Genomic DNA, 115,343 nt, shown 5'->3' on the forward strand with positions numbered 1-115,343 from the left:
GAAAGCACCGGTCTTGAAAACCGGCATACGTTAATAGCGTATCTAGGGTTCAAATCCCTATCTCTCCGCCACTTTTAAAAAAAACCGCTGTTCTTACAGCGGTTTTTTTGTATCTGCTGTTTTTTAACCGCTGTTATCGAAACTTCTAATTGATTTTTCTCTAGCTCTTTCTCCAAGTTTTTGCGTACCTACTTTGGGTTTAGTTTACGCAGTAATACCTTCAATCGAAGACATTTCCATACGTCTCATTTGGGCTTCAAATAGAGCTTTCTTAAGTCTCAACGTGGGATGCTTAAACGCATTTTGATAGAGTTCCAGTCTAAATACTGCGGATGCACTTGGAGAAAAAATGAAGCTACTTTACTGGTTAGATGAATGGCAAGCTCTTACTCAACAAGAACAAGAGATGGCTTTACCTATCTCTGGCTACGATTTACTTGATGATGTGTTTGTGAAGTATGAACTCGTCGATCTTAACAAGCCATTGTTGTTTACATTTTCTCCTTCCGGTACTGATGTGCAGGTACAAGATTTAACTCCGGATTTTTCTCCTTGGGGCTACGAGCTCGGAATACAACAACAAGTAAACATTATTGCCTTTCAACATTTAGGACAAAGTAATTGGTTCCGTAGTCGGAATTTGATTTTCTTTCTGGAGCAGCTATCTGAGTTGCTTCATCCCTTCAAATGTCGTTTGGGTTATGGGCAAAGTCGAGGTGGCTTTGCAATTGGCGCGTTCGCTAACTTGCTGAAACTAGAACATCTTTTGTTGTTTTATCCTGTTAGCACTAAAAATAAAGCGTTAGTGCCTTGGGATGATCGGCCGAGTACTGAGCTTGCTCAGCAGTTTGCTTGGGAAAGCGGCTACCATGATCGAGATTTGGGCAATGCCAAAGGTTATATTATTTATGACCCATCCAATCGCATTGATCGTCTTCATGCTGAACGTTATCCAGAGCTTACCCATTTAAAAGTCGTCGGTATGGGACACGGCACTCAATCCACACAATTAGATAAATTAGAATTTTTTAATCTGGTGGCGCAGGAGTTTGTTCGCCATCAAACCTTAGATATTGACCAATTTAATAAGCAAATTCACGCTTTGTTTTAAAAGAGGACTGATATCAGAGTCCCCTGTAACCAGGGGGAGATGATCACACACTAAAAACTAGATTTTTAACACAATTGCTAGGCGCAATTTAGATGGAGGATTAATGAAGTTACTGTACTGGTTGGATGAATGGCTGGCTCTTTCTCGTGAAGAACAGCAAACCAGGCTACCGATGTCCGGGGAGGACTTACTTGATGATGTATTTGTTAAGTATGAGTTTGTCGACCGCAATAAACCGTTGTTGTTCACCTTTTCCCCTGCTGGTACGAATCTACAAGTACAGGACTTACACTCAGACTTTGCGCCTTGGGGTTACCGCTTAGCCCAGAAACAAAAAGTAAATATTATTTCATTTCAGCATCTTGGGAAAAGTAACTGGTTTCGCAGCCGTAATTTGATTTTCTTTCTAGAGCAACTGTCGACTTTACTTGAGCCCTTTGAATGTCGTTTAGGCTATGGACTTAGCCGCGGTGGTTTTGCTATTGGTGCCTTTTCTAATCTATTAAAGTTGGATCAAGTATTGATGTTTCACCCGGTCAGCACAAAAAACAAAGTTTTGGTGCCATGGGATGATAGGCCAAGTACTGAACTTGCCCAACAATTTGATTGGGAAGGAAAGTATCACGACCTCGACCTTGGCGATGCAAAAGGCTATATCATTTATGATCCAACTAATGAAATCGACCGCCTTCACGCCAAACGCTACCCAGAGCTCACTCACTTAAGAGTCTTCGGGATGGGACATGGTACCCACGCGACGTATTTGAATAAATTCGGTTTTTATAAGCAAGTGGCCGTAGACTTTATACGTTATCAGAAGATAGATATAGCGCAGTTTCGTCATCAGACCAAAACGCTGCGCTTAAAAGAAGATTACTATCAGTGCCTTAACAAGGCGAATGCGAGCTCACAGCATCGTTTAAACTTACTGAGCACTGCTCATAATGTACTAATTGAAGAAAAGAAAGAACATGTGAAGGAGCATCAAGCGCAAATCGATATTCAGCCACTTGTTGATATTGCACTTAAGCATGAGTATGACAACCCGCAAGATGCGGTACAGCTTTTGGAAGTCGCTCAGCAGTTGGTTCCGAATGATCCCGTTGTGGAGCACAAGTTGCAGCAACTGTCGTAACGTTGAGATGTAATGCGGACGATATTGGTCGAAATAGGTCAGTGGCTTTTGTCGCTGACCTTTTTAATAGCTTATGGATTGATATTTCGATGAAATCTAATGAAGCAGTACAAAATAAAAAGCCCAAGCAAATGCTTGGGCTCCATAAATGTTAATGCGAGTTTTAAAACTCTTTTGGCGCAAAGCCTGTCATCACATCAAGGCGAAGTTCTTTACCAACTTTTGTTAATGGGTGAACGATTACTAAGCCGCGTACGCGTTTTTTCAGTTTGCCGATGTCCGCTTGTTCTGCTTTGGTGATTTCACGAGAGAAAGGCATATCAAGTAAGCTTTTACGTTCTTTGTTCAGCTCATAGTTTTGCTTGTGCTTTAACTGGTTAAGCTTTTTGGTAAGCTGTTCTACTTCATCCGTGAACTTTGTAATCATTTCGTGATCACCACGAGAACGTGCCGCATCAAGTTTACGTTGGCATGTATCTAAACGGTTGTGCAGCTTTTGAATATCAGTTTTTATGCTCATGGTAATTTGGCTCAAATTTTAAATAGTCGAGAAGTATAGCATAGCTGAGATCACACGCTCTACTATACTTCTCGATTGTCTGGCTTTAGTTAATCAGTTCATTGCCCGATACGTTACCAGAGAAAAAGGCTTCGACGTTATCAAGCGTCACAGAGGCAATATTATTAAGTGCTTCGTGAGTCAAGAATGCTTGGTGGCCAGTAAACAGCACGTTATGACAAGCCGATAAACGGCGGAAAACATCATCGACAATGACATCGTTAGATTTATCTTGGAAGAATAAGTCTTTTTCATTGTCATACACGTCTAGGCCAAGCGCACCAATCTTACCTTGTTTCAACGCTTCTATCGCCGCTAGTGAATCTAGCAACTCGCCTCGACTGGTGTTAATGATCATTACACCATCTTTCATTTGCGCGAAGGCTTTTTCGTTCAATAAGTGATAGTTTTCTTCACTCATTGGGCAATGGAGAGAGATAACATCCGCATTAGCGTAGATTTCTTCAAGCGAACAGTAACGGGCTCCCATTTCTAGCGCTAATGGGTTTTCGTAGGGGTCGTAGCAAAGCAGCTCCATGCCAAGCCCTTTGAAGATACGCATCGTCGCGATACCAATCTTACCCGTACCAATAACACCAACGGTTTTTCCGAAAAAGTTAAAGCCAACAAGACCTTCTAGCGAGAAGTTGGCGTCACGTGTCCGTTGGTAGGCCTTGTGAAGACGGCGGTTTAGGCACATCATTAAACCAACCGTGTGCTCTGCCACTGCCTCTGGTGAGTAAGCAGGAACTCGAACCACTTGTAAACCTAGTTCTTTGGCTGCTTGTTGATCAACTTTATCAAATCCCGCGCAGCGCATAGCAATAAGCTTGGTCCCGCCCAGAGAAAGCTGTTTAAGGACAGGAGCTGAAAGATCATCATTAACAAACGCACATACGACATCACTGCCGTGCGCCATCTTGGCTGTTTTTTCGGTTAGTCGGAAGTCGTGATAGTGAAATTCAAAATCGCGGTTATTTTTAATTTTATTAAAAGAGGCTTCGTCGTAGGATTTTGCACTAAAAAAAGCAATGTTAATCATGGTTCCCTCTCAAAAAGTACGGACTTTATAAATAAATATGCTTATAAAGTAATGCAACTTAGCCGCAATGAATAGAGAAATCTTCTTTTTGACTTTGTTGTATCAAATAACGATAAGAAGAACGCCTTTCAGCGAGTGCTATCTTACGGTTCCGCATTAGATACTGTTTGCTTTACGAGCATTAACTGACTAGCATTATCGCTCTTTTCTTGTTCACTTTATTAGCTTAGGCGTTACGACAATGTCAGTAAAATGGTTCTCTATGTTCTTGTGTTGTGTGTTTGCTTCGGGCACTCACGCAGCTGTTGACCTTGTTAAAGTCGACAAGTCTAAGCGTCGAATGTATTTGATGGAACAAGGAGCAGTGCTAAAAGAATACCGAATTGCTTTAGGAGCGAACCCGCAAGGACATAAACAAGAAGAGGGAGACAATCGCACGCCAGAGGGCGAATACACTCTAGATTATGTTATAGAGGACTCTGCTTTTTATCGTTCTGTGCATATCAGTTACCCTGATGCGATTGATACGTTGGAAGCGAAGCGCCGAGGTGTGTCCCCTGGAGGGAACATCAAAATTCATGGCTTAAAAAACGGTGAGAGTCAGTTGCCGATTTACATCCAAAGTTTTGATTGGACTAATGGGTGTATTGCGATTACCAACGAGGAGATGGACGAATTTATCCAGCTTGTCGAGATGGGGACACCAATTCAGATTGAGTGGTAATAAAAGGTCCCCTTTAATGTTCTGGCTCTTATAGGCTATGGCATAAAGCGCTGTGGATGATCACTAAAAATACCGTCTAACTGAGGCAGGTATTTCAGTTTATTTGGATTGTTCACCGTATAGCACATCACTTTGTAACCGGCTTGTTGGAGTTTGTTTATCTGGCGAGTGCGAACCCAGTTAATGTTTAGGTTGCAGCTATAGGCACTAACTTCTTCCAAAAGGCGTTTATCTTTTCTCGTAAAGAATTCACTTAACACACCCAATCGGTAGCCACTGCAGTATTTGTGCATCGCTCTAATGACGTCATGACTAAAGCTGGATAGGAGTACATTCTCTTGCGGCATTGGACTTTTTGCTAACGCATTGGCTAGAGTCTGCGCCACTTCTTCCGCTGGATGGTTGTCTACTTTAACTTCAATATTCAAGTTAAGCTTATTCTCAGTAGCTAAAGTGAGCAGTTCATCTAGTGTCAAGATCTTCTCGCCTGAAAAGTCTGTGCTAAACCAACTACCGAAATCTAATGCTTTTAACTCTTCCAGGGTGAGCTCATCAACACGCCCTTGTCCATTGCTGCATCGATTGACGGTATGATCATGGCAAACCACTAAAACATTATCTTTGGTAGGTTGTATATCCACTTCCACCCACTTCAACCCCAGGTCAATGGCTGCCTGAATGCTTATTTTTGTATTCTCAGGGTATGAACCTGCCACGCCACGGTGACCAATTAATAACGTTTCCATTCGCTTTATCTTTTGCTTTGCGGTTGCCAGATTGTACTCGTTTTTTCTATGAAGATATATCTAGGTGCATATTGTTAGGAACCTTTAGTAAAAGTGAACATTAAACTCTAATGGTACGTTGCTGCTTCTTGGACTGAGTCCTGTGGACTTAAAGCCTTAGAGTGTGTAGTTGTTTAATTGGTAAATGAGTAATAAAATGCGAACCATTTTTATTTGAATGGTGAGTGGTAATGTCACGAGTTTTGATAGTCGATGATGACGTTCCTTTGTGTGAGCTGTTAGAAGCGGTTTTGCAAGAGGAGGGCTACATCGTATCTTCTGTGCATTGCGGTGAAAGTGCGCTGCAATATATGGAAAAAACGCCTGTAGATCTTGTATTGCTTGATGTCATGTTACCAAACCTTAACGGCATGCAAGTTGCTCGTAGGATCTGTCAGCGCTTCGCGACACCTATTCTAATGCTTACCGCTCTCAACGATGAAAACTCGATGCTTGATGGTTACCAAGCGGGGGCCGATCAGTATATCGGAAAGCCTTTTAATGTCGCTGAGCTTCTAATGCGCATCAAAGCGATTCTTCGTCGTGTTGGCTTGGAACGTCAACGTCAGACGATGTGTAGTACCGTTCAAACGATCAGTGACCAGCTTAATAGCTTACCCCTCACAAGTACGGAAGCTGAACTATTGAGCTACTTGGTAAAAAACCAAGGAGTCGTGATTTCAAAAGCAGAGCTTCAAACTGAAGTGTTAAAGAAAGAGCTGAGTCCTTTTGATCGCAACCTTGATATGCACATCAGTAACATACGTCGCAAGTTAGTTGAGGCGGGGCTTTCCAAGCAACATATCAAAACCTTCCGTGGCAAAGGTTACAGTTATTTAGAGGCTGTAAACCGTTAATGAAGCTCCGGTGTCCACCTTTTATTGCAAAACGTAAAGACAGCTTAGCGTTCAAGTTATTTAGTTGCATGACCGCAATTGTCATTAGCATTTTGGTCGTGCAATCCTTAGCGGAACAAGCTTTGGTGAAAGCCATGTTGAAAGTGCCCGATAGTGTGCGAGAAGAAATGCTAGACCTTGCACATCAAGCTAACGTATTGATTGAGCACGGAGACATGGACGAACTTGCTGACTGGGCAAATGCGCAAAACTTTTATTTATTTGTGTTGAATGAACATCAGCAACCAGTTACGCACCGTCTGATGCATCCGCACTTCGAGTTCAAACTTCAATTTAAGAGAAGCATTGATGATCAACTTGAGGGGAAAGTGAATCGCCCCATCATCAATATTCCTTTAGTTCATGGCAATACTTTAGTGATTCAATTGCCACATCGACTGCACCCTGCAAATGACTTCATTCTGTATTTCTCTATTCTCAAAGTCGTGATTGCAGTGGTTATTTTGGCGCTCTTTTCGCTGCTAATGGCACGTAACTTACAGCAACCATTGGATCGATTGAGAGAAGCAAGCAAAAAGCTATCTAATGGCGATTTTAATGTCAGTGTCGTGAAAGAGCTGAAGTCGAGCACGCGTGAGTTTAACGAGTTAGCGCAAGACTTCGATCACATGACGCAACAGATTCATTCTCTCGCTGAAAAGCAGCGACTGCTTATAAGAGATGTCTCTCACGAATTGAGAACGCCGTTAGCGAGGCAGAACTTGGTTCTGCATCTTTTGCGAAAGCGTGTTGGAGAAAGTGAGCAAAGCCTAGTGACAAGGCTAGAAGATGAAGCAAAAGAGCTAAACCATTTGATCAGCGATATATTGGAGTTCAGTCGCTTGGAAAATGCGCGCTTCGACAAAGCCACGAAACGCTGTGATTTAGAAGTTTTGCTCTCCCCGCAAGTAGAACGTTGCAAAATAGATTTGAAGTCAGAACAGACGTTGTCTTTCCGCTCAGAAGCTGTATGTGCTAAAGCCATTTGTGAAGAAACGCTGGTCATTCGTTGTTTGAACAATCTTATTGGTAATGCCATTAAATATTCAGGACCAGCATCTCAGATAGAAGTTTCTCTGGAAAATTATGTCAAAGAAGGGCAGCAGTTCACCATCATGTCAGTATCTGATGATGGGCCTGGTATTCCAGATAACAAGCTGGTCGATATTTTTGATCCGTTTACACGCTTAGATGCTTCTAGAGATAAAAAGCTTGGTGGCTACGGTTTAGGTCTTGCGATTGTCAAAGAATCCATGCGTATTATGGGTGGAGCAGTTACGGCGAAAAACCGTGAGCAAGGTGGTCTGAGGGTTACTTTAGTGTTCAAGCAATAAGTATGATTAAGTCGTAATTTTTGTGATTAACATCACATTATCATGGCGCATCATCAGAGAGTACTTTACAAAAGTTTGCAAATGCAAAGAATGTAAATTTAATGCAAATGGTAATACTTATCACTTATATTCACCCGCGAAATAATTAAGAGGGAATCGCATTCAACAAGTATGTGACCCGAAAAATAATAATCGGAGTGAAAGGATATGTTTACTAAGAGCCATTTGGCGTTAGTGATCGGTGCAGTGTTAGCAACACCTGCAGTGGCGGAAGTTCAAACAGACGAACATGTAATTGTAGAAGGTCGAGAGTTCGGCTACAAGGCGGATACAAACAGTACAGCAATGCGCATGGAAATGACGCAGCTGGAAACGCCGGGACAAGTAGCGGTTATCGATGAAACGGTAATTGATGAGCAGCGTGCAAGTACACTTGGTGAAGTGCTACGTAACGATGCAAGTGTTAGCGCGGGTGGTACAAGCCGTAACCGCGAACGTTTCTCTCTACGTGGTTTTGAACTTAGCAGTTCAGACGGTTTTCTTCGTGATGGCCGTCAACACTGGTCACACTACCGTCAGCCAATTGAGCTTTTAGAGCGTGTTGAAGTGCTTAAAGGTCCATCAGGTCTGCTATACGGTAAATCTGAGCCGGGTGGCTTGGTAAACATGGTTTCGAAAAAACCAACAACTCAAACACAAGCAAGTTTGAGCCAAGATCTAGGTTCGAATGATCACTCACGCACTGTGCTTGATGTGAGCGGCGCGCTAAATGATGCAGAGACACTGCGAGCGCGCGCAATTTTTGCCAAAGAAAGCTACGGCTCTTGGCGCAGGTACGGTGATGGCACTGAGCCTAAAACAGATCGTACGGTAGCTGGCCTAGTGGTTGAGTACGATATCACAGACAACTTTATGGTATCGGCTCATTACGATCGCACGAAAGACGATGGTAGCGTGGACTCTGGCGCATACATTGTTGATGGCAAAGCGGTTCGCGGTGATAAGTACATTTGGGATGCGCAGTGGTCTGAAATTGATAACGAAGTAGAAAACTACGGTGTCGATATTAATGCGCAAGTCACGGATAACGTGAACGTAAAAGCAGGTTACAACCGCCAAGACTTTAAGCGTTTTGATGTAGAGTCTTACCCTAAGTTTGATCAGTATGAAGAGTTAAATACGATTAAGCATCGAGGCAACGATCGCTCCGATAATTGGGTATTTGATACTGCATATATAGATGTGACGACGGACTTTACTTTGTTCGGTACGGAAAACACGTTGTTAGTGGGCGCTAACTACTTAGATTACAGTTATGATCGCTTTATGGCATTTCATAATGAGGCGAGTATTGCGCCAGGAGAAACGGTGCCTAAGCCTAGCTATCGTAGTTCGAAGAAATCACCAACTGCTGAGTACGATACTTGGGGTATCTACGCGCAAAATATGATGACGATTAATGATTACTGGCAAGTGCTTGCAGGTGTTCGTTATGACGAAAAGCGTGATGATGAACTGACCGAAAACCAGGTTTCTCCAAAATTTGGTGTCATTTTCCACCCATCGACGAATGGCTCGGTTTACGTTCAGTATTCTGAAAGCTTCATGCCTCAAGGTGAAGTCAGCAACGGTAGTCGTACCTACATCAATGAAGGTGAGAAACTCGACGCTGAGCGTGGTATCTCTTATGAAATCGGTACGAAGTGGGAACTGTTTGATCAGCGTTTATTTGTATCTGGTGCTGTGTTTGATATCACGTTAGAGAACATCTCGCTGGATGTTGAAAGCGGCAAAGACGCGGGCGGCAATCTCCTACACAAGAAAACGCAAGGTGGTGAGCAAGTTCACAAAGGCGCTGAGTTAATGGCTCAAGGTTTTGTGACCCCAGAGTTGTCGCTAACCGCTTCTGCAATGTATTTGGATGCAGAGCTTAAGAAGGCAGAAAGATATGAAGGTAACCGCCCTGTAGACGTGCCAGAGTTCTCGGCAAGTCTATGGTCTAGCTACAAGGTTCAAGACAACACTAACTTAAACCTTGGTTTGATTTATGAAGGTGATCGCTACGGTGATGCACAGAACACCTTCAAGAAAGATGGCTACGCTCGCGTTGATATGGGCGTGTCATACAAACATAAGTACGATGAAAACTTGGATATTATTGCTCGATTCAATGTCGAGAATTTATTCGATACCGACTACTTCGCAGGTGGTGGTAGCACGAATGGCGAGCAAAAAGGTGCGAGTGGGGTTGTGGTTGGAGAAAGCCGCAACTACATGGCAACAATCCAGTTCAAGTACTGATAACAATTTGATTATTAAAGGGGAAGGGTAGTCTTCCCCTTTGGTCGTTTTTGGAACACAGAAATATAACTCGTATGAATCTAATGAAATCAAGTATCGCTCTGTTGATATCATCGGTTTTGATTCCCGCTCACGCGGCGAACTTAAACGATGCACAAGCTGTGCAGAGTAAAACAAACCAGTCGTCGGCGGTAAGCCAAAAACGTATTGATGCAAGCGCAGAAAAATCACTTACTCTAGAAGCTGAAATTGAGCAGCTGCAAGAGGAAGTCGGTAACTTGAAGATTTATCGCGATCATCTTGCAAGCCTTGTTGAAAGTCAAAATCAAGAAGTTGATAGCTTGAACGAGCAAATTGAGCAGATTGCTCAAACTCGTCAAGGTGTCGTGCCTTTGATGTATCACATGCTTGAGGGCTTAAAAGTGCTCGTCGCTAACGACAAGCCTATACGCAAAGCGCAACGTGAGGAGCGAATTGCAAAGCTGGATTCCATGATGACGCGTGCAGACGTTGCGGATGCAGAGAAGTTTCGTCGTATTTTAGAAGCGTACCAAATTGAAATGGATTACGGCACCAAGCTTGGCGTTTACCAAGGCAAGATTAACCTAGGTGACAATGAAGCTGTGGAGGCGGACATTCTCTATTTAGGGCGTTTGTCTTTGGTAGCGCGTAGCTTATCTGGTGACACATTTTGGAGCTGGTCACAGCAACAACAAGCATGGCAACAAGTGGGTTCTGAGCAAAAATCAGAGCTAGATAAAGCGTTCGCTATGGCGAATAAACAGATCGCGCCGAGTATGTTAACTCTGCCAGTGTCGTTAACCGCTGCGGAGGGCAAATAAATGATGAAAAAATGGTTATCGGTTGCACTAATCTCGACAGCCGCATTAATGCCTCATACAACTGTTGCTAGTGATGCGTTGTTACAAAAGGCGCAGCAAGAAAATCGTCAACAGCAATCGCACAATGTCACGCGTGAATCAGGTTTTAAGCAAACAGAGCAAGAGCTACAGGCTATAAAGAATAAATTGGCCGCAGAGCGAGCTGCTCTTCAAGCAGAAGCGGATTCATTAAGTGTTACTTTCGGTGAAAACGAAGCGGAACTGGCGCAGCTAGAAGAAAAGCTACGTCTAGAAACCGGGAGCTTAGGTGAGCTATTTGGCGTCGTTCGCCAGAACGCAAAAGAGCTAGAGTCAGAGCTCAAGAGCTCAGTAACGGGTGTAGATGCAAACTCATATCAGAAAGATATCGATGCTATTGTTGCGGCTAAATCACTGCCAACGTTGACCCAACTTCAGGCGATGTGGCGCAGCATGGAAGAACAAATCAAAGCAAGCGGTGAAATGGCAAACGTCTCTTTCACACTGCTAAATGGCGAAGGTCGTGAACAAACGGTTAATGGTGTTCGTCTTGGTTCTATGGCGCTGCTGGATGAGACTGGCTACGTTAAGTGGAATGGTCAACGCGGAGACGCGGTAAACTATCTTCGTCAGCCTGAGAACGGTCCAACAGCGAATACTATTTCCTCTGGTGACATTGATGCACTTGTCATTGATCCATCACGTGGCATTCTTCTTGAACAGCTTGCAAACTCACCGACTTTGGCTGATCGCCTAAATGCGGGTGGCGTTGTCGGTAAAATAATCCTTGGTTTATTGGCTATCGGCCTATTGATTGCGCTCGTACGTGGTGCATCACTGATGATTTCGCGCCAGAAAATCATGAAGCAACTGAAAACCCCAGCGCAGCCAGGAAACAACCCTTTGGGTCGCGTGCTTGCGGTATACCAGAAAGACAAGCATCGCAGCGTAGAAGCGTTAGAACTACGTCTTTTGGAAGCTGTTGTTGATGAGCAAACCCACCTAGAAAAAGGGTTGTCGATGCTTAAGCTTCTTGCTGCTCTAGCTCCTATGCTTGGCCTACTAGGCACGGTAACGGGTATGATCGAAACCTTCCAAGTCATCACTCAATTTGGTAATGGTGATCCGAAAGTAATGGCGGGTGGTATTTCAATGGCACTTGTGACTACCGTACTTGGCCTTGTTTCAGCCATGCCTTTGCTATTAGCGCACAACGTATTGAGCTCTCAAGCAGAAAATATTCGCAGTATCTTAGAAAAACAAGGCATCGGTTTAGTTGCAGAACAAGCTGAGCGTGATATGCCGAGTAACAAAAGTCACTCTAACACCTTAGCGGAGAACGCAGCGTAATGGAGCAGATCCTACTCAGCACATTGGGTTTGATCAGTGAGGATTGGGCCACAACATTGATGAGCTTTATGCAGCAAGGTGGTCAAATCCTATGGTGGCTGGCCGCCGTCGTGGCGGTGTGCTGGCTGTTGGTTATGGAGCGAGTTATTTATCTCACAACGGTTTTCCCTGGGGTAAAAAAACAGCTTTGTGAGCAGTGGCAAGCAAGATCAGAGCACCACTCTTGGTACGCGCATCAAATCCGTGAAGGATGGATTGCAAAAGCGCAAATCGAACTGCGCCAAAACCTATCGACTATTAAGCTACTTGTGGCGGTTTGCCCAATGCTAGGGTTGTTAGGGACGGTGACAGGCATGATTACGGTGTTTGACGTAATGGCATCGCAAGGCAGCAGCAATCCGAAATTGATGGCTTCTGGTATCTCACTTGCTACGCTGCCAACCATGGCAGGTATGGTAGCAGCGCTTGCGGGCATGTTTATTCATGCTCGCCTTAGCAAAGTGTGTGAACGAAAAGCTATCCAGTTAGAACAATCTTTAAGGAGTCAAAAGTGAGACTCGGACGCAGACCTAACCAACAAGATGAAGCTCAAGTCGATTTAACCTCGATGCTTGATATCGTCTTCATCATGTTGATCTTCTTCATTGTGACCAGTTCGTTTGTACGTGAATCCGGTGTAGAAGTGAATCGCCCTCAGGCTTCTAATGTAGTAAGTCAAAAAGACGCGGGCATTTTTATCGCAGTAACGGCAGCGAATGATGTGTACATCGACAAACGAGTGGTTGATATTGAGCGTGTTGAGGCCTCTATTGAGCATCTGTTACTTGATCAGCCTGATGCCTCGTTAGTTATCCAAGCTGACGAGCATGCTCACAATGGCACTGTCGTGAAAGTGATGGACGCTGCAAAGGCAGCAGGTGTGAAAAACATTGCTTTGGCGGCGGAGAAACCTTAATGGGCAGGCTGTTACTTGCACTACCAGCATCACTGTTAATTTCTGTGAGCTTGTTTAGCTTTATGGCGTGGATGGTTGATAAAGGCAACCAGCGTGCACCAGAAGCTTCAGAAGCCGTTCGTTTTGATATGGTGATGGTAGAGAATGAAGCAGACGTGCAGCGTCGTCAACGTTCAGTGCCGGAGCAACCAGAACCACCTCAAGCGCCGGAGCCAATGGATCTGTCTCAAGCTGACACTCAAATGGAACCAATGAGTCAGATGACGCCAGTCAGTGCTTTAGGTTTAAACACAGCCCTTGAAGGCATCGCGATTAGCGCCCCAAACTTGAAGGGAACAATGGGCAACCAGCAAGCACTGCCGTTGTATCGTGTTGATCCTCGCTATCCAAGTAAGGCGCTGAAACGTAGAGTGGAAGGTTATGTCATTATGCGTTTCACGATCGATGCAACTGGACGACCAAAAGATATTGAAGTGATCGAGGCTGAGCCCGAGCGCATGTTTGAAAGGGAAGCAATCCGTGCGCTTAAAAAATGGAAGTATCAGCCAAAAGTTGAGGATGGTGTGTCAATTGAGCAGTTCGGACAAACCGCTAAAGTGGAGTTCAAGTTAGCCAAATGATGAAAAAATTCTTAATCGGTACGGTATTAAGCCTGAGTGCACTCTCAACCATTGCCAGTGAGTTAAGCCAATACACCGCAGCGAGAGTTCAACGAGCACACAACTTGGCTCAGGAGGAGAAACTAAAAGAAGCGATTTCATCTCTTGAAGCTATGGAGCTTTCTCGTGGATATGACCAAGCTTATGTCGCTCGAATGTTGGGTATTTTTTACTGGCAGAACGAGCAAACTCAAGCGGCGATTAAGCAACTTGAGTTGGCAGTCAATAGTGGTTTGCTACAAGATGAGCAAGCATGGCAAACCCGAAAAATGTTGGCTGATATACTGCTGAACGAGCAACGTTTTTCTAAGGCTTTACCTCATTACTATGCCTTGAGCAAAAACATTCCTAAAGGTCAAAAAGCGCATGAACTATGGCTGCGTATTTCCCAATCTCATTATCAACTGAGTCAGTGGCAAAAAGTGCTTTCAGCAATGGCTCGTTATGAGAAGTTTGGTCAGCCAGACAAGCTTGGCGCGTTGTCGATAAAGCTTTCTGCTGAGCTAGAACTGAAAAAGTGGAAGCCGGCAATCTCGACCATCAAACGCTTAATCGTGATTGAACCTGAACGAATTGAATGGTGGCGTCAGCTTGTTGCTCTATACCTACGGGTTGATGACAACAAACGTGCCCTAGACTCTTTGGCGTTGGCAAAACTGAAAGGGTTACAACTTAGCCAAGATGACTTAAAGCTGCTGGCACAATTGTACGCGAAACGAGGTATTCCTGAGAGAGCTGCGTTGGTGATGAACGAGCTAGAGGATGTAAACTCGAATAGTAAGCTAAAAGCCCAGCAAGCAACGTATTGGCAAATGGCAAAAGAGTGGGAAGAGTCTATTGATAGCTGGCGTATTGCAGCTCAGCTAGATAGGCAGTATTACTGGAACTATTCTCAACTGTTGGTGCAAGAAGGCCATTATAAAGATGCCATTGCCGCGCTCGATAAGGTCAGAGGTCGTAAAGCGGATGTTGCACTTATCAAAACTCGCGCTTACTACAAACTTAAGCGGTTTGACGATGCGCTCGCTAATGCCAAAAGAGCGAATGAGATTAAGCCATCGAATCAGGCAAAAAGTTGGGTTAAGTATCTATCTCAGCTACGCAAAGTAGAATCGACGCAGGACTCATAGCGAACATTTTTATTAAATACCCGAGCTCAGTCTCGGGTATTTTTTTTGTCTAAAGTCATAAAGGCTATTTACTGCATGAGTTTTTCATAAAAGGCTAACGCATCAAATGGTCGGGAGAAAAAGGGGCTTTTCTCTATATATTCTTGATGTACTTTGCTCAGTGTTTCAAACTTTTCTATAGATGTAGGTTCGATATGAAAAGTAAGGCTTTCAGTCGATTCTACAAGCTTTAATGTTGAGGTTCTTGAAGCGTTATTTTTTGCTATTAATAAGTAATATGCTAGTTCTTGTTTCTCTTTTAAGACACAAGCTTCAAAAGCTTTTTCGCTTAAAAACGGCAGAACAGGAGTTAATGCTTCTATATGGTTCTTTGAATACTCTAGGGTTTTTTTGTCAGGCGTATTCTGTTTTGCCATAGACTCACACTGCTTTATCTTAGCACCATAATTATCAATAGATTGGCTTACATTTTTAAATAAACTGTCTTCAAATTTTGCATTTGCTAAAGCGACACTTGAGAAAAATGATAAGAGTATTATTACAGCGTTCTTGTTCATATTTTACATCCATCTGAGATCGCTTTCCAAAATCTATATTGCTTGCTATCGTGTACATGATCAAGTGCTTGGAAAGTGGCGATTTTTTCGATTTCTCTCAGCTTGATCTGATCTAAGGCACTATATGATTTGAAGTAATACTCCCAATTAGCTTGTGATATACTCCAAGCAGTTTGGCTTGCATCAGAAGAAATTCCTCTTCCTAATCCAATGCTAACATTTTTAGCGGTTTCCCATCCTGGTTTGGCGGGAATAGCAGTAATTGCTTTAGATAGGCCACTACTCGCTGTCCCCTTCAGGGAGTTTCCTCCAAAAATACTCCAAAGGTTACCCAAGCTAATAAATACTTTGGCCGATCTCTCTAATTCATGTAATTCATTTATTCTATCGATAGCTTTCAAACTCTTTTCATCAAATACAATACCGATGATCGCAGGACATTTATTCATGTTTTACACCGAAAGTAATTAGGTTAAAAAGAACATAGTAACCTACGTTTATATGAGATCTATGTCATTTTTGCGAATTGAGGAAGTGGTTTAACTTTTAGTTATTTTAATTGAGATGATTATTATCTAAAAGGTAGGCAACCTGTAACTCGCATTGGCCCAAATAGCTAAAACATGCGCAAGCCAAGCTGAATTGAAAAAGTAAACAATGTAAATTAAATGCCAATACGAATGATTATCACCTAAATTATGCCCCACATTTATTGGTGATGATTGTTTCTATGTTGCTTAAAAGCAAAGGTGTTCAAACTTGGGCTCGCCGCCTACATATCTATATTTCGATGGCTCTTCTCTTAGTTACGCTGTTTTTTGCAGTAACTGGTATTACCCTCAATCGCCCCGAATTGTTTGAACGCAGCGAACCTATCATTCAACAACATACTCTGACGGTTCCGCACTCAGTTTTATTCTCACATTCAGATACCTTTCAACCTAATCGTGAAGGGCTGGTGGCTTTCTTGACTAAAGAAACCGAGCTTCGCGGCACTCCCTCCGCACTAGATGTGTATACCGAAGTTGAGCAAGGTGAGTTGTTACTCGGAGAGCTTTCTATGGATTTTAAAGGCCCGGGTTATAACGCTACGGTCTTTATTGATATGACTACTGGTGCAGCAGACGTCGAAACGACGCACTACGGTATTGTTGCGCTGCTGAACGATCTACATAAAGGACGCAACAGTGGTGGGATTTGGAAGTGGTTTATCGACGTCACTGCGCTTTTGATGGTGTTTTTTGTTCTTACAGGCGTGTGCTTGTTACTGCCTAAGAAGAAGACGCTCAGAACGTCAATGCAATGGATGAGCTTTGGTACGTTACTGTCGCTCGTAATTTATTTTGTTGCTGTTCCATAACAGCTTTTTTAGAGAACACTTATGTTGAACACAGGAAGATTTTTCCGCCGTAATCACTTTTGTAAAGCCGCTTTGATCGCGGCTTTTACTCCTTTCTCTCTTTCCGCGGCGCCTCTACCAGATAACGCGAAGGTCGACTTCGAACTCGAACTTCCAAAGATAGATACCTCAATGTATGCACGCCCTTATGTGGCGGTTTGGGTTGAAAACGATCAGCGTAAACCGGTTAAAACCATCCAGTTATGGGTAGGGAAAGACGAATGGTTAAAAGATCTACGCAGCTGGTGGAGAAAAGCGGGTCGTTATGATCGTGAACTTGTTGATGCGGTGACTTCTGCAACACGTCCTGCTGGTCAATACCGCTTTGTCTGGGATGGAACCAATGACGCAGGGGAGCGTTTGGAACAAGGAAATTACACGTTGTACGTCGAGGTCGTTCGTGAACACGGTGGGCGAAACTACTTACGTCAAAAAATAACGCTAGCGGACAGTGACGTGCGCTATGAGCTTAAACCAACACAAGAGACGGGTGTCATCACCGTCAATTATCAAGTTAAGTGATTAAAGGACACAACAATGAAAACCAAAATGAAAGCAGTGGCATTGGCGAGTGTAATGGCAATGGGATTGGCTGTAACCACCACCGCACAAGCACATCCACGTTGGGTTCTGCCCTCTCACTTTACGGTTTCTAAAGAAGGCGGTGACTGGCTGACATTTGATGTTACTGCCTCTCACGGAACGTTTGTTTTTGATAAGCCTGCGGGTAGTGATCAGGCATTTGTGGTGATGCCGGATGGTCGCTCTGAGCGTCCTAACTTTGTTGTTCGTGGCAAGCGTCGCTCTATGTTTGATTTCTTTTTTACAGAAGAAGGCACGCACAAAGTCGCGATTAATAATCAGCCGAGCTACTACACACAATACAAAGCGGGCCGTCGTGATACGGTGAAATGGGCGCGAGCAAACAAAGCTGAGCGTGGTGACGTGCTTCCTGAGCAAGCGCGTGATGTGGTTACTCAACTAAGTTACACCCGAGCAGAAAGCTACATTACGGTTGGTATGCCAACGGACAAAGCGTTGGAGATTGAAGGCAAAATGCTGGAGATGAAACCGATCACGCATCCATCGGACATCATTGAAGGTGAGCCTGTGACTTTCCAGTTTTTCTTTAACGGAGAGCCACAAGAGGGCGTTACTGCTGAGATTACACGTGAAGGTACCATGTACCGAAACCATCAAGAACAAATCGATGTGGTGAGCGATAAAGATGGCAAAGTGATCTTCACGCCAGAAGTCGCCGGGCGCTACTTAATGAAAGCGAACTACAAAGGTGAATTAAAAGATAATCCATTGGCGGATAAAGCGAGTGCCAATGTTCACCTTACGTTTGAAACTCAACTTAACTAATCGAATTAGGCTCAGCAATTGCTGGGCCATTTTGGAATTATCATGAATAACACTTCTCTTCTAAAAGCGGTTTTGCTTTTTTCTGGATTTGCGTCCTTTCACGCTGCTGCACATTTTCCTCTGATGAGCTGTCACTTGGCGCAAGATAAAGTGATTTGTGAAGCGGGCTACTCGGATGGATCGACAGCGGTCGACTACGATGTCGAAATGTACGATTACGACGACAATCTGATCGCCAAAGAAAAAACAGATAAGCGTTCCATCGCAGAATTTACTCACCCTGAAACAGATTTCTATTTGGTATTTGATGCCGGACATGAAAGCCCGGTGGAAGTGGATATCGTTGAGCTGAAAGAGAAATGAGTGTACAGAAAGTTCGCCCTGATGATGGTAACCGAGAAGGAAAGTGGGTCGCACTGACAATCGCAGCAATTCTCAGTTCAGCAGCCATACTTATGCCCTACCATCAGGTCGCGACTGAAAAGCCAGACATGCAGTCTCATCAAGTGTTAATCACGGATTTACATCAAAATGAGTTGGGGTTGATCGCTGAGCTTAAGCTCGCTCATGAAGAGATTCGTGATTTGCAGTTAGATACCGGAACTTGGCCTGAGATCTCTGATATGGAGGTGCTTTGGATTGCTCCGTTCGTGAAAGACCAAAACTGGAAGCGTAAAGGTTCTCATCAGTGGCAACGAATTGATGACGGTGTCTACATTGGCGTGAAGACCAGTGCCCAAGGCTCTGCTTCCATGCTGTTGGATAGCCGCAGTTCTCAAGCTGATATTTGGTTTAATGATTCTAGCCGTTCGTTAAATGTGGAGGGACTAAGCGATCTAGCTAAACGCCACGATTTCGGGTGGAAACAAATCGTTCTGTCAGACTCTTCCTCTCATTCTCACGCCCATTAAGACAACATAATTGATAAGTACTATGATCAAACGCTCTCTTTTACGTCGTATTCTTACAGCCACCGCGTTATTGACGGTGTCTTCTACTGGCTTTGCTGCCGATAAACTCAGTATTGGTATTACGCTTCAACCTTATTACAGCTATGTTAAAGCCGTTGTTGGTGAGAAGGCGGACATCGTTCCTTTGGTTGATGCTGGTTTTAATCCTCACAACTATTTGCCACAACCTAATGATCTTAAGCGCTTAAATGAAATGGACGTAATAGTGATCAATGGTATTGGTCATGACGATTTTGCACTGAAAGTGATCAAGGCTTCTCAGCGTGATGATCTCGTGGTTATAGAAGCGAACAAAGAAGTGCCTTTATTGCCCGCTATGGGGCAGTCTGTTGGTCAAGGAGCAGTGAACCCTCACACCTTTGTCGGTCTATCAACAACCATTCAAAAGGTTTACACCATCGCGAGTGAGCTAAGCCAATTGGACCCAGACAATGCTACGTTCTATCGCCAAAATGCTCGTAAATACGCGAAAACATTTCGCCTGATGAAGCGTGATGCAATGTTGTCTCTTGGTGAGTTGGACACGGCTGGTATGAAGGTGGCGACAACCCACAATGCTTACGGATATATCCTTCAGGAGTTTGGTGTTGACGTTGCCGCTGTCATTGAGCCTGCTCATGGTGTAGAACCAAGTGCAAGTCAGCTACAGGAAACGATAGAGAAAATTCGTGAATCGGGCATTGATGTTCTGTTTTATGAGCTCAATATGCCGAATCGCTTTGTTGATACCATCGAAGAGGCGACCGGGGTGCAGCTTTATCGCTTTTCTCACATGACTCACGGTGAGTATGAGGCTGATAAAGTCGAGGTTGAGATGCGAGATAATGTGGAAACACTAATCGAAGCCATGAAATTTGTGGCGAGTAAGCGAGCAGGGGAAAAGGCGTGATGACTGGACCTTCCGTTTCCTTAAGTAACGTGGGCCTAAAATACGCCGACAATATCATTTTGCAGAACATCAGCGCCGAATTCGAGAACGCGAAATGTCACGTGATTATGGGACCGAACGGCGGTGGTAAAACCTCTTTGCTTCGTTCGGTACTTGGACTCACGCCATTTTCGGGAAACATAGCGCTCAATTGGCCAGAACCATCAGCTGCATCGGGGAAGATAGGGTATGTGCCACAAAAAGCGATGTTTGAAGCAAGCCTCCCGTTAACCGTGATGGATTTTGTACTGCTTAACCAAACTCGTATCCCTCTATTTTGGCGACGTAAAACGAAACAAACTCAACATGCCCTGGCCCAGCTGGATCGCGTGGGTATGGCAACGCGTAGCGACCGTCGTATGGGGCAACTCTCTGGCGGTGAGCAACAGCGTGTTTTGTTTGCGCAAGCTTTACTGGATGAGCCCAATTTATTGGTTTTAGACGAACCTACAACTGGCATGGATGAGCAAGGTGTTCGATATCTTGAAGGTTTGATTCATGAAGTTGTTGGAGAAGGCAAAACGGTGGTGGCAGTACATCATGACGTGACCGCCGTGCGCCGTTTAGATGCGCAGGTCCATGTCGTAAATCGTCAAATTGTGGCGTCAGGTCACCATTCAGATGTGCTAAGCCCTGATCGTATAGAAACATTATTCAAGCACTACACAGCAAAAGTGGAGGCTGCATAATGGATTGGTTGCGAGAGTTAGCGGTTAGCGGCGTTGAAGCTGGATGGTTAAGCGATAGCTTTTCTTATGCCTTCATGGTAAACGCAATTGTGGCAGCGCTGATATTAGGACCATTACTTGGTGGTCTTGGTACATTAGTCATCGCCAAGCGACTGGCTTTTTTCTCTGAAGCGGTTGGGCATGCTGCGCTTACCGGAATCGCGATTGGTGTGTTGCTCGGTGAGCCGCCAGAGAATCCGATCATCGGATTGTTTAGCTTTTGTATGATTTTTGCGCTGTTGCTTCACTTTGTTCGTAATCGTACGAATGTACCTTACGACACACTGGTTGGGGTTTTTCTTGCATTAGCGTTAGCGGTTGGTGCTGCGCTGTTAATGTACGTTGCTCGTAAGATCAACATTCACATGTTGGAGAACGTGTTGTTTGGCTCGATCTTGACTGTGACGGACAACGATATCCTTATTTTAGCGATCAGTTGTTTGATCATATTACTGCTTCTTATTCCAACGTTTAACCGCATTTTGCTAACTTGTATCAGCCCGGATATTGCACGTGTACGCGGCTTTAATACCAGCTTTTATGATTACTTATTTGTCATGATGATCACCTTGGTCACCATCGCCGCGGTAAAGATTATTGGCGCGGTATTGGTTGGTGCATTGCTACTGATTCCTGGTGCAACGGCTAGGTTATTGACTAAACGCATGGGCAGTTTTGTTCTCCTTTCTTCTTTATTGGCAACCATTGCGTGTTTAATAGGAACCATACTGCCGATGGAGCTTGAGCTACCAGTGCCATCAGGCGCATCCATCATCATTGTTTCTGCGGCATTTTTCCTAACAGCAACGGTTTACCGAATTATCCAAAAAGCGTAACCCTTTTTATAAAGTAATGAACATGAAGATAAAAAAATTAGCGATAACTTTTGGTTTGGTTATAGCGACAACACTTCCATCGTTGGCAAGCGCCAAAGACATTTTAACCAGCACTCCCGTCACGTACATGTTGTCTGAGCAACTCATGAAAGGTACAGGGATAGAGACTCAGTATCTGCCTCCAAAGCGTTACGGCGTTGAGCGTCTTGAGAACTGGTTCGCAAATAAAGGTACAGAGCAAGTTAAGCAAGCGGGTCAAGCCGCGACGGTTGCTGTTACTCTTGGTGCGATTTGGAAACAAGACCCGACTTATGTTTACGCTCGACAGGGCAACATTCACTTGATTGAAATCGATGCATCGCAGGCCATTTCTCCTAGAGCTCAAGGAGTTGCAGTACTGACATTGGAAAACGGGTCAACATCGAAGTACGCATGGCTGAACCCTACAAACTTAATCCGAATGGCGGGCATTGTTGGAGAGGATCTACAACGTGTATATCCTGAACACCAAAAGGCTATTCAAACGAATCAACAGGCTCTTATGCTCAATGTGCGTGAACTGATCAACCAACAACAGGCAGAGATCTTCGATAAAGGCATCGATTCAGTGGTACTGATGAGTGAGTCATTAGAGGACTTTGCCTCTGGCAACCAATTGTTTGTGGTTGGGCGCGAATTTAAGCCGGAACTCGAGTGGACAGAAGAAGACAAATTATCTTTAAAAGCTCAGTTTGAACAAGATAAAACGCTATGGTTAGTGACGGATAAACGACCGTCGAAAACCTTGACATCGCTTATTAAACCGAGCCGCATACTGCAAATTGATGTTATTGACCGCTGGGGCAGTAAGGGTATCAAAACTGAGAAGCCACTCGCACGTTGGGAGATGTGACACGTAAAAAGCCACAGATTTTATGATGGGGAATGAAAAGTTCCCTATTTTTTTGTGACTCAGTTCAAAATGTGAGCATTAATACCACTGGTTGCATAAGAAAGTGTTTGTTTCATTTCTATTTCATTACTACTTTGTTATGTGTTCGTTGCGATTGATTCGGATTTAATCTGTTTCTAAGCGAACCGGTACAAACAACTATACGGATGTTAACAATGAAAATGAAAACTCTAGCCGTTGCAGTGGCGGCACTAGCATGTGGTTCACAGGCCTTCGCAGCAGAAGTTTACAACAGCGATGGTACATCTTTATCGATCGGCGGTCACGTTTCAGTTGGCGTGGGTGAGTATTTCGAAGAAGATGTAAAAGTTCACCAAGTGTCTCCACGTATTAACGTTGCGGGTAAGAAAGACATTGGCAACGGTATTACTATCGACGCTAAAGGTGAATGGGCGCTTAACTACCTAAACGGTGGCGAGCAATCGTTCAAAACTCGTCTAGGTTACATCGGTGCTACTCATGAGCAGTTTGGCCGTTTAGTAGCAGGTACTCAATGGTCACCTTACTACGATGTCGCTGGCGTTGCGGATCTACCAATCGCGTTTGCGAACGACTTTTTGTACGACAACCACGGCAACCTAGGCTCAGCTCGTGCTGATAAAATGCTTAGCTACCGTAAAGGTTTTGAATTTGGTGAAGGTTTTGCTTTCAACCTAGGTCTAGGTTGGCAAGGTGAGCAAACTTCAGATGCAACAACATACGAGCAACGTGGTCAAGTTGCATTGAGCGGTTCTGTAGCTGGCTTTGGTCTAGGCTACGTATACAGCGGTGGTGATGTTAAAAACGCGACTCTAGGTACTAAGAACGCTGAATCACACCTATTCTCTGTAAACTACGGTCAGTACGGTTCAGGTCTATACGCAGCAGTAGTATACGGTATGAACGAGTACTTCTACCAAATGCGTAAAGACACTTCTCAACTTGAAGCTCTTTTGGCATACGGCGTAAACGATTGGACATTCAGCGTTAACTACGAAGGCGTAGAAGACGAAGAAGACAATAAGACAGTTTCAAGCGAAACTGCGCTACAAGCAGAGTACGCTGTAACTCCTGCTTTCGTAACGTTTGCAGCTTACCAGTTTGATCTAGGTAACGACTACAACAATGAAGAGAACGACTACTGGACTCTAGGTGCTCGTTACTACTTCTAATAAATAGGCCAGTTTCTACTGCCTAAACACATTTATTGTGTTAACGCCTACTCGTTGTGAGTAGGCGTTTTTCTTTCTGCTATCCTTTGGCTATAAGAGACGCTAGTCATTCTGTGCTTAGGTAACCCCACTCTTTGTTTAGAGAGTGCGTCTATAAAAAATGCCCGCAACTTGCGGGCATTTTTGTTGTTAGAAGAGATGCAGTTCTATTAATACGCTTATTTTTTATCGAGTAAATCGAGGAAGAAGGCATACTCTAGCGCATCTTCTTTTAAGCGTTTAAATCGACCAGATGCGCCGCCGTGTCCGGCTTCCATATCGGTTTTGAACAACAAGACGTTATCGTCTGTCTTCATTTCACGAAGTTTGGCGACCCACTTCATTGGTTCAAAGTACTGTACTTGAGAGTCGTGCAAGCCAGTCGTTACCAACATGTTCGGGTAGTTTTGCGCCTTGATGTTGTCGTAAGGCGAGTAACTCAACATATAGTCATAGTATGTTTTGTTATTTGGGTTACCCCATTCATCATACTCATTGGTGGTCAATGGAATCGATTCATCGAGCATGGTGGTTACCACGTCCACAAACGGAACATGTGCACCGATACCGCGGTACAGTTCTGGTGCTTGGTTGATGATAGCCCCTATTAAGAGACCTCCTGCAGAGCCACCAACAGCGAAGACTTTATCTTTCGCGCCGTAGCCTTGTTCAACCAAACCTTTAGTCACATCAATAAAGTCGTTGAATGTGTTTTGCTTGGTTAGTTTTTTACCGTCTTCATACCAAGGGCGGCCAAGCATTTCAGATCCACGAATATGAGCAATGGCGTAAACAAAGCCGCGATCCAATAGACTCAAACGTGTCGAGCGGAAAGTTGGCTCAATGGTTGCGCCATAAGATCCATAACCATATTGGTAGAGTGGATTCGTACCATCTTTCTTAAATAAGTCTTTACGATACACCAAAGAAACGGGTACTTCTTTACCGTCACGGGCTGTGACCATGATGCGTTCTGATTGGTAATTGTCAGGATTAAAATCACCAAGTACAGGTGTTTGCTTCATGATTTCTGACCCGCCCGTTTTTAGATCGAAATCGTAGTAGGTTCCTGGAGTGGTTAAACTGCTGTAATAAATACGAACTTTCTCGTTATCCAGCTCTAGGTTACCTGTCAAATAGGCAGCAAACGCATCGTCATTAAATGTGAGGGGGAGTTCTTTTCCTGTTGAAAGCTGACGTACAGTGACGCTTGCTAGGCCGTTAGAGCGCTGCTCATAGACGATGTGATCATCGAATAACTCGAAGTCGACAAGTTGAGTGTTGTCGTCTGCGGCAATCACATCTTGCCATTTAGAGCGGTCATGCATGTCATTTTGATGAACTTTCATCAAACGGAAGTTGACGGCTTGATAGTTAGTATAAATGTAGTACCAATCGCCTAGCTTAGAAATACTGTATTCAATGCCATCTTCACGAGGATAGAACGGTTTCGCCTTTGCTTTAGGGTTGTTCGCATCAATAATAGAGACCCCACTGGTTTCTGTACTCGAATGCCAGATATAAATATCTTCGCCATCTTTGCTTTTGCTTAGTGAGGTGTAATAGGCGCTGTCGGTTTCCTCAAAAATCAGCTCATCGCTGCTTTGTGGTGTGCCCAATACATGACGATAAACTTGGTAGCCCAATAAGGTCTGTGGATCTTTTTTGATGTAGTAAAAGGCGTTGTTATCGTTCTGCCATGCGACAGCGCTTGAGGCCCCTTCGATTTCATCTTGTAGGTAATTGCCTGTTGTCAGGTCTTTGATCTTAAGGGTGTACACGCGGCGGCTTAATGTGTCTTCGCCATACGCCAATAAGTTTTCATTCGGACTAACGTATAGGCCGCCGATACTGAAAAATTCATGTTCTTTTGCTAGTTCATTGACATCTAAAATGATTTGTTTGTCTTTGCCTGCAAAGTCTTTAGCTCGCAAATGGACTTCGTACTCGTTATCTCCGGTCACTTCACTGGAGTAGAAGTAGTTGCCTTTACGAACCGGTACTGAGTTGTCGTCTTTTGCGATGCGCCCTTTAATTTCTTCAAATAGCGTATCTTGAAGTGTTTCAGTGTGCTTTAGAACGGTTTCTGCGTACTGATTTTCTTTCTCTAGGTGCTGTAAAATTTCAGGGTCTTTACGTTCGTCGTCACGCATCCAGTAGTAGTTATCAACGCGGGTATCGCCATGAATAGTCATCGAGTGAGGGACTTTTTTCGCAACCGGAGCTTGAGTTTGTTGAGCAACGATCTGTGTTTGGGAGTATTGAGTCATGCTGGGGATTCCTTGATTGCTGCATCCGGCGACAAGCGCGACCGAGACGGCCAACGTAGTTAAAGTGAAACGCATCTGATTTTATCCTTATTGTACACTCAAGTGGCCTCATCCTGAGGGCTGGGCTTTCATTTTGTTAGTGGTTTTCAGTTGTCCATTCTTTGTTATGGGGTATGCCGAAAAAGTGAGAATCCTCAATATTTTCGAGTTGGCTACTCAATTTGAAGGAAGCTGAAAACACATTGTGTAAGCAGCTGTTATTTTTAACAAATATCAATTCGAAAGTTAAATCATTCTCATCGGGAAATCGATATAGTGTGATATGAAAAAAGGGACACACTTGTTGAGTGTGTCCCTTTTGGATTTTGAAAGTAAGCTGATAATGATCAGATAACTTGCGGTACTTCGTTTGAGTGATTGTGTGCTCGATTCACCCACATTAACCCAAGCATTGCAATTACCGACATTGCCATCATCAAAATGCCCAAAGGCATCTGGTTATGCGCTGGAAATAGTGACGCGAGCAAAGTTGCTACACCTGCCCCCAAGTTTTGCATGCCACCCAATGTCGCGCCTGCTGTTCCTGCATGGTATGGGAATGGCGCAATCGCTCCAGTTGTTGCTGCTGGGAAGAGAATGCCCGCACCCAAAAAGTACACGGTTGCGCCTCCAACCAGCGTTAATGCCGTGGTTAAACCAAACAAGCCTGGGATGAGCACAATAGCAGAGCCTACAAAAATAGAGACCAAGCCTACATTTAGAGCACGACGCTCAGAGCGACGTCTTGCGATGTAGCTAGATAAGCCCGCACCCACCAAGTAACCTGGGATCGGCAATATAAACAGCAAACTTACCGTTGTTGCAGGTAATTCTAATACCCCACCTAACAACACCCCAGCCGCCGCTTCGAATACACCCACACCTGCGAATGTTGCAACCAGGCAAATTAAAAAGCCTTGAAAGCGACGGTCAGACAAAACGTGTTTGTAGCTTTTGGCTACTGGTTCGAATTTGCGTTTCTCTTTTGGTAGCGTCTCCATCATGCTTGTCATCATGGTGATCACAACCGCGATAGCAAATAGCGCTAAGAACAAGTAGCTCGACCGCCATCCGAAAGCTTCTGTTAGGTAGCCGCCTAATACTGGTGCCATTAATGGTGAGAAAATCACACACATGCTAATTAAGCTGTTTGCTCTGTGTAGATCAGAGCCTTCAAAGCAATCGCGAGTCAGAGTGCGTGACATCGCACCGCCGCAACCAATACCTAAGCCTTGGATAAAGCTACCAATCAAGAACCATTCAAATTGATGTGCAAATAATGCTACCAGTGTACCCGCGATGTAGATAAGCAGCCCGACGATGATGATCGGTTTGCGTCCCAAGCGGTCCGATAGTGTGCCATACGCAAATTGCGACAAGCCATATGGGATTAGGTAACAAGCCATCACAGCTTGAAGTGATGACGCAGATACCAAAAACTCGCCCGCCATATGACCGATTGAAGGCACGTACATTGTCTGGGTCATTTGACCCACGGCAGTCAATATAGCGATTAAAAAGGTAAGTTTCGCTAATGGAAACGAAGCAGACATTTGCGTATCTCTCCAAAAAATTTAAGACGTAAAAACCCTTAGCGCTCTTTTACAGAGTGCCAACTGACTTCTTGTGTTGCGGGGGTATTTGCGCGAGATAATAGTGCTTGCTTGTATAATTAGCAATCGAAAACTGTGAAGTCGAGCAAGATAAAAATCTATGATTTCAATTAGAAAAACTAATCCGATTTTGTTTTCAAAAAGAGGTGCATTTCTTTGTCTATTTACGTTAAATCTTTTGCTTTTCGTGAATAGTATGAGCCTTATAGGTAACTGGTTTTAATGGTTAAAGTGCAAAAATAAAGCGTCTGCTCGGTTGATCTGAGTTCAAGATGAAACGAGTGAATAAAAGGTAGAGGAAGGCATCAGAAAGAAAAGGGAGCCGAAGCTCCCTTAGAAATGATTATGTCTATTCGCGCTCAGATGCGTATGCGTAAAGCATTTCTAGTGCGATGGTTGCTCCCGCTAGTGCGGTAACATCACTGTGGTCGTATGGAGGCGATACTTCGACAACATCCATACCCACGATATTCATGCCGGCTAAACCACGAATAATTTTCAGCGCTTTGTCTGAGTTCAAGCCACCACAAACTGGTGTACCAGTTCCCGGTGCGAAGGCCGGGTCTAAGCAGTCGATGTCAAAAGTAACATACACTGGCTTGTCTGCGACGGTGCGACGAATTTCTTCTAGGATCTCGTTCACCGACATGTCATTCGCTTGCATCGCATTAATCACATTGAAGCCGTGATCTTGCTGTTTGTACTCCGTACGAATGCCGATTTGTATTGAGTTCTTCGCTGAGATCAAACCTTCTTTCGGCGCATGGTAGAACATCGTACCGTGGTCGTATGAACTGCCATTTGCATAGGTGTCCGTATGAGCATCAAAGTGAATCAACGCCATTTGGCCATGATGCTTCGCATAGGCACGCAGGATAGGTAGCGTAATGAAGTGGTCACCGCCCAATCCCAACATGGTTTTACCACTTTTTAGAATTTCACTGGTTGCCGCTTCAAGGCGGTAAGTAAAATCTTCCGCATCACCGCAATCGAACACGAGATCACCTGCGTCGATCACTTTCAGTTTATCCAATACGTTGAAGCTCCAAGGGTACTTCTTACCTTCCCATGCCAAGTTGACTGAGGCACGGCGAATTGCATCTGGACCCATACGCGCACCTGGACGACCAGATGTTGCCATGTCCAGAGGGACTCCCAACACCACAACGTCTGCGTCTGCCGATACCGGGTTACGAATGTACGGCAGACGTAAAAACGACATAGAGTTGGAGTAAAGCGAATAATCAGTTTTAGTAAACAAATCATTCATATCAGAAGTCCTCTAAATAGGTGTATCCTGCTAGACCTTGTTCTAGTTCTGCTAGGATTTGTGCTTGTTCATTGGCTTCAACTCGCTGTGAAACCAATTGTTTATAATTGTCACGAATCGCATCCACGTCGATATGAACGTAGCGCATCATGTCTTCTACACTATCACCTTCGTTGATGTAACTGATCTCAAATTGACCGTGTTCATCAACATTGACTACAGCACTGTGGGTATCACCAAATAGGTTGTGCATGTCACCAAGGATTTCTTGGTATGCGCCTACTAGGAAAAAGCCCATTAGGTACGGTTTGTCTTTGCTCCAAGCTGGTACAGGTAGCGTGCTCTCGATGCCTTGACCATCAACGTAGTGATCGATCGCGCCATCAGAGTCACATGTGATGTCCAACATCACTGCACGACGCTCTTCCGCCTCGCCAAGACCAGAAAGTGGCAGAACAGGGAACACCTGATCAATACCCCAAGCATCTGGTAGAGATTGGAAGAGCGAGAAGTTCACGAAGAACTTATCCGCAAGACGTTCGCTCAACTCGTCCAGAATCGGACGGTGGAAGCGATTCTTAGTGCTCATCTTGCGGCTTAATTCGAAGTAAATGCGCAGTGACAATTGTTCTGCCCACGCACGTTGTTCCAAGTTAAGCACGCCTGTAGCAAATTGAGAGTGCACTTCTGCCAAATCACTTTGGGTATCATTGTAAATCTCAATTAACGCACGAGCGTCTGTACCATCTTGTAAGTTTTCCCAGTTTCGCCACATGTTTTGTAGTAAAAGCGGAGCGTCATCATCAAGCTCATGTACTTCTTCCGGTAGGTATGATTCGGTACCAATTACGTTAGAAATCAATACAGCGTGGTGCGCTGTTAGCGAGCGACCCGATTCCGAAATGATCACTGGCATTGGTTGTTCGTATTGCAGACACACATCGCCCACTGTGTTGACGATATTACGTGCGTATTCTGCAAGGCCGTAGTTCATCGAATTCGATGATTGGCTGCGTGTGCCGTCATAATCCACTGCCAAGCCGCCGCCCACATCGAAGTACTCGATGTTTGCACCGAGTGCGCGTAGTTCGCAGTAGAAACGTGCAGACTCGTTCACACCATTGCGTACATCACGGATGTTTGCCATCTGTGAACCAAGGTGGAAGTGAACCAGTTGCATCGCGTCTAGGTTGCCTTCGCGTTTAAGACGTTCAATAACGCTAAGCACTTGCGATGCTGATAAACCAAACTTCGATTTTTCACCGCCACTTGCTTGCCATTTCCCTGCGCCTTGAGAGGCGAGGCGAATGCGTAAACCAAGGCGCGGTTTTACGCCCAAACTTTTCGCTTCTTCTAGTACCAGATCCAGCTCAGAAAGCTTCTCTAGTACGATGAATACCTTGTGACCCAGCTTTTCACCGATCAGTGCAAGACGCACATACTCACGGTCTTTGTAGCCATTACACACGATCACGGAGCTACCTTGTTGAGCCAATGCAAGTACCGCCAACAATTCTGGCTTGCTACCCGCTTCAAGACCAAGCTGCTTGGTTTCTAGTTGAGCTTGGCTCGCTAGAATTTCATCCACCACTTCACGTTGTTGGTTTACTTTAATTGGGTACACCAACAAGTATTTGTTTGGATATTGGTATTCTTCAATTGCTTGGTTGAATGCGTGGCAAATACCATGCACACGTTGGTGCACGATTTGCGGGAAGCGTACTAATACAGGCAGATTTAACTGCTTCGCTTCTAGCTCATTTACAATAGCGCTGAAAGGGATTTGATGTGCACGATCACTACGTGGTGATACATATACTTCGCCTTGGTCATCAATGCCGTAGAAACCTTGGCTCCAGTAGTGAACGTTGTAGTCCGCGCGGATGCGGTCTAATTTAGTTGCTTTTTCCAACTCGATTCTCACAAAAATGTACTTAACTCCTTAATTAATTAGAAGGAAAAGTACAAAAAAGCAAATCATGAGGTATTTACCTCATACCCTGACACGAACTCCGTGTGCGCGCATTAACGGATAAAAGGGCCCTTGAGTCTAATGATTAAAATCTATCATCTCGATTATGATTTGTTGTCGTCGCTACGTGTGAATATTTGTTTACCGAAGCGTCCATTCTGCTGTTATAGTTGGTCTGACCAGTAAGGATTCGGTCATGAAGCATCTCACTAAAATAAGGACATATTTTGCAGCTGCACAGAATTCAGGGGTACATTCAGACCATGTATCTCGCCGAATATTCCGATAAATTATTGTTGCTTGATGGTGCCAGTCGAGCAGACATCCCTCATCTTAAAGACTTTATTGAACATCAACTCCATCGTCCTTTTTCTGACCTAAAGTTGGTTGTTGTGACCCACATGCATCCAGACCATGCTGGTGGTGCGCACAAACTACGTGATTTAACAGGATGTAAGCTATTGGCCGCAAAGCGAGAGAGCCAGTGGTATAGCGGTGTAGACGGTTGGCTAATGCATTTGACCGATTTAATGTTAGCACGCTGGATGGCGAATCGGATGCGTAAACCAAAGCAAAACCTGTGGTATTCCCGCAAGTTAAAGCCAGATATTGAACTTATTGATGGAGAGTTTATTCCTGGATTTGATGATTGGCAGGTGCTAGAAACGCTAGGGCATACTGATCGAGATCTGTCGGTTTATCATTCTGAACAAGATGTGCTGTATGTGGCGGATTTAATGGTGCAGGTGAAAAAGCATCTGATTGCGCCGTTTCCCATATTTCATCCGAATCAATATCGGCAATCATTAAAGCGTGTGTTTGAGATGAATCCGCAATGTTTGCTTCTGGCACATGGGGGAGAGGTGACTTTGGATGAAAAAGCGTATCAGCACATTTTGAATACAGCGCCGACTAAGCCAATGACGCACTGGCGAGTGACAAAAGTTAAAGCGAAGGGATTGTTGTTTGCGTTATTTCGTAGGAAGTAGGCGAAGATAAAGCCAGACGAGTGATGCTCAACAAAAACGTTCGATCACTCATCTGAAGCTACGGGGTTAAGATGCCAATAAGTGAGATTGGCTAGGATCAACGAGCACTTTGTCTGCCATGCCTTGACGACCTAACAACATCATGTAAGTCATTTTTTCACGGTTAGTCAACGTAATGTCGATTGGCCATTGTTGGTCGCCCATACGCAGCATCGTCGTGATCACGCAGCGGTGCTCAAAAGTACCGTTAGAAGATTTAACCTTACGGTTTGCTTTTAGTTTCGCTGTGCAGCGAACCACTTGTTCTAAATGGTATACATCTGGGTGCAGATCGAATGCAACATAAGACTGACCATCTTTTTCAAAGCAATCAATATTGTCTACATGTAATGAAGAGGTTTGAGCGCCTGTATCAATACGCGCTTCAAGGTGAGTAATCCCTAACTCTGGCAAGCAAATAGCTTCGGCATTCCCAATGATCATTTTCTGATTCATAGTGTCATCCTAGCGACGAGTAACAAGAGAGCCGTTTTTTGGCTCTCTTGTGCGTTAAACAAAAATCAACCTTTACCGCGAGTACGGTTTGAATTTGGCTTAGCGTTTTTCTCGATAAAATCGAAGATCATACCTGCAATGTTTTTACCCGTTGCTAGTTCGATGCCTTCTAGACCAGGGGAAGAGTTCACTTCCATTACCACTGGGCCATTTTTAGATTGAAGGATATCCACACCACAAAGGTTCAAGCCCATCACTTTCGCAGCATTTACAGCGGTCGCACGCTCTTCTTTGCTCAAACGCACGAGTTGTGCAGAGCCGCCACGGTGAAGGTTAGAACGGAACTCACCTTCTTTTGCTTGGCGCTTCATTGCGGCTATTACTTTATTTCCGACAACAAAACAACGGATGTCCGCGCCTTTTGCTTCTTCGATAAATTCTTGCACCATGATGTTAGCTTTCAAACCCATGAAAGCTTCAATCACGCTTTCTGCCGCTTTATTTGTTTCAGCAAGTACAACACCAATGCCTTGAGTGCCTTCTAGCAATTTAATTACTAGAGGTGCGCCACCAACGTTTTTGATCACGTCCTGAATGTTGTCAGGATGGTGAGCAAAGCCAGTGCGTGGCAAACCGATGCCTTTACGTGATAGCAGTTGCAATGAGCGCAACTTGTCACGAGAGCGGCTGATCGCGACAGATTCGTTGACACAAAATGTACCCATCATTTCAAACTGACGTACAACAGCAGTGCCGTAAAACGTAATAGATGCCCCAATACGTGGAATAACAGCATCGTATTGCGGTAATTCTTCACCCTTGTAGCGGATCTTAGGGTTGTTGCTCGTAATGTCCATATAACAGTGAAGCGTGTCGATCACATCGATTTGATGCCCACGTTCTTCACCCGCCTGTTTTAGGCGCATGGTTGAATATAAATTCTCATTACGAGAGAGAATAGCAATACGCATGGCAATTCCTTAGTAAGTCAGTACCAAATTAAAATATAAGTATAGAGCATAGAATGCAGTAGGCAGGTGATCATGTTATGACATAACCTACTTACTTCAACGATTTAGAATTGTGGTTGAACAACCACGTCGTCAGAGGTGCGCACCTTAGGGCGTTTTTTTGTGAGATGAAAACGAAAAAGCATCGTCGACACGACAAAAATATTTTATCGAACGCTCACGCCTTGCGGTATGAGACTGTCAAGGGTGAGATAAATAAAATTGAGCAAAAATTTCATCGCTTTGTCACGAATTATCGCTTAAAAAAGCGGCCAATTTGACCGCTGTTTTTAGCTGTTTTGATAGTGACTTAAAAAAAGTTCCGCCGTTTGGGTAGCTAACAGCCTAGATTCTTCATTCGACAAAGAGGGGCGAATTCCCATTAACTGCGGCCAGAATGCACTGCCTTTAAGTAAGTTGTGCAATTGAGTGCTCGCTATATGTACATCATCAATTTGCAAAGCGCCACTGTTCGATTTCTCAGTAAGCCAGCGGTACAGGGCGGTTTCCTGTTTCGACATTTGTTCTGCTTGTTCTTTGAGATCTTCCGGCTTAAATAAGAAGTGCCCAAATGCCACTTTTGCCAGCTCAATATAGTTTGGTTCCGTCACCACAATGATCTCGCTGTAGAGTAATTCAATCAATTGATCTTTTAGCGGGAGTGTTGGTAAACGTTCAATGTCGCTATCCATCATTGAAGAACGCCATAGTTCGGTTAGTAACTCTGTCACGATCGCTTCTTTAGAAGGGAAATGGTTGTAGACCGTGCGCTTAGAGACTTGCGCGATAGCAGAGAGCTTATCCATGCTGGTGTTTTGCACCCCAAACTCTTGGAACGCTTGCTTTGCTGCGCACAGGATGGCTTCTCTTTTGGTTTCGCTACGACTTTTTCTTTTTACATTCATAAGCTTGCTAAGTTAAGAAGATCATTTCTTGATCTATTTTACACTAAGTAGTTTACTTTTGATAATTAGAATGTAAACTGCACCGTGTAGTTTACTTTTGTTCGGGTTAACTTTTTATGAAAAAAACTTTGCTAGCCACAGTAGGAGCGTTCGCGATGGGTACATCAATGATTTCTTGTTCTAATGTTGATACTGAAAAAGCGCCAACATACCCGGACAAATTTTCAAACATAGAGTTGGAATACAAAAGCGGTTTGGGCGACATGTTCGAAATCATGAAAGCGTATTTTACGACTGAGCGCCTTAACCCAACACCAACGATTGAAATTCCAGTGCATGCGATCACAGCGCGGCAACTGTTAGAAGAGCAAGATGACGTCATCTATCGTCTGGGTCATTCAAGCGTATTAATGAAGCTCGATGGAAAACTGGTAATGACCGACCCTGTATTCAGTGATCGCGCGTCTCCTGTACAATGGGCAGGGCCAAAACGCTTTCACCAAACCCCCATCACGATAGAAGATTTGCCAACTATCGATGTGGTGGTGATCAGTCATGACCATTACGATCACCTAGATAAAGCTTCTATTAAAGTGCTAGGCGACAAGGTGGGCACTTTCTTGGTGCCGTTAAAAGTAGGCCAATTACTGGTGAATTGGGGTGTACCCAAAGAGAAAGTGATCGAACTAGACTGGTGGGAGTCACACTCTGTTGACGGCATTGAATATACACTAACTCCGACTCAGCATTTCTCTGGTCGAGGTTTGACAGACCGCGATACGACGCTGTGGGGCAGTTGGGTTATCAATGCACAACAACACAAAGTGTTCTTCAGTGGTGACTCTGGTTACTTCAATGGCTTTAAAGAGATTGGCGAAAAGTACGGTCCGTTTGACTTCACCATGATTGAAACAGGTGCGTACAATGAACTCTGGTCAGACATTCACATGTTCCCAGAGCAAAGCGTTCAAGCACACATCGATGTGCAGGGCAAAGTGATGATGCCGATCCATAACAGCACGTTTGATTTATCAATGCACGATTGGAATGAGCCAATGCAACGTGCGTTAGACATCAGTGAAGAGCGCGGTGTTACGTTGGTGAGCCCTGAGATTGGTCAACGCTTGGCGATTGCGGAGCCTCAGCCTGCTAAGGCATGGTGGCAATAATTGCTGAGCTAAACAGCCAAACACCAGAATAGTTAAGTCACTTATCAGTAGTTACTATTAGTAGTTACGTGGTCAGGGATAAGGATAAAGGTGCGATGAAAGCAAAGTGGACGTTGTTACTTACATTAAGCATTCTGCCTACCTTTGCACTAGCAGGGGTAGAGCAAGATATCTCGACGTTGATAAAACGAGTTGAGCAATCCTCTTGCACCTTTATCCGCAACGGCAAGGCGTACACTAATCAAGAAGCGGCAGAACACATGCGTAATAAATGGGATTACGCCAAAGATGACGTTGATTCCGTGGATGTGTTTATAAAAGAGGTCGCGTCAAAGAGCTGGTTATCTGGCAAACCATATTGGGTGGATTGCCAAGAGGAACGCATTACCAGCGAAGAGTGGCTAACATCATTGATGCGCGCCACCGATCACATCCAATAACACTTCTTTGATGGTCTGATAGCGCAGAGGTAGAGCACGACTGCGCTTACGAACCAGAAATAGCTCTTCACATACAGTGTTTTTCAGTTGAGCAATGTATAACGTGTCTTTTAGTGGAAAATTGTCGACCGCACTTTGAGGCAGCACGGTGAAGCCAAGTCCTTTGCTGACAGGCAGCAAAATTTGGCTCAACTGATTTACGTAGCCGGATAATGGTAAATCGCTCATCTTAATTTCTTGGAGCTGTGGTTCTTCACATTGGTCAAAAAACAGCGTCATGTAATGCTCGGCATCAGGGTGGCTAATGACACCACAGTCATGCAAGAGTTGTGGCGTTATCTGCTTATTTTGATATTGCTTTGGCAGAACCAAGCACAACCTCTCTTTACCAATTCGCTCACTGTGAAACAGACCTTTGTTGGGAACATCAGTCACGATACCAATATCAATGTGCCCTTGCGTTATGGCGTTGAGAATAGATTGATTTGGCGCGGCTTCTAAATGTAACGATAAGCTCGGGTGCTGTTTTTGCTTCTCCAAAATGGGCCCATACAACATTAACGCCATTGCACCAGAACAAGCCAGTTTACAGTGGCCTGAAAATGCATCATCAAAACTGAGCTCTTCGAGCAGCTTCTTCTCTCTATCTTCTAACTCGAGCGCATATGCGTAGACAATCCTGCCTTGTTCGGTTAATTCGAAGCTTTTGTTTTCGCGCTTGATCAAGGCATGCTGACAACTTTGCTCTAATTTTTTGATATGTTGGCTGACGCCAGGCTGAGTCATAAAAAGTTTTTCTGCCGTTTGCGTAAAATGACCGACTTCAATCAATGTCTTAAATGTATGTAACCAAACAGGATTAAGCATAGTGTGTGATTTTCTGAGAGCTTTGTTGGGAGACGTAAAGAAAATGATAGCACGGTGTTTTATGAAAACAGAGAAGACTTAAACGATAAAGATGAATCGCTATCAATACATTACAGACAAAATAAAACCCCGCCTGGTTTCCCAGACGGGGCTTATTCTTTTTCGCAGCAATCCAGCTACTAATAGGTGCTCCCTGCATCTATCCTTGATTGTGGCTAAGTCCTTTAACCGAGTTCCTTGTTCATCGCCTTCCTAGCGGTGTCCATTCTTGCCTATCATCCTGACGGGCGAACTCTATCCTAGAGCTTAACTACATCCTTGCTGATAACTCATCCTAAGCTATCAAATCTTCATCCTGAAGATACCCAATCCTTTAGGCTTTTTTCCTGTTCCCGCCAACATCCTGTCGACAAATTGAGTATTGATGTTTTGCTGATTTGACTCAATTAACTTTTCTAAATTATTTTTACTTATTATTTTAAGTGAATTTAAATATTACTTTTAAATCATATGTTTAATGTTTTTTTTGGCATTGCTCTTAGCGGTGGTTAATCTATTTGCTTACAACTCTTGTAAGAGATCTCGCACAAGTTTGGTGGTGAATGTATTAATGTGCGCTTTTTGTTCCGAGTTCTGTGGATTGAACTGGATCACAATGCGTTAAAAGGGAGACGATAAAGATGAAAGTGAATTGATCTTGAGTAGAGATTTGTTTGAAAAGAAATAAAAATTCTTGCGGTTTTTATAAACAGTATGGTAAATCTGAAATGCCCACCTTGTTAATCCTTATTAAGATTCAATGACAGTATAAGTAGGGAACTTGATTGCCATTTTCCTGTCATATCTGGTGAGTAAGTTAACTGTGTCAGATAGATAATATGCCGTTTGCCAGTAAAAACAGGCTGCAAGAAATCGGTAATTATCATTATGTTGTGAAATTGGTCACGGTTAAATGATTGATTCCCTTATAGATTGAAGGGGATACGACCTTAGACAATAAGCTCCATGAGGAGCGTTACTTATATAAGATGAGGGACTTTACTATGAAAAAGACTAGAAGAGCTCAGCTACATCGTGTGCGTATTCAATACTGGAAAGACACGAAAGACGCCCCAGCTAAAAAATCATAGTTAATTATACCTAAAGGCACGAGCTGGCTGTGGAACGCAGTTTCCCGTTGATTGCCAGCTCAAAAACGCCACAATCACTCCGCGCAACTTCCCAAGCACCCTATTTTTAATATCGCATTCTTCCAAAAATAAAAAAGCCAGTCTTAAGACCAGCTTTCTCTACCATTTAGTGAGCTCTGCGTATTACAGGTTGCCCTTTAGTTACAGGTAGTTGGCGTCAACTAGTTCGCCCGCTTGCGCGCTTTTCACTTCTGGGCGTGCTTCTAACCATTTGATAACTTGCGCTTTCTGTTCTTCAGTCGCACTGCCGTAACGGTCAGTAGAACATAGGAAGCCTTCAAACAGTTCTAGACCACCGCCACCGAAGCAAAGACCAAGCTCGTCAATGTAGTCGATAAAGTCATCAACGAATGCATCGTAACGGTCGAAGTCGTTAATGTCTGTTTCACAGCTGATCTCGAAACCTAGGATTGCGAACTCACCTAAGAACAGCTTTTTACGGATACGACGGCTCTTGTTATCGATCTTGTCTAATTTCATGATTATCTCTCGTAGATGATTTGATTTCGTACACCTTATACCTTCTATCACACTTTAGCCCAAGTAAAATCAGAATGAAGCGATACAGTTGGTGATTATGTGACCAGAATTTAATTGCTTCGTTAGCTGTGTTGATTGGTTTGCAGTATTGTTGAAACACAAGTTTCATATGTTTTAAGCACTTTTGTCATTTTTCTTATCCAAACTTCTTGCCGTTCAACTAATCACTTATTTATTAATTAAACTATAAGATCGGGAAAGTAAAAATGAGCAAGGAAACCTTTGACGCGACGCGTTATAACCAAAGTGAAAACAAACCATTTGAAGAAGTATTAGAAGCGAGCCTATCTCGACGCAGCATTCTGAAAGGTGGTTTAGGTATCAGTGCGATGACAGCGTTTGGTGCTTTCGGATTGGCTGGTTGTAACTCGTCTGACTCAGGGAGTACAGTAAGCAGTGGTTCGGGCGCATCTAAAGCCGTTCTTAACTTTGAATCTATCCCTGGCTCACTCACTGACGCAGTTTCAATTCCACAAGGCTACACCGCACAAGTACTAGTACCTTGGGGAACACCACTTAATGCACAAGGCAGCGCATGGCGAAATGATGGTACCAACACCAGTACCGATCAGTTAAATGCGCTAGGCATGCACCATGACGGCATGCATTTTTTCCCATTGAACGATAGCACTACAGATGGCTTGCTATGTATTAACCACGAGTACATCGACACATCAGCACTGCATCCAAACGGTCCGACGGTTGAAAATGGCGTACGTACCATTGTAGATGAAGTGCGCAAAGAGATTTACGCGCACGGTGTGTCAGTGGTTCGCATTCAACTGGAAGACAACATGTGGAAGTTGGTTGATACCGATCCACTAAACCGTCGTTATACTGGTGCGACCGTCATGGATTTGTCTGGCCCGGTGGCCCACACATCTTTAACTGTCACTCGTTTCTCGCCAGATGGCAGCCAAGCGCGTGGTACGTTAAACAACTGTGGCAACGGCTACACGCCGTGGGGCACGTACTTAACGTGTGAAGAGAACTGGCCAGGTTACTTTGTTAATGCCGGGACTCGTACAGAAGAGCAAGATCGCATTGGTGTCGATGATCAAAGTACACGCTACTTGTGGGAGACATTAGCAGGAAATGCAGAAGAGCGTCTTGATGAGTTCTCTCGCTTTAATGTGGCTCCAACAGGAGCAAGTGCGATGGATGATTACCGTAATGAAGCCAATGGTCACGGTTACATCGTCGAGATTGACCCTTACACGCAAAACTCACGTGCGAAGAAACGTACTGCGCTAGGTCGTTTCCGTCACGAGGGCTGTACTTTCGGTAAGCTTGAAGAAGGCAAACCAGTGGTATTTTATTCTGGCCACGATTCTCGCTTTGAATACCTATACAAATTTGAATCTGCGGCAGCGTGGGATCCAGCAGATGCTAACCCTGATAATCGCTTGGCGATGGGTGACAAGTACATGGACGAAGGCACACTGTACGTGGCGCGCTTCAATGAAGACAGCACAGGTACTTGGTTACCATTAACGCTTGATAGCGTAACAACCGCTGGTGGTACGTTAGCGGATCACTTTGATTCACTGGCTGAAATTATCATCAATACTGCGGGTGCGGCGGATTTAGTTGGGGCAACACCAATGGATCGACCAGAGTGGTGTACGGTTGATCCATTCACGGGTTCAGTATATTTAACATTGACGAACAATACGCGCCGTACAGATGAAACCAATCCTGCGAATCCACGTTTGAATAATAAGTTTGGTCATGTTATTCGTTGGGATGAAGGTGCTTCAGCAACTGACTTTACTTGGGATATCTTCGTGTTTGGCTCTCCGGCAAACGGTGATGCGGACACTAACCGTTCGAGCTTGACCGAGCTTAACCAGTTCGCGAGCCCAGACGGATTAGCGTTTGATGGCCGTGGTATTTTGTGGATTCAGACTGATAACGGCGCAGATGAAGTTACGTCTTACACCAATGATCAAATGTTGGCTGTTGTTCCATCTAAGCTAACAGATGAGAATGGTGATCAAGCTGTGATTGGTGCGGATAATCAAGCTGAATTGAAACGCTTCTTTGTCGGACCAAATGGTTGTGAAGTAACAGGCTTTACCATCAGCCCTGATTACAAATCATTGTTTGTGAATATTCAGCACCCAGGTAACTGGCCATACAGTGAAGATGCAGCCGAAGAAACGCCTGCTGGTGTTTCTGTGCGCCCACGAGCGGCGACAGTGGTTATTCGCCGTGAAGACGGTGGAGAGATTGCAGTTTAATCTCTAAATGAATAAACACCTTAAAATTCAAGCCCTGCAATTGCAGGGCTTGATGGTTTAGGCGAATGCCTAGTTGCACTTTATACCTAGACAACAGGCTTAGCTTTTCAATGAACCGCCTGAAGTACGAATCACGTCTTGATACCAGAAAAAGCTTTTCTTGCGTTTACGTTCTAGCGTTCCTTGCCCATCATCATGACGATCGACATAGATAAAGCCGTAACGTTTGCTCATCTCAGCGGTTGAGTTCGCGACCAAATCGATTGGCCCCCAGCTGGTAAAGCCCATCAACTCAACGCCATCCAGAATCGCTTCGTGTGCTTGCACAAGGTGGTCGTTCAAGTAAGCGATGCGGTAATCATCTTGAATCTCACCGTTTTCGTCGATTTCATCACATGCACCTAAGCCGTTTTCTACGACAAACAGTGGTTTTTGGTAGCGATCGTGAAGGAAGTTAAGCAGAATGCGCAGGCCTTTTGGATCGATCAACCAACCCCACTGGCTCTTTTCAAGGTATGGGTTTGGTACGCTATCGACAATGTTACCCACTTCTTTCTGTTTCGGATCCGCACTTGCACAGCCACTTGCGTAGTAGCTGAATGAGATGAAATCGACACTTGCCGATGCAATTTCTTCTAAGTCGCCTGCTTCCATCTGAATTTCGATGCCGTTTTCACGGAAGTAACGCTTCATGTAGCCTGGGTACTGACCACGCGTTTGTACATCACCGAAGAACAACCACTTGTTGTTTTCATGCATTGCAGCAAGCACGTCATCAGGGTTACAGGTGTATGGGTAGTTGATTGCGCCAAGCAGCATGTTACCAATCTTGCCGTTTGGTACGATTTGCTGACACAGTTTTACCGCTTTTGCGTTTGCGACTAGCTGGTGGTGAATCGCTTGGTAAATATCTTGTTCATTGGCGTCTTCTTGCAAACCAACACCAGTAAATGGTGCGTGCAGTGACATGTTGATTTCGTTGAACGTTAACCACAGCTTCACTTTGTCTTTGTAGCGTTCCAGCACAGTGCGAGCATAACGTTCGAAGAAATCGATGACGCGACGATCGCCCCAACCACCGTAGTTCTCGACCAGTGCGTAAGGCATTTCGTAGTGAGATAATGTCACGAAAGGTTGGATGTTATGCTCGGCAAGTTCGTCAAAAATTTTATCGTAGAACGCCAAACCTTCTTCATTAGGTTCTAGCTCGTCACCGTTCGGGAAGATGCGGCTCCATGCTAAAGATAGGCGCAGACAGTTAAAGCCCATCTCCTTGAATAGCGCGATGTCTTCTGGGTAGCGATTGTAGAAGTCGATCGCCACATCTTTGATACCCGGTGTACGTTCTTCACGGGTTTGATGCGGACTCAAAATACCGTTTGGCAGCATGTCTGATGTCGATAACCCTTTACCCCCAAGGTTGTACGCCCCTTCTACTTGGTTTGCAGCAATGGCACCACCCCAAAGAAAATGTTCAGGAAACTTAATCATGTTTCTCACTCTTTATATTTAGGAAATGTTTGTGGATTTATTGCTTGAGAATAGTGTAGGAGACACCTCGATACTTGTATCGAGATCGTATTTTTCTCAAACAGCGGGGATGCTTAGTTCTAATGATGATTTTGTAATCAATATCAACCTAGGCTGATTTGAACAATAGAGTGAAAGTCAGCCCATTTTGTTCATTCTTATGCACGGTAATTTGTCCGTTCATATCACGCATATTGTTGGCCGTAATCGCTAAACCCAGCCCCAATCCTTCACCAATTTTCTTTGAGGTTTGGAAGGGTTCGAACATGGATTCAAGCATCTCATTCGACACGCCACAGCCATTGTCACTGACGATCAGTTCGACCTGATTAACAGTTGGATTGACGATCAAGTTGAGCTGCGGGTTGGTGGTGTTGTTCATTGCGTCTAGCGCATTCGAGACAAGATTACCGAGTACCTGAAGCAGTCGTTGTTCTTCACCCATGACGTTAGGTAAGTCATGAGGAACTCGAACACGTACATCCACTTTGTCTAATTGGGTTTGATAAACGCGTAAGGTCTCTTCGAGTGCAGAGGTGAGAGAAATTGCCTGTAAGCTTTCTGGTTTGTTGTAGGCGAACGTCTTTAACTGACTGGTCATGCTTGCCATACGATCAATCAGCTTCTGTACCAAAACATTGTTGGCTTTCATCATCTCGGTTTCGCCACGTTCCGCTAGCAGCTCGTTTGTAGTGAGCAGGGTTCGCAAACCTGTTAGTGGCTGATTGAGCTCATGAGTGATCGCGCTCGACATGCGACCCAAAGCGGCCATTTTGCTCGATTCAATCAACTGGCTTTGTGCTTCTTTTAGCGCTTGAGTTCGCTCTTCTACTCGCTGTGCCAGTTCTTGGTTGACCTGTTGCAGTGACTGTTCGGCTTTTTTCCGCTTGCTGATGTCGATGATCGTTGCAAGGAAATACTGCTCGCCATGCCAAGGGAAACTGGTTAGCGAGAACAGGACAGGGAAGACGCTTCCGTCACTGCGTCTGGCAATGGTTTCGACCGTGCTGATCTCTGCGAGCTCTTTATGTTTAGGTAAGTCTTTCAGTAGCTTAAGTGTGGTGGAATTGGGATTGCCTGCATCGAATAACTCCCAAGCAAAAGCGTGTCGATTGACGCTTTCTGGTAAACAGAACAAACGCTTCGCCATTGGGTTGAGATCGAACAGTTGACCTTGTTCATCAATCAATAGCAAACCAACGTGGGTCTTATTGATCATCTGTTTCAAGCGGCGTTGGGACTCTTCCAACAGGGCTTGAATTCGTTGTTGGTTGATGTGCTTTTGGCGACGTTGTAGACCAATGATGACGAGTAATACAACCAATAAGAGCAACACAGCGACGCTCCAACCAATCACGTTGATGGTTTGTTGAATCGGCTTAGAAGGGGTGAGGTAGCTTACGTACCAATTCAAATCATCCAATTTAACGGTGTGCGCAAAATAGCGTTGCTGGTTGAGCGTCCACACACTGATATTGGTGTTGTCGTATAAGCGTTGCGTTTCTAACTGAACGGTGTTGCTCGGTTCGTTAAACCAGTCAGCGTTATAAAGCGCGCTACTCGATAGGAAAAAGCGTTGTTGACGATTCTGCAACGTGATGATGTCTTGGCTAGTAATGGTCTGTTCGGTCAACAAGCTAAGGTTGATTTGCACCACCACAATGCCAGCGATATCCAGACCATCGTAGATAGGGGCTGCAAGATAATACAATGGGCTCGAACCTTTGGTTTTGTTCACCAAGGAAACACCGCCGCCTTGGTTGTGAATTTGTTCCACAATGGCTTTTCGGTCAGACAGGCTAAAGCGCTCTTCGATTAAACTCGAGACCAATACTTCGCCAGAGTTAGACAGGATTAGCCAACCTTCCGTATTGGCGGCTTTATCTAGCTGAGTCAGTTGGGTTTGCAATGGCTCGTAATAAGTCAGATTCCCTTTCACAAACGCGATGGTTTCTGGGTTATTGGTTACGAGGTAAGGTAAGTGGTAGAAGCGTTTGAGTGCACGGCGAACTTCACCAATATAGTCGAGTAGTTTTTGTTGAGCTTCGGTTTGAGTTTGTACACTCAACCACTGACGGGCAACCTCTCTGCTGGCGCTATAGCAAGACAACATCAGCACTGCCGCAATTGCGACCACAAGCCATGTTTTGCCATTCCTTTTGCGCTGCATACCGACTCCATTCAGCTAGTGCGTTCTCACCAACAGTCATTAAAGAGTGCGCCTAACTGGTTGGATGTTAAAGACTTGTAAGCAAGAAGTGAGATCTAGCTCCTTTTCTCCTCAGTGGTTTTTGCTACCGTTAATAAAGATCGATTTCTTTCCCACCCCACAAAGCAGGCAGTAACTCATGGCTTTTGACGACATCCCTAAAATTGCACTTATCGAAGACGATGACATTGTTCGTCAGGCTACCAGCCAATGGCTGCAACTGGCGGGGTTCGATGTGACCTCATTCAGTTTAGGCGAAGAGGGCAAAGCGGCCATTCTGAGCCAAGAATTTGATGCGATTGTCAGTGACGTTCGCCTGCCAGACACCGATGGTTTGTCGATACTAGAAAGCCTGATTGCCAATCACGTCCCAACGCCAGTTATCTTGATCACCGGACATGGTGACGTCGATATGGCAGTAGGGGCGTTACAAAACGGTGCGTTCGATTTTATTGAGAAACCTTTCCAACCTGAGCGTTTATCCCAACGAGTAACCGAAGCGGTCGAGAGCTATCGCGCACAAACGTCTACTCAAGATCGCCAAGAGTACCTATCTAGCGTTAGCGGCTTAGAAGAGGTGTTGATTGGGCGAAGCCGAGTGATGCAACAGCTTAGAGAACAAGTAGCCAAGTTAGCACGCATTGATACTAACGTGATCATTTACGGCGAAACAGGTTGTGGTAAAGAGCTGGTGGCGACCAGTTTGCATAATGAAAGCCAACGCAGATCCTATCATTTTGTGCCAATCAACTGTGGCGCTATTCCTGAGAACCTGTTTGAAAGTGAGCTGTTTGGGCATGAAGCAGGGGCATTTACCGGAGCGGGTAAAAAGCGCATTGGTAAGTTGGAATACGCGGATAAAGGCACTTTATTCTTTGATGAAATCGAGAGTATGCCGCTGTCCATGCAGGTGAAAGTGTTGCGTTCATTACAGGAACATACGGTAGAGCGCGTTGGGGGCAACCAACAGATCTCAGTTGATTTGAGAGTGATCGCCGCCGCGAAAGAAGATCTCAATGATCATGACGAGTTTCGTCAGGATTTGTACTATCGTCTTAATGTGGCGCAGATCTATTTGCCACCGCTACGTGAGCGAGAAGAAGATGCGTTGATCTTGTTCGAACACTTTGCTCTGAAAAGTAATCCTGAGAGTCGTCTGCTGAGTGAAGCCGATAGAAAGGCCATTCTTGCTTACTCTTGGCCCGGTAACGTACGTGAGCTTAGGAATGTAGCGATGCGTTTTGCATTGGATGAAACCGTCTCCGTGATGGAAATTCTCTCCAGTCGACCATCCTCAACAACCGAAGAGACGCATGCGGGCGTGCCGCTGGCGATTCAGCTACATAACTTTGAACGTAAGGTGCTACATGATTCTTTAGTCAGGCATCATGGACGCATCAATGAGGTGATGCAGGAGTTGGATTTACCACGTCGAACCCTTAACCAAAAGATGCAGAAGTTTGGTTTGAATCGCTCCGACTATACTTAGTGCGATTTCTAGCTAATTCGAAATTACTGGCATAACAAACACGTTATGCGCTTTTGGCTGGAGCTGGGACAAACTTATAATTTAGGTCTTTACCTTCTCCAAACAAGGTAACGAGGTTCCTTCCAGTATGTTTAGAGCTATATAGCGCTTCGTCTGCTTCAGCAAGCGCCTCTTGAAGTGATTGCCCCTCAGATAACTGACTGATACCAAAGCTCATGGTCACTTCAGTTTTAAATGATTGCAAAGCGGTTTCAGTTTCGACCGCAAGGCGAATTTGCTCTGCGACAATTTTGGCTTGCTGTGCTTTTTCGAGCAAAACAATCATGAACTCGTCACCACCAAATCGCACAATGCAGGCGGACTCAGGAAGATGCTTTTTAAAAATAGTGGAGATCGTTGCCATGACGGAGTCGCCAACCGTGTGACCATAGTGATCATTAATCGCTTTGAACTTGTCGACATCAGTCATAATAATGCTGATTGCTTGGCTTTTTTTATGTGCTTTACTAACCAAGTTTGGAACGATTTCTTCCATGGCTCGACGATTATATAGCCCTGTGAGTGCATCTAAATGAGAGAGATCATTAATGGATTGCACCAAGCGTCCGTTAATTAACCACAGCATACTAAAGCTCAAAGCAACGATCAGGCAGATGCTAAATAAGAACGTCAGCTGATGGATAAGGCCTGCGACCATAAAGCTTGGTAACTCACCTGAAAAAGTACTCCAAAGCGCCCTAAATCCCATAAAAAAACTAAATCCAAAGAAAGAGTAAGCCATTGCTTTAACAGGGAGCTTTAAGTCCTTTTGGGTACCTTTAAGCATGGCGACACCACTAAAGAAGGTGACGATACAAATATACATGCTCAGATAAATAATGCGGCTTTTGATAGAAGGGTCATGGAAGGTGAAATAGTAAAATGAACCACTGAAAACAGGTGTTAACAAGGTAAGACAGTGAGCCAATTTTAAAGGGTATTGACGAAAAATGCTTACGCTATATAGCGTAAGCAAGAAGCCGACTAATATGAGAGTGTTGGCTATGACGATGGTCAGCCAGTCTGGCGCAGAGCCTCTAAAGCCAAGTAAAAAAGGGCCTAAACCAATAAACAGTAGTGATATCGAGAAGGTTTTTAAGCCTTTGACTCTACCCTGAGTGTATTGATAACAAAGCAGACTAATAGAGTAAATGCAAGAGAACAGAATAACGATAAAGTTCAGTGTTCTGATGTCTAGATACTGATTATCCATAGGCGACCCATATCAATCTTTCATTCAGGCAACTCCTTTGCCTGATATCAATAAGCGAGCTACATAGTAACGCACTTATTGAGCGATGTCTTATGTTAAACGGCTATTCATTCACCAGCTCGAATTGTTCGGTTTGGTTGGTTTTCGTCGTAAACAGCAGACCAACAATCATCATAAATACGCTAGGCACAATCCAGCTAGCAAAGTCATTGTACAGAGGCATGTAATTACCCATCCACTCATCAGTGGAACTTGGCATGTAACCTAGGATGTGCAGCGCATCAACACAACCAAACGTTAGAGCAGTGAATGCGGTTGCTACCACCATGATTTGCGACATCTTGTTGCGCACTGGTGCCATGATCATCAACGCAATCGCGACTGGGTGAAGCGCCACAACCGCTGGCAATGTGATAGCCAATAGTTGCTCTAGACCTACGTTGGCGATCAAACCAGCCAATACCATGGTCGTGATAACGCAGCCTTTGTAGTTCACTTTGCTGAAAGTGTTGTCGTAGAACTCACTGCCTGCGGTGGTTACGCCGATAGCAGTAGTCAAACACGCCAATACCATCACGGCACCTAGTAGTAGTGAACCAAACGCGCCGAAGTGGCTGAAGGTGAATGCCGTTAAAATGTCGCCACCATTGCTGAACTCAGAACCCAAGTATGAGCTTGTCGAGCCAATGTAAGCCAATGAGATGTAAACAAACGCCATGGCAACCGCGTACATCAAAGCTGCGATTAGCGTGTATTTTGCGGTGGCTTTCGGGCAATCCACACCCATGCTGCGAATCGCGCGGAAGATAATCCAACCAAAACCGATAGAACCTAATGCATCCATGGTCATGTAACCTTGGGTTAAGCCTTCAGCAAATGCACCAGATAGGTATGGTCCCGTTGCGGCAGTTAGCTCACCTGCAGGAGAAACCAAAGCCGTCACAGACATGATGATCAAGATTGCCATCAAGGCAGGCGTTAAGATCTTGCCTAGGTTGTCGACCAATTTACCCGGATATAGGGCAAATAGAATGGTGATAGCACAGAAGGCAATAGTGAAAGGCACCAAAGCTGCATCACCAAACATTGGCGCAAAGCTAAATTGGTAAGCCACGGTAATTGCACGTGGGATCACGAACGCAGGGCCAATCACGATAAACACCATCACCCAAAAACTGGTCGCCAAAGGTTTAGGTAGGGCAGCGGTTAATTTGTCTGAACCGTTTACGATAGCCACCATCACCAGTGCCATCGCAGGCAGACCTACACCCGTCAAGAGGAAGCCAGACATCCCGCTCAGAAAGTTTTCACCTGCTTGGTAACCCAAAAATGGAGGGAAGATCAGGTTACCCGCGCCTAAGTACATGGCGAAAGTCATGAAGCCCAAAGCGGCGATATTGCGTGCGCTTAACATTGTTATTCCTCTTATGTTTCGCTTGGAAGAAACTGAAAGGAATGGGAGGAGTATGTGGTGTTCCCGTCAGCTTCTTCTCAAGCTGACAGAAAGTTTAGATATAGCCTGTCAGCTCTGAATCAGTTTCAGAGAGAGCAGGAGGATCGCAGCAGCAACGCCAGATGGGCGTTTTAAAGCGAATTGTAATTGCGCAGTTGCTGACATGGGTGATCCTTAAAGACGAAAAAATACCAAGGAATACGTTTGCCTTGGCGTGTTGTTACACTAACGAACATAGGGCCATTGGCACAACCCCGAAGTAGAAAATAAGTTGATACGGTCAATGTTTATTTCTGAACTGGTGGATCGAGCTGCTTTTTAAATTAAAAATTAGAATAAATGACTTTTCATTTTTGTAACATGGCTTTCTTTGCTGTATTTTTGTGCTATTTGTAGTCGTTTAGGCTATAAACCTCCGCTGATAAAGTGAGCAGTTTAGAATGATGCGCTTTTTCTTCTTATTGTTAAGACGCTCATTAGTTGCAATTCAATCCAAAATTGCATCGGCAAAATATTGCTTATTAGTGAATCGTGCATTTATTTTGTCTTGATCACATTTTATTAACCTTTTGCGATCTAGGCGTGCAACCTTCTCCTCTTCAATGAGCAAGATCTTGCTCATTACTTTGCTATCAAATCAGCATGATTTTGCTCATTTTTGATGTCTTTCAGCTCTTAGTTCAATAAATACAAAGGGTTAAAAGTTGGCATTTCAATTGCTCTAGGGAATGTGTTGTTAATAAAGGTTTAACATGATGTAAATCCCCAATCGTGAAACGACTACACGGAGAGTAATAATGAAAATGAATAAGCTGGTAAAAGCTTTGGCTGTCGCTGTGACTTCTTTTGGTATTGCTGCTAACGCTGCGGCAGAAGATCGTAGCTATATTCTTGCAACGGCATCGACAGGTGGTACTTACTACCCTGTGGGCGTAGCGTTGGCGACGTTAAGCAAAGTGAAGTTGGCACCAAAGCACCACTTCTCCCTTTCTGCAATCAGCTCTGCGGGCTCTGGTGAAAACGTTAAACTGCTGAATGAAAACGAAGCACAGTTCGCGATTCTACAAGGTCTTTACGGTGCGTGGGCTTGGTCTGGTGAAGGTCCTTATGAGAAGAGCGGTCGCCAAGAACAACTGCGCTCAGTCTCTATGCTTTGGCAAAACGTTGAGCACTTTATTGTTCGCTCTGACCTAGCAAAAACGGGCACAGTGACTGATCTGAACAACCTAGATGGCAAGAAGTTCTCTATCGGTAAGAAGAACTCAGGTACTGAGAACTCTGGTCGCCAAATCATGAAAGGTCTGAAGGTCGACCCTGATAAATTCAATCTTGCTTACATGGGTTACGGCGGCAGTGCGAGCGCACTTCAAAACGGCACCATTGACGGCATGAACACGCCTGCGGGTGTACCTGTTGGTGCGGTCACTCAAGCTTTTGCTGCGTTGGGTAAAGACATTTCGATTCTTTCGTTTACTGACGAACAAATCAAAGAGGCGAACGGCAATTACAACCTATGGACGAAGTACGAGATCCCAGCGAACACGTACCCGGGTCTAGATAAGCCGATCACCACCATTGCACAGCCTAACTTCTTGGCAGTTCGTGAAGATATCTCGGAAGAAGACGTTTACCAGCTAACCAAAGCGATCTACGAGAACCTGCCTTTCCTACAAGGCATCCACAAAGCAACAAAAGCAATGGCGATTGAGAAAGCGATCGCTGGCTTGCCAGTGCCTCTTCACCCAGGTGCGGCGCGTTACTACAAAGAAATGGGCATCGAAATCCCATCAGATCTAATGGCGAAATAACGCCTACTTCGCCCCGAGTTTTGGCTCGGGGCATTTTATCCCTACCGATTTCTAAGATGGAAAAAGCCGCCAGAGCTTGGAGTATGAGATGAGCGACTCAATAGAAAAGGAATTGCAGAAGTTTGAGCTGCCCACGCGCACTGATTTTCCGTGGGTAACCACCACAATTACAGTGTTTGGCGTGGTGCTGTCTGCTTTGCACATTTGGTTTAATACCTTATCGACGTTACCAGAGTTATGGATTTCCGCGACCCACTTTGCTGGCTTTGCGGTGATTTGTGCGCTTTGGTATCCGGCTCATATCTCTCTCAAGCAGAGTAAGATTGCACTCGGTATCGATGTGTTAATTGCCATGGGCGCGGTCGCATGTTTACTCTATATTCCCTATGCCGAAGATGCGCTGTATGAACGTGGTGTTAAGTTCGTGACCAGCGATTGGGTCTTCGCCATCATGGCAATTCTGATTGTGATTGAGCTGATCCGACGCACCATGGGCTGGTTTATTCCAGTGCTGATTGTGGTGTGTTTAAGCTACGTTGTGCTTTGGGGTAAGTGGGCGACAGGTATTTTCCATTTCCCGGGTTTGAGCATGGAAACTTTGCTCTACCGTAGCTTTTATTCTTCTGAGGGCATGTTTGGCTCTATCTCGCGCATCAGTTGGACTTTCGTATTCATGTTCATTCTGTTTGGTGCGTTTCTCGTTCGCTCTGGTGTCGGTGATTACATCATCAATGTGGCACGTGCTGCGGCTGGCAAAATCATTGGTGGCCCCGGTTTTATTGCGGTGATTGGCTCCGGTTTGATGGGCTCAGTATCTGGCTCTAGTGTGGCAAATACGGTTTCAACCGGTGTTATCAGTATTCCTTTAATGCAAAAAGCGGGTTTCCCTTCGCGCTTTGCGGCGGGTGTTGAAGCTGCAGCGTCAACAGGTGGTCAGTTGATGCCACCAGTGATGGGGGCGGGTGCTTTCATCATGGCGTCTTACACGCAAATTCCTTATGTCGATATCATCGCGGTTTCTTTCATTCCTGCTCTTATCTATTTCTTGTCTGTTGCGTTCTTTGTGCGCATTGAAGCCAAACGCAGCGGCGTTCAAAAAATCACGACCAGCGATGAATCTCTATTGAAAGTGTTGATCAGCGGTTGGCACAACCTTATCCCACTGGCGGTATTGGTCACTTTGTTGGTTCAAGGTTTTACGCCAACTTACGCTGCGGGCTTGTCGATCATTTCAGTGGTCGTGGCTTCTTGGTTCTCGAAAGATCACAAGATGGGACCAAAAGCGATCATCGAAGCACTTTCACAAGGCGCGAAAAACATGGCGACAACTGCCGTGTTGCTGGTGGGTATTGGTCTGGTGATCAATGTGATCAGCACAACGGGTATCGGCAACACGTTCTCACTGATGATCGACGGTTGGGCGAATGGCGACTTGTTCATCATGATCGTTTTGATTGCGCTCGCTTCTCTTGTTTTAGGTATGGGTTTACCTGTGACAGCGGCGTATATTGTATTGGGTACACTGTCTGCCCCTGCGCTTTACAAGTTAATTGCCGAAAACCAATTGCTTGAATTGATGGTGTCAGGTCAATTGCCTGAACAAGCAAAAGCCATCTTCATGTTGGCGGCGCCAGAAAAGCTGGAACTGCTTAATGCACCAATGGCGTTGGAAACTGCGAAAGAAATGGTGGCGCTAGTACCTGCGGACTTTATGGAAACCCTACTAGAGCAAAGTTTGGGTATGGAAGCGGTAGGCTTGGCGTTGCTGGCTGCTCACCTCATCATCTTCTGGTTATCGCAAGACAGCAACGTTACGCCTCCAGTGTGTTTGACCGCATTTGCAGCAGCGACCATCGCTAAAACACCGCCAATGCGCACTGGTTTGATGGCATGGAAAATTGCCAAAGGTTTGTATCTTGTACCGCTGTTGATTGCTTATACAGGCTTAGTCAGTTGGGATGTGACGTCAGTGATTACCGTGGGCTTCTTTGCCATCATCGGTACCTATGCATTGATTGGTGCGATTGAAGGCTACTTGGAAGGTCCTCTAAACATTCTGACGCGTCTCTTGTTGGTAGTGGTAGGTACATTGCTAGTTTGGCACGACATCCCAATGTTGGTTCGTGTGGCAAGCTGCGCGGTATTTGTCGCGGTGTTCATTTACAGTGGTCGCAAGTTCAAATTGCAACAATCTCAACTATCGGTTTTATAAGAGGTCGTATGAAATCAGTCTATGACTACATCATTGTTGGTGGCGGTATCGTTGGTGTGTCGACAGCATGGCAACTACAGCAACGTCATCCAGACAAATCCATTTTATTGGTTGAGAAAGAGTCCGGTTTTGCCCAGCACCAAACCGGACACAATAGCGGCGTGATTCATGCCGGGGTGTACTACGCACCGGGCAGCTTAAAAGCGGATTTTTGTAAGCGTGGGGTAGAGCGAACCATTTCGTTCTGCGCCGAGCACGATATTCCGGTGGAGAACTGTGGCAAGTTACTGGTTGCGACCAATGAGCAAGAAGTCGAACGCGTGAATGCCCTCTATGAGCGCTGCCATGTCAACGGCATCGACGTAAAGCTACTCGATGAAGTGCAACTTAAACTGGCTGAACCAAACATCACGGGATTGGGCGCGATTTATGTCAAAACCACCAGTATTGTGGACTATCGTTTGGTCACTGAGCAGATGGCGGAAGAGTTCAAAAAGCTCGGCGGTCAAATCAGCTTGAGAACCAAAGTGGTGGCTGCCGAAGAGAAGGATGAAGAAGTTCAACTGACCTGCATTTCAGACGGGCAAACCATGCAACTTAATACCAAGTTCTTGGTTACTTGCAGCGGCTTGATGGCGGATCGCATGACTAAGATGATGGGTATTCCAACTGACTTTCAGATCATCCCTTATCGTGGTGAATACTACCGCTTAGATAGCAAACACGACCAAGTGGTGAATCATCTTATTTATCCAATTCCCAACCCTGATTTGCCATTCTTGGGCGTCCACCTAACGCGTATGATTGATGGCAGTGTGACGGTTGGTCCAAATGCAGTGCAAGGCTGGAAGCGAGAAGGGTACGACAAGGTTAATTTCAGCCTGCAAGATACCATGCAAATGCTCAGCTTCTCCGGCTTTTGGAAGGTGACAAAAAAGCATCTAAAAACCGGACTGGATGAGTTTAAGAACTCTTGGTGGAAGCCGGGCTACCTCAAGTTGGTCAACAAATATTGCCCTAGTATCAAGGTAGAAGATCTCAAACCATATCCTGCGGGTATTCGTGCACAAGCCGTGTTATCCGATGGCACCTTGGTTCATGACTTTTTGTTTGCCGAGAGCGCAAGAAGCCTACACGTTTGCAACGCACCCTCACCCGCAGCGACATCTGCAATGCCGATTGGGGAGTACATTTGCGATAAAGTGAATGAGAAGATAGAGGCAAAAACCGAGACGGTTTAACAGTAAAAAGCCAAACTAAAAGTACTCCAGACTCTATTTGTTGGGTGATTAGTGTCGGGTGTGCCGGAAGTTTGGCTTTTACTTTGGTGGTTGGATTACTTCCTTCTTATGATATTTGGATTTATTAGGAGAGGGATGGATGAAATTAGGTTTAGCCAATTACAACGTAGGTGTTGTTAAGCATGATCCTGCATGTCGACAGGATTTTGCACGCAGCCGATCTGAACTGGCGTTAGTGACGGAGATGATGTCAACTCAAATCGAGCATATTGGCAGTACTGCCATTTTGGATATGCCTGCCAAACCTATTATCGATATGGTACTAGGTATTGCGCACTTTCCTCATGTTTCTCTAAAACTTTCTTTGATGGAACAAGCTGAAATTACCATCGAAAAATATACGGATGCTAAGGCAAACTTCGTACGTAAAGTCATAGATGAGTTGAAGACAAAATGAAGAAACGGCTTGGATTCATTTTACTTTGTAGTGCATTTCATTCTTTTGCGTATCAACTGCATGAGCGCGACGAGAGCTATGTATTAATTGGTCATGAGCTCAGTGCTGGCTATATCGTTTATGTACCAGGCTCTATGGAAGCAGAAATTACCAATGTGTTTAAATTTGATTGTGAAGGCAGTCGTGTTGAAGCTGTGAAAATTGGTAGCGAGATTAATAACGCTGCGACATATGGCGAGCATCTCCAATACTATTTCTTTCTCGTGAGAGATCATCAGTTTCACGTTCCTCTAAGAATTATTGAATCTTTTAAAACGGTTGATAAAAAGTCAAAAGAGGTTCTATCAGAACATTTACCTTTCACAAAAAATGATGACCTTGGGTTAGCTTGTGATTTAGTTAGGCCTCAGGTTGAAAGCTATTACTTTTCCCAAGCTTTTGAAGCGATACCTAAACATACCAACAATAAAGGCGACTGAATCAGTCGACTTTATTGTGTCGGCTGTAGAGTCGTAGTGTCTATTGCTATTTAGGGCAGAGTTCGCCTTTCTTTGCGTGTCTTTCGATCATGTAATCGCCTCGGGCACTGTGCAATACAATTGCATTCCAGACTTGACCATCTTGCAACTCGAACTCAAACGCATAATGGGTGCCGCCGACCATTTTCGTTCTCACCTCATGAATTGCTTTCAATTTATCATCGGCATTCATTTGATAAAGCACCATGTTAAGTGAACGTCTGGCGTCAGGAGTTGCTTCGGCAAGTCGCCAACGGCCCTGCTCGTCTGTTGCGGAGCAAATAGACCGCATTTTACTTTTAATGGCGGATGACATCTGCTTGTCTACGGCCAATGCATTTGGTGAAAACAGTGGAACCGTCAAAGGAATCAAAGTTACCAGAAACCGCTTTAAGGTCATAAAAACACTCCGTTGTTTTACTCTTGCTTGAGTATAGACCTCAATGGCTTCAGATGTGGTGCAGTAGACTCTGGGCCTACAATATCGCAGTTCGTATCAACGAACTGATGATAAACAAGGCGACCACGCTTACCAGCCAAATGCCAATGAACCACAAAATGGGTTTTAGTTTCATCAGTGATATCCTTCTCCACGTTTCATCTTGCCGCGGAAAACCCAGTACGAATAAGCCGTGTAGGCTATGATCAGAGGAAGTAATACCACCGCGCCGGCAAGTAAAAATGCCAAACTTTTGTCTGGCGCGGCGACGTCTTGATAAGTGAGTGCGAATGGGACCAAGTAAGGGAATGTACTGACACCGAAACCCATCGCGGACACAAGAAACAGGCCGATCGCAAGAACGTAGGCTCGGACGGCTTTGTGGTCGAGTAAGGCTTTGAATAGCTGCCAAATGAGTGCCGCTGCAATAATTGGTAATATGAAAAACAGTAGTGAGTTTGGTAATGAGAACCAACGTTCAAAGACGATATTTTGGCTCAATGGCAGCCACAAACTGGCGATAAATATACAGGCTACCATCGCTAGTCCCCATCGTCGCGCGACCACGTAATAGCGCCCCATCAGCTCTTCTGGAAGCTTGATTAATAACCAGCATGAACCGAGCAGGATATAAGCACAAACAAGCGCCAAGCCACAAAATACGCTAAATGGTGAAAGCCAATCAAACCATCCACCTGCGTATGCTCGTTCACTAACCTCTATACCTTGGAGCAGGGTTCCGAGCATAATGCCTTGCATCAATGCTGCGGTGAGTGAACCAATGAAAAAAGCGCTATCCCATAAAAACTTTCCGCGTTGTGTTCGGAAGCGATACTCAAAAGAAACCCCGCGCAGAATTAATCCGAGCAGCATTAAAATCAGAGGAGCATAGAGTGCTGGCATAATGACCGCGTAGGCGAGGGGGAACACGGCAAAAAGCCCACCACCGCCAAGAACTAGCCAAGTTTCATTCCCATCCCAAACAGGAGCGATGCTGTTCATCATCATGTCGCGCTCTTCATCGTCATTAGCGCTGAGGAATAGGATACCAATACCGAGATCAAAGCCATCTAACACGACATAAATCAGAACGGCGAGCCCAATCAAAGCGTACCAAATTAATGCGTAATCCATGAGTTAGCTCCTAGGTTAGATGGTTAGAATGTGTGATGGCATCAGTTTTCGTGCCATCAGGAAGTCGGCTATCTAGACCTTCTTCATATCGAGTTGGAGACTTGCGCATCAAACGTAGGAGATAGAAGAAGCCAGCTCCAAAAACCACAAAGTAAACCACGATGAACGCCGTCAGGGAGACGCTCACCGCGGCGGCATCAATAGGCGATGCCGAATTGGCTGTGGTTAAAAGACCGTATACGGTGTAAGGCTGTCGACCTACTTCGGTAGTTATCCAGCCTGCTAAGACTGCAATGAACCCCGCTGGGGCAAACAGCACACAAATACGTTGAAGTGCCCTCGAATCAAAAAGTTTGCGACGTTTTCTTAGCCAAAGGCTCCACAAACCAATAACAAGCATGCCAAAACCAAGCGCGACCATGACTCGGAAAGACCAGAAAACGATAGAGACAGGAGGGTGTTCCTCCTCTGGAAAAGCATCTAATCCCTTCACTTCACCGTTGAGGTCATGAGTTAAAATCAAACTACCGAGTTTGGGGATTTCCAGTGCGTATTCCATGCGTTTTTCTTCATCGTTAGGGATACCGAAGAGGATCAATGGCGCGCCTTGGTGAGACTCATAGTGCCCTTCCATCGCGGCGACTTTGGCGGGTTGATGTTCAAGGGTGTTTAAACCATGCATGTCTCCAGCAACGATTTGAATTGGTGTCACGATGGCAGCCATCCACATTGCCATCGAGAACATAATTCTGGCTAGAGGGTTATGGTTTGCTTTTAGTAAGTGATAAGCGGCAACGCCGGCTACAACAAAGGCAGTAGTAAGGTAAGCGGCGAGCAACATATGAACGAGCCGGTAAGGGAAGGAAGGGTTGAAGACAATCGCCCACCAGTCTTCTGGGATAAACTGTCCGGCTTCGTTGATACTGTAGCCCGCTGGTGTTTGCATCCAACTATTAACCGAAAGTATCCAAAACGCAGACAAAAACGTCCCGAATGCAACAATACAAGTCGCGGCGAAGTGAAGCTTCTTACCCACCTTATCCATACCGAAAAGCATCACGCCTAAAAACCCCGCTTCGAGGAAAAACGCAGTAAAAACTTCATAACCCATTAGCGGGCCCAGGATTGGGCCTGTTTTGTCGGCAAACACGCTCCAGTTAGTACCGAATTGATAGCTCAACACGATGCCACTCACCACACCCATACCAAAACTGATGGCAAAGATTTTGAGCCAGTACTTATAGATTTGCATGTACTGTTTGTTGCCCGTTTTTAAGTACAAGCCCTCTAATACAGCGAGATAACTTGCCAAACCAATCGTAAAAGCTGGAAAAATAATGTGGAAAGAGACAGTAAAGGCAAATTGGAATCTAGCTAGGTCAATGGCGAGTGTGTCCATGAGCGGTCCCTTTTTCGTTGGATAAACTGTTCGCCGGATTTAAAGAGGAGACAGAAGAGTGGCGAACAAGGTGAAATACGAAGAAGGAAGACGAAGAGATTAAAAAACGATCGCTTTTTACACATGTGCGTACCATCTTTTAAATAAAGGAGGAGCGTTATGAGCCTTAAACATTACTTTGAGAAAGCGACACCTAAGTTTGGTCCAGGTGGGAAGTATCACAAGTTCTACCCACTTTTCGAAGCTGTCGAAACCATTTTTTACACGCCTGGTAAGGTAAACCAGGGCATGACTCACGTTCGAGATAGCATCGATTTAAAACGTATTATGATCATGGTGTGGCTGGCGGTCTTCCCTGCCATGTTCTGGGGTATGTACAACATAGGCCAGCAAGCGAGTGATGCCTTGTTGTATGGAATGGATCAAGCCTCAGCTCAGCAAGCGCTTGTTTCTTCATGGCAACTGAGTTGGGTATGGGGCTCGTTAGATGCGGTTTCACAAGCGGGGTGGGGAAGTAAAATGTGGCTTGGTGCTACTTACTTTCTTCCAGTTTATGCGACGGTGTTTATCGTTGGTGGTTTCTGGGAAGTTCTGTTTGCTATTGTGCGAAAGCATGAGGTAAATGAAGGCTTTTTTGTCAGCTCTATACTCTTTGCGCTGATCCTTCCTCCGACAATTCCACTATGGCAAGCGGCTTTAGGTATCACTTTCGGTATTGTTGTGGCGAAGGAGATTTTTGGTGGTACTGGACGAAACTTCCTAAATCCAGCTTTAGCAGGGCGCGCGTTCTTATACTTTGCCTATCCTGCCAACATGTCCGGTGGTGCCGTGTGGGTCGCGGCTGATGGTTACTCTGGCGCTACTCCACTTAGTCAATGGTATGAAGGCGGGCAAAGTGCTTTGATAAATAATATGACAGGACAAACAATTTCATGGGGAGATGCTTTTGTTGGTAATTTACCAGGCTCGATGGGTGAAGTCTCCACGTTGTTGATCGCACTAACAGGCTTGGTTCTCATCTTTATGAAGATTGCATCGTGGAGAATTGTTGCGGGCGTGTTGGTCGGTTTAATCGGATCTTCATTACTATTGAATGCGATCGGTTCAGACTCTAACCCCATGTTCTCCATGCCGTTCTACTGGCACTTCGTGATTGGTGGGGTTGCGTTTGGTACCTTCTTTATGGCGACAGACCCTGTCTCGGCAGCTTTTACCAATAACGGGAAATGGGCATACGGACTATTAATCGGCGTGATGACGATTTTTATCCGAGTGCTGAACCCGGCTTATCCAGAAGGCATCATGTTAGCTATTCTATTTGCTAACTTATTCGCGCCACTTTTCGATTACCTAGTCAAAGAAAGTAATATCAAACGCAGAATGAAAAGGGCGAGACCTTCTTAAAATGAGGGTGACCTCACTGAAAATTGATTGAAAACTGCACTATATTGAAAAGGTCAGAGACATGGGGTTTCTGACTTTTTATTTTTATCAGGAGGACGAAGACGATGAGAATAAAGGATATTCTCGATAGCCGTTTGGTGCTGTCGTTCTGGTATAACCTAGACTACTGCTTGTCTCTTCTTAGTAAAATCTCTTCTCGTTGATTTCCTCAATGCAATCGCATTGAAAAGCATTCTATCTATTTGTTTTTTAGTCTTACGTGAAACTGCGTAGGGCAATGCGTATAAGGAAATTAACAATGAAACGTATTCCAGAACCTTTCCGTATCAAAATGGTTGAGCCAATCAAAATGACGACTTTGGCAGACCGTGAAGTCGCGTTAAAAGAAGCGGGCTATAATCCATTTCTTCTTCGTAGTGATGATGTTTATATCGATTTGCTGACTGACTCTGGCACTGGTGCCATGAGTGATAATCAGTGGGCTGGCATCATGATGGGGGATGAATCCTATGCGGGGAGTCGAAATTACTACAACCTGTGTGATGCAGTGGAGCACTTCTTCGGTTATAAGCTCACCGTGCCTGCACACCAAGGGCGTGGTGCCGAGCAAATTTTGTTCCCAGCTTTGATTGAGCGTATGCGTCAGGTGCGTGGTGGCGAAACGCCAGTATTTATCTCGAACTACCATTTTGATACCACAGCGGGTCACATTGAACTCAATGGCGGTAAAGCGATTAACGTGGTAACGGAAGAAGCATTCGACACCACTACGCCTTATGATTGGAAGGGCAATTTTGATATCGATAAGCTGGTGGCAACAATTGAAGCGCACGGTTCGCATAACATTTGTGCAATTATCACCACGATTACTTGTAATAGCTCCGGTGGTCAGCCTGTGTCGATGGAAAACATGCGCAGTGTGTACGAGATTGCAACCAAGTACGATATTCCAGTGGTGATTGACTCGGCTCGTTACTGTGAGAACGCCTACTTTATCAAGCAGCGTGAAGCGGGTTACGAGAATAAATCGATTCTGGAAATCATCCGTGAGATGTACCAGTACGGTGATATGCTCACCATGTCAGCTAAGAAAGACCCGATGGTAAACATTGGTGGCATGTGTTGTATTCGTGATCATAAGGAGTTGTTCCAGGCGGTGCAGACGCGCTGCGTACCCATGGAAGGATTTGTAACATACGGCGGCATGGCTGGGCGTGATATGGAAGCGCTCGCTCGCGGTTTGTATGAAGCCGCGGATGAGGATTTTCTTCACTATAGAATTAGCCAAGTTCAATACTTAGGTGAGCGCTTACGTGAAGGCGGTATTCCGATTCAATACCCAACGGGTGGTCATGCGGTGTTTGTGGATGCCGCTAAGATTTTGCCACATATTCCAGCGGATCAGTTTCCTGCGCAGGTATTGTGTAATGCTTTGTACTTGGAAGCGGGTATTCGAGCAGTAGAGATAGGATCGTTGCTGCTTGGTCGAGATCCGGAAACGGGTAAACAAAAAGTGTCAGAGCTTGAGTTGATGCGTTTGACCATTCCACGTCGTGTCTACACAAACGATCATATGGATTACATTGCGGATGCGATTATCGAACTGAAAAATCGTGCACATGAGTTAAAAGGGCTCACTTTCGAGTACGAGCCACCAGTGCTGCGCCACTTTACTGCTCGATTTAAAGAGATCGATTAACTCAAGTTTAAATCTAGATAAGCAAAAGGCCGCGAGTTTCGCGGCCTTTTTCGATTCGTTTATTTCTTAGCGTTACACTTACGCCAACTCTAATGTGATGCGAACGAACTGGTCGTCTTGATACTGCACTTCATAATTGAAGGTACCACTGGCGTAAATGCTGCCAAGAAAAAGTGAACGTTGACTCATTGGTCCGCGGAACAGCATCGAAATAGGAGCGATTAGGGCGTTATTATCATCGAAGTGCTGATTTAAGTTCTCAGAAAGCACACACAGCAAACAGCCGTGTTGGTCGTGAGATAAGTCGACGTCTTCCGGTCGAGATAATAACACGGTAGCCCCCAGTTTCTTCTCAATCTCGTTGATCAGCAGCAAGTAGCTATCTAGATCGGGTTGAGGGTTGCTGGGTTTGTCTGCACCGACGCAGCGCTCGAGTAATGCTTCCAGATTTCCGTTCTCACCTTTTGCCTGCTGAGTCAAAGATTTTAACGGCTTTTTAATCAGCTTATAGCGATTACTCTTCAGTTTTGGTTTCAGCCATTTCTGAAGTAAGTCATTACGTTCTTTAAGGGAGAGGCCATGCGAGGACGCGTGAATTTTAAAGTGCAGGTGTAATAAAGCGTGAACCGCAAGCTCACTCAGAAGTTGATTAGCATCTGTAGACTGTCTTGCCTGCTTAGAACTTTGCATTACACTCGAACAAAATTAGGGAAGAAGGATAATGGTGCCGAGAGAGGGACTCGAACCCTCACACCAAAGGCACTAGCACCTCATGCTAGCGTGTCTACCAATTTCACCATCTCGGCATCATGATGCTCTGAATACTCAGAGGCCTCGAAAGAAGCAACGCGAATTGTATAACCAAAATCCACCTGTTGGCGAGAGCAAAATGACGAATTTTGGCTCTTTCGAGTTTGATTGCATATTTATTGGTCACTTTTATGTTTTTTACCATCAACGCCTATCCTTATGCCCTTACTTTTATTAATAGTATGACGACAAAAGAGTACTTTTGCCTAAATTTTGAACGCTTGAACGTTTGCGTAAATAAATGTGATGAATATCTCTTTTTGTTGGCTATACTTGCGTCCCGTTTAAGCGGGAATTAGGGTTTAGTTGTTCAGGACCCTTACCCATACAAGCCGTCACATGGAGCAGGCCAAGCAACATGCTCGCCAGCAGTGAATGACCCCACGGACCGGACCAGCTACGTTCAATTGCTTGTATAAGGTAAAAATAAGATGTCGAACTATTCGTTCTGTCTACATTCTGGATCTAAAAGTGAGTTATCACTCGCTGCGTTGTCCCTTTCTTCTGCCAATTCCTTTGGCTCTTTTTTCTTTTTCAACGTTTATTAGGTCCAGCTCATGAGTGTTCTATTTAGTCTATTTGGTATTGTTGCACTGCTAGGTTGTGCTTTCCTACTTTCTGAGGGTCGTTCTTCCATTAATTGGAAAACTGTATCTCGCGCCTTGATGCTACAAATGGGGTTTGCTGCTTTGGTGCTCTATTTCCCGTTGGGTCAAGCGGCGCTGGCGAGTTTAAGTAATGGGGTCGCGGGGCTACTCAGCTTTGCTGATGAAGGGATTAAATTCCTCTTTGGTGACCTCGCTTCTTCTGGCTTTATCTTCGCTATTCGTGTTCTTCCTATCATCATCTTCTTCAGTGCTCTTATCTCCGCCCTTTACTATTTGGGCATTATGCAAAAAGTGATTCAATTTATTGGCGGCGCTATCCAGAAGTTCTTGGGTACGAGTAAAGCAGAGTCTTTGGTTGCAACAGGGAACATCTTCTTATCTCAAGGCGAGTCACCACTTCTTATTCGTCCATTTCTTTCTAACATGACTCGCTCTGAACTGTTTGCCGTGATGGCTGGTGGTATGGCTTCAGTGGCGGGCAGTGTGCTTGGTGGTTATGCTGGTTTGGGTGTCGACCTCAAATACTTGATCGCGGCAAGCTTTATGGCAGCGCCAGGTAGTTTGATGATGGCAAAAATTATCGTTCCTGAGCGTCAAACGCCAAGCGATTACAACAATATTGAGCTAGATAAATCAGAAGAAAGCAACGTAATTGATGCGCTAGCAAGCGGTGCTATGGGCGGTATGAAAGTTGCTGTTGCTGTTGGTACCATGCTTATCGCTTTCGTGAGTGTTATCGCGATGGTGAACACGGGGCTAGAAAACTTGGGTGAGATACTTGGTTTCTCTGGCGTAACGCTACAAGCGATTTTTGGTTATTTGTTTGCACCTCTCGCATGGTTGATTGGTGTGCCAAGCCACGAAATCCTAGCTGCGGGTTCATACATTGGTCAGAAAGTGGTGATGAATGAGTTTGTTGCGTTTATCGATTTTGTGCAGCACAAAGCGACACTGTCTGAGCATACTCAAATTATTATCACTTTTGCGTTGTGTGGTTTTGCGAACATTGGCTCAATTGCGATTCAGTTGGGTTCTATCGGCGTGATGGCACCTGAGCGCCGCAAAGATGTTGCAAGTCTAGGCCTAAAAGCGGTTGCTGCTGGTACACTCGCTAACCTGATGAGTGCGTGCTTAGCGGGCATTTTTATCTCTCTCTAATTTAGATTGAAGATACACACTAAAAACCCGCCTAAATGGCGGGTTTTGTTATTTCTAAGGCTTGGGCATTAAGCCGTAAGGTATCGATTTAAAAGCCTCTGGGTGCTCTTGATAAGTTGGCGCTTTATGTACCCCTTTCCAATCGAGCAGCATGATGGCTAGCACGTTACGGTGTTCGCCGTACTTGAGATCAAAGTTACCGTCGACCGACGGAATCATCCCTTTTTCTGCGTTGATTGCGTGACGAATGGCTTGGCGGGTTTTCTTTACGACCGGATCATGGTCCAAGCCTGCTAACAAAAACGAAATGCCGACTTCCGCAATCACGTCTTCTTTGGCGCGCAGTAGGATAGTGTCGATATTGTTGCGAAAGTAATCATAAATCCATTGGTGTTTCTTCTCGCTTACTCGCTCCTGATAATACTGTGAATCGGCAAAGATGATGTGCGTCATCCCATAGAGTTTGTTCCAATACTGCTGAGCTGAAAGCATCTTATCTTTATCGTCGGGGTAGGTGTCACGGAAGGTTTGAGTGAATTCCTCGACCACATCTTGCTCTCCTAACTGACGAAGCCAGTAGACTTGGTTTGCAAGCTGAGCTGCCCATGCTTCTATCATCTCTTTGTCCGTAACGTAACGCGAGAAATCGTAGCGCCTAATAATTTTTCTCAGCGTTTTGTCTTGTTTATGCTTTAGGCCGTATTCGTTTGCTCTTGCCATTGCGCCAAGCAAATCCACACCAAGATAAAGGTACTCAGGATGGTGTTTAGTCACGGTATAGCGTCGCTGCCCTCGTTCGGTTTCTTTCTCTTGATACGTGGTCAGCCTTTGAGATGAATAGAGAATGATGTCTTCTGGTTCAACAACTTCATTAGCAAATTGGTTTAACCGGCTGGCTACTTGTGCCATGTCGGTCCAAATGGCAGCGTGATATTTCTCATCTAATGTTTGGCGGTACATGCGTAAGCCAAAATGGCCCTCTTTAAACGCCGGGAAAGTGAACAGTTCCTGTTCGTAGGTACTACGAATCAACTGCGCTGATTGAGTATTATCGAGAAGCGGTACCTCTTCCTGTGATGCCTGAGCTGCAAAGGTAAGTGAGCAAGAGAGTAAGACCGCTAAGCTAAGAGGTTTAATACGCATAAATCCATTCCCTATGAAGTCCTGAACCTAAACCTACCATCAATATTAATTGAGAATGTAAAAGCTGAGTCAATAGTTAAAAATTTGCCTAAAAGTCAGGTTGATACGTTCATCTTTGGTTTTCGCGGTTTTTGGTACGCAGTGCTTCCAGTGATGCTGTAGCTCGCCAGCCATAATCAGTAAGGAGCCGTGAGAAAGCTCATATTCAATCTCAGTTTTACAATGTAAATTTCTAAGCAAAAATCGACGTGTTTCACCTAAGTTCAAAGATGCGATAACAGGGTTTCTACCTAACTCTGGTTCATTATCTTGGTGCCAGCCCATTGAGTCTTGGCCGTGTCGATATAAGTTAGCGAGAACAGAATTAAAAGTGACATCAGCAACTGATTCACAACGCACTTTGAGCTGAGTTAACTCAGGAGTCCAAGGGTGAGGCTGCATGGTTAAGCCTGAGTAAGTATATGCTGCATCACCGTGCCACGCTTGTAAGCGAGGTTGAAGTACTGACTTGCCGAACATAGTAATGTGTTCTTGGTGCCATGGCAGTGTCTTTCGAAGTTGGTCAAAGTAATTATCCGCCTCAAGATGGTTAAGAAATTGAGGATCATAATAAAGTTTTCCTCTTTCTACTTCTTGCCATAGATCGCCGCCAAATAAATCGCCTTGTTGATGCATCATCTCACACCTAAAACATAAAAGTTGTCAATCACTGTTACCTTTCTGATTATGATTGGTTATTCTTGTGATAATAAGAATTTTAACAATAAATAAAAAATCTCGTAGTTGTATACGAGTTGTGGGGAGAAAATGCGTTATTTACCCAGAAAACGATGCTATTTTGCATTGTTCTTCCTCACCTTTTTCGCTTTGTGTATTGGGGTTATCGAGCTGTTAAATCGAAACCAGCAAGAGCTTCACAAAGAGCGAGTTCAAGTTGAGGCCAAAGAACAACTTTCCATTCTCCGTTCCAATTTGGAAGCGGTACTTATGGCGGATATCTACAAAGCCAGTACTTTAGCGACACTCATTACGTTACTTCCTAAAAACCAAGAAGAAGAATTGAGTATCGCCGCTCACCGAATCCTAAATAAAAGTAAACATATTACAATCATCGGTATCGCGAAAAATGATGTAATTAGTCATGTATTTCCACGCCAAGGTAATGAGCGCCTAATCGGCCTTGATTACCGCGCAGTGCCACAGCAGTGGGTACAGGTGCAAAAAGCCAAGGATGTACAAGAAATTTTCATCGCAGGGCCAGTGACTTTGATTCAAGGTGGCCGAGGTTTGATCGTGCGTGTGCCTGTTTTTCTTGATCCTCCAATGAATCAGGACTACTGGGGAGTGATCAGTGCGGTGATTGATTTCGATGCTCTGATGAGAGAAACCGGCGTAATTGATTTCTCGTATCGTTACCCTTTAATGATCCGTGGTTACGATAGCGGTGGCTCATTTGGTGATGCTTTCTTTGGCGCGCAAAGTGTAAATAGCATGGCATATGCAAAAGAGATGGTTCATTTTCCTTATGGTGGGTGGAGTATGGTGGTTTTCTCTGGAGGCAAAGCTGATCGCCAAATCTCTTGGCATCAGTTGCATTTAGCTAGAGTAATCGGCTATCCCATTATATTCGCACTTAGCCTCGCGCTGTTCGCCATTTATCGACTGTATACCATTGCAGATGACAGAGCTTTACACGATGAACTCACGCGTTTACCAAACCGTCGCTATTTTATGAAGTTTTACAAGCAGCAGTTTGAAATAGCGAAACGTTATAAAAAGCGTTATAGCTTCGCCTTAATTAATATTGACCTAGATAGGTTTAAACACATTAACGACACCTATGGTCACGACGCAGGTGACAAAGTTTTAATCGCTACGGCTGAAAGGGTAAAAAGCTCTCTGCGTAAATCAGACATCGTGGCCAGAATGGGCGGTGATGAGTTCTTAGTTGTAGTTCATCACCCAGGAACGGAAGAAAATGTTCAGTCCCTTCTACAAAAACTTCGATTAGCGCTATGCTCGACGCCCGTCATTTACGATGAAACGCTTATCTATTTGAAAGCCAGTATTGGGTACGCGATATTTGACCCGAAAATGTCATCTTCTGAGCAAATGATGAAACTAGCCGATGAGAGAATGTATCAACAAAAGCATGGCGGATGAGCCTGAACCCAGTTTCAATAAGGGGTTAGAAGAATGGTAAAGTTGGGAGCCCGAAATCTCATCATCATTTGGGTACAAGAATATGTGACTTCATATGTTCACAGACACTTTGCTGAGAGAGTCGTTATTAGCAGTGCATTAAGTGGCATATTTGCATAATGTTGCATTTTGCAAATGCAGTTTGCGAAATTAATGGTTAATAAAGCAACGATATGCATCTGGATCTACTAAAAAACGGCTTTTTTAAAGTTGGCACGCATCGTGCTTTACTTAGAGTGACCCTTATTAAGCCGAGGGTCACCTAGCCAACTGACGTTGTTAGTGAATACAAATTGTTCACAAGTATATACCGCCAATCACGTATATTGTGATTGGCGTTTTTTCTTTCTAAAGACCGATGATATTCACGTCGTTGCCCGTCTCATCAGCTTCTCCGCACTTGCTGTAACAACTAGGTTGTCTTGGACAAACCGCCCCTCTGGAGCAGATCAACCTTGCTTGGGTTTGAATCCCGCGCTCTATCCAGTTGATGTTTAATATCTTAGCGATAGTCGTTAAGTCTTTTTTGATGTGGGGAGGAATAACACTACTTCCGCCGGAAGCGACACAAAGGGACTTAAGTTCTTCCGCTATGGAAACGGCATCGCCACCTTGTGCAGAAATGGCAGGGTTAAGATCAATACCGGCACATAGCACGCGATTATTCCCCGCAGGATCAAATACGTTGACCGATTCGCAGCAGTAGATACGTGGCTCGTCGCCAACATTTAAAATCGAAATTTGCGCTGAACTGGTATCCAAAGGCTGGGAAAGGCGTCGGAATACGGCCCAGTGCTGGCAAGGGTCGTTCACTTTGCGCATGTTGCCCCAAGGCAATGGAATACCATTTCCGCGATACACGGCTTTTAACTTGCCAGGGCCATAGGCATCAAAATAGTGCCAATGAGGGTAAGGCGAGACCACCGTCATGCGACGCATTGCAACGGAAGGAGAAACCCCCGCCTTTTTGTGAACATCAATCTCGTAACCAGAACGGTCAAGCAACTGACGAAAGGGTACTTTGGGGCAGAGTAGGGCACCGGCAAAGAAGCTGGACTCAAAATCACGCCAAGCTTGCAGGATATCTTGCGAATTGAGTTCAGAGTTCGACACAGGGCTGTCCATTTGCTCCCAATTGTTTTGATGCCCGATAGATAAAACGTTATTCATTGCATCGCTGCTATGGAGCACTCGATGGCCGATATATACCGCCAAGTCATACTTCAATCGGGTTGGATAGTCACGCATTCGTTTATTGAGATAAATAGTCCCAGGTGGCTCCATGAAAGACGTAATCAACTGTTTGGCGCTGACGCCCAGTTCATCAATCACATCTTGTGGCGCTCGGTCTACCCAGCGAATATCCAACCCCATACTCTTTGCAATGTCGATCAGATCTTCCACTGACAGATTAAGTCGCTTTAAGCCCACTTCTTCCGCTGCCCGTTCTAAGTCTGGGAAATGGTTTTGGTGGTTCTCTTGGTGTGCGCGGATCAGTAAGTGGGCGAATTGACGCCCTGTGATACCTGTTTGGGAGAGCATTTCTGGTATCGCGATTTGAAGAATATCATTGGAGAACAGGAAGCTCGGCTCCAGCGCCATGCCACTAATCCCACCACGATTCCCTTTGTTGGGTGTGATGGCTTCTAATTCGGGTTCATCATCTAAAAACCACGCAGGATCTTTTTGAAAAACTTCCGCGATCACTTCGAGCATATCGATACTCGGTACGCGTTTTCCGCGCTCAATCATCGAAAGGTAAGAAACCGAAGGAGCGTACTCTGGATTAATTCTTACACAACGGGCAGATAAATCCTCCATCGTTAAATGGTTGTTTTTTCTTAGATTACGAATTTTCGTACCAAGAAAATGAGACTGACGAATAAGGCTTTTTGACACAGACATTTTGTAAAATTCACATTGTAAAATTTTTGTTGTGAAATTGTAGTCAATATTTCGCTAGTCTACATAATGAGCAGGCAAGGAAATTAACCATCCACTTCACAGAATTGCCTGAAACTTAAATAAAGGATTTAAGTTTTTACTCTAGGACGAGTTTTTAAGTGCGAGGATATGACGATGAATATGCTGAACTTCGATAAAAAAGAGATGCAACAACAACAACGCCCATTTATCGCTGAAGCCGTATTTGCCGTCGAAGCGGTAAGTGCCGAGCAGCAGAGTGAGAAACAAGTAAAAGCGAAGCAACTGCTTGACCGCATGTTCCCATTGGAGAACGGGTCGCACCAAGACGTATCAAGTTACGTAATTGATTATCGCCATGTATTGGCTTACTTCAAAGACGGTACGCATAGCGGCCTGAAAAGCCCGAAACATTTTGTGGCGTACACTGGTGAAAAGGAAGATCCAAAGTCGATTTTGTTTAAAGATGATTCGGGCAATCATGTAGAAGTGCTGTTTGGCTGTCACAAAGGCACTGGTTGCGTGGAATTAGTGGACATTGACGATATTCAATTGGAAACTCGCACGACGTTTCATCCTGAACTAACTGGCAATGCACCAACCGCGATGCGCCATTGGATAAGTCTAATCAAAGGCGACAAAAAAGGTAAGCCGATGGCATGCAGTGAAGATAAAGAATATACCGCAAAAAATGGTGACGACTACATTCTAAGTTACTGCTACAGCGTCGATTAAGATACTCATGATTGGATATAAAAACCCCGCACTTTACGTCGCGGGGTTTTCTTTTTCATCGTAAAAGTCGTTTTCGCTTAGTCAGTTTATTTAAATTGGCATCACGCGGTTACGACCGAGTTGTTTTGCTTCATAAAGCTGTTTATCAGCTTTATTGATTAAGGCTTCAGGCGTATCACCCGGCTCAAATTCTGCTACCCCAAAAGAAGCGGTAATGCTGTGAACTTGTGTGCCTGAGCGCTTATCTCTGATACGCAGTTTTTCTATCATCCGGCGTAGTGTGTCTGCATATTGGCGAGCAATTCGCAGAGATTTGTTAGGTACAATTAACGCGAATTCTTCACCACCAAAACGGTACGCACATATCCCATCTCGACAACTTTGTTGTAGCCGGCGGGCAATGGCTTTTAATACTGTATCGCCAAAAAGGTGCCCGTAATTGTCGTTAAATGATTTGAAATGATCGATATCAAGCATGATCAAGGTCATTGCCTGATTTGATGCAATAAGTGAAGAGAGATCTTTGTCAAATGCTCGGCGGTTGTATAGGTTTGACAAACCATCGAACAACGCATCTTGCTGTACTTCAGCCAGTTGGTTTTTGAGGCGAGAAATTTCTTCACTCGCGTTAGTCAATTGGCTATTCAAAAACTTTGTTGAGTGACGAATTTCGTGTGACTCTGCGACAAGTTGACGAATCACTACCATCACTTCTTCAATGCTTAGGCTATTGTCCTCAACTTTTTCCAGTTTATTAAAGCTTTTGTCTACCATCTCAGAAAAGGAGGAAGTATCTGAAATTGTATCGCTCATTGAACTGGATACTTCATGTAGCAGAACTTCTACATTGGTTCTAAGATCTTCAAGGCTGGTTTCTGCTTTGCTGGCCACATAGTTGTTGTAAAGCTGTTTATTGGTTGCTGGCGGGCAAATACCGTAGTTTTCTAACACCGTGTCTAACTCAAAGTTGAGTTCTGGAATGGTCTTGTCAACGTAGGTATACCAAAGCGCGTAGTTGGCTGGCGTGGCAGCAACATGGTTTTTGATCATCAGTGGGACCGCTTTTTTTAAATTAGCGGTTGATTTCTTAAACTCGTCGGTCATTTCTGCGATGGTACTAGCAAAATGGGATTGGGCTTAGATTAACGGATATTAACTAATGTCGCTTTAATTTTTATCACTTTTGCATGGTTTATATAGAAAATGAGTGATTAAGATCGTGATCAATACCGTTGGATTCAAATTTTATAAAATATCAGTATGAAACATGTACAGGCATTTGGTGGTATTGCGTGTTTTGAGATATCCAGCAAATGGATTCCGTGTGAACGTTAGTAACCTAATGATCGTCAAACTCTCGTTTTCGTATAAAAGCAAGTAAATCAAAAGGCTTAACGTCAGGGTCTCCGTGAAAAGAACTCGTAGACGAAGAATTAACATCTGAGGGTGCGAATTGAAAAAGAAAATAGGACTTTACTGGTTCACGAACGACTTGCGATTGCACGACAACCCACTGTTGAAAAGCGCCAGTGTAGAAATGGACGAGTTAATTTGCTTGTATTGCTACCCTTCAATGACGCCTTACTTGCATCACTTTGCGCAGGAAGCCTCTTTCGGGCGTGCGAAATTGCAGTTTCTCGACGCATCGCTTAGTGAACTCAATCAATCTTTGAATCACCTTGGTCAGCGATTGTGGGCAGTTGAACTGACGCCCGATCAAGCAATCAAGTATGCTGTTAATCGCTTCGGCGTCACACATATATATGCTGAAGCCTTTCCCGGTTCGGATGAGCAACAAGCGTTAGATCGAGCAGTTGAAGGCGCTTCTCATGTAAAAATAAAACAGCAAACAATCCGGACCCTGTTAAGGGAAGAACAACTGCCATTTGACTTGAGCAAACTGCCTACGACTTTCACGCAGTTTAGAAAGCAAGTTGAAAGTTTAGACATCTCTCGGCCCCACGAGAGTATCCGTTCGTTACCTCCAATTCCTTTAGGTGTGAATCTTCCTTCCGTTACTGCATATTACTTTGACGCAAAAGCTGCGTTTCATGGTGGAGAAAGCCGCGGGCTTGAACATTGTCGTCAGTATTTTGCCTCAACATTAGCAAGTGAATACAAACAAACGCGCAACGGTTTAGATGGCATGGATTACTCCACCAAGTTCTCTCCTTGGTTAGCTCATGGGTGCCTTTCTCCGAAAACCATTTATGCCATGTTAAAACGTTATGAAGCCGCGAATGGCGCAAATGATTCAACCTATTGGATTTACTTCGAACTGCTTTGGCGTGAATACTTTTATTGGTATGCCCGTCGATACAAGCGGCAGCTCTTCCGATTCGGTGGCATCCAAAATCAAGCACCACTCACCAGCTTTTATGCGCACCGTTTTCAACAATGGAAGAAAGGTGAAACGCCATTTCCTATCGTGAACGCGTGTATGCATCAGCTTAATGAAACCGGTTATATGTCGAATCGTGGCAGGCAGTTAGTCGCCAGTTGTTTAGTGCATGAGCTTGGCCTCGATTGGCGTTATGGTGCGGCGTACTTTGAGTCACAACTGGTTGATTACGATGTGGCATCAAACTGGGGAAATTGGCAATACCTAGCGGGCGTTGGTGCTGATCCGCGTGGTTCACGACAATTCAACCTCGAACAGCAAGCCGAAATGTACGATCCGCACATGGAGTTCATCGATAGGTGGCAAGGTCGTTGTGCTGGCGCGCATTTAGATAGTGTAGACATGGTCGATTGGCCGATTGTGATGGGCAGCAGTGACAAAGCTTCGTCATCGGAGAAACCGTAATGCAATTTGAAACCGTACGATTGATCTTGGGCGATCAACTTAACAGTGAGCACTCTTGGTTTCAGCAACCGGATGAGCAAGTGCTTTACCTGATTGCGGAGCTCAAGCAAGAGAATACTTACGTCACGCATCATATTCAGAAAGTGTGTGCGTTCTTTTCTGCAATGGAACAGTTTGCGAAAGAGCGTCAGAGTGAAGGTCACCAAGTTCTGCACCTCACGTTGGATGACACACAATCCTTCGACGATCTTGAGCAAGTCTTGCAACATTACTTGAGCGAAGTTGGTGCAAGTAAGTTTGAATATCAACGCCCGGATGAATACCGTTTACTAGAGCAGTTAGCCAAACTAAAGCTTGATGGGGTCGTTACGCGTTGTGTCGATTCGGAACACTTTTTGTTGCCGTTTGAGGAAATAGAATCGCAGTTTCCTCAAGGCAAACACATCATGATGGAGCACTTTTACCGCCGGATGCGCAAGCGCTTCGACATCTTGATGCAAGACGGAAAACCCGTCGGCGGAAAATGGAATTACGATGCCAATAACCGTAATAAGCTCAAAGCCAAAGACATTGAACAACTGCCACAACCTTTGATGTTCAGTACCGACGTCCGCAGCATTGTTGAGCGGTTGGCAAAACATGACATCAAAACCATCGGAAATCTTGAAGGGGACTTGTTGTGGCCGATTAATCGCGCGCAAAGCCTCTCTTTACTCGCGCATTTCTGCCAAGTCTGTCTGCCGTTATTCGGACGTTTTCAAGATGCCATGACAGGCCAGCACGACGCTAAGTGGAGCTTGTATCACAGCCGAATTTCATTCTCGCTTAACAGCAAATTACTGCACCCGAGAGAAGTCATTGATGCTTCACTCAAGGCATTTCATTCCAACGCGGACATCGACATTTCTCAAGTTGAAGGGTTTATTCGCCAAATCTTAGGATGGCGAGAGTACATTCGAGGGGTCTATTGGGCGAACATGCCTCATTACCCGAAAAACAACGAATTGGGCGCAGAAAGAAAGCTGCCAGATTTCTTCTGGAATGGTGAAACTAAAATGGCTTGTATGCGCAATGCGATTGGGCAGTCCCTCGATTACGCCTACGCACACCACATCCAACGATTGATGGTCACTGGTAACTTTTGCTTGCTAACCGAGATCGACCCAGATCAAGTGGATGAGTGGTATCTCGGTATCTATGTTGATGCGATTGAATGGGTCGAAATGCCGAACACACGTGGCATGGCATTGTTTGCGGATGGCGGCATTGTTGGCACCAAACCTTACGCGGCGAGTGGTTCTTACATCAACAAAATGAGCGACTACTGTAAGGGTTGCCATTACGACAATAAGGCGAGGAGTGGGGAAGGATCGTGTCCGTTTAACAGCCTTTATTGGCGCTTTATGAACAAACACGACAAGCGCCTCGCAGCCAATCCACGAATCGGGATGATTTTCCGCTCTTGGGACAACATGGAAGAACAACAACGCCAAGCGATTCTTGATACCGCAGAGCACTACATAGAAAACGTGGAGAACTTGTGATGGAAATACTCATCGTCGGTGGCAATGGTGGAATTGGTTTGGCGATGGTGAGAGAAGCCGCAGCTCGGTTTCCTCAAGCTCGCGTGCATGCCACTTATCGTAAGCAGCAACCAGATTGGCAACACCCAAATGTCGTTTGGCATCAAGTGGATGTATCGCAAGACGAGCAGGTAAAAGCGTTCAGTGAGCAGATTGAACACGTCGATTGGTTGGTGAACTGTGTTGGTATGTTGCACACCCAAGAGAAAGGTCCTGAGAAGAATCTTAGCTCGCTCGACGCAGACTTCTTTCAGCAAACCATCACGGTTAATACTTTGCCAAGTTTGCTGTTGGCGAAATACTTCACGCCCAAGCTAAAGCGCAGTACTGCACCCAAGTTTGCGACCATTTCGGCCAAAGTTGGCAGCATTAGCGATAATCACTTAGGTGGTTGGTACAGCTATCGAGCATCGAAAGCCGCATTAAACATGTTCCTAAAAACCATGTCGATCGAATGGCAAAGAGTGGTCAAACATGGCACGGTGCTTTCACTTCACCCTGGCACCACAGATACCGCTTTGTCGGCACCTTTTCAAACCAATGTCCCAGAGGAAAAGTTGTTCACGCCAGAGCGAGTTGCTAAGGATTTATTAGGCTTGATAGAAAAAGCAACCCCGCAAGATAGCGGGGCGTTTTGGGCTTATGATGGGACGTTATTACCTTGGTAAGAGAACGCGTACAAACGTTAATACAAATGAAATAACATACTCCAGAGAGGGTCGGAGTGACCTACGTTTTCGTTGATTTATTTCTTCGGCAACGCTCAGAACAATAAACGATTTCCTCCCAATTTCGCGCCCACTTCTTTCTCCAAGAAAATGGGCGCTGACAGACCGGACAGACTTTCATGGGAAGGTTGGATTTAAAACCTTTCATCGCGCTGAATGTTCACTCCTAATTTGGTTAAAACTACTTATCAAATAGGTACAGGTAATCGCCGTAGCCTAAACTCGCCATCTTGTTCACAGGTACAAATTTCATCGCAGCAGAGTTCATACAATAGCGTAATCCCGTCGGCTTCGGACCATCTTTAAACACATGACCTAGGTGTGAATCACCAAACTTACTGCGGATCTCCGTTCTAGGGTAGAGCAGTTTATAATCGGTTTTCTCCACGATGTAACCCGGGTTAATTGGTCGAGTAAAGCTTGGCCAACCTGTGCCAGATTTGTATTTATCAGTAGAAGAAAATAGCGGTTCACCGGTCACAATATCCACATAAATTCCCGCTTCTTTGTTGTCCCAGTATTCATTATCAAACGGACGCTCCGTGCCTTCTTCTTGCGTCACGTAATACTGTAGCTCTGTTAAGTTTGATTTGATTTCAGACTGAGCAGGCTTACTGTACGCTTTCACTTTCGAAAACAGCTTTTTTTCTTCAATCAACTGTCGAAGTGTTTTAGGGCTTTCTTTTCGATCTTCACCAAATACTTCGTCGAGATATTTATCGCGACCTGATGCGTAGCGGTAGTATTTGTACTTCAAGCTACTCTTCTTGTAGTAATCCTGATGATACGACTCCGCAGGGTAAAACTTTTCAAACTCGATCAGCTCTGTTTTCAACGGTTTTGGATAGATCATCGCCTTGTCGATTTCCATCATAAACTGCTTAGCAATCTGCTTTTGCTCCGCATTATGGTAGAAGATCGCTGGACGGTATTGAGGACCACGGTCAACAAATGAACCTTTATCGTCGGTAGGGTCGATATGACGGAAGAAGTAGTCCAGCACTTGCTCGTAGTTCACGACAGCAGGATCGTACTTCACCTCAATCACTTCAATATGACCAGATTTACCAGAAGAGACTTGGCGGTAAGTCGGGTTTTCAATATGACCACCTGAATAACCTGATACAACATCGATTACGCCGGGCAGTTGCTCTAAATCCGATTCTGTACACCAGAAACAACCGCCAGCTAGCGTTGCGATTCTTGTATTCTCTGAAGCCTTCAGCTTATCCATCGTATCGGCGGTACCTGTTTTACTCAATAGTAGAAACAAGACTGGAAGTGCGAAGGAGAAACCGGCCAATAACTTAGACATATTCTTCATAGCTACCTCATCGTTATTTTTGTAGAAAGTGTTACTTAAATAAAAAGTGTTACGTATAGAGAAAGGTAACCGAGCGAAAAAATTACAGTAATGTTGAAAATTCCGTTGCCCTTTTATGCGATAGAGCTAAAGTATCGACAAGAAACACACCGCTAGTAAGGGCAACGATGCCTTGAATAAGCGATGCTAAATGAGGTAAATCATGCAAGCTGAAGTTAAATGGATAGAAGATTTTAAATTCCTTGGGCAATCTCAGTCGGGCCACTCCGTAGTGATGGATGGCAATGGTGGTGCAACCGCACCAAGCCCAATGGAAATGGTACTAATGGCTGCTGGTGGCTGTAGCTCTGTCGATGTTGTTGATGGTTTAAAAACAGCAGGCCAAAAGGTTTCGTCAGTTAATGCCAAGCTAACCACAGAGCGTCGTGAAACCGCACCGCGTATCTTTACGCAAGTGAATATCCACTTTGAAGTGTCAGGTGACGAGCTTGACCCAGAAGTCGTAGCAAAAGTGGCGGCTGACTCGCTAGAAAAATACTGCTCGGTTTGCTTAATGCTAGGCGAAGGTGTTGAGATGACCCACAGTTGGGAAATTGTGTAAGTTGACAGACTCCACAAAATATAAAAACAGGAAAGAGAAAAGTCCGGGCTTTTCTCTTTTTTTATTTCGCAGTTCACGTACCTTGTGAAGAATCTGAAAGCAGTAATTGCAGGTTGTAGGAGTCTTCCAGTGACAGAACTAGAAAAAATGATGTCTGGCCAGGTCTTTGATGGCATGGACAAAGAAATTGACGCCATTAGAAGCCATGCTCTTCAAGCACTTAGAGCGCTTAATAATAACACCGACGAAAGTCAGCGCGACGAATTGCAAAAGCAGCTATTTGGCAAGGTAGGCCGTTGTATTGTCCAGTCCCCTTTTCATTGTGAATTTGGTAAGACCATCGAAATAGGTGAAGAAACCTTTATCAACATGAACGTGGTCATGCTCGATGGTGCCAAAATTACCATCGGGAACCACGTGCTCATTGGACCGAGCGTGCAATTTTATACCGCTTCTCATTCTGTTGATTACCGCAGTCGCCGACGTTGGGAAACGTTTTGTAAACCCATCACGATTGAAGATGATGTGTGGATTGGCGGTAACTCCGTTATTAACCAAGGTGTAACAGTTGGCGCTCGCTCGGTGATTGCAGCGAACTCGGTAGTCAACTATGATGTGCCGCCAGATTGTCTATACGGAGGCACGCCAGCTAAGTTGATTCGTCGTCTCAACGAAGAAGAGTAGAGGTTAGTATGCAATAACTCTGGCGATTAGAGAGTTCAGACTGAGCTCTCTTCGTCGAGTACATCGTTATATTTTAATGTTAATTCCTCACTCAATTGCTAAAAGAACGGCACCAATTGATAAAGTCAGGGCAACGACAACAGAGTTAACAATGATAATACCCAGTAATAGAATCGACAAATAACGATACCATTTTGGTACTTCTCTAGAAATATTAGGTAATTTTCGCTTTTCACCTGAGCTAGGTTGAACGATTAAACGAACAAACATCAATGCTCGGAAAAATGCGTAAGGCCACCCCGTGAATAAAGAAAGCTCAAATTCATTAAAATATGGTTTTTTAAAATAGTTCCCAACAATCTCCTTCGGCATCAGAAAGTGCATGACACCGATAAAAATGGTTTGTAAGAAAATAATAATCACACCAGTCATTAAAGTGTAAAAAAGAAATGTGATTACTTGCTGCATATAGACTCTATTCCAGTACTAGCGACTAAGTTTGGCTTGCTTTCAATTGAATTATAAAAGCTTTTTGCCACTTTACCGGATGCATAACCTACAGCCGTTGAACCGGCAGCGAGTACAATGGCAGTCCCCCAGCCAATAGGGTTTGATACTAAAAATAGACCGACTAACGCGCTGGTACCCATTCCTACAGCTGTGCTAGTTATTGACTCAACAAAAATTTCATTCTTCTCATGTTGGTCTTGTGTATTCGCAATCTGAATGCAGGAAGCCGTTAGACCAACACATACTAAAACATGTCCGCCAACTTTAGATGCTTGAGCTATTTTATTCAGTTTTTCAGCTTGTTTAACTATATGAGCATTCGCAGGTAACCCTCAACTTCGAGCTATGCGGATAGACTCGTAAGCTTTTTATTATCAAGTGATAAATTTAGCCTTTCATATGGAGTACCATACATGTTTAATATAATTGATGATAAGTTATCATGAGTTTTTATCTTATACTCAAATAATCCCGACACAGAGCACCTCTAGCTAATAATTTGTTTGTGCAGATACTAACAAAAAACTATATTTAAAAAGGTTTATTTTTTGCATTCTAGACTTTCATTTTAAAAAGTTACAAATTAGCTGATGTATTTATTATTTGCATGAAATTGTTAATGTGATTTTTTACATTTAAAGTGTGATATTAAACTTGGTTGGATAAGTGAAGGTCATACATGATTTGCTAGTGATAAAAAACCTGCGATAAAAAATACAAGTGCTAACATTGTAGAGTTTATGATAATTACCCATATTATTATGAAGGATAATAGGCGGTACCACCTAGGCACCTCTTGGGATACATCGGGTAACTTTCGTTTTTTACCTGAGTTAGGTTGAACGATTAAACGAACAAACATCAATGTTCGGAAAAATGCGTAAGGCCAACCTGTAAATAGAGCTAGTTCGAAAGTGTTAAAATAAGGTTCTTTAAAGTAGCTATTGACAATGTCTTTTGGCATTAAAAGGTGCATGATACCTATAAAGAATGTTTGAAAAAAAATAACTAATACACCAGAGAACATTAAGTATCCAATAATGTTCCAGATCAATTGCATATTGCACCTATCCTTATAATAAACCGATGCTTTTTCAAAGGTTTTATCCTAATTTTTATCATGAAGAAATAAAGAGACTAACAGATAACCTATATCTTAGCTATGAATGTAAGGCCGTTTTGAAGGAGTGTCGAGAACGAAAATAAGAACTATTTTATTGATTTTTATGTAAATATAGTTGGTCGTGTATAAAATTGATAACGTGAAATGGCGAGATGTAAGCCTTGCACAACTAACAAAGGTTGGTTAAACAAGGCTAATAATCGGTTATGGATGAATAACGATTTGTTGCTCCTCTGTCATCACAAGTGTCGCTTTGCTTTGTTCGATAAGTTGGGCAGCATAAGAAGGGGTAACTGCCTGCATATCACCTTTAGATCGAAGAGTTAAAGACTCCCACGCTTGATCTCGATATTTCCCTGCTTGGGTGTATTGAATCAGTACTTTCATAGCTTCACGCTCCGGTGTGGTTGACGTGCTACTTAAGTTAACGATCTTAGGTTGGTTGCGCATCCGTTAAAAATGAAACATTAGTTTAACCAAATGTGCCTTTCCAAATATCGCGCATTGAGCAGAGCAATTTGGAATCCTTGTGATGGAGGGATGAAAAATACTCAATCTTTCGATTCATACTGCGCAATATAATGTTTGAGAGATTTGGTTTCCGCACTCTGAAACTCTTCATCGTGCATACGCAGTGCTTGGATACGGTCGAGGCGGAACTGGCGATAGTCATCGCGCAATTCGCACCAGGCGACCAGCGTCCAGACTTTGCCCCAAAAGAACTGGCCTAACGGTTGGATTTTTCTCTCGGTCACCTGTCCGCTTTCATCTTGGTAATCCAAACTGACCTTAAACTGATGATCAATCGCGTGGCGCAGAAGCTGCCCTCGTTTGGCAGTCTCGGATTGGGTGTGATAATCGGGCACAATCAGCGGACAATCTTCCACTTGTTGTTTGAGCTTATCTGGCAATACCGAAAGTATTTTGGTGGACGCAGAGTGAGACGCTTCGGCGAGTTCAACATCCGACCAGGCTCGAACCATCCGCATACCCAGTTCAAGCGCCATCATCTCTTTTTCTGAGAACATCAAAGGCGGCAGATGAGAGCCAGCTTGCAACAGGTAGCCGACACCTGCTTCACCTTGAATCGGAACACCAGAACTGAGCAACGACTGAATATCGCGATAAATCGTACGTTCGCTAACTTCCATTCTTTCTGCGAGCTCTTTCGCTGTCACGGCGTAACGCTTTGCGCGCAGAAGCGTCAGTAGCTCAAACAGTCGTTCTGATTTGCTCATGATGTTCCTTATCTAGACCTACTGGTTGTTAGTGGTAGTGTGGCTGATTACTTCTCTAGCTCACTGCACATTTTTAAGTTGTGATGTTTAAGCTCGAAGCTTTCGCAGTCAATCATTGATAACAGAGGCTGAAATTCAACGGCTTGCTTAATCTGGTTTCCCGCCTGTTTTGCATCGTCCATTGAACGCCAGTAAATGATGTCTGTCCACACATCGTCCGTCGCTTCGTGACTGAGTGAGCGATACAAAAAGCCCGGCAGATTCTTCACAAACGTTTGTGACTGTTTGGCAGCGGCGATCACGTCTTGCTCTGTTGTGCCTGCGGTTAGACGAAATTGCACAGTTTCGATAACGGTTTCCATATTGTGATTCCTTATTGGTTTTGGCGGATTGCCTGTTGAGTTCCAAATAAGGTTACGCGGATGGAATGTCAGAACATGTCAGTAGTGAAATCTCACTCACTTATCATCAATATGGTTATTTTTCTGGGCTGTTGTAACGATCCCAGTAAGGTAAATCTGTGCCGAGTTTTTCGCTGATAAAATCGATAAAGGCTCTTACTTTCAACGGCATGTGCTTGCGCTCAGGAAAAACCGCATAAATGGCGTGTTCTGGTAGAGAATACTCTTCCATCACCGGTTTTAGATTTCCTGCGGCAAAGTCTCTTCCTGCAATAAATGTTGGCAGTTGCGCAATGCCCGAACCTCTTAACAGCAACTGGCGAATGGCTTCGCTGTTATTGACGATAAAGTTTCCTTTTGGAAGCACCTTGTATTCGCTGCCGTTGTTGATGAACATCCATTCGACGCCGCCACGGAAATAGGAGTAGCGCAGGCAGTTGTGACTGACTAAATCACTTGGTTTTTGTGGTGTTCCAAACTCCGCTAAGTAATCTGGCGAGGCACAAAGCACACTTTTACAAGGGGCGAGGCGTTTTGCGATTAGATTGGAAGAGGTGAGTTCACCAATACGGATCCCCAAATCAAAACCGTCTTTAACCAAATCGACCATTTTGTCTTCGAGGTTTAAATCCACTTCAATTTTCGGGTAACGAGCGAGAAACTCGCTGATCAAAGGCGCGATATGCAGCACACCGAAAGACATCGGCACGGTAATTTTGAGCCGACCTTGTGGAGAGCCTTGCAGCTCAGATACCGCGTCTACGCCTTGCTGGGCCAGATTGAGCGCTTGAGAAGCGTACTCAAAATAGCGTTCTCCCGCTTCGGTCAGGCTCAGCTTACGCGTAGTTCGGTTAAGGAGACGAATGCCCAAATCGTCTTCTAGTTGGTTGATGCGTTTGCTGATCGCCGATTTCGTCAGATTCAGCTGTTTGGCCGCAAGGGAAAAGCTGCCGCATTCGACAACAGCAACAAAAACGGGCAGGGAGGCAATCGCGTTCACATCAATCTCCTATTATCGTGAAGCATTTATTGTTGAGCACAAGGATACAATTAATTTCCAATTATAGAGATTATCTTCAAGAAGAAAACAATCTAGACTATGCACCAGTATTACGACCTTGATTTTGGGAAGAAGAAAATGAAGTACGATTGGATCCTGTTTGACGCTGACGAAACCTTATTCCACTTTGATGCTTTCAAAGGTTTGCAGCTTATGTTTTCTCGCAAAGGCGTAGATTTTACTGAACAAGATTTTGCTCATTACCAAACCGTAAACAAACCGCTTTGGGTGGATTACCAAGACGGCAAAGTAACGGCAGATGAGCTAAAACATAAGCGTTTTACCGAGTGGGCTGAGAAGCTGAATACCACAACAGCAGATCTCAATAGCGCATTTTTAGAAGCAATGGCCGATATTTGCAGCTTGTTGCCAGGTGCAAAAGAGCTGATGGAAGCGCTGCAAGGCAAAGCCAAAATGGGCATCATCACCAACGGTTTTACAGAGTTGCAAGCAATTCGCCTTGAGCGCACAGGGATGACTGAGTACTTCGATAAAGTGGTGATCTCTGAACAAGTGGGCGTAGCAAAACCGGACTTAGGTATTTTTGAATACGCGATGCAGCAAATGGGCAACCCATGCAAAACGCGCGTACTGATGGTGGGTGACAACCTGCATTCCGATATTCTGGGTGGTAATAATTTTGGTATTGAAACTTGCTGGTTAAATACCACAGGCGCAAGCGTCGATGAGTGTATCGCACCAAATTACACCGTTGAGTCTTTGAGTGAACTAAAGAACATTTTGGTGGCGTAACCGAATCGGGTATTATTCCGTAGTAACCCTCAGAAAAATCAAGGAATAATCATGTCAGATATCAAACAGCTAGACAGCAAAGTCGTTTACCAGAATAAGTGGATGACGGTGCGTGAGGACAAAATTTTACGTCCGAGCGGCGCAGAGGGCATCTATGGTGTGGTCGACAAACCTGATTGTGCTGCGATTCTGGCTATCGATAACGGGATGATTCACTTGGTTCAGCAGTACCGTTACACCGTAGGTCAATGTTGTTGGGAGATCCCACAAGGGGCGTGGGAATCAAACCCAGATGCGGATCATCTTGAGCTTGCCAAAGGCGAACTGCGTGAAGAAACGGGTATGCAGGCGAGCACTATGGCGTATGTCGGCGCGCAGTTTATCGCATACGGCTTTTTGAATCAGACATGTCACGTCTACTTCGCCAGTGATTTAACGGACGTGGGCAATCAACTCGACAGTGAAGAAGAGGATTTGATCACTCGCGCTTTTTCTGTTGAGGAGTTCGAACAGATGATGATCGACGGCACGATCAAAGATTGTGTCACCATCGCCGCTTATGGTTTGGCGAAGCTGAAGAAATTCATTTAGTTATCCATGACGATTTTTTAATGAAAACAGCGGCCTAGTGCCGCTGTTTTTAGTTTGGGTGAGTTCGTTGAGCCATCGCTTACTCGTCGATTTTCTTACCTAAGATTTCCACTTGCGCTTTTTTGGTCACCCCCGCGACTTGCAGCGCAGTGCTGCCAACCGATTCATAGTTCAACTCGATTTTGTCTAACTTCGCGTTATCTTTTGTTGGTAGGCTTAAGCTTCTTGATGACATGCCTTTAGTCAGAACACCTAAACTGTCGAACGTCTTTTCCTGACCATCTTTCATGATTACTTTAACGCTTTTCAGATCGACCGTACCTTGCGTACATTTGATTTTGATGTGGCTGAAACGAGCGTTAGCAAATGGTGACAGTGGATTGACTGTGTCGGTTTCCGATTTAAAACTGACGGTTTTATCTGCAATCTTGTCCCAATCGTTGTCTCCAGCAATCGATTGGAAAGAGGCTACAGCCGCTAAAAGACAGAGCGCGATGGTGTTGAACAGTTTCATAACTTTTCCTTACCTTAGGTTTAGATATTCTGTTTAATCAGTTCGATGACGTGTGTGACTTCGTCTTGAGTTAAAGCCCCTTCTTTCACGAATAAAATTTCACCTTGTTTATTTTGTACGATAATCGCAGAACTTTCTTGCTGCAGATCCCAAGTTGTTGCTAATACGCCATTTTTGTCTAACACCATGGAAGACCAAGAGAATGTCTTTTTGCTGTCCTCTGCCGACGATTTTACAAATGTACCGGTTCCCCATATGGCGTCTTCTTGGTTGATCACGGTTGTGGTCTGATACTGATCTTCAGGAAAGTGAGCGGCAGTGATTGCTGACATCAGCGGCGCGTTCATCTCTTTGGCTTTACTACGACCTGCAATGGCTTGTATCACATGGACTTTGCCTAACATCTGCTGAGTTGCCCAAGGTTGATAAGCCACATCGTTTCCTTGCAGCGTCATTTCGCCATCGGTATCAATGCTGACGGAAGGGGTGGTTTGACCGACAGAAAGGTTATGAGAGAAGGCGAATGTCGGGGCGAGTGCGAGTAAGAGTGACAGAACAGATGGAGTTTTCATCGGGGGTTCCTGTAACGAAGTGAGGTTAGAGCGAATCAAAATAAGGGGCAAATACGATGCCCCTTATCGGATATGGCGATTAGTTAGAAAGTACAACGCGCGCATTTAGCGGTTGCAGCGGACGATTGTTTTGTCCCATGACTTCCATCAGTTTCGCGGCTTGATCTTTGGATAAGGTTTGAGTGTCTTTAAGCACAAACCAGCGCACACCTTCTGAACATGGCGGTGTGGTTAAAGAGCCGTTAAATCGATAGTAGTTTGCAGTTTTTGGCAGTAAGTCGTTAATCTCAAAAGTATCTTTAAAGAAGGTGGTTTGATTCTCTTGTGGGATTGCGTTGATCAGTTTAGACAGCGCTGCGTTTTGATCGCCAGCATCAAAGATCACCGAAATTACCGCCAACTCGCCGTCTGCGTTGGCGTGTACAAAGTGCGCTTCAAGTGGATACTGGCGGCCTTTGATTTGGTTTTCTGAAGGTGTGTGGAAATGGAACTGTTGCAGCTCGAACGTCTCGCCATCAATGGTGAAGTTATTACGTCCGTTCACTTGCGCTTGCAGCGTATGACCATTGTTGGTTAAACCAATGACCTGACCAGTGTACGAAAGGTTCAGTGCTTCCAGTTTTGCATCGGCTGGGTTGTCGATGTTGATTGGGCTTTGGTTTTTCGTGGTTGCGCAGTCTTTGGCGATTTCTCCCCAGTGTTCTGGCCCGTGTTTGTCATTGCCATAGCCCCATTCCGAAGCCTGAGCCGCGCTTAGAGTGAGAAGTGAGAGTGAAAAAGCAAGTAGTGTTTTGTTCATAATAATGTCTCTGTTCGGTCGCTTTGATAAGCGTTGTTACAAGGCAATGACCTAGAGGTTTGATCACTGCCTGACAAATTAGAAACGGTGGCTGAGTTGGGCACCAATTAGGAACGCATTTGAATGGGTCACACCCGTTACCATCGGTGCAGGAACACCTTCATACGCGTACTCTTCTACGTTGACATCTTCACCAATCAAGTACGTCATGCCGATGTCAACCGTGGTATCTGATGACCATTGGTAAGAGGCACCCGCAGATAACCAGTGACGGTTCGAATCTGGAATAGAAAGCGAAGTCAGCTCATCGACAGGTGTTTTGTCGAACATGTAACCCGTGCGAAGTGTCCAACGTTCATTGGCGTACCAAGTCGCACCGATGGAGTAGTGCGCGGAGTCTTGCCACTGAAAATCTTTTAGCAACTGATCATCAGCTTTCAAGCTGTCAAATGCTGACCAACCAATCCACTGCACAGAATAGTGCAGGGCAAATTTAGGTAAGACGCGGTGATAACCGGAAAACTCCGCAATATCCGGTAGCGGCATAGCAAGTGAGTCGTACGATTCGCCAGCAAAGTGGATGTCACCCTTGGCATCGATGTTAGGGCTGTGCTTGTAGCTTAAACCTAAGCGATGACGTTCGTTAAACTCGTACATCATGCCAATATTCGCACCAAGCCCAATGCCGCCGGCTTCCACATCAAGTGCGTTGCCTTTTACGGATCCACAGCGTTGTTCTAGTTCGTTTCCAAGTATGTTCCCACCAACGCAAAAACCCACGTCCATATCGCGGTACAGCTCACCAGAGCCGTAAATCACATCAATACCACCACCGATACTAAAACGATCGTTCACCTTGTATGCCAAGCTTGCGCCAAGGTTGACACTCGCTACGCTGGTGACACCGCCAAAAACAGGTGCGCCATAGTTTGGTTTAAACTCCATGTCGGTTCCGAAGTTGGAATATGCCGATAAGCCTAGATACCAGTCGTCGTTGATAGGGTGAATAAAGTAAAAATTGGGTACAACGGCTGGTTGACCAACGCCATCGACGTCATCAATGTCGGTCACGGTTTGAGAGAAGGACGGGGTAATGTCAACTTGAGGGGACGGAGGAAAACCACCCATACCAACATTGACATCCGCATTAATGTTAGCTCGATGATATTGCGCATTTTTAACGGTAACGTCAGGTTTGACGTAAGTGACACCGAACGATAAGGCATTTTGTTTAAACTGCGTCATCGCTGCGGCGTTGCGGCTGATTACAGACGCATTATCACCAATGACGGCATCACCAGCAAAAGCACGACCAAGACCCGTCGCAGAATGTTCGTTAATTTGAAAACCACCGGCATACGCCGTCGAGGAGGCTAACCCGATTAATAAATAAATCGGTGAAAGAGTTAATTGTCGCTGCATGTTTTTCTCATGAATTAATTAGAAGTTGTATTGCAACGAAAATCAGTAAAATAAACAAATCTGACCAGTGCATTTAAGAGTAAAACTAACAGTGTGCTGACAATAAGTAAATTTAACTTAATAAATATTTATTGTTGAATTTATTAATGCTTCATGGCGTGAATATAGTGGTTATTTTACGTGTAAATTAAATCCTGAACCTCTATTTTTATTGTACTGACTGTTCCCTAACAAATAGAGGGAAATCCAGCGATAAAGTGTCCGTGATGGAAACTCTGAGTCATTTGTATTTCCATTGCATCCCAACGTTGGTAGTTCGAATCAGCAAGAGAACTATCGTTTAAACCCACATGACACACTCCTCTCGGTCTTACCTGTGTTATGTGGGTATTTTTTATTTAACTTGCCACTTAACTCCTCTTTAAATTCAATCATCAAAGTGACCATCATGAAATTTAAAATGATTGCATATTGAATAAGTTTAGTTTTTACTAGTTTTTTGGTATTTAAAAGTTTTGTTTATAATACTTATAACTTGAATTTCTATATTAAAAATGGTCTTTGCTATACGTATTGAATAATAAAGTTTTGAAGTGAATATAATATCTCTGATTTTTCACGTTAGTGATGTTATTCCTTCAGTATCTTGACGTTAATTTACCTATCTTTACGTCTCGTACCCTGTACGGCTAAGACAAATAGCAGTATAAAATCAAAACGATTATTTACTTCACTCCTGCTATGAAACTCAATAAAAAATGGCTCGTTTTGTGTGGCCTACTTGCTATTGGTGCTGGTGGTTATCATTATCTGCAACGTCCAGAACCCATTTCTCCTTACGCGACAGAAGTCGTTCGCAAAGGCAATATCGAAAAGGCGGTATTAGCCAACGGCATGTTGCAAGCGTCCAAATTGGTGAATGTAGGTGCGCAAGTATCTGGGCAAATTCAACGCCTCGCTGTGAACTTAGGGGATGAGATAAAACAGGGGGACTTGATTGCACAGATTGACAGCCTGACTCAGCAAAACAGCCTCAAAGAAGCCCAAGCGTCTCTTAATAGTCTCAACGCTCAGTACCAGGCTAAGCAAGCGCAGATTAAACAAGCAAACTATGAATACGTGCGCCAAAAAGGCATGTTGGCAGCGAAAGCGAGCTCACGAGCTGATTACGAGAATGCCGAAGCGACGCTCGCCATCTACAAAGCCGAGTTAGCGCAACTGGATGCCGAAATCGAGAAAGCCAAAATCAACGTCGACAATGCGCAGTTAGATCTCGGTTACACCACCATCAACGCACCGATGGATGGCACGGTGGTCTACACCGCGGTGGAAGAAGGACAAACCGTAAACGCCAATCAAACCACGCCAACGATTATCGAGTTAGCCAAGTTAGATACGATGACGGTGAAAGCCGAAATTTCGGAAGCCGATGTGATTTTTGTTCACCCAGGCCAAACGGCGCTGTTCACCATTTTAGGCAAACCGAATCAGCAGTTTAAAGGTACATTGCGCGCCATTGAGCCGGGGCCAACCATCATGGATGGCGATGACAGCGATTTGAGCATTTCAGATAGCGACGCCATTTACTACAACGCTGTATTTGATGTGAAGAACCCGCAAGGTATTTTGCGTATCGGCATGACTGCGCAAGTTTCGATTGTCCTTGAGCAATCGGAAAATACCTTGATTGTCCCTTCACAAGTGCTGCAAAAATCTGGCGGCAAAGGCAACTATACCGTGCCAGTGCTTGAACAGGGCCAAGTGGTGCAAAAGCCTGTGACAGTGGGTATCAACAACAAAGTGAACGCACAAATTCTCTCAGGTTTGAAGGAGGGCGACCAAGTTGTTCTTGGCAATGCTATGGATGGGGAATCATCAAGCCGAGGTGATCGTCGTCGCCCTCCAATGAGGTTCTAAGATGAGTGACGTGCTTTTAAAAGTTGAGGATTTAACTCGACGATTTGTCTCTGGCGACGAGTCGCTTACCGTGTTGAACCACATTAATTTAGAGATAAAACGCGGTGAAATGGTCGCGATCGTGGGTGCATCAGGTTCAGGTAAATCGACGCTGATGAATGTGCTTGGCTGCTTGGATAAACCGTCCAGCGGTCGATACTTCATTAATGGGCAAGATGTCTCGACGTTGGAATCCGACCAACTGGCGGAACTGCGCCGCGAGTATTTTGGCTTTATATTTCAGCGTTACCATCTGCTGGGGGATTTAACCGCGGTGGCAAATGTGGAAGTACCAGCGGTTTACGCGGGAGTTCCTCATCGTCAAAGAACGGAGCGAGCGCAGTCACTATTGGCTCGCTTGGGGCTGGAAGAGCGTTTGACTCACAAGCCCAGCCAACTGAGTGGTGGCCAGCAACAGCGCGTGAGTGTTGCTCGTGCACTGATGAACGGAGGTGAGGTGATTCTCGCTGATGAGCCCACTGGCGCATTAGATAGTCACAGTGGGCAAGAGATGATGGCACTGCTTAAAGAGTTGCATCAACTTGGGCATACGATCATCTTAGTGACTCATGATATGAACGTGGCGAACTTTGCGGATCGCATCATTGAAATCAAAGATGGTGAAATCATTGCAGATACGCCAAATGCACAAGTTGTAATCAATGAACAAGCAGCAAATACACCGAGCGCGTCTTTTCATCGCCCAGCGCAAGCCGCCAGTAAGTGGTGGAAGTGGGACAGTTTTATTGACGCGCTCAAAATGGCGCTGCTGGCGATGTCTAGCCACAGAATGCGCACGTTTTTGACCATGCTCGGCATCATTATTGGTATAGCCTCGGTGGTTTCCGTGGTGGCACTAGGTAATGGTTCACAACAGCAAATTTTGTCGAATATTTCATCCATGGGAACAAACACCATTGATGTCAGACCGGGCAAAGGGTTTGGTGACCGCCGCTCCGGGCGAGTGAAAACGCTAACCGCCGACGATGCTAAATCGTTGGAGAGTCTACCTTTTGTCGACAGTGTCACGCCGTCTTTATCCAACAGCTTAACCGTGCGTTACGCCAATCAGGATGCAACCGCGTCTGTGGAAGGGGTTGGGGAAGATTATTTCCGTGTGCGCGGTTATGAGATCGCCAAAGGTCAGTTTTGGGATGAAGAGAGTGTGAATTCGCTCGCCCAAGAAGCAGTGATTGATGACAACACCAGAAAGGAAATGTTTGCGGATAGAAATCCGATTGGTGAAGTGATTTTTCTTGGTTCATTGCCAGTGCGTATTGTGGGTGTCACGCAGAAAAAAGAAGACGCGTTTGGCAACAGCGACGCGCTGAAAATTTGGGTGCCATACACCACTATGTCGGGACGCATGATGGGACAACGCTACCTCAACGGCATTACTGTACGGATTGATGAGAACGCCCCAAGTGCGGCGGTAGAGCAGAGCATCATCAACTTGTTAAAAATGCGCCACGGTACAGAAGATTTCTTCACGATTAACACTGACACCATTCGTCAGAGCATCGAGAAAACCACCGCAACCATGACGTTACTGATCTCAGCGATTGCGGTGATCTCCCTAATTGTCGGCGGAATTGGCGTAATGAACATCATGTTGGTGTCGGTGACAGAGCGCACGAAAGAGATCGGTGTACGAATGGCTGTGGGTGCGCGGCAAGCGGATATTTTGCGTCAGTTTTTGATTGAAGCGGTACTAGTGTGTTTGTGTGGTGGCATTGCTGGTATTGGCTTGGCGTTTTTGATTGGTTTTGCATTCAGTACCTCTGGCAGCAGCTTCCAAATGATTTACTCAATGAACTCGATCATCTGGGCGTTTATTTGCTCAACGTTGATTGGCATCGCCTTCGGCTTTTTACCCGCTCGCAATGCCGCCAAACTCGATCCGATAGAAGCGCTAGCGAGAGACTAAAAATGAGTAACACAATGAAATTCAAAACTCGATTGGTCGCGGCCGCCTTAAGTGCAGTATGGTTGTCAGGTTGTGGGTCGCTTATGCGTAGTGACTATCAAGCACCTGCGGTGCAAGTGCCTGCAAATTGGCAACAGATGCATGTTGCGGGTGATGTCAGTATGGATCCTTGGTGGTTGGCGTTTAACGACCCAACGCTTAATCAATACATTACTCAGGTGTTGGCTCAAAATAACGATTTGACGCTGGCAACGCTAACGCTAAAGAAAGCGCGTTTACAGCTGGGTTTAGCGCAAGATGACCTTTTCCCTACGTTGAGTTCTTCCACATCAGGACAAGTTCAAAAATCTCTTGATAGCGGGGAATCGGCAGATAGCTACAGCACCAACTTGTCCGTCAATTACGAGTTGGATTTGTGGGGAAAAATCTCGGCAGACGTTGACCAAGCTAAGTGGACGGCGATGGCAAGTCAACAAGATCGCGAGGCGACCGCACAAAGTTTGGTAGCAACGACGGCATCGCTATATTGGCAAATCGGCTATCTGCAACAGCGCTTACACCTCAGCCAGCGTAATGTGGTAGACGCAGCTCAAACGCTACAATTGATTGAAAAACAGTACCAACTTGGCGCTGTGGATCAGTTAGATGTGCTTGAAGCCAAACGTACGTTGGCAAGCTTACAAGCGCAGCAAAGTGAGTTTGAACAGAGTTTACTTGAGGTAAACAACGCCTTTGCGATTTTGTTCAATCAACCGCCGAAGAGCATCAGTGCAAACATCCAAATGCTGCCTGAAGGCGATATGCCATCGTTGAGTGTTGGTGCTCCGTCTGATTTATTGATCCGCAGACCCGACATTAAAGCAGCGATCTATGAAGTCAAAGCCGCGCTAGCAAATAAAGACGCAGCAGATTTGGACTACTTGCCCAAGCTGACGCTCACTGGGGCTTTGGGTGGATCGTCACAAGCGCTTAAAGACCTGCTTTCCAACCCGATTGGCAGCTTAGGTGCGGATATGACGCTACCGTTTTTGCAGTGGAATGAGATGAAAAATAGCCAAGCCATTGCCGATTTAGACTATCAATCGGCTATTGTGAGTTATCGCCAAGTGTTGTACGCCGCATTCCAAGATGTCGAAAATGCCTTGTCGGCACGCGAGAAATTGAAGTATCAGGCGGCGCGTTTACAAGAACAGTATGATGCCGCAAGTGCCGCTGAGTCCATTTATGCTGCGCGGTATCAGTATGGCTCGACGTCGATCATGGACTATTTGAATGCACAAGAAGACACCAGAAACGCGCAAGCTTCTTTGTTGGAAAACCGCTACAACCAGTTTCTCACTCAGGTTACGCTTTACCAGTCTTTAGGAGGAACCGACGTCGCGCCGTTGTAATTAGGGATCAGCGCACACTAGCGAAGCGTCATGCAACAAAGCCTTTTTTGAAGGTATTACTGGTCCCATTGATGGGACCAGTAATAAAAGCTTAAGTTACTTGGCGAACTTCTTGAAAGGTGCATCAACCGGAGTGTCAGCTAGGTGATTGGTGTAGTTACTCATCACTTTTTGCGCTAGACCAAGTACAATTTCAAGCAGTTGCTGCTGTCCGTAACCCGCCGCAAAGAACTTCTCTATCTGAGACTCTTCCACTACACCACGTTGGCGCACCATTTGAAGCGTTGTCTCTCGTAGTGTTTCAAGTTTTTCGTCTGCCAATGGTGTTTGGTTGACGAGAGCATCAACAATCTCCTGATCCACTTTCATTGATGCCGCGATCGCACTATGAGCAGGAACGCAGTAGTGACAACCATGTTCAACGTTGATGGTTTGCCATACGACGGTCAATTCTTCTGCGTTAAATGATGTTTGTTGAAATAGCTCATGCACAACTTGATAACCCTCAAGCAAGGTTGGCGCTTCAGCCATAACAGCATGAAGATTTGGTAGCATGCCAAACGCTTTGACTGAATTTTCAATCAGGTGCTTTGATCCTTCGGGTGCGTTTTCTGCGGTATACAGTTTAAATTCTGCCATGTTTAAATCTCCTGTAATTGGATATGAGCGGATTAGGCAAGAACAGGATAGTTGATTTTGAGCGGTCGCTCAATATAAAATTGAGCATATGTTCAAAATTAATAATTGCTCATGGCGAATACAAAGAAATTCCAACGTGATGAAGTGGTGAAAGCCGCCTCGGATCTATTCTGGAAGAAAGGTTTTCATGCAACATCTACACGTGATTTACAAGATAGCGTGAATCTGCGTCCTGGAAGTATTTATGCGACGTTTGGGTCAAAAGAGGGGCTATATTGTGAAGCGCTAAAAATGTACGTTGCGAACTTGCAAGCCCTGTTTGAGTTGCATTTAGCTCAGAACACAACGGTTCTAGATGCAATAGAAGCTTTCGCGATTGATGTGGTTATCAATCAGCGAGACTCCAATCCCAGTGAAGTGTGCATGTTAGTCAAATCAGCAAGTGAATTTGCTGAGGATTTTAATGCGCTGCGCAATCAAACAAACAGCTTAGCAAACCAATTTGAATCTTTTCTTGCAAAGCTGTTTGAGCGAGCAATCGAGAATGGCGAAATTGAAGCCCAGGATACATTGCTTCTTGCTCAGTTGTTCCAGGTTCAGTTTACGGGTATACGAGCCTACTCATACCGCAGTGATGATGAAACCTTAAAGACGTTGATCTCTATTATGGTGAACAGCTTCCGCGGTAACGTACCAAAACAGAACGCTGAATGAGACTGCTCAAAGTCAACGTCTCTAAATCAACGGCTTGAAGTAAGCGAGCTCAAATAAACCCGTTATCGGGGGTCGATATCGATAAAAAATGACCACGAAGCATCGTGGTCATTTTTATGCAGATTAACTTGCAATGAACAACAACGGCTTATTAAAAGCGAAACTCTTCTAAGTTATTGCTGCTTTCTAACATTTTTTCAGCCACATAACGATGCGTTGCTGTGGTTGGGTGAGTCACATCCCAGAACACGAACTTATCTGCGCCAGATGCTGCACATTCAGAACGTAATGAGTGAGTGTACATGTAGTCAACAGAGGATGAACGGTTGATGTCTAAGCAAGGGTCGCTTGCATTTACGAAACCGTGTTCTTCTGGTGCCGAGGTTAACTTCTCAAACAGTGCGTGTGTATCAAACAATGCGATGTTGTAGCCTTGGGCTTTGTAGTACATCGCTTGTGCTTTGATGAACTCGTTCATCTTCAATACTTTCGCACGAATCGTTTCAATTTCTTCCTGTGTTGAGTATTTGAACTGTGGTGCTTTGGTTGCATCAGGCAGTGTCATCAACATGAAGTTCTTCGCGCCAGCGTCTGTTAAACGAATCAGAGCTTCAGCGTAATCCGCTTTTACTTCCGGCACGCTACGGTTGTAGTTCATGAAATCATTTAAACCAAACTCTAACGTAAACAATGTGTTAGCAGGGTTGTAGTTCTTCGCCAGCTTTGTGTAGGTTAAGTAAGAAGAAACTTGTTCGCCGACACCAGTTAGCGCGATGTATTGGTTTTCACCTGCTGCGCCACCAACTGCCCAGTTGTATAGCGGTAAGTTTTTGGCTTTAGCAACGTATTCCGTCCAAACAAAACCGTTTGAGAAGTGACCCAAGAACCAGCTATTCGGGTTAGGGAAGCGCCATTGGGACGCGTTAAAGATGTTGCCTGTATCAGACAAGCTATCGCCCAAAGCCACTACCTTGTTGATTTGATCTGGTTGCATTGCAGCATCATTGCTCCAGATCGTGTGGTTATAAGAATAACGATTGTCAGCAGCAAAAAATGTAATGTCTGCGTTCTCGTTCGCTAGATCTAGTGTTTCTTCACAACGCTGGCGAATTACGTTTTGTGAGGTATTGGTGTAGAACATGTTTTTAAATGAGACAGAGCTCCACCAATAACCATCGATAGTGAAGTCACTACCATCTTGGTTTTTTGCCCATTTCCAATCGGTAGCCGCATCGTCCTTAGAGTGGCTCGTACGATACCAGCATCGAACGTACGTATAAGTTTGATTTTCTTGCGCGCTAACCACTTCAGCCGCAGAAACCATTGCCGGTGATAAAGTTGGCTCCTCTGCAATGGCGGAGGCAAGCGGAAGTAATGCAGTTAATAGTGTGATTGTTTTTTTCATCATTCACTCTTCTTGTAATGGTTATTGTTCCGAATGCGTGAATACGCTCGGCTATAACAGTATTTAGATGAGAATTTTTCTCACTAAACCTTCTAATTCTGAGTAAATGCTCAAGACAGTCAACAACTAAATATTCAATATTTCAGTTTTGGCACCACGGTCAAAAAATCCATTCAGCATAGCAATCGATTAAATGGGTGATATTTAGAATAATTACTCACTAACATTAATTTAACATTCACTTTTTGTTAATTAAGTAATTGCTTTATAAGGTTTTGTTGATGATTTTTAATGTTAACTTAAAGTGTTTATTGAATGATCTTTTGTACAAATTTGTATATTCATGAAACAAATTGTTTGGCATTTTTGCTCTGTAAACTATAGCTGAAGCTCTCATGCAAACATCATGATGATGACTTTTCATGAGAATATAGTGAATAAAAATTAGCTCAAATAAGGAATAGGGCAAATGCACTACACAACAAGTAAAAAACAAGGCTTATTTTCGTTGTCTGCCGTAGCAATAGCACTGACCACTTCGATGTCAGCGTTTGCGGCTCCACCAATGGGATTTGATGAATCTAAGTTACCGACGAAGTACATCGTCAAATTCAAAGAAGATGCAGTCAGCCGTTCTTCAATGGGTGGTAACTCATTCTGGGGGCCACGAATCGCGCAGGAGTCTGTTCTAGAACAGGTGAAGGCACGTAAGGTGGAAAAACTGGGCAATCGCGCCATTTACAGCGTTGAATTGGATGGCGATGACTTAGAGCCGCTTCGCAATCGTAGTGATGTGGAATACGTGGAAGTCGATCCACCTCGCTATTTGCTCAGCGAAACGACCCCATGGGGATATGAAGCGGTTAATGCTCAACTGCTAGCTGACTTCAATGCGGGTAATCGCACTGTATGTATTATCGATTCAGGGTACGACATTTCGCACAACGACCTAAGCGGTAACCGCGTTGCTGGTACTAACGATAGTGGTACGGGATCATGGAGTGATCCGGGTAACAACAATGCCCACGGTACTCACGTCGCGGGTACGATTGCTGCGATTGCCAACACCGAAGGTGTAAAGGGTGTGATGCCAAACCAGAATGTGAATTTGCACATCGTGAAAGTATTTAACGAATCGGGTTGGGGTTACTCATCTGGGCTTGTTAAAGCAATCCAGACCTGTGCCGATAATGGTGCTAACGTTGTGAACATGAGCCTTGGTGGTAGTCAATCAAGCCGAACTGAGCAAAATGCACTGCAAAATATTTACGATCAAGGCGTTCTATTGATCGCCGCTGCGGGTAATGATGGCAATACAGCGCACAGCTATCCAGCTTCTTATGACTCAGTGATGTCTGTTGCGGCTGTTGATAATCAAAATGATCATGCAGCGTTCTCACAATCTACTAATCAAGTTGAGATCTCAGGCCCTGGTGTGGCGATCTTATCAACGGTTACGGTAGGTGAAGGTAAACTTTCTGATATTACCTTGAATGGTGTAAGCCAGTTTGATCGTGGGATTGTTCCTCACAATCGTTTGATCAATAACGGTTCTTCGTATGTTCCGGATCCAATCGCTGGTTCAGTAACGGCAACGCTAGATAGCTGTGATGTATCTGGCGGTAACTTTAACTGTGGTGATATGTCGGGCAAAATTTGTTTGACTGAGCGTATCGGCAACCAGTCTTCAGGAAACTACCCTGAAGTGGATGCGGTTCAGGCTTGTTACAATGCGGGTGCGCGAGCTGCAATCGTATACAGCAACTCTGAACTACCTGGTTTACAAAACCCATTCTTGGTAGACACAAACAACGCTTATCGTATGGTTTCGGTAACGGTTGATCGTGCATTTGGTCAAGAGCTGTTGGGGTATGTTGGTCAGGAAATTACTGTTGCAACAACCTCTGGTGAAGATTACGAATACTACAATGGTACATCAATGGCGACACCGCACGTAACGGGCGTAGCTGGCTTGGTGTGGAGTTACCACCCAACCTGTACAGCAGCGCAAGTGCGTAATGCCCTAGTGAAAACTGCAACAGATATTGATGTTGCTGGTCGAGACAACCGTACGGGCCACGGCCTAGTTAATGCTGAAGCGGCGAAGCTGTTCTTGGACGCTGGCTGTAATGGACCTGATGGTGGTAGCTCTTCGGACTCTAGCTTCTCAAATACCAGCCCTGTTGCGATTCCAGATAATAAATCTTCTGGCGCAATCAGTGCAGTAGAAGTCGATCGCTCTGGTGATTCAGGCACAGTAAGTATTGACGTTGATATTAGCCACACTTACATCGGTGATCTACGAGTGACTTTAACGTCACCGACTGGTGGAGAAGTTGTACTTCACAATAATACTGGCGGCAGCGCTAACGATATAAAAAACACGTTCCAAGCGGATTTTTCTGGTTTTGAATCGCAAGGTACATGGGAACTAAAAGCGGTGGACAGTGCCAGAAGAGACACAGGCACCATCAACAGTTGGACTCTGACCTTTCAATAAGGAGTGGCTATGAAGAAGTTGACCTTACTTTCTTTGTCTGCGGTAGGCGCTACCGCACTATTGGCAATCGGACTGAGCTCAAGCAGCTTGGCAAACAATCAAGGATTTCCTCTCGTGGATGAACGCCAAGATCAAGCCGAGCAGCAACCTGCACGTTACTTTGTTAAGTATCATGAAGGAAAAGAGAGCGAAGTGAGAGCGCTTCTTCGTCAGCACAACATTGAAGTGGTCGATGCTCTGGTGAAACAACATGTGTTGATTGTGGTGGGTGAACAGGCGGAAGTCGATAAGCTCGCGGATCACGATGCGGTCGAATACACTGAGCAAGAGCCGACAAGAAAGCTGCTATCTAACGGAAATACGCTTCAATAAGCCAAACCTCCTTAAGATAGTGCCAAAAAGAAAAACGCCCCTCACGTGAGGGGCGTTTGTTTTCTTTCTACGATTGTTTTCTATGATTATTTTTTATGACTAGTTTCTTCTAAAGCCAGTCGTTTGCTATGACGAGATATTCTTGAAGATTGATGCCGATGAGCCTATTCGCGCATCAATCAAGTAAGTTATCAGCTAGTTATATTCAGACTAACTACTTAGCGAACAATCAGACCCAGTAGGATACCAACAGCGCCGAAGTCTGCGTCACTAAAGGTCGTGTTAGCAAAGCCTAGGTCACCCAGTACTGGCATTAGGAATACTGGTAGGAAGGTAATCAGTAGACCTTGTGCAAAAGCACCCAAGATTGCACCGCGACGACCACCTGTAGCGTTACCAAATACACCTGCCGCTGCACCTACAAAGAAGTGTGGAACGACACCAGGGATAATCACAGTAAGCCCCATCACGTAAAGTAGGAACATACCCAAAAGACCCGCCGCAAAGCTCGATAGGAAGCCAACCAATACTGCGTTTGGTGCGTATGGGAATACAACCGGACAATCAAGCGCAGGTTTCGCGTTTGGTACTAGTTTGTCTGAGATGCCTTTAAACGCCGGAACGATTTCTGCGATAACCATACGTACACCTTGAAGGATAACGTACACACCACCGGCGAATGTGATGGATTGCATCAGCGCGAACATGAACCAGTGCTTACCACCGCTAACTTCTCGTACAAAGTCACCGCCAGCAAAGATACACGTCACCATAAAGATGATGCCCATGGTGAACGAGATTGCTACAGGCGTATCACGTAGGAACAACAAGCTCTTAGGTACGTTCATCTCTTCAGTAGAGTGTTCTTTGTTACCGAACTTGCTGCCAATAAAGCCCGCTAGTACGTAAGAAAGGGTAGAGAAGTGACCAATCGCAACGTCGTCAGAACCTGTTACTTGCTTCATGTACTTGTGAGCAATCGCAGGGAAGAACACCATCACAGAGCCCACAACCAGAGAGCCAAGCGCGATCAGTGGAACACCTTTCATGCCGCTAGAAGCAAGGATCGCCGCTACCATCATCGACATAAATAGCGTGTGGTGACCTGTTAGGAAGATGAATTTCCATGGCGTGAAGCGAGCGATCAAGATGTTCACTAACATACCGAAGAACATGATCATCGCCATCTCTTTACCAAACGCTTCTTGCGCGATAGAGACGATAGCTTCGTTGTTTGGAACCACGCCAGTGATGCCGAACGCGTGTTGGAAAATCGTCGCAAAGTCACCCAGAGAAGTTACAACCAGACCCGCACCCGCGCCAAGCACGATGAAACCAAGAATGGTTTTTACCGTGCCTTTAATGCACTCGGTGACCGGTTTTTTCTGGGCAATTAAGCCGATTAGGGCGATAAGACCTACCAGAACCGCTGGCTCTGATAGGACATCGTTCATTAAGAAACTGAAAAATTCCATAACGCCACCTTATAGAGCGCCAAGCTCTTGAAGTGCTACAGATAGACGCTCTTTCATTGCCACTTTGTCGACCATGTTATCAAGCGCAACGATGCGTGGTTCAACGCCAAGTGCGTTCAACTGTTCAACGATGTCGTTAGTACCGATGAATATGTCGCAATCCGTACCTTTTGCAGAACCTAGATCGATATGATCCACTTCTGCGTTTACATTCAATTCTTTCACGATGCCTTTGATGCTCATTTCCATCATTAGGCTAGTACCAAGACCGTGACCGCAAACAACCATAATTTTCATAATTCAGACCTTTTCTTTTTATAGGGGTGTATGCCCATTTTTTAAGGGCACATCAGGAGTTAGTATTTTTCGATGATCGCGAGAACATCTTGTGTGTTTTGAGCGGTGCAGATGGCTTCTACATGCTCTTCATTCATAAACAACTCAGCCAGTTTAGAAATCGCATCCACGTGCGAGTTACTGTCTGTCGCGGCTAGCGTAACCAGCATTTTCACTGGGTCGTTACCTTCAGAATCGAAGTTCACGCCGTTTTGAATCACTGTGATGGCAAGAGACAAACGGTTAACGCCATCTTCAGGGCGAGCGTGTGGCATTGCCATACCAGGACCTACCACGTAGTAAGGACCGAGCTCTTCGTGTGAGCGGTAAATAGCGTCCACGTAGCTTGGCTCAATCGCGCCATTTTCAATCAGTGCTTCACAGGATTTACTCACCGCATCTTTCCAGTCAGTAGCATCAGAATGGATGCGAATCACATCAGAGGTAATCAGTTCACGTAGCATTGGATCTTTCCGGTTTGTTGTTTTGTTGATGGGTACTTTATCGATCAATTTGTCAGAAAAACCTGAGAATGATCACAAATGGTAGCGCTATCTGATAGCGCTATCATAAATTGTGATAGCGCTACCATTTTTATCAGTCATCCGAGTTTCATATGCTTGTGATCGACTTCTAATGCGCTAATATCAAAACCACTAAAACGCTGTGGTAAGATGTCGCGGCAGAAAATAGAGAACACTAAATAAAAACAATGAGCGAACCTCGCAAACGAAGAAGTACTGGCAATGTCACCTTGGCGGACGTCGCTAAAAAAGCCGGCGTAGGCACCATGACGGTGTCGAGAGCATTACGAACGCCCGAGCTAGTATCTGACAAGCTGAGAGAAAAGATTCAACAAGTGGTTGATGAGCTCGGCTATATCCCGAATAAAGCGGCAGGGGCTTTAGCGTCTGCTGAAAGTTACTCCATCGCTCTTATCATTCCTTCCCTGTTTGAAAAAGCGTGCGCGCTTTTCTTACCGAGCTTTCAACAAGCGTTGAACAAAGCGGGTTATCAGTTGCTGCTTGGCTACAGTGATTACTCGGTAGAGCAAGAAGAGAAACTGCTTTCGACATTTCTTGAGAGCCGCCCAGCGGGAGTGGTGTTGTTTGGTAATGAACACAGCCAGCGAACCAATCAGCTTTTGGAAGCCTCGAACACGCCAGTATTGGAAATTGCAGAGTTAAGTTCGAAAGCCAGTTATCTCAATATCGGCGTTGACCATTTTGAGGTGGGTAAAGCCTGTACCAAGCATGTGATTGAACAAGGCTTCAAGAACGTGGGCTTCATTGGTGCGCGTGGCGATCACTCCACTTTGCAACGTAAGCTACACGGCTGGCAAAGCGCGATGATTGAGAACTATCTTGCGCCGGATCATTTCTTAACCACGCACGAAGCACCATCTTCACAATTGGGTGCGGAAGGGTTGGTAAAGCTATTGCTGCGCGATTCAAGTTTGAATGCTTTGGTATGTAGCCATGAAGAGATTGCGATTGGCGCGTTGTTTGAGTGTCACCGCCGAGTGCTGAAAGTCCCGACCGACATTGCGATTATCTGTTTGGAAGGTTCTTCCATGGGTGAGCACGCCTATCCAAGTTTGACCTGTGCGGAATTCGACTACGAACGCATGGGGACGAAAGCTGCAGACAAGTTACTGCAAGCCATTAAAGGTGAGCCTGTAGAGCATGCAACGGATATGGGCTTTAAGCTAAAACGCCGAGCGAGTACTGCGATCAACTAACCTCATTTGGTTAGAAACTAATACGTGATACAAAAAACCTCTCGATGTTGAGAGGTTTTTTTATGCGTGAGAATAGTGACTGTCGGCTAAGGACGCTCACCTGCTGCTAGGCGACGTTCGATATCTGCAACCACTTCTGGGAAGTCAGCAATGGTGTCAATTAGGTAATGCGGCGAGCTCTTGAGCAATTTTGCACGTGCTTTTTCACGAGCAGCATTAAGTGTTGCTCCGTCCGCAGCTTGGTATTCTTCAAACGTTAGACCTGCTTCGTTACCAGAAAGCAGCAAGCCAACGGTCCACATACCGGCGTTGTGACCTTCGTCGATACCCGGTGCGGCGTCATCCACTTTGATACACGCATTAACGTCGGTAACATTCAGCTCAATCACGTTTTTCAGTGCCATAAATGGTGCAGGGCGACCACCTTGCGGTAGGTCATCCGTTGCTACTACGTAATCTGGCTTGTAACCGTAATCCGCTGCAACAGGAATCAGTACATCCATCACTTCGCGAGGGTAACCAGAACAAGAACCGATCTTGATGCCTTTGTCTTTCAGACTGTTCACAACTTCAATCGCATTTAAGATAGGCTCTGCATGGTCAGCCACTTTTGCTTTTTGCAGAGGCATAAATGCTGCGTAGATAGCGTCGATGTCTTCGCTGGTCATTGAGCGACCAAACTTCTCATTCCAACGCTTATCAACCGCAGGGATGCGACCCACTGCTTGGATGTGCTCCCACTTACCAAGACCCATTGGTTCGCGCGCTTCTTCAAGGTCGATTTCAAAATTAAAGCCTTGTTTGAATGCTTCCACAAAGATGCTGGTTGGCGCAAAAGAGCCGAAATCGACGATAGTGCCAGCCCAGTCAAAGATCACTGCTTGAATTGGTGAGTTGCTCATGTTCAATCCTTTTTCTTGCTTGCCAGAGCGCTGCCTACACATTGGAACCGCGCTCTGAATCAATTGGTGTTTGTTGAGGTCTATTGACCCTAGAAGTAGTTAAAGTCTTTGCACACTTTGGCGATCGCTTCTTCGAAAATTGCCAACGCTTCTATCAGCTGTTCGTGAGTGATGATCAGCGGTGGGCTGAGTTGAATCACGTTACCTTGCGATACCTTGAAGCTCACTCCGTTGTTGAGGCATTGGTACAGCACAGCTTCCGCTTCGTCATACGCGCGTGCTTTGCTTTCGTGGTCGGTGACCAGTTCAATGCCCCATAACATGCCGATGCCACGCACATCACCAATCACTGGGTATTTGGCTTTCATCTCTAGCAGCTTTTCACGCATGAACTGGCTGTCGGCTTTGGCTTTATTTAGCAAGCCGTCTTGTTCAATGGCTTCCATGGTTGCCAGTGCTGCAACACAACCGATAGGGCTTTTCTCATGAGTGTAATGACCCATGGAGATTTGCTCGGCGGTGTTGTATTTGTCTTTGGTGACCATGGCTGCGATAGGCACTAAGCCACCACCCAAGCCTTTACCGATGCACAGCATATCTGGCTCGATGTCGTAGGCTTGGTAGGTAAACCATTCACCGCTGCGACCCATACCGTTAGGGATGTCGTCGATGATCAGCATGACATTGTGTTTGTCACAGATTTCACGGATGCGTTTCCAGTAGGCTTTGCTCGGCACTTGAACATCCGTGTTGCGAACCGCTTCTGCGATAAATGCGCCCACGCCGCCTTCTTTCTCAATCACGTATTCGAGGTAATCGGCGTAATGCACGTCGCTGCCGTCCTCTACTGGGAAAGCGCCTCGGTAAGACACGGCTGGTGGAATGCGCTCAACACCTGCCATTAATGGTCCCATACCTTGGCGGAAACACGCTTCGCCACCTACTGAGATGGCATCCAATGATGCGCCGTGGAAGGAATCCCACAGCGACACCACCTTGTAATTGCCCGTGATGTGGCGTGCTAATTTAAGAGCCATACCAACCGCAGATGTGCCACCCGGAGCAAACAGCACGCGGTTCAATTCGCCGCCACAGATTTGGGTGAGTTTTTCGGCACATTCAATCGCAGTTTCATTGGTAAAACGACGTGGTGAAAACGGCAGTTTGGCAATTTGCTCTTGCACACGTTTAATCACATGCGGATGACCGTAGCCCAGCTGATGGACGTTATTGCCATGGAAGTCCATGTACTTTTTGCCGGTGGCATCTTGGATGTAGATGCCTTCTGCTGCTTCCAAGGTATCTAAGCAAGGCGTCGACATGGCTTGATGAAGAAAGACCTCCGAATCACGCTTCAATAATGCTTGCGTGCTTTCGTCGTCCATCGATGCATTCCAAGCTTGGCGCGCTGGTGTCGTGTTGACATCGCCTTCGCTGCGGAGATGGGGCGGTTTGATATTCTGAGTCATAACGCTTTCTCAATCAGAAGGCTGCTTTACGCAACTTGCCAGTACATTGCTTTTTCAATTGCACCGATTAAGCGCTCGATATCTGCTGGGTAAACTTCGCCAATGTTGCCGATGCGGAAGCAATCTGCGTTCGATACTTTACCCGGATAAATCACGAAGCCTTGCTCTTTCAAACGCGTGTAGAACGCTTTGAATTGGTAATCACTGTGAGTTGGAGAGTAGAAAGAGGTGATGATAGGCGAGTGAAGGTCATCACTCAGTAGCGGCTCAAACCCCAAAGAACGCATACCTGCAACCAGTGTTTTCTGGTTAGTTTGGTAGCGGTTATGACGAGCCTCAATGCCGCCTTCTTGTTCCAGTTCTAGCAATGCTTGATAGAAAGCGCGAACTGTGTGCGTTGGAGACGTGAAACGCCATTTGCCGTGGTTCACTTCCATACAGTGCCACTGGTCGTAAAGATCAAGGCTCAAAGAACGCGCCTGACCTTGGCACTTTTCTAGCTCAGTTTGTTTCGCAATCACAAAGCCAAAACCCGGTACGCCTTGAATACATTTGTTTGCAGAGCTGATCATAAAATCGATGCCTAGCTCTGCGATATCGATAGGAATGCCACCAAAGCTCGACATGGCATCGAGAATCACGACTTTACCGTGTGCTTTTGCCGCAGAAGCAAATGCCTCAATTGGATTCAGCATGCCAGTGGTTGTCTCACAGTGAACAATCGCCACGTGTGTGATCGCAGGATCCGATGCCAATGCAGTTTCCACCTCGTTCAAGTGTGGCTGTGATGTTTCGCCTGGGGAAACTACATGGCATGGAATATTTAGGTAATCAGCGATCTGAGCGATACGCGCACCGTAAGCACCGTTGTCGACAACCAACAATTTTCCATCTTTGCCAATGGCACTGCCAATCGTTGCTTCTACTGATGCGGTGCCGCTACCTTGCATTAGTACGCTGGTGTAGCCGTCTTGCTCCGTCGCCAGTTTTACAAGCTTAGTGCGGATCACTTCTACAATGTCTTTGTTGTATTCATCATCCCAAGTACACCAGTCTTTTAGCATGGCTTCACGTACTGTTTCAGAAGTAGATAGAGGACCTGGAGTCAGTAGTAGGTATTCGTTTTTCATCTCGATTTCCATCAGAATAGGCTAATTGGTCTACACCAAATTTCGAGTTCACTCTAGCGAGGAAGAAAAGGGCAGTAAATAGGCGAATGTCCAATTTCATAAAACTTTAATATCCAGAAAATGGCGGATCAATTGAACGATTATTCATCGCAAATTTTCGTAAAACTGCCATTTAATGGTCATGATTTCGTCACAAAGACTCAGTAGGGTGTATATCGTCAACTGGTACAGACCAAATGAAAACTTAGCCAAATTAACTGGAGAAAATGATGGAAAACCGTTTGATGAAAGGATCGCTGGCTGCACTTGTCTCTCTGCTAGCTACGAATGCAATGGCAGCACAGGAAGTCACGGTTTACACCGCTTTCGAAACTGACATTCTTGCGAAATACAAGTCTGCGTTTGAGAAAGATAACCCAGATATCAAGATTAAGTGGGTTCGCGATTCCACTGGTATCATGACGGCGAAATTGCTGGCAGAGAAGAACAACCCTCAAGCGGAAGTGGTTTGGGGTCTTGCTGGCTCGTCAATGGCACTGCTTAAAGATGAAGGTCTTCTTAAGCCTTACACACCAAAAGGTTTGGAAGAGCTGCACGCGAACCTAAACGACCCTCAATCAAACCAAGCTTGGTTCGGTAACGATGCATTCTTTAACGCAGTTTGTTTCAACGAAGCGGTAGCGAAACAACTTAACCTACCGAAACCAACGTCTTGGGAAGACCTAACGAAGCCGGTTTACAAAGGTCACATTGCAATGCCGAACCCAGCGTCTTCAGGCACTGGCTACATGCAGGTTTCTGCTTGGCTACAAAACATGGGTGAAGATCAGGCATGGAATTACATGCGTGACTTAGACAAGAACATTGCACACTACACGCACTCTGGCTCTAAGCCATGTGTTCAAGCGGGTATGGGTGAAGTGGCTATCGGTATCTCGATGGCAAGCCGCGGCGCGAAGCTGAAAACACAAGGTGCACCACTAGCGGTGATCACACCAAAAGGCATCGGCTGGGAATCAGAAGCCGTTGGTCTAGTAAAAGAGTCTGATGCAGCGAAACGTGTTGTCGACTGGTCAATCTCTAAAGCAGCAAACGAGCTTTACGTAGAAATGTACCCAGTGGTTGCACATAAAGAAGTGAAAGCGACTGTGTCTAACTTCCCGAACGTTCAAGAGAACATGGTGAAGATGGACTTCGCGCAAATGGGCAGCAAGCGTGCAGAGATTCTAGCGGCATGGTCTGAGAAGTTCGACGCGAAATCAGAACCAAAGTCTTAATCGAATTTGCTTTGAGTGGAATACTGAAATCCACCTCGGTTGAGGTGGATTTTTTGTTTTCTCTGTTATTTCAGAGTTTGCTGAAAGTAGATTCCTAGTCTCACCTAGGTTCGCTGGAATGACGGACTTAAGAAAGTTGGGAATCTCTAATTGTCACGTAAACAAACTTCGCTTCTCTTCATCTATTTGTCATCTTCTGGCTATAAATTTGTCATTGGAACGTAATACTCCAAAACTAAAGTTGGTATATACCATCTGGAGCGTGTGTTATGTCAACTAACCAACATTACCTAAATATCGAAAATGTAGTGAAGCAATTCGGACAGTTCACTGCATTAAAGAAGATCTCGCTAGCGATTGAAAAGGGCGAGTTTGTTTGTTTTCTTGGTCCTTCTGGCTGCGGTAAAACCACTCTGCTACGTGCCATTGCAGGTTTAGACTTGCCAACGTCTGGTGCGATTTTTCAAAACGGTCAAGAGACCACATTCCTACCACCAGAGAAGCGCGATTTCGGCATCGTATTCCAATCTTATGCGCTGTTTCCGAACCTAACTGTGCAAGAGAACATTGCGGTGGGTTTGAAAAACCAAGGTATGTCGACCAAAGAAGCGTTAGAGAAGGTGGATTACTGGCTAGAAACCATTGGTCTTCCAACCTCTGGCGAGAAATTCCCTAATCAACTTTCTGGCGGTCAACAACAGCGTGTTGCTTTGGCTCGTGCATTGGCGTTGTCTCCGGGTTTATTGTTATTGGATGAGCCGCTGTCAGCGCTGGATGCAAAAGTACGTGTTCACTTACGTGATGAGGTTTGCAAGCTGCAACGTAAGCTGGGCATCACCACCATCATGGTTACGCACGATCAGGACGAGGCGCTGTCAATGGCGGATCGTATCGTGGTAATGAACCATGGTGTGATTGAGCAAGTTGGCACACCTCAAGAAATCTACCAACAACCAGCCACACGCTTTGTTGCTGAGTTTGTCGGCAGCATGAACTTTATTGAAACCTCAGCCGCAACGGATTCGCAGGTACGCATTGCAGAAACCCTGATGCCAGCGCCAAGCTTGACTAATCGTAAGATCCAACGCGGTGACCGCTTCGACCTTGCGGTGCGTCCTGAAAGCATCAAGTTCGTTGAAAACTACACCAACTCTTTACCAGTACGAGTTACCGCAACCGAGTTTCTTGGGGCGTTTTTCCGCATTGATTGCGTATTGCAAAACGACAGCTCAACGAAAACCATCGTCGTGGATGTGCCTGTGGAAACGGTTCAAAAACTCAATATCAAGGCGGGCGATGTACGTTACATCCAGTTTGCTGAAGAAGGGCTGCATGGTTACGCCGTGCCCTCGGTTGATAAAGCGCTAGCGGCGTAGGTGTAAACATGGATGCGAAGACAATGACGATGAATAGCCTGACCACACAAGACAAAGCAAAATCCTTACTCGGGCGTGTTAGCCGCGACAACCTTGTGTTGTTTGGTTTGCTCGCTGGCTTGTCGACCATGATGGTGCTGTTCATCTTAATGCCGCTTTGGGCAATGTTGACCAAGAGTGTGCAAAATGCCAATGGCGAATTTGTCGGATTGGCAAACTTTGCGACGTACTTTTCTTCTTCAAGCTTGTGGGTGTCGGTGGGTAATACCTTCACTTTGGGCGTGATTGTGACCTCGGTAGTCGGTGTGCTTGCGTTTGGTTATGCCTACGCGCTGACTCGTTCATGCATGCCGTTTAAAGGTTTGTTCCAAATCCTAGGTACTGCGCCGATTCTCGCGCCTTCGTTGCTACCAGCGATCAGTTTAATCTTCCTTTTCGGTAATCAAGGCATTGCCAAAGAGATGCTGTTAGGAAGCTCGATTTACGGCGTGATTGGTATCTCGATGGGTTTGATTTTCTGGACCTTTCCTCATGCATTGATGATTTTGACCACTTCGCTGCGCACTTCAGATGCCCGTTTGTATGAAGCAGCCCGCGCACTTAAAACCTCACCAATCAAAACTTTCTTTATGGTGACGTTACCTGCGGCGAAATACGGTTTGATCAGTACGCTTATCGTCGTCTTTACACTGGTTATCACGGACTTTGGTGTGCCGAAAGTGATTGGTGGCAGCTATAACGTTCTGGCGACTGACATCTTCAAGCAAGTTGTGGGACAGCAAAACTTTGCCATGGGTGCGGTGACCAGCATTATGCTGCTATTTCCTGCGGTAATGGCATTCGGCGCAGACCGCTGGGTACAGAAAAAGCAAAAGAGCTTATTTGACACTCGCTCGGTGCCATATCAGCCAGAACCCAACAAAGCGCGCGACAGCATTTGTTTGGTTTACTGCAGCATCATTTCTATCGCAGTGCTGGCGGTTTTGGGTATGGCGGTGTATGGCTCGTTAGTGACGTTCTGGCCTTGGAACAAAGCGTTGACGCTAAACAACTACAACTTTGCTGAAATGAGCACTTACGGTTGGAGTCCATTTTTTAACTCGCTAACGTTGGCAGGTTGGACGGCAGTTATTGGTACAGCCATCATCTTTGTCGGCGCTTACTGCATTGAGAAAGGGCGTGCGTTTGGTCCAATTCGTCAGGTGATGCAAATGCTTAGCGTGGTGCCAATGGCGGTTCCGGGTATGGTGCTTGGCTTGGGTTACATCTTTTACTTCAACGATGCGAACAATCCTCTGAACGTACTTTATGGCACCATGGCATTCTTGGTGATTAACACGGTAGTGCATTACTACACAGTGGGTCACATGACCGCCCTGGCAGCGCTAAAGCAGTTGCCATCGGAGATTGAAGCCACAGCAGCATCGGTGAAGCTTCCTCAATACAAGTTGTTCTTTAAAGTGACATTACCTGTGTGTTTACCTGCGATTTTGGACATTGCGACTTACTTGTTTGTTAATGCATTGACCACCACTTCTGCGGTAGTATTCCTTTACTCAACCGATACGATTCCGGCTTCGGTCTCGATTCTGAATATGGACGATGCAGGTCAAACTGGCGCTGCAGCGGCAATGGCTGTGATGATTATGATGGCTGCCGCAATTGCGAAGATTGTTCAGATGACTTTGGGTAAATTGTTAGAGAATCGCACACAAGCTTGGCGCAAAAGATAAGGACACTTCGTGCAATACGTAAAAATTAAAGATTCGATTGTTGAACAGATTGAAGCGGGCATGCTATCGCCGCGTCAAAAACTGCCAGCAGAGCGTAAGTTGGCGGAGTCGTTCGATACTACACGCGTCACTCTGCGTGAAGCTTTATCACTGCTAGAAGCGGAAGGTCGAATCTATCGCGAAGATCGCCGAGGTTGGTTTATCTCACCTGAGCCATTGCGTTACGACCCAACGCAAACGCTGAACTTCCCGAACATGGCGAAAGCGCAAAATCGTGTGCCAAAAACGGAGTTGGTTGCAGCAAAAGGAACGTTGGCAAACAAACAAGCCGCGCGTTTGCTAGACTTGCAGCCTTTCTCGGATGTGTATCGAGTCGACCGTGTGCGATACCTTGAAGACAGACCTGTGGTATTCGTAACAAACTACATTCGTCCAGAGCTGTTTCCGAACCTGTTGGACTACGATTTATCAAATTCACTGACGGACATTTACCGCGAGCATTATGGCGTGACGTATCAAAAGATTCGCTACCGCATTTCAACGAGCACTTTGTTGGGTGAAATGGCTCAGGCACTGCGCGCGACAGCTGGCACTCCCGCGATGGTGGTGGAGCGCATCAACTACAACCAGCACGGTGAGTTGATTGATTGCGATATCGAGTATTGGCGACACGATGCCATCAGCATTGAATCTCTGGCGGAACTCAATCGTTAAGTGGATTTTCTCATCATCTAAGGCTCCATCTCGGGGCCTTTATTTTATTCAGACAGGAACATTGAAATGGATTTGTTGGCGATTGGTCTCGTCGTTTTTTCTGCTGTTCTCCATGCGGGTTGGAATATCCTTGGTAAAAGCAACTCTGGCTCTGGACTCGCGTTTACTATGGCGGCCAGCTTTTCTGCATGTTTCATTCTTACCCCTTATTTGATTTGGTATTTGGCGACCATTGGTTGGACATCATTACCGAGTGAATTTTGGGGATTGCTGTTCATTAGCGGCATTTCACAAATGGTCTATCTAGTCGGTTTGATTGTCGCTTATAAGCACGCAGACGTGGGTGTGGTTTATCCGATTGCTCGGGCACTGCCTGTGATGATGGTCGGCGCAATCAGTGTGGCATTGGGGCATGAATTATCCAGTCAGCAGTGGCTTGGGTTCTTGCTGATTACCCTTGGTTGTATGCTGGTGCCACTGACGAATTTTCGTCAAATGACATTGGGCTCCTATTTGAACGTTGGTGTGTTCTGGGCATTGATTGCCGCAATAGGCACAACGGGTTACTCGGTGGTCGACAAAGAAGCGCTGAGTTTACTCACAGGACAAGCATCAGAGATCTTGAATGATCAGTACAGTGCAATCTTCTACTTGGGCGTGCAGTTTTGGGCAATTGGTATTCCTGCTCTTGTGTGGTGCTTAGTTACGGGCAAACCAGATGAGATTAAGACAGCGTGGCAGATCCGCAAAACAGCCAGCATGGCAGGGGTAATGATGGCATCCACCTACGGCTTGGTGCTGTTTGCGATGACCATGACAGACAACGTTAGCTTGGTCGTAGCACTAAGGCAAATCAGCATTGTGTTTGGATTGTTTATGGGGATTTGGTTTCTGTCTGAGAAATGGTATCTCACCCGAGGGCTTGGCGTTACTTCGATTGTGGCGGGGATCATTCTCGCGCTTGCGTATTGACCTATATTCACGAAAAAAGGCAGCGAATGAGCCTCTCGCTGCCTTTTGTATTAACTTGTAAGCCTTGTTTAAAAACGCAGTTGCGCACCAAACATCACGCCGTTAGAGTCAAAATCGCTGTTTTTTGAGTACACATATTCTGCATTCAAACCAAAGTGTTTATAGCTCCAGCCGATACCGCCAGCCGCTTCACCTCCGACACTTGAGTGTTCGATGTTCTTGCTCTGACCGTTCACTTTATAAGTGTATTCGAGAGTGTAGAGAGTGACACCTGCCTTGCCGTACAGTTCGAAACCTGAACCCAGAGGATAGCTAGCATAGCCACTCAAGCGAGGTCCGGAGAAGCTCGTATCGGTGACTTCTGAAATCGGACTCACGAGTATCGAGCCGATACCGTCAAACGCGCCTTTATAACCTGCTTCGATACCAAAGTTATGTGTTGGCATGTAGCGGTAATATATTTCACCTAAGAACATGTCGCCTGATTCTTTGCTTGTCGGAGCATCGTAGTTCACATCGCCATAACCAATGTTTGTACCTATGATGTGCTCACTGGTTTCTGCATTGGCTGACAAAGAAAAAGCCGACAGCACTAAAGCAGTAATGAATAAATAACGCATGAACGTTTCTCCTTAGCTTTTAGCTTGCTCGCCTTTTAATATTTGTTCGAAAGTGATCTTGGTGTTGTCTAGCCATTCATAACGGCGACGATACATCGAACGCTTAGAGCGCGACATGCCTTCGATATCTCGACGGGGTGCATTTACATCAATTGAGTAAAAATGACGATTGTATTCGGTGCCGCCCAATTCTTGCCAGAGTGCATCGTAATCCGTTTTGATTCGCCCTTTGCTGTAGCGCTTAGCTGCGTATGTATGGGACTGCGTTTTCACTGCTAGAATCGTATTTACTTCCCAAATTTGTGCGAGCAAAGTGAGCAAGCTCACCATCAAGCTTTTTGGTCTCTGTCCGTAAAGCTTACGGGTTAGCTTTTTAATTTTCGCGTTGTTTTCTTCACTGCTTCGCGGTCCTTGTAAGCCGCCAATCATAATGCTGCGTCCAGATTCGATGTGACCTAGCGTAAAAGAGAGCGTGTAGAAGTTGCCATCTTCAGCGCTGTGCAGCACTAGGCTCATGTCGCCTTCTTTTTGATAACGTGCTTCGTATACTAATCTCACCGAGTACAGTATTTCGTCAATTTCAAAAGAGGCTAATGTTAGGCCTTTCGAGTCTGTGTAGATTTCTTCGATTGTTTGTTTAGAAAACAGTTCTGAAATAGTTTTATAGTGATCAACCACCAAGTTGGAGCGATCAAAGGCGGAGTTATTCTTGATGATGTACGGGCGAAACGGTTTTTCTAGGAATCGGTGTGTACGCGTACAAAGCAACTCTAACAATGAAGATTCAATATTGTCTGAAAGGTGCTTAAATGCACGTTTGTAATAAAGCGCACGTAAGATGAACTTAGCTCTGTAGGTCCAAATTGGCTTGTAGACATCAGCATAATCATCTGAGTAAATCGATTTGCTATGGTAAAAAATGGATTTGTTCGCGGTCATTTTCACTCCAGATTAACTTGTGCTCAATAGCGACAATTAAGAACCGACGGACGAGCAGCGAAGAACCCGAAAAGGAGGAATGCAAAGCACGACTGAAAAGAGGTGGTTTTTGCTGTGTCCGACGTTTGTGTAAGGTTTTGAACACTGTTCTTTTGCTGGAATTCTAAGAGAAAATTGACCTTAGGTATTGTATGGTTTGGTAAGGAAGTGTCAGGTTGAAACCCATTGTTCAAAAGAAAGAAAATGCGAATGTCGGCTGAATATGACGTTGAGTTGCTAAGTTAATGTGAAATAAGTTGAACGAAAATTGAACATTATTTGAAATTGTTTTGACGTGTTTTAGGTCTTTATACGTACCTTATAAGTATCGAGCCAATTTTGGCCCGATGTAAAGGTAAGTAAGGAGAGGTTTATGAAACGCTTAACAGCTTTAGCAAGTACGATTGCTCTGATTGCTGCACCTTCTATGGCTCTTGCTAGTGGTTATCAGTGGACAAACGATACCGAAACTATCCATGGCGACGTAATGGATAGCAAACAAGCGGCTTATGAAATGGGCCGAGACATGATCCAAAGCTACCAAAATAAATCATCTGGACAACTCCGTGATGAGTTTACGAGCCTTACAACGTATGTTGATCGCCAATCGTTTTCTATCACTGACTCAAAAGTCATGGTAAATGAGTTCTTGCAAAGTGACGGGCAAGTTGTTTACCAGCCTATTCTCAATGTTCAATACGAGTACCGCATGCGTGATACCGGTAAATACTAACCAGTAAGACGGACTTGAATTGTTTACCACTAATATTTTTTGCTGTTTGTTTTGGGGAGCCACGAGCTCCCCATTTTTTTTGTCGAAAGCGAAAATTTTCACACTCTCAGTGCAACATTTTCTATCGCTCAGCGTTAGATTTTCTTGCTCGTTGATTGTCATCATCGTTTGTAAAGTGTTTGCGGAAATGGATGTAACGCACTAACGAGGATACCCGATGACACATCATTCATATTGGTTCAAGCAGGCAATTGAAGCTGAGCAACCAGAAACGCCACAACCGTTACAGCAGAACATTAATACTGACGTTGCGATTGTTGGTGGCGGATACACCGGACTTTGGACCGCGATTATGATTAAGCAGCAATCTCCGGAAAAAAAGGTAGTCGTGATTGAAAAAGGCCTTTGTGGCAGTGGTGCATCGGGCGCAAACGGCGGTTGTATGCTGACTTGGTCTACCAAGTTTCCGACATTGAAACGGTTATTCGGTGAAGAACATGCTGCTTGGTTAGTAAAAGAGTCGGAACAAGCAGTGCTAGAGATTGACGACTTTTGTCAGCAGCACAACATTGATGCGCACTTATCTTTGAAAGGGGTTTATTACACTGCAACCAATCAGGCTCAAACTGGGGGAATGCAGCCAGTTGTGGACGAGTTAAAGCGATTAGAAGTGAACAGTTGGCGTCGTTGCTCGGTGGAGGAACTGCGTGCCAATGCGGGTTCACCTCGACATATAGAAGGCTTTCACTCTCCAGTTGCAGCCAGCGTTCAACCTGCATTATTAGTGAGGGGGTTACGCCGTGTTGCTATTGATCTGGGTGTAGAAGTTTATGAGAACACGCCGATGACGCGTCTAGATTATGGAAAACCTGCCACTGTCTGTACACCTAAAGGAAATGTTCAAGCGCAGCAGGTGGTATTGGCATTAAATGCATGGATGGTGGAGCAGTTTAAACAGTTCAAAAACAGTATCGTGGTGGTCTCTTCCGACATGGTGATCACCAAGCCGCTTGGTGACGCACTACCTCTATCTGGTTGGCAGGCAGGTTCTAGCGTGTTGGATTCACGTATCTTCGTCCACTATTACCGAGATACGCCAGATGGCCGTTTGATGTTGGGGAAAGGCGGCAATCAGTTTTCTTTCAATAACCAAGTCGACGCAATGTTTAACAAGCCAACACGCTACCAAGGTCTACTGCGCAAGTCGTTCGATAAGTTGTTTCCTCATTTGAGAGGCGAGGAGTTTGCTTATTCATGGACGGGGGGCTCTGATCGTTCTGCTACTGGTTTCCCTTTTTTCGGCGAGCTAGATAAACAGAGCAATATCTTTTACGGATTTGGTTATTCAGGCAATGGTGTAGCGCAGACTCGAATGGGCGGAAAGATCTTATCTTCATTGATATTGGGAATCGATAACGAGTGGACGAACAGTGGTTTAGCCAAAGGACCGTTGGGGTATTTCCCACCAGAACCGCTTCGCTGGACCGGGGCTATGATAGTGCGCAACGCGGTACGTCGAAAAGAGGAAGCAGAAGATAACGAGAAAACGCCGTTTATCTGGGATAAGTGGCTAGCAAAACTCGCGGGACCAGCAGGCAAAGCGGATAAGCTTGACTAAACTGAAGACTTTAGCCACAAACGAGACAGTTTGCAGTGAAAGTCATTGGGGCGCGATGAAGCCTTGTGTTAGCCTCTGTCTTTCAAGCTCAGATTTAAAAGGTGAGTCATAAAATGAAAGTATTCAGCAACTTCGATAGCGGCAGCATTCACGTAGTGAAAGCGGACGACAAAAACGACATCCAACTCAAAATTCCTAACGACAATATGTCGGAATTCTACCAGTGGTTCCACTTCCGTCTTGAGACAGAAGCCGAGCAATCACACACCATCAAATTGCTTGATTTGGCTAAATCGGCTTATCCAGAAGGATGGCAAGGTTACGATGTGGTTGCGTCTTACGATCGTGAAGAATGGTTCCGAGTACCGGCAGAGTTCGATGGCGACACGCTGACTTTCACTGTAATCCCTGAGCGCAGCTCAATTTACTTCGCGTACTTTGCGCCATACACGTACGATCGTCATTTAGACTTGTTACACATGGCACAAAGCGCGCACCACTGCCAATTAGAGACGCTTGGTCATACGCTAGATGGCAATGACATGAGCTTGCTTACTTTCGGTGAGCCAGAAGAAGGCAAAAAGAAAATCTGGATGATTGCACGTCAGCACCCAGGTGAGACCATGGCGGAATGGTTCATGGAAGGTATGATCCAACGTCTGTTAGATGAAAACGACACGGTTGCGCGTGCATTGCTTGAAAAAGCGGTGCTTTACGTCGTACCAAATATGAACCCAGACGGTGGTATTCGCGGTCACTTGCGTACCAACGCAGTAGGTGTAAACCTAAATCGTGAATGGCAAACGCCATCAATGGAAAAGAGCCCAGAAGTCTACCTTGTGCGTCAGCGCATGCTGGAAACGGGTGTTGACATGTTTTTAGATATTCATGGCGATGAAGCGATTCCGTATAACTTCGTCGCTGGCTCAGAAGGTATTCCTTCTTACGATGAAAATCTTGCCGCTTTAGAGACATCATTTAAGCAAGCGTTACTGACTATTACGCCAGAGTTCCAAGATGAGATTGGTTACGATAAAGATGAGCCTGGTAA

107 protein-coding genes and 1 tRNA gene (1 of these 108 running past the window's edge) are annotated in these 115,343 nt (G+C 45.1%); 59 read left to right on the top strand and 49 right to left on the bottom strand.

Annotation, left to right across the window (positions count from 1 at the left end):
• The first annotated feature begins 349 nt into the window (after positions 1-349).
• On the top strand, positions 350-1,111 hold the full coding sequence (locus tag R7Q41_RS14250) for a hypothetical protein (RefSeq protein WP_005374276.1): 762 nt from the start codon (positions 350-352) through the stop codon (positions 1,109-1,111).
• A gap of 103 nt (positions 1,112-1,214) precedes the next feature.
• The gene (locus tag R7Q41_RS14255) at positions 1,215-2,246 is read left to right on the top strand and encodes a hypothetical protein (RefSeq protein ID WP_005374275.1); all 1,032 of its coding nucleotides are present in this window, start codon (positions 1,215-1,217) and stop codon (positions 2,244-2,246) included.
• Between the two features lie 163 nt (positions 2,247-2,409).
• Here the strand turns inward: R7Q41_RS14255 and R7Q41_RS14260 are convergent, their stop codons facing one another.
• The gene (locus R7Q41_RS14260) at positions 2,410-2,766 is read right to left on the bottom strand and encodes a YibL family ribosome-associated protein (RefSeq protein WP_005374274.1); all 357 of its coding nucleotides are present in this window, start codon (positions 2,764-2,766) and stop codon (positions 2,410-2,412) included.
• An 85-nt stretch (positions 2,767-2,851) separates the two neighbouring features.
• Entirely contained in the window at positions 2,852-3,847 is a 996-nt protein-coding gene (locus R7Q41_RS14265) for a 2-hydroxyacid dehydrogenase (protein WP_033906222.1), read from the bottom strand.
• Positions 3,848-4,088: 241 nt separating this feature from the next.
• Here R7Q41_RS14265 and R7Q41_RS14270 point away from each other — a divergent pair, with 241 nt between their 5' ends.
• The gene (locus tag R7Q41_RS14270) at positions 4,089-4,571 is read left to right on the top strand and encodes a L,D-transpeptidase family protein (protein WP_005374271.1); all 483 of its coding nucleotides are present in this window, start codon (positions 4,089-4,091) and stop codon (positions 4,569-4,571) included.
• A gap of 35 nt (positions 4,572-4,606) precedes the next feature.
• Here the strand turns inward: R7Q41_RS14270 and R7Q41_RS14275 are convergent, their stop codons facing one another.
• The gene (locus R7Q41_RS14275; RefSeq protein ID WP_047102843.1) at positions 4,607-5,317 is read right to left on the bottom strand and encodes a glycerophosphodiester phosphodiesterase family protein; all 711 of its coding nucleotides are present in this window, start codon (positions 5,315-5,317) and stop codon (positions 4,607-4,609) included.
• A gap of 230 nt (positions 5,318-5,547) precedes the next feature.
• On the opposite strand from R7Q41_RS14275, the gene R7Q41_RS14280 reads away from it, so the two are divergent.
• The 9 genes from R7Q41_RS14280 (at position 5,548) to R7Q41_RS14320 (ending at position 14,841) form a co-directional block, all read left to right on the top strand.
• On the top strand, positions 5,548-6,213 hold the full coding sequence (locus R7Q41_RS14280; protein ID WP_005386018.1) for a response regulator transcription factor: 666 nt from the start codon (positions 5,548-5,550) through the stop codon (positions 6,211-6,213).
• On the top strand, positions 6,213-7,586 hold the full coding sequence (locus R7Q41_RS14285; protein WP_033906224.1) for a sensor histidine kinase: 1,374 nt from the start codon (positions 6,213-6,215) through the stop codon (positions 7,584-7,586). The genes R7Q41_RS14280 and R7Q41_RS14285 overlap by 1 nt, the downstream gene beginning before the upstream one ends.
• 207 nt (positions 7,587-7,793) lie before the next feature.
• The gene (locus R7Q41_RS14290) at positions 7,794-9,887 is read left to right on the top strand and encodes a TonB-dependent siderophore receptor (protein ID WP_033906225.1); all 2,094 of its coding nucleotides are present in this window, start codon (positions 7,794-7,796) and stop codon (positions 9,885-9,887) included.
• Positions 9,888-9,961: 74 nt separating this feature from the next.
• A complete protein-coding gene (locus R7Q41_RS14295; protein WP_005374260.1) occupies positions 9,962-10,729 on the top strand; it encodes a DUF3450 domain-containing protein in 768 nt (255 codons plus the stop codon).
• Positions 10,730-12,097: a MotA/TolQ/ExbB proton channel family protein gene (locus R7Q41_RS14300; RefSeq protein ID WP_054574484.1), complete on the top strand. Its 1,368-nt coding sequence runs from the start codon at positions 10,730-10,732 to the stop codon at positions 12,095-12,097.
• Positions 12,097-12,651: a MotA/TolQ/ExbB proton channel family protein gene (locus R7Q41_RS14305; RefSeq protein WP_017635540.1), complete on the top strand. Its 555-nt coding sequence runs from the start codon at positions 12,097-12,099 to the stop codon at positions 12,649-12,651. Before R7Q41_RS14300 ends, R7Q41_RS14305 begins: the two co-directional genes overlap by 1 nt.
• Complete coding sequence (locus R7Q41_RS14310; RefSeq protein ID WP_318144542.1) at positions 12,648-13,052, top strand: biopolymer transporter ExbD; 405 nt, start codon at positions 12,648-12,650, stop codon at positions 13,050-13,052. The genes R7Q41_RS14305 and R7Q41_RS14310 overlap by 4 nt, the downstream gene beginning before the upstream one ends.
• On the top strand, positions 13,052-13,672 hold the full coding sequence (locus R7Q41_RS14315) for an energy transducer TonB (RefSeq protein WP_005374256.1): 621 nt from the start codon (positions 13,052-13,054) through the stop codon (positions 13,670-13,672). The genes R7Q41_RS14310 and R7Q41_RS14315 overlap by 1 nt, the downstream gene beginning before the upstream one ends.
• Entirely contained in the window at positions 13,669-14,841 is a 1,173-nt protein-coding gene (locus R7Q41_RS14320; protein WP_033906228.1) for a tetratricopeptide repeat protein, read from the top strand. The genes R7Q41_RS14315 and R7Q41_RS14320 overlap by 4 nt, the downstream gene beginning before the upstream one ends.
• Positions 14,842-14,909: 68 nt before the next feature.
• On the opposite strand, the gene R7Q41_RS14325 is transcribed toward R7Q41_RS14320, so the two are convergent.
• Entirely contained in the window at positions 14,910-15,398 is a 489-nt protein-coding gene (locus R7Q41_RS14325; RefSeq protein ID WP_064354474.1) for a hypothetical protein, read from the bottom strand.
• Positions 15,395-15,847, bottom strand: a complete 453-nt coding sequence (locus R7Q41_RS14330; protein WP_033906230.1) for a hypothetical protein — start codon at positions 15,845-15,847, stop codon at positions 15,395-15,397. Before R7Q41_RS14330 ends, R7Q41_RS14325 begins: the two co-directional genes overlap by 4 nt.
• 281 nt (positions 15,848-16,128) lie before the next feature.
• Between R7Q41_RS14330 and R7Q41_RS14335 the strand changes: the two genes are divergently transcribed.
• The 10 genes from R7Q41_RS14335 to R7Q41_RS14380 all read left to right on the top strand — a co-directional run bounded on the left by R7Q41_RS14335 (position 16,129) and on the right by R7Q41_RS14380 (position 23,731).
• The gene (locus tag R7Q41_RS14335) at positions 16,129-16,758 is read left to right on the top strand and encodes a PepSY-associated TM helix domain-containing protein (RefSeq protein WP_005374254.1); all 630 of its coding nucleotides are present in this window, start codon (positions 16,129-16,131) and stop codon (positions 16,756-16,758) included.
• 21 nt (positions 16,759-16,779) lie between these two features.
• Complete coding sequence (locus tag R7Q41_RS14340; RefSeq protein WP_017635538.1) at positions 16,780-17,319, top strand: DUF2271 domain-containing protein; 540 nt, start codon at positions 16,780-16,782, stop codon at positions 17,317-17,319.
• A 15-nt stretch (positions 17,320-17,334) separates the two neighbouring features.
• Positions 17,335-18,165 carry a DUF4198 domain-containing protein gene (locus tag R7Q41_RS14345; RefSeq protein WP_005374252.1) on the top strand — a complete coding sequence of 277 codons (831 nt, stop codon included), beginning with the start codon at positions 17,335-17,337 and terminating at the stop codon, positions 18,163-18,165.
• Between the two features lie 42 nt (positions 18,166-18,207).
• Positions 18,208-18,528 carry a hypothetical protein gene (locus R7Q41_RS14350; protein WP_005374251.1) on the top strand — a complete coding sequence of 107 codons (321 nt, stop codon included), beginning with the start codon at positions 18,208-18,210 and terminating at the stop codon, positions 18,526-18,528.
• Complete coding sequence (locus R7Q41_RS14355; protein ID WP_005374250.1) at positions 18,525-19,076, top strand: DUF6162 family protein; 552 nt, start codon at positions 18,525-18,527, stop codon at positions 19,074-19,076. The genes R7Q41_RS14350 and R7Q41_RS14355 overlap by 4 nt, the downstream gene beginning before the upstream one ends.
• A gap of 22 nt (positions 19,077-19,098) precedes the next feature.
• Complete coding sequence (locus R7Q41_RS14360) at positions 19,099-20,025, top strand: metal ABC transporter solute-binding protein, Zn/Mn family (protein ID WP_005374249.1); 927 nt, start codon at positions 19,099-19,101, stop codon at positions 20,023-20,025.
• Positions 20,025-20,753, top strand: coding sequence for a metal ABC transporter ATP-binding protein (locus R7Q41_RS14365; RefSeq protein ID WP_005374248.1), 729 nt, complete (start codon positions 20,025-20,027; stop codon positions 20,751-20,753). Before R7Q41_RS14360 ends, R7Q41_RS14365 begins: the two co-directional genes overlap by 1 nt.
• The gene (locus tag R7Q41_RS14370) at positions 20,753-21,628 is read left to right on the top strand and encodes a metal ABC transporter permease (protein WP_005374244.1); all 876 of its coding nucleotides are present in this window, start codon (positions 20,753-20,755) and stop codon (positions 21,626-21,628) included. Before R7Q41_RS14365 ends, R7Q41_RS14370 begins: the two co-directional genes overlap by 1 nt.
• A 22-nt stretch (positions 21,629-21,650) precedes the next feature.
• Positions 21,651-22,520 (top strand): metal ABC transporter solute-binding protein, Zn/Mn family, encoded by an 870-nt coding sequence (locus tag R7Q41_RS14375; protein WP_053307119.1) that lies wholly within the window; start codon positions 21,651-21,653, stop codon positions 22,518-22,520.
• A gap of 215 nt (positions 22,521-22,735) precedes the next feature.
• On the top strand, positions 22,736-23,731 hold the full coding sequence (locus tag R7Q41_RS14380) for a porin (protein ID WP_017635534.1): 996 nt from the start codon (positions 22,736-22,738) through the stop codon (positions 23,729-23,731).
• 218 nt (positions 23,732-23,949) lie between these two features.
• On the opposite strand, the gene R7Q41_RS14385 is transcribed toward R7Q41_RS14380, so the two are convergent.
• The 4 genes from R7Q41_RS14385 to speA all read right to left on the bottom strand — a co-directional run bounded on the left by R7Q41_RS14385 (position 23,950) and on the right by speA (position 30,874).
• Positions 23,950-26,115, bottom strand: coding sequence for a S9 family peptidase (locus R7Q41_RS14385; RefSeq protein WP_318144543.1), 2,166 nt, complete (start codon positions 26,113-26,115; stop codon positions 23,950-23,952).
• 311 nt (positions 26,116-26,426) lie between these two features.
• Complete coding sequence (gene emrD, locus R7Q41_RS14390; protein WP_005374234.1) at positions 26,427-27,632, bottom strand: multidrug efflux MFS transporter EmrD; 1,206 nt, start codon at positions 27,630-27,632, stop codon at positions 26,427-26,429.
• Positions 27,633-28,041: 409 nt separating this feature from the next.
• Positions 28,042-28,962: an agmatinase gene (gene speB / locus R7Q41_RS14395; protein ID WP_033906238.1), complete on the bottom strand. Its 921-nt coding sequence runs from the start codon at positions 28,960-28,962 to the stop codon at positions 28,042-28,044.
• A 1-nt stretch (position 28,963) separates the two neighbouring features.
• On the bottom strand, positions 28,964-30,874 hold the full coding sequence (speA, locus tag R7Q41_RS14400) for an arginine decarboxylase (protein ID WP_033906546.1): 1,911 nt from the start codon (positions 30,872-30,874) through the stop codon (positions 28,964-28,966).
• 323 nt (positions 30,875-31,197) lie between these two features.
• Between speA and R7Q41_RS14405 the strand changes: the two genes are divergently transcribed.
• On the top strand, positions 31,198-31,923 hold the full coding sequence (locus R7Q41_RS14405) for an MBL fold metallo-hydrolase (RefSeq protein WP_033906547.1): 726 nt from the start codon (positions 31,198-31,200) through the stop codon (positions 31,921-31,923).
• Positions 31,924-31,989: 66 nt separating this feature from the next.
• Here R7Q41_RS14405 and R7Q41_RS14410 read toward each other — a convergent pair whose 3' ends face one another.
• From R7Q41_RS14410 to R7Q41_RS14420, 3 genes are all read right to left on the bottom strand, one after another.
• Complete coding sequence (locus R7Q41_RS14410; protein WP_005384193.1) at positions 31,990-32,418, bottom strand: ATP-dependent zinc protease; 429 nt, start codon at positions 32,416-32,418, stop codon at positions 31,990-31,992.
• Between the two features lie 65 nt (positions 32,419-32,483).
• Entirely contained in the window at positions 32,484-33,389 is a 906-nt protein-coding gene (gene rimK, locus R7Q41_RS14415; protein ID WP_005374224.1) for a 30S ribosomal protein S6--L-glutamate ligase, read from the bottom strand.
• A gap of 329 nt (positions 33,390-33,718) precedes the next feature.
• Entirely contained in the window at positions 33,719-34,333 is a 615-nt protein-coding gene (locus R7Q41_RS14420; protein WP_005374222.1) for a TetR/AcrR family transcriptional regulator, read from the bottom strand.
• A gap of 155 nt (positions 34,334-34,488) precedes the next feature.
• Here R7Q41_RS14420 and R7Q41_RS14425 point away from each other — a divergent pair, with 155 nt between their 5' ends.
• On the top strand, positions 34,489-35,502 hold the full coding sequence (locus R7Q41_RS14425; RefSeq protein WP_033906239.1) for an MBL fold metallo-hydrolase: 1,014 nt from the start codon (positions 34,489-34,491) through the stop codon (positions 35,500-35,502).
• A 95-nt stretch (positions 35,503-35,597) separates the two neighbouring features.
• Complete coding sequence (locus tag R7Q41_RS14430) at positions 35,598-35,942, top strand: DUF5329 family protein (RefSeq protein WP_033906240.1); 345 nt, start codon at positions 35,598-35,600, stop codon at positions 35,940-35,942.
• On the opposite strand, the gene R7Q41_RS14435 is transcribed toward R7Q41_RS14430, so the two are convergent.
• Together R7Q41_RS14435 and R7Q41_RS14440 are read right to left on the bottom strand one after the other, a co-directional pair.
• Entirely contained in the window at positions 35,910-36,809 is a 900-nt protein-coding gene (locus R7Q41_RS14435; protein ID WP_017819717.1) for a LysR family transcriptional regulator, read from the bottom strand. The two genes, R7Q41_RS14430 and R7Q41_RS14435, sit on opposite strands and share 33 nt — an antisense overlap.
• 1,331 nt (positions 36,810-38,140) lie before the next feature.
• On the bottom strand, positions 38,141-38,479 hold the full coding sequence (locus tag R7Q41_RS14440) for a YggL family protein (RefSeq protein ID WP_005374208.1): 339 nt from the start codon (positions 38,477-38,479) through the stop codon (positions 38,141-38,143).
• Between the two features lie 266 nt (positions 38,480-38,745).
• On the opposite strand from R7Q41_RS14440, the gene R7Q41_RS14445 reads away from it, so the two are divergent.
• A complete protein-coding gene (locus tag R7Q41_RS14445; RefSeq protein ID WP_318144544.1) occupies positions 38,746-40,782 on the top strand; it encodes a PhoX family phosphatase in 2,037 nt (678 codons plus the stop codon).
• A gap of 99 nt (positions 40,783-40,881) precedes the next feature.
• On the opposite strand, the gene R7Q41_RS14450 is transcribed toward R7Q41_RS14445, so the two are convergent.
• Both R7Q41_RS14450 and R7Q41_RS14455 read right to left on the bottom strand, forming a co-directional pair.
• Positions 40,882-42,273, bottom strand: coding sequence for a glycoside hydrolase family 1 protein (locus R7Q41_RS14450; protein WP_115386915.1), 1,392 nt, complete (start codon positions 42,271-42,273; stop codon positions 40,882-40,884).
• Positions 42,274-42,421: 148 nt separating this feature from the next.
• Positions 42,422-44,482 (bottom strand): sensor histidine kinase, encoded by a 2,061-nt coding sequence (locus R7Q41_RS14455; protein WP_064369501.1) that lies wholly within the window; start codon positions 44,480-44,482, stop codon positions 42,422-42,424.
• A gap of 178 nt (positions 44,483-44,660) precedes the next feature.
• On the opposite strand from R7Q41_RS14455, the gene R7Q41_RS14460 reads away from it, so the two are divergent.
• A complete protein-coding gene (locus R7Q41_RS14460; protein WP_053349389.1) occupies positions 44,661-46,010 on the top strand; it encodes a sigma-54-dependent transcriptional regulator in 1,350 nt (449 codons plus the stop codon).
• Between the two features lie 43 nt (positions 46,011-46,053).
• Here the strand turns inward: R7Q41_RS14460 and R7Q41_RS14465 are convergent, their stop codons facing one another.
• The gene (locus R7Q41_RS14465) at positions 46,054-47,262 is read right to left on the bottom strand and encodes a GGDEF domain-containing protein (RefSeq protein ID WP_005374203.1); all 1,209 of its coding nucleotides are present in this window, start codon (positions 47,260-47,262) and stop codon (positions 46,054-46,056) included.
• A 103-nt stretch (positions 47,263-47,365) separates the two neighbouring features.
• The gene (brnQ, locus tag R7Q41_RS14470) at positions 47,366-48,676 is read right to left on the bottom strand and encodes a branched-chain amino acid transport system II carrier protein (protein ID WP_005374201.1); all 1,311 of its coding nucleotides are present in this window, start codon (positions 48,674-48,676) and stop codon (positions 47,366-47,368) included.
• Between the two features lie 836 nt (positions 48,677-49,512).
• Between brnQ and R7Q41_RS14475 the strand changes: the two genes are divergently transcribed.
• The 5 genes from R7Q41_RS14475 to R7Q41_RS14495 all read left to right on the top strand — a co-directional run bounded on the left by R7Q41_RS14475 (position 49,513) and on the right by R7Q41_RS14495 (position 54,912).
• Entirely contained in the window at positions 49,513-50,523 is a 1,011-nt protein-coding gene (locus tag R7Q41_RS14475) for a TAXI family TRAP transporter solute-binding subunit (protein ID WP_005374185.1), read from the top strand.
• An 88-nt stretch (positions 50,524-50,611) separates the two neighbouring features.
• Complete coding sequence (locus tag R7Q41_RS14480; RefSeq protein WP_009705104.1) at positions 50,612-52,735, top strand: TRAP transporter permease; 2,124 nt, start codon at positions 50,612-50,614, stop codon at positions 52,733-52,735.
• An 8-nt stretch (positions 52,736-52,743) separates the two neighbouring features.
• Positions 52,744-53,976, top strand: a complete 1,233-nt coding sequence (lhgO, locus tag R7Q41_RS14485; RefSeq protein ID WP_318144545.1) for an L-2-hydroxyglutarate oxidase — start codon at positions 52,744-52,746, stop codon at positions 53,974-53,976.
• A gap of 139 nt (positions 53,977-54,115) precedes the next feature.
• Positions 54,116-54,433, top strand: coding sequence for a GrpB family protein (locus R7Q41_RS14490; protein ID WP_033906247.1), 318 nt, complete (start codon positions 54,116-54,118; stop codon positions 54,431-54,433).
• On the top strand, positions 54,430-54,912 hold the full coding sequence (locus tag R7Q41_RS14495) for a hypothetical protein (RefSeq protein ID WP_033906248.1): 483 nt from the start codon (positions 54,430-54,432) through the stop codon (positions 54,910-54,912). The genes R7Q41_RS14490 and R7Q41_RS14495 overlap by 4 nt, the downstream gene beginning before the upstream one ends.
• 46 nt (positions 54,913-54,958) lie before the next feature.
• Here R7Q41_RS14495 and R7Q41_RS14500 read toward each other — a convergent pair whose 3' ends face one another.
• The 3 genes from R7Q41_RS14500 to R7Q41_RS14510 form a co-directional block, all read right to left on the bottom strand.
• Positions 54,959-55,351 (bottom strand): hypothetical protein, encoded by a 393-nt coding sequence (locus tag R7Q41_RS14500; protein WP_005374176.1) that lies wholly within the window; start codon positions 55,349-55,351, stop codon positions 54,959-54,961.
• 174 nt (positions 55,352-55,525) lie between these two features.
• Positions 55,526-56,524 carry a cytochrome d ubiquinol oxidase subunit II gene (cydB, locus tag R7Q41_RS14505; RefSeq protein WP_005374173.1) on the bottom strand — a complete coding sequence of 333 codons (999 nt, stop codon included), beginning with the start codon at positions 56,522-56,524 and terminating at the stop codon, positions 55,526-55,528.
• A 10-nt stretch (positions 56,525-56,534) separates the two neighbouring features.
• Positions 56,535-57,923, bottom strand: a complete 1,389-nt coding sequence (locus R7Q41_RS14510; RefSeq protein ID WP_017635517.1) for a cytochrome ubiquinol oxidase subunit I — start codon at positions 57,921-57,923, stop codon at positions 56,535-56,537.
• 159 nt (positions 57,924-58,082) lie between these two features.
• Here R7Q41_RS14510 and R7Q41_RS14515 point away from each other — a divergent pair, with 159 nt between their 5' ends.
• Both R7Q41_RS14515 and R7Q41_RS14520 read left to right on the top strand, forming a co-directional pair.
• The gene (locus R7Q41_RS14515; protein WP_318108250.1) at positions 58,083-59,327 is read left to right on the top strand and encodes an NADH:ubiquinone reductase (Na(+)-transporting) subunit B; all 1,245 of its coding nucleotides are present in this window, start codon (positions 58,083-58,085) and stop codon (positions 59,325-59,327) included.
• Between the two features lie 298 nt (positions 59,328-59,625).
• Complete coding sequence (locus tag R7Q41_RS14520; RefSeq protein ID WP_053307136.1) at positions 59,626-61,026, top strand: tryptophanase; 1,401 nt, start codon at positions 59,626-59,628, stop codon at positions 61,024-61,026.
• A gap of 78 nt (positions 61,027-61,104) precedes the next feature.
• Here the strand turns inward: R7Q41_RS14520 and R7Q41_RS14525 are convergent, their stop codons facing one another.
• The gene (locus tag R7Q41_RS14525; protein ID WP_318108248.1) at positions 61,105-61,716 is read right to left on the bottom strand and encodes a DUF2913 family protein; all 612 of its coding nucleotides are present in this window, start codon (positions 61,714-61,716) and stop codon (positions 61,105-61,107) included.
• A gap of 32 nt (positions 61,717-61,748) precedes the next feature.
• Positions 61,749-61,832: transfer RNA gene (locus R7Q41_RS14530), tRNA-Leu, on the bottom strand.
• 561 nt (positions 61,833-62,393) lie between these two features.
• Between R7Q41_RS14530 and R7Q41_RS14535 the strand changes: the two genes are divergently transcribed.
• Positions 62,394-63,602 (top strand): NupC/NupG family nucleoside CNT transporter, encoded by a 1,209-nt coding sequence (locus R7Q41_RS14535; protein ID WP_017635515.1) that lies wholly within the window; start codon positions 62,394-62,396, stop codon positions 63,600-63,602.
• 54 nt (positions 63,603-63,656) lie between these two features.
• Here the strand turns inward: R7Q41_RS14535 and R7Q41_RS14540 are convergent, their stop codons facing one another.
• Together R7Q41_RS14540 and R7Q41_RS14545 are read right to left on the bottom strand one after the other, a co-directional pair.
• Entirely contained in the window at positions 63,657-64,745 is a 1,089-nt protein-coding gene (locus tag R7Q41_RS14540) for a DUF3541 domain-containing protein (protein ID WP_005384167.1), read from the bottom strand.
• Positions 64,746-64,814: 69 nt separating this feature from the next.
• Complete coding sequence (locus R7Q41_RS14545) at positions 64,815-65,420, bottom strand: alpha-ketoglutarate-dependent dioxygenase AlkB family protein (protein ID WP_053349380.1); 606 nt, start codon at positions 65,418-65,420, stop codon at positions 64,815-64,817.
• Between the two features lie 132 nt (positions 65,421-65,552).
• On the opposite strand from R7Q41_RS14545, the gene R7Q41_RS14550 reads away from it, so the two are divergent.
• On the top strand, positions 65,553-66,908 hold the full coding sequence (locus R7Q41_RS14550) for a diguanylate cyclase (RefSeq protein ID WP_054574505.1): 1,356 nt from the start codon (positions 65,553-65,555) through the stop codon (positions 66,906-66,908).
• Between the two features lie 387 nt (positions 66,909-67,295).
• Here R7Q41_RS14550 and R7Q41_RS14555 read toward each other — a convergent pair whose 3' ends face one another.
• The gene (locus R7Q41_RS14555) at positions 67,296-68,852 is read right to left on the bottom strand and encodes a DUF3612 domain-containing protein (RefSeq protein WP_213870224.1); all 1,557 of its coding nucleotides are present in this window, start codon (positions 68,850-68,852) and stop codon (positions 67,296-67,298) included.
• Positions 68,853-69,026: 174 nt separating this feature from the next.
• Here R7Q41_RS14555 and R7Q41_RS14560 point away from each other — a divergent pair, with 174 nt between their 5' ends.
• Positions 69,027-69,605: a malate synthase gene (locus R7Q41_RS14560; protein WP_005374156.1), complete on the top strand. Its 579-nt coding sequence runs from the start codon at positions 69,027-69,029 to the stop codon at positions 69,603-69,605.
• A 90-nt stretch (positions 69,606-69,695) separates the two neighbouring features.
• Here the strand turns inward: R7Q41_RS14560 and R7Q41_RS14565 are convergent, their stop codons facing one another.
• On the bottom strand, positions 69,696-70,709 hold the full coding sequence (locus tag R7Q41_RS14565) for a GGDEF domain-containing protein (RefSeq protein ID WP_005374150.1): 1,014 nt from the start codon (positions 70,707-70,709) through the stop codon (positions 69,696-69,698).
• 349 nt (positions 70,710-71,058) lie between these two features.
• Here R7Q41_RS14565 and R7Q41_RS14570 point away from each other — a divergent pair, with 349 nt between their 5' ends.
• The 3 genes from R7Q41_RS14570 to R7Q41_RS14580 are packed head-to-tail and all read left to right on the top strand — an operon-like array spanning position 71,059 to position 74,662.
• Positions 71,059-72,411 (top strand): DASH family cryptochrome, encoded by a 1,353-nt coding sequence (locus tag R7Q41_RS14570; protein ID WP_318144546.1) that lies wholly within the window; start codon positions 71,059-71,061, stop codon positions 72,409-72,411.
• The gene (locus R7Q41_RS14575) at positions 72,411-73,955 is read left to right on the top strand and encodes a cryptochrome/photolyase family protein (protein WP_191115957.1); all 1,545 of its coding nucleotides are present in this window, start codon (positions 72,411-72,413) and stop codon (positions 73,953-73,955) included. Before R7Q41_RS14570 ends, R7Q41_RS14575 begins: the two co-directional genes overlap by 1 nt.
• On the top strand, positions 73,955-74,662 hold the full coding sequence (locus tag R7Q41_RS14580) for an SDR family oxidoreductase (protein WP_318144547.1): 708 nt from the start codon (positions 73,955-73,957) through the stop codon (positions 74,660-74,662). Before R7Q41_RS14575 ends, R7Q41_RS14580 begins: the two co-directional genes overlap by 1 nt.
• 61 nt (positions 74,663-74,723) lie before the next feature.
• Here the strand turns inward: R7Q41_RS14580 and R7Q41_RS14585 are convergent, their stop codons facing one another.
• Both R7Q41_RS14585 and msrB read right to left on the bottom strand, forming a co-directional pair.
• A complete protein-coding gene (locus tag R7Q41_RS14585; protein ID WP_005374142.1) occupies positions 74,724-74,870 on the bottom strand; it encodes a DUF2256 domain-containing protein in 147 nt (48 codons plus the stop codon).
• A gap of 33 nt (positions 74,871-74,903) precedes the next feature.
• Entirely contained in the window at positions 74,904-76,046 is a 1,143-nt protein-coding gene (gene msrB / locus R7Q41_RS14590; RefSeq protein WP_053307140.1) for a peptide-methionine (R)-S-oxide reductase MsrB, read from the bottom strand.
• Positions 76,047-76,248: 202 nt separating this feature from the next.
• Here msrB and R7Q41_RS14595 point away from each other — a divergent pair, with 202 nt between their 5' ends.
• Entirely contained in the window at positions 76,249-76,647 is a 399-nt protein-coding gene (locus R7Q41_RS14595) for an OsmC family protein (protein WP_005374132.1), read from the top strand.
• 129 nt (positions 76,648-76,776) lie between these two features.
• Positions 76,777-77,331 (top strand): sugar O-acetyltransferase, encoded by a 555-nt coding sequence (locus R7Q41_RS14600; RefSeq protein WP_318144548.1) that lies wholly within the window; start codon positions 76,777-76,779, stop codon positions 77,329-77,331.
• Positions 77,332-77,418: 87 nt separating this feature from the next.
• On the opposite strand, the gene R7Q41_RS14605 is transcribed toward R7Q41_RS14600, so the two are convergent.
• The 6 genes from R7Q41_RS14605 to R7Q41_RS14630 form a co-directional block, all read right to left on the bottom strand.
• The gene (locus R7Q41_RS14605) at positions 77,419-77,799 is read right to left on the bottom strand and encodes a hypothetical protein (protein ID WP_086047562.1); all 381 of its coding nucleotides are present in this window, start codon (positions 77,797-77,799) and stop codon (positions 77,419-77,421) included.
• Complete coding sequence (locus R7Q41_RS14610; protein WP_225455344.1) at positions 77,787-77,981, bottom strand: hypothetical protein; 195 nt, start codon at positions 77,979-77,981, stop codon at positions 77,787-77,789. Before R7Q41_RS14610 ends, R7Q41_RS14605 begins: the two co-directional genes overlap by 13 nt.
• Before the next feature lie 1,187 nt (positions 77,982-79,168).
• Positions 79,169-79,351 carry a hypothetical protein gene (locus R7Q41_RS14615; protein ID WP_021035913.1) on the bottom strand — a complete coding sequence of 61 codons (183 nt, stop codon included), beginning with the start codon at positions 79,349-79,351 and terminating at the stop codon, positions 79,169-79,171.
• A 164-nt stretch (positions 79,352-79,515) separates the two neighbouring features.
• Positions 79,516-80,202, bottom strand: a complete 687-nt coding sequence (locus R7Q41_RS14620; protein ID WP_005374113.1) for a helix-turn-helix transcriptional regulator — start codon at positions 80,200-80,202, stop codon at positions 79,516-79,518.
• Positions 80,203-80,249: 47 nt separating this feature from the next.
• Positions 80,250-80,564: a hypothetical protein gene (locus R7Q41_RS14625; protein WP_318144549.1), complete on the bottom strand. Its 315-nt coding sequence runs from the start codon at positions 80,562-80,564 to the stop codon at positions 80,250-80,252.
• 115 nt (positions 80,565-80,679) lie between these two features.
• Complete coding sequence (locus tag R7Q41_RS14630) at positions 80,680-81,603, bottom strand: LysR family transcriptional regulator (protein ID WP_005384329.1); 924 nt, start codon at positions 81,601-81,603, stop codon at positions 80,680-80,682.
• Between the two features lie 138 nt (positions 81,604-81,741).
• Between R7Q41_RS14630 and yjjG the strand changes: the two genes are divergently transcribed.
• Together yjjG and R7Q41_RS14640 are read left to right on the top strand one after the other, a co-directional pair.
• The gene (yjjG, locus tag R7Q41_RS14635; RefSeq protein WP_029855395.1) at positions 81,742-82,416 is read left to right on the top strand and encodes a pyrimidine 5'-nucleotidase; all 675 of its coding nucleotides are present in this window, start codon (positions 81,742-81,744) and stop codon (positions 82,414-82,416) included.
• 51 nt (positions 82,417-82,467) lie between these two features.
• Positions 82,468-83,007 carry an NUDIX hydrolase gene (locus R7Q41_RS14640; protein ID WP_318144550.1) on the top strand — a complete coding sequence of 180 codons (540 nt, stop codon included), beginning with the start codon at positions 82,468-82,470 and terminating at the stop codon, positions 83,005-83,007.
• 79 nt (positions 83,008-83,086) lie between these two features.
• On the opposite strand, the gene R7Q41_RS14645 is transcribed toward R7Q41_RS14640, so the two are convergent.
• The 4 genes from R7Q41_RS14645 to R7Q41_RS14660 all read right to left on the bottom strand — a co-directional run bounded on the left by R7Q41_RS14645 (position 83,087) and on the right by R7Q41_RS14660 (position 86,314).
• Positions 83,087-83,521: a hypothetical protein gene (locus R7Q41_RS14645; RefSeq protein ID WP_005374106.1), complete on the bottom strand. Its 435-nt coding sequence runs from the start codon at positions 83,519-83,521 to the stop codon at positions 83,087-83,089.
• Positions 83,522-83,541: 20 nt separating this feature from the next.
• On the bottom strand, positions 83,542-84,093 hold the full coding sequence (locus tag R7Q41_RS14650; protein ID WP_053307146.1) for a YtfJ family protein: 552 nt from the start codon (positions 84,091-84,093) through the stop codon (positions 83,542-83,544).
• Between the two features lie 79 nt (positions 84,094-84,172).
• Complete coding sequence (locus tag R7Q41_RS14655) at positions 84,173-84,892, bottom strand: carbonic anhydrase family protein (protein WP_318144551.1); 720 nt, start codon at positions 84,890-84,892, stop codon at positions 84,173-84,175.
• A 78-nt stretch (positions 84,893-84,970) separates the two neighbouring features.
• On the bottom strand, positions 84,971-86,314 hold the full coding sequence (locus tag R7Q41_RS14660) for an OmpP1/FadL family transporter (RefSeq protein ID WP_318144552.1): 1,344 nt from the start codon (positions 86,312-86,314) through the stop codon (positions 84,971-84,973).
• Between the two features lie 741 nt (positions 86,315-87,055).
• Here R7Q41_RS14660 and R7Q41_RS14665 point away from each other — a divergent pair.
• The 3 genes from R7Q41_RS14665 to R7Q41_RS14675 are packed head-to-tail and all read left to right on the top strand — an operon-like array spanning position 87,056 to position 91,588.
• Positions 87,056-88,231: an efflux RND transporter periplasmic adaptor subunit gene (locus R7Q41_RS14665; protein ID WP_025791646.1), complete on the top strand. Its 1,176-nt coding sequence runs from the start codon at positions 87,056-87,058 to the stop codon at positions 88,229-88,231.
• A 1-nt stretch (position 88,232) separates the two neighbouring features.
• On the top strand, positions 88,233-90,197 hold the full coding sequence (locus R7Q41_RS14670; protein ID WP_318095274.1) for a MacB family efflux pump subunit: 1,965 nt from the start codon (positions 88,233-88,235) through the stop codon (positions 90,195-90,197).
• Positions 90,198-90,211: 14 nt separating this feature from the next.
• Complete coding sequence (locus tag R7Q41_RS14675; protein WP_318144553.1) at positions 90,212-91,588, top strand: efflux transporter outer membrane subunit; 1,377 nt, start codon at positions 90,212-90,214, stop codon at positions 91,586-91,588.
• A gap of 96 nt (positions 91,589-91,684) precedes the next feature.
• Here the strand turns inward: R7Q41_RS14675 and R7Q41_RS14680 are convergent, their stop codons facing one another.
• Positions 91,685-92,227: a carboxymuconolactone decarboxylase family protein gene (locus R7Q41_RS14680; RefSeq protein WP_005374097.1), complete on the bottom strand. Its 543-nt coding sequence runs from the start codon at positions 92,225-92,227 to the stop codon at positions 91,685-91,687.
• Positions 92,228-92,338: 111 nt separating this feature from the next.
• On the opposite strand from R7Q41_RS14680, the gene R7Q41_RS14685 reads away from it, so the two are divergent.
• Positions 92,339-92,941 carry a TetR/AcrR family transcriptional regulator gene (locus tag R7Q41_RS14685; protein WP_005384344.1) on the top strand — a complete coding sequence of 201 codons (603 nt, stop codon included), beginning with the start codon at positions 92,339-92,341 and terminating at the stop codon, positions 92,939-92,941.
• A 151-nt stretch (positions 92,942-93,092) separates the two neighbouring features.
• Here R7Q41_RS14685 and R7Q41_RS14690 read toward each other — a convergent pair whose 3' ends face one another.
• The gene (locus R7Q41_RS14690; RefSeq protein ID WP_017819748.1) at positions 93,093-94,349 is read right to left on the bottom strand and encodes a type 2 secretion system lipase; all 1,257 of its coding nucleotides are present in this window, start codon (positions 94,347-94,349) and stop codon (positions 93,093-93,095) included.
• Positions 94,350-94,815: 466 nt separating this feature from the next.
• Here R7Q41_RS14690 and R7Q41_RS14695 point away from each other — a divergent pair, with 466 nt between their 5' ends.
• Both R7Q41_RS14695 and R7Q41_RS14700 read left to right on the top strand, forming a co-directional pair.
• Complete coding sequence (locus tag R7Q41_RS14695) at positions 94,816-96,846, top strand: S8 family serine peptidase (protein ID WP_025768035.1); 2,031 nt, start codon at positions 94,816-94,818, stop codon at positions 96,844-96,846.
• Positions 96,847-96,855: 9 nt separating this feature from the next.
• Positions 96,856-97,218: a hypothetical protein gene (locus tag R7Q41_RS14700; protein ID WP_005384348.1), complete on the top strand. Its 363-nt coding sequence runs from the start codon at positions 96,856-96,858 to the stop codon at positions 97,216-97,218.
• A gap of 218 nt (positions 97,219-97,436) precedes the next feature.
• Here the strand turns inward: R7Q41_RS14700 and R7Q41_RS14705 are convergent, their stop codons facing one another.
• From R7Q41_RS14705 to R7Q41_RS14715, 3 genes are read right to left on the bottom strand one after another with little or no spacing between them, the layout of a single operon-like run.
• Positions 97,437-98,693, bottom strand: a complete 1,257-nt coding sequence (locus R7Q41_RS14705; protein WP_005384349.1) for a PTS ascorbate transporter subunit IIC — start codon at positions 98,691-98,693, stop codon at positions 97,437-97,439.
• A gap of 9 nt (positions 98,694-98,702) precedes the next feature.
• Positions 98,703-98,990, bottom strand: a complete 288-nt coding sequence (locus R7Q41_RS14710) for a PTS sugar transporter subunit IIB (RefSeq protein ID WP_005374080.1) — start codon at positions 98,988-98,990, stop codon at positions 98,703-98,705.
• A 59-nt stretch (positions 98,991-99,049) separates the two neighbouring features.
• On the bottom strand, positions 99,050-99,493 hold the full coding sequence (locus R7Q41_RS14715; protein WP_005384357.1) for a PTS sugar transporter subunit IIA: 444 nt from the start codon (positions 99,491-99,493) through the stop codon (positions 99,050-99,052).
• A 248-nt stretch (positions 99,494-99,741) separates the two neighbouring features.
• Here R7Q41_RS14715 and R7Q41_RS14720 point away from each other — a divergent pair, with 248 nt between their 5' ends.
• Positions 99,742-100,770 carry a LacI family DNA-binding transcriptional regulator gene (locus R7Q41_RS14720; RefSeq protein ID WP_318144554.1) on the top strand — a complete coding sequence of 343 codons (1,029 nt, stop codon included), beginning with the start codon at positions 99,742-99,744 and terminating at the stop codon, positions 100,768-100,770.
• A gap of 86 nt (positions 100,771-100,856) precedes the next feature.
• Here R7Q41_RS14720 and phnX read toward each other — a convergent pair whose 3' ends face one another.
• The 3 genes from phnX to phnW all read right to left on the bottom strand — a co-directional run bounded on the left by phnX (position 100,857) and on the right by phnW (position 104,271).
• Entirely contained in the window at positions 100,857-101,672 is an 816-nt protein-coding gene (phnX, locus tag R7Q41_RS14725; protein WP_054579224.1) for a phosphonoacetaldehyde hydrolase, read from the bottom strand.
• 89 nt (positions 101,673-101,761) lie between these two features.
• Complete coding sequence (locus tag R7Q41_RS14730) at positions 101,762-103,141, bottom strand: aspartate aminotransferase family protein (RefSeq protein WP_318144555.1); 1,380 nt, start codon at positions 103,139-103,141, stop codon at positions 101,762-101,764.
• A 26-nt stretch (positions 103,142-103,167) separates the two neighbouring features.
• Complete coding sequence (phnW, locus tag R7Q41_RS14735) at positions 103,168-104,271, bottom strand: 2-aminoethylphosphonate--pyruvate transaminase (protein WP_005432490.1); 1,104 nt, start codon at positions 104,269-104,271, stop codon at positions 103,168-103,170.
• 266 nt (positions 104,272-104,537) lie between these two features.
• Here phnW and R7Q41_RS14740 point away from each other — a divergent pair, with 266 nt between their 5' ends.
• The 5 genes from R7Q41_RS14740 (at position 104,538) to R7Q41_RS14760 (ending at position 110,343) form a co-directional block, all read left to right on the top strand.
• Positions 104,538-105,548, top strand: coding sequence for a putative 2-aminoethylphosphonate ABC transporter substrate-binding protein (locus tag R7Q41_RS14740; RefSeq protein ID WP_258460998.1), 1,011 nt, complete (start codon positions 104,538-104,540; stop codon positions 105,546-105,548).
• Positions 105,549-105,817: 269 nt separating this feature from the next.
• Positions 105,818-106,924 (top strand): putative 2-aminoethylphosphonate ABC transporter ATP-binding protein, encoded by a 1,107-nt coding sequence (locus tag R7Q41_RS14745; RefSeq protein ID WP_318144556.1) that lies wholly within the window; start codon positions 105,818-105,820, stop codon positions 106,922-106,924.
• A gap of 8 nt (positions 106,925-106,932) precedes the next feature.
• Positions 106,933-108,657, top strand: coding sequence for a putative 2-aminoethylphosphonate ABC transporter permease subunit (locus R7Q41_RS14750; protein WP_136976314.1), 1,725 nt, complete (start codon positions 106,933-106,935; stop codon positions 108,655-108,657).
• 9 nt (positions 108,658-108,666) lie between these two features.
• Positions 108,667-109,371, top strand: coding sequence for a phosphonate utilization transcriptional regulator PhnR (phnR, locus tag R7Q41_RS14755; RefSeq protein ID WP_005374048.1), 705 nt, complete (start codon positions 108,667-108,669; stop codon positions 109,369-109,371).
• Positions 109,372-109,437: 66 nt separating this feature from the next.
• Positions 109,438-110,343, top strand: coding sequence for an EamA family transporter (locus R7Q41_RS14760; RefSeq protein WP_262583525.1), 906 nt, complete (start codon positions 109,438-109,440; stop codon positions 110,341-110,343).
• A gap of 68 nt (positions 110,344-110,411) precedes the next feature.
• On the opposite strand, the gene R7Q41_RS14765 is transcribed toward R7Q41_RS14760, so the two are convergent.
• Together R7Q41_RS14765 and R7Q41_RS14770 are read right to left on the bottom strand one after the other, a co-directional pair.
• On the bottom strand, positions 110,412-110,963 hold the full coding sequence (locus tag R7Q41_RS14765) for an outer membrane beta-barrel protein (RefSeq protein WP_318144557.1): 552 nt from the start codon (positions 110,961-110,963) through the stop codon (positions 110,412-110,414).
• A gap of 12 nt (positions 110,964-110,975) precedes the next feature.
• Positions 110,976-111,902, bottom strand: coding sequence for a VirK/YbjX family protein (locus tag R7Q41_RS14770; RefSeq protein WP_005384371.1), 927 nt, complete (start codon positions 111,900-111,902; stop codon positions 110,976-110,978).
• A gap of 412 nt (positions 111,903-112,314) precedes the next feature.
• On the opposite strand from R7Q41_RS14770, the gene R7Q41_RS14775 reads away from it, so the two are divergent.
• From R7Q41_RS14775 to R7Q41_RS14785, 3 genes are all read left to right on the top strand, one after another.
• Positions 112,315-112,674 carry a DUF3316 domain-containing protein gene (locus tag R7Q41_RS14775; protein WP_318144558.1) on the top strand — a complete coding sequence of 120 codons (360 nt, stop codon included), beginning with the start codon at positions 112,315-112,317 and terminating at the stop codon, positions 112,672-112,674.
• 217 nt (positions 112,675-112,891) lie between these two features.
• Positions 112,892-114,292, top strand: a complete 1,401-nt coding sequence (locus tag R7Q41_RS14780) for an FAD-dependent oxidoreductase (protein ID WP_042523350.1) — start codon at positions 112,892-112,894, stop codon at positions 114,290-114,292.
• A gap of 113 nt (positions 114,293-114,405) precedes the next feature.
• Positions 114,406-115,343, top strand: the 5' portion of a protein-coding gene (locus R7Q41_RS14785) for a M14-type cytosolic carboxypeptidase (RefSeq protein ID WP_017819760.1). The gene runs 187 nt beyond the window's last position; 938 of the gene's 1,125 nt are visible here — the first part of the coding sequence; it begins with the start codon at positions 114,406-114,408; its stop codon lies off the right edge, out of view.

Origin of the sequence: Vibrio sp. 2096 (assembly GCF_033339595.1) — a bacterium.
GTDB classification, from domain to species: domain Bacteria; phylum Pseudomonadota; class Gammaproteobacteria; order Enterobacterales; family Vibrionaceae; genus Vibrio; species Vibrio alginolyticus.

Bases quoted from the DNA above. Each gene is read 5' to 3' on its own strand.
- R7Q41_RS14575 (WP_191115957.1), top strand. From the start codon at position 72,411: ATGCAATTTGAAACCGTACGATTGATCTTGGGCGATCAACTTAACAGT.
- R7Q41_RS14760 (WP_262583525.1), top strand. From the start codon at position 109,438: ATGGATTTGTTGGCGATTGGTCTCGTCGTTTTTTCTGCTGTTCTCCAT.
- R7Q41_RS14370 (WP_005374244.1), top strand. From the start codon at position 20,753: ATGGATTGGTTGCGAGAGTTAGCGGTTAGCGGCGTTGAAGCTGGATGG.
- R7Q41_RS14580 (WP_318144547.1), top strand. From the start codon at position 73,955: ATGGAAATACTCATCGTCGGTGGCAATGGTGGAATTGGTTTGGCGATG.
- R7Q41_RS14300 (WP_054574484.1), top strand. From the start codon at position 10,730: ATGATGAAAAAATGGTTATCGGTTGCACTAATCTCGACAGCCGCATTA.
- R7Q41_RS14770 (WP_005384371.1), bottom strand. From the start codon at position 111,902: ATGACCGCGAACAAATCCATTTTTTACCATAGCAAATCGATTTACTCA.
- R7Q41_RS14500 (WP_005374176.1), bottom strand. From the start codon at position 55,351: ATGACCTTAAAGCGGTTTCTGGTAACTTTGATTCCTTTGACGGTTCCA.
- R7Q41_RS14375 (WP_053307119.1), top strand. From the start codon at position 21,651: ATGAAGATAAAAAAATTAGCGATAACTTTTGGTTTGGTTATAGCGACA.
- R7Q41_RS14525 (WP_318108248.1), bottom strand. From the start codon at position 61,716: ATGCAAAGTTCTAAGCAGGCAAGACAGTCTACAGATGCTAATCAACTT.
- R7Q41_RS14270 (WP_005374271.1), top strand. From the start codon at position 4,089: ATGTCAGTAAAATGGTTCTCTATGTTCTTGTGTTGTGTGTTTGCTTCG.
- R7Q41_RS14695 (WP_025768035.1), top strand. From the start codon at position 94,816: ATGCACTACACAACAAGTAAAAAACAAGGCTTATTTTCGTTGTCTGCC.
- R7Q41_RS14680 (WP_005374097.1), bottom strand. From the start codon at position 92,227: ATGGCAGAATTTAAACTGTATACCGCAGAAAACGCACCCGAAGGATCA.
- R7Q41_RS14360 (WP_005374249.1), top strand. From the start codon at position 19,099: ATGATCAAACGCTCTCTTTTACGTCGTATTCTTACAGCCACCGCGTTA.
- R7Q41_RS14720 (WP_318144554.1), top strand. From the start codon at position 99,742: ATGAGCGAACCTCGCAAACGAAGAAGTACTGGCAATGTCACCTTGGCG.
- R7Q41_RS14260 (WP_005374274.1), bottom strand. From the start codon at position 2,766: ATGAGCATAAAAACTGATATTCAAAAGCTGCACAACCGTTTAGATACA.
- R7Q41_RS14380 (WP_017635534.1), top strand. From the start codon at position 22,736: ATGAAAATGAAAACTCTAGCCGTTGCAGTGGCGGCACTAGCATGTGGT.
- R7Q41_RS14295 (WP_005374260.1), top strand. From the start codon at position 9,962: ATGAATCTAATGAAATCAAGTATCGCTCTGTTGATATCATCGGTTTTG.
- R7Q41_RS14430 (WP_033906240.1), top strand. From the start codon at position 35,598: ATGAAAGCAAAGTGGACGTTGTTACTTACATTAAGCATTCTGCCTACC.
- R7Q41_RS14750 (WP_136976314.1), top strand. From the start codon at position 106,933: ATGGATGCGAAGACAATGACGATGAATAGCCTGACCACACAAGACAAA.
- R7Q41_RS14765 (WP_318144557.1), bottom strand. From the start codon at position 110,963: ATGCGTTATTTATTCATTACTGCTTTAGTGCTGTCGGCTTTTTCTTTG.
- R7Q41_RS14690 (WP_017819748.1), bottom strand. From the start codon at position 94,349: ATGATGAAAAAAACAATCACACTATTAACTGCATTACTTCCGCTTGCC.
- R7Q41_RS14435 (WP_017819717.1), bottom strand. From the start codon at position 36,809: ATGCTTAATCCTGTTTGGTTACATACATTTAAGACATTGATTGAAGTC.
- R7Q41_RS14340 (WP_017635538.1), top strand. From the start codon at position 16,780: ATGTTGAACACAGGAAGATTTTTCCGCCGTAATCACTTTTGTAAAGCC.
- cydB (WP_005374173.1), bottom strand. From the start codon at position 56,524: ATGGATTACGCATTAATTTGGTACGCTTTGATTGGGCTCGCCGTTCTG.
- R7Q41_RS14775 (WP_318144558.1), top strand. From the start codon at position 112,315: ATGAAACGCTTAACAGCTTTAGCAAGTACGATTGCTCTGATTGCTGCA.
- R7Q41_RS14490 (WP_033906247.1), top strand. From the start codon at position 54,116: ATGAAATTAGGTTTAGCCAATTACAACGTAGGTGTTGTTAAGCATGAT.
- R7Q41_RS14650 (WP_053307146.1), bottom strand. From the start codon at position 84,093: ATGAAAACTCCATCTGTTCTGTCACTCTTACTCGCACTCGCCCCGACA.
- R7Q41_RS14700 (WP_005384348.1), top strand. From the start codon at position 96,856: ATGAAGAAGTTGACCTTACTTTCTTTGTCTGCGGTAGGCGCTACCGCA.
- R7Q41_RS14535 (WP_017635515.1), top strand. From the start codon at position 62,394: ATGAGTGTTCTATTTAGTCTATTTGGTATTGTTGCACTGCTAGGTTGT.
- R7Q41_RS14565 (WP_005374150.1), bottom strand. From the start codon at position 70,709: ATGACCGACGAGTTTAAGAAATCAACCGCTAATTTAAAAAAAGCGGTC.
- R7Q41_RS14670 (WP_318095274.1), top strand. From the start codon at position 88,233: ATGAGTGACGTGCTTTTAAAAGTTGAGGATTTAACTCGACGATTTGTC.
- R7Q41_RS14410 (WP_005384193.1), bottom strand. From the start codon at position 32,418: ATGAATCAGAAAATGATCATTGGGAATGCCGAAGCTATTTGCTTGCCA.
- R7Q41_RS14320 (WP_033906228.1), top strand. From the start codon at position 13,669: ATGATGAAAAAATTCTTAATCGGTACGGTATTAAGCCTGAGTGCACTC.
- R7Q41_RS14550 (WP_054574505.1), top strand. From the start codon at position 65,553: ATGCGTTATTTACCCAGAAAACGATGCTATTTTGCATTGTTCTTCCTC.
- R7Q41_RS14620 (WP_005374113.1), bottom strand. From the start codon at position 80,202: ATGAGCAAATCAGAACGACTGTTTGAGCTACTGACGCTTCTGCGCGCA.
- R7Q41_RS14560 (WP_005374156.1), top strand. From the start codon at position 69,027: ATGAATATGCTGAACTTCGATAAAAAAGAGATGCAACAACAACAACGC.
- R7Q41_RS14365 (WP_005374248.1), top strand. From the start codon at position 20,025: ATGACTGGACCTTCCGTTTCCTTAAGTAACGTGGGCCTAAAATACGCC.
- R7Q41_RS14420 (WP_005374222.1), bottom strand. From the start codon at position 34,333: ATGAATGTAAAAAGAAAAAGTCGTAGCGAAACCAAAAGAGAAGCCATC.
- R7Q41_RS14385 (WP_318144543.1), bottom strand. From the start codon at position 26,115: ATGCGTTTCACTTTAACTACGTTGGCCGTCTCGGTCGCGCTTGTCGCC.
- R7Q41_RS14440 (WP_005374208.1), bottom strand. From the start codon at position 38,479: ATGAAATTAGACAAGATCGATAACAAGAGCCGTCGTATCCGTAAAAAG.
- msrB (WP_053307140.1), bottom strand. From the start codon at position 76,046: ATGAAGAATATGTCTAAGTTATTGGCCGGTTTCTCCTTCGCACTTCCA.
- R7Q41_RS14405 (WP_033906547.1), top strand. From the start codon at position 31,198: ATGTATCTCGCCGAATATTCCGATAAATTATTGTTGCTTGATGGTGCC.
- R7Q41_RS14780 (WP_042523350.1), top strand. From the start codon at position 112,892: ATGACACATCATTCATATTGGTTCAAGCAGGCAATTGAAGCTGAGCAA.
- R7Q41_RS14275 (WP_047102843.1), bottom strand. From the start codon at position 5,317: ATGGAAACGTTATTAATTGGTCACCGTGGCGTGGCAGGTTCATACCCT.
- R7Q41_RS14705 (WP_005384349.1), bottom strand. From the start codon at position 98,693: ATGGAATTTTTCAGTTTCTTAATGAACGATGTCCTATCAGAGCCAGCG.
- brnQ (WP_005374201.1), bottom strand. From the start codon at position 48,676: ATGTTAAGCGCACGCAATATCGCCGCTTTGGGCTTCATGACTTTCGCC.
- R7Q41_RS14450 (WP_115386915.1), bottom strand. From the start codon at position 42,273: ATGATTAAGTTTCCTGAACATTTTCTTTGGGGTGGTGCCATTGCTGCA.
- phnW (WP_005432490.1), bottom strand. From the start codon at position 104,271: ATGAAAAACGAATACCTACTACTGACTCCAGGTCCTCTATCTACTTCT.
- R7Q41_RS14730 (WP_318144555.1), bottom strand. From the start codon at position 103,141: ATGACTCAGAATATCAAACCGCCCCATCTCCGCAGCGAAGGCGATGTC.
- R7Q41_RS14315 (WP_005374256.1), top strand. From the start codon at position 13,052: ATGGGCAGGCTGTTACTTGCACTACCAGCATCACTGTTAATTTCTGTG.
- R7Q41_RS14740 (WP_258460998.1), top strand. From the start codon at position 104,538: ATGATGGAAAACCGTTTGATGAAAGGATCGCTGGCTGCACTTGTCTCT.
- R7Q41_RS14685 (WP_005384344.1), top strand. From the start codon at position 92,339: ATGGCGAATACAAAGAAATTCCAACGTGATGAAGTGGTGAAAGCCGCC.
- R7Q41_RS14585 (WP_005374142.1), bottom strand. From the start codon at position 74,870: ATGAAAGGTTTTAAATCCAACCTTCCCATGAAAGTCTGTCCGGTCTGT.
- R7Q41_RS14425 (WP_033906239.1), top strand. From the start codon at position 34,489: ATGGGTACATCAATGATTTCTTGTTCTAATGTTGATACTGAAAAAGCG.
- R7Q41_RS14675 (WP_318144553.1), top strand. From the start codon at position 90,212: ATGAAATTCAAAACTCGATTGGTCGCGGCCGCCTTAAGTGCAGTATGG.
- phnX (WP_054579224.1), bottom strand. From the start codon at position 101,672: ATGAGCAACTCACCAATTCAAGCAGTGATCTTTGACTGGGCTGGCACT.
- R7Q41_RS14280 (WP_005386018.1), top strand. From the start codon at position 5,548: ATGTCACGAGTTTTGATAGTCGATGATGACGTTCCTTTGTGTGAGCTG.
- R7Q41_RS14305 (WP_017635540.1), top strand. From the start codon at position 12,097: ATGGAGCAGATCCTACTCAGCACATTGGGTTTGATCAGTGAGGATTGG.
- R7Q41_RS14455 (WP_064369501.1), bottom strand. From the start codon at position 44,482: ATGCAGCGCAAAAGGAATGGCAAAACATGGCTTGTGGTCGCAATTGCG.
- lhgO (WP_318144545.1), top strand. From the start codon at position 52,744: ATGAAATCAGTCTATGACTACATCATTGTTGGTGGCGGTATCGTTGGT.
- R7Q41_RS14595 (WP_005374132.1), top strand. From the start codon at position 76,249: ATGCAAGCTGAAGTTAAATGGATAGAAGATTTTAAATTCCTTGGGCAA.
- R7Q41_RS14605 (WP_086047562.1), bottom strand. From the start codon at position 77,799: ATGCAGCAAGTAATCACATTTCTTTTTTACACTTTAATGACTGGTGTG.
- R7Q41_RS14655 (WP_318144551.1), bottom strand. From the start codon at position 84,892: ATGAACAAAACACTACTTGCTTTTTCACTCTCACTTCTCACTCTAAGC.
- R7Q41_RS14625 (WP_318144549.1), bottom strand. From the start codon at position 80,564: ATGGAAACCGTTATCGAAACTGTGCAATTTCGTCTAACCGCAGGCACA.
- R7Q41_RS14330 (WP_033906230.1), bottom strand. From the start codon at position 15,847: ATGAATAAATGTCCTGCGATCATCGGTATTGTATTTGATGAAAAGAGT.
- R7Q41_RS14515 (WP_318108250.1), top strand. From the start codon at position 58,083: ATGAGCCTTAAACATTACTTTGAGAAAGCGACACCTAAGTTTGGTCCA.
- rimK (WP_005374224.1), bottom strand. From the start codon at position 33,389: ATGCGTATTGCTATTCTCTCTCGTAATGAGAATTTATATTCAACCATG.
- R7Q41_RS14255 (WP_005374275.1), top strand. From the start codon at position 1,215: ATGAAGTTACTGTACTGGTTGGATGAATGGCTGGCTCTTTCTCGTGAA.
- R7Q41_RS14445 (WP_318144544.1), top strand. From the start codon at position 38,746: ATGAGCAAGGAAACCTTTGACGCGACGCGTTATAACCAAAGTGAAAAC.
- R7Q41_RS14335 (WP_005374254.1), top strand. From the start codon at position 16,129: ATGTTGCTTAAAAGCAAAGGTGTTCAAACTTGGGCTCGCCGCCTACAT.
- R7Q41_RS14610 (WP_225455344.1), bottom strand. From the start codon at position 77,981: ATGGGTACCAGCGCGTTAGTCGGTCTATTTTTAGTATCAAACCCTATT.
- R7Q41_RS14350 (WP_005374251.1), top strand. From the start codon at position 18,208: ATGAATAACACTTCTCTTCTAAAAGCGGTTTTGCTTTTTTCTGGATTT.
- speB (WP_033906238.1), bottom strand. From the start codon at position 28,962: ATGAATGATTTGTTTACTAAAACTGATTATTCGCTTTACTCCAACTCT.
- yjjG (WP_029855395.1), top strand. From the start codon at position 81,742: ATGAAGTACGATTGGATCCTGTTTGACGCTGACGAAACCTTATTCCAC.
- R7Q41_RS14285 (WP_033906224.1), top strand. From the start codon at position 6,213: ATGAAGCTCCGGTGTCCACCTTTTATTGCAAAACGTAAAGACAGCTTA.
- R7Q41_RS14510 (WP_017635517.1), bottom strand. From the start codon at position 57,923: ATGGACACACTCGCCATTGACCTAGCTAGATTCCAATTTGCCTTTACT.
- R7Q41_RS14265 (WP_033906222.1), bottom strand. From the start codon at position 3,847: ATGATTAACATTGCTTTTTTTAGTGCAAAATCCTACGACGAAGCCTCT.
- R7Q41_RS14345 (WP_005374252.1), top strand. From the start codon at position 17,335: ATGAAAACCAAAATGAAAGCAGTGGCATTGGCGAGTGTAATGGCAATG.
- R7Q41_RS14640 (WP_318144550.1), top strand. From the start codon at position 82,468: ATGTCAGATATCAAACAGCTAGACAGCAAAGTCGTTTACCAGAATAAG.
- R7Q41_RS14480 (WP_009705104.1), top strand. From the start codon at position 50,612: ATGAGCGACTCAATAGAAAAGGAATTGCAGAAGTTTGAGCTGCCCACG.
- R7Q41_RS14520 (WP_053307136.1), top strand. From the start codon at position 59,626: ATGAAACGTATTCCAGAACCTTTCCGTATCAAAATGGTTGAGCCAATC.
- R7Q41_RS14555 (WP_213870224.1), bottom strand. From the start codon at position 68,852: ATGTCTGTGTCAAAAAGCCTTATTCGTCAGTCTCATTTTCTTGGTACG.
- R7Q41_RS14615 (WP_021035913.1), bottom strand. From the start codon at position 79,351: ATGAAAGTACTGATTCAATACACCCAAGCAGGGAAATATCGAGATCAA.
- R7Q41_RS14715 (WP_005384357.1), bottom strand. From the start codon at position 99,493: ATGCTACGTGAACTGATTACCTCTGATGTGATTCGCATCCATTCTGAT.
- R7Q41_RS14355 (WP_005374250.1), top strand. From the start codon at position 18,525: ATGAGTGTACAGAAAGTTCGCCCTGATGATGGTAACCGAGAAGGAAAG.
- R7Q41_RS14660 (WP_318144552.1), bottom strand. From the start codon at position 86,314: ATGCAGCGACAATTAACTCTTTCACCGATTTATTTATTAATCGGGTTA.
- R7Q41_RS14495 (WP_033906248.1), top strand. From the start codon at position 54,430: ATGAAGAAACGGCTTGGATTCATTTTACTTTGTAGTGCATTTCATTCT.
- R7Q41_RS14250 (WP_005374276.1), top strand. From the start codon at position 350: ATGAAGCTACTTTACTGGTTAGATGAATGGCAAGCTCTTACTCAACAA.
- R7Q41_RS14460 (WP_053349389.1), top strand. From the start codon at position 44,661: ATGGCTTTTGACGACATCCCTAAAATTGCACTTATCGAAGACGATGAC.
- emrD (WP_005374234.1), bottom strand. From the start codon at position 27,632: ATGTCTGCTTCGTTTCCATTAGCGAAACTTACCTTTTTAATCGCTATA.
- R7Q41_RS14465 (WP_005374203.1), bottom strand. From the start codon at position 47,262: ATGGATAATCAGTATCTAGACATCAGAACACTGAACTTTATCGTTATT.
- R7Q41_RS14710 (WP_005374080.1), bottom strand. From the start codon at position 98,990: ATGAAAATTATGGTTGTTTGCGGTCACGGTCTTGGTACTAGCCTAATG.
- R7Q41_RS14325 (WP_064354474.1), bottom strand. From the start codon at position 15,398: ATGAACAAGAACGCTGTAATAATACTCTTATCATTTTTCTCAAGTGTC.
- R7Q41_RS14645 (WP_005374106.1), bottom strand. From the start codon at position 83,521: ATGAAACTGTTCAACACCATCGCGCTCTGTCTTTTAGCGGCTGTAGCC.
- R7Q41_RS14665 (WP_025791646.1), top strand. From the start codon at position 87,056: ATGAAACTCAATAAAAAATGGCTCGTTTTGTGTGGCCTACTTGCTATT.
- R7Q41_RS14540 (WP_005384167.1), bottom strand. From the start codon at position 64,745: ATGCGTATTAAACCTCTTAGCTTAGCGGTCTTACTCTCTTGCTCACTT.
- R7Q41_RS14475 (WP_005374185.1), top strand. From the start codon at position 49,513: ATGAAAATGAATAAGCTGGTAAAAGCTTTGGCTGTCGCTGTGACTTCT.
- R7Q41_RS14745 (WP_318144556.1), top strand. From the start codon at position 105,818: ATGTCAACTAACCAACATTACCTAAATATCGAAAATGTAGTGAAGCAA.
- R7Q41_RS14545 (WP_053349380.1), bottom strand. From the start codon at position 65,420: ATGCATCAACAAGGCGATTTATTTGGCGGCGATCTATGGCAAGAAGTA.
- R7Q41_RS14290 (WP_033906225.1), top strand. From the start codon at position 7,794: ATGTTTACTAAGAGCCATTTGGCGTTAGTGATCGGTGCAGTGTTAGCA.